Annotated in this window: 107 protein-coding genes, 2 tRNA genes and 1 pseudogene (1 of these 110 cut by a window edge); 67 read left to right on the top strand and 43 right to left on the bottom strand. The window is 43.3% G+C overall.

All coding sequences use genetic code 11. The features are described 5' to 3' along the window. Positions 1-1,321, bottom strand: the 5' portion of a protein-coding gene (locus tag AC2A4J_RS16065; RefSeq protein WP_484176743.1) for a lytic transglycosylase. 338 nt of this gene lie to the left of the window's left edge; only the first 1,321 of its 1,659 coding nucleotides appear in the window; it begins with the start codon at positions 1,319-1,321; its stop codon lies off the left edge, out of view. A gap of 54 nt (positions 1,322-1,375) precedes the next feature. Next, positions 1,376-2,215 (bottom strand): hydroxyacylglutathione hydrolase, encoded by an 840-nt coding sequence (gene gloB / locus AC2A4J_RS16060; RefSeq protein ID WP_484176742.1) that lies wholly within the window; start codon positions 2,213-2,215, stop codon positions 1,376-1,378. Between the two features lie 32 nt (positions 2,216-2,247). Between gloB and AC2A4J_RS16055 the strand changes: the two genes are divergently transcribed. From AC2A4J_RS16055 to dnaQ, 3 genes are read left to right on the top strand one after another with little or no spacing between them, the layout of a single operon-like run. Next, on the top strand, positions 2,248-2,988 hold the full coding sequence (locus tag AC2A4J_RS16055; RefSeq protein WP_484176741.1) for a class I SAM-dependent methyltransferase: 741 nt from the start codon (positions 2,248-2,250) through the stop codon (positions 2,986-2,988). Then, positions 2,985-3,428 (top strand): ribonuclease HI, encoded by a 444-nt coding sequence (gene rnhA / locus AC2A4J_RS16050; protein WP_232617181.1) that lies wholly within the window; start codon positions 2,985-2,987, stop codon positions 3,426-3,428. Before AC2A4J_RS16055 ends, rnhA begins: the two co-directional genes overlap by 4 nt. Next, complete coding sequence (gene dnaQ, locus AC2A4J_RS16045; protein WP_484176740.1) at positions 3,425-4,138, top strand: DNA polymerase III subunit epsilon; 714 nt, start codon at positions 3,425-3,427, stop codon at positions 4,136-4,138. Before rnhA ends, dnaQ begins: the two co-directional genes overlap by 4 nt. Before the next feature lie 89 nt (positions 4,139-4,227). On the opposite strand, the gene nhaB is transcribed toward dnaQ, so the two are convergent. Further along, a complete protein-coding gene (gene nhaB, locus AC2A4J_RS16040; RefSeq protein ID WP_255825258.1) occupies positions 4,228-5,730 on the bottom strand; it encodes a sodium/proton antiporter NhaB in 1,503 nt (500 codons plus the stop codon). 247 nt (positions 5,731-5,977) lie between these two features. On the opposite strand from nhaB, the gene sohB reads away from it, so the two are divergent. Beyond that, positions 5,978-7,021 carry a protease SohB gene (gene sohB, locus AC2A4J_RS16035; protein WP_484176739.1) on the top strand — a complete coding sequence of 348 codons (1,044 nt, stop codon included), beginning with the start codon at positions 5,978-5,980 and terminating at the stop codon, positions 7,019-7,021. A gap of 111 nt (positions 7,022-7,132) precedes the next feature. Here sohB and AC2A4J_RS16030 read toward each other — a convergent pair whose 3' ends face one another. Genes AC2A4J_RS16030 through folX form a run of 3 tightly spaced genes read right to left on the bottom strand, consistent with a single transcriptional unit; the run spans position 7,133 to position 11,725 of the window. Next, on the bottom strand, positions 7,133-7,939 hold the full coding sequence (locus AC2A4J_RS16030) for a CsiV family protein (protein WP_255825257.1): 807 nt from the start codon (positions 7,937-7,939) through the stop codon (positions 7,133-7,135). After that, on the bottom strand, positions 7,936-11,349 hold the full coding sequence (mfd, locus tag AC2A4J_RS16025) for a transcription-repair coupling factor (RefSeq protein ID WP_484176738.1): 3,414 nt from the start codon (positions 11,347-11,349) through the stop codon (positions 7,936-7,938). Before mfd ends, AC2A4J_RS16030 begins: the two co-directional genes overlap by 4 nt. 7 nt (positions 11,350-11,356) lie before the next feature. Then, the gene (gene folX / locus AC2A4J_RS16020) at positions 11,357-11,725 is read right to left on the bottom strand and encodes a dihydroneopterin triphosphate 2'-epimerase (RefSeq protein WP_255825255.1); all 369 of its coding nucleotides are present in this window, start codon (positions 11,723-11,725) and stop codon (positions 11,357-11,359) included. Positions 11,726-12,168: 443 nt separating this feature from the next. Here folX and AC2A4J_RS16015 point away from each other — a divergent pair, with 443 nt between their 5' ends. The 9 genes from AC2A4J_RS16015 (at position 12,169) to sthA (ending at position 20,792) form a co-directional block, all read left to right on the top strand. Continuing rightward, on the top strand, positions 12,169-13,506 hold the full coding sequence (locus AC2A4J_RS16015; RefSeq protein ID WP_484176737.1) for a Na(+)-translocating NADH-quinone reductase subunit A: 1,338 nt from the start codon (positions 12,169-12,171) through the stop codon (positions 13,504-13,506). Positions 13,507-13,509: 3 nt separating this feature from the next. Next, positions 13,510-14,706: an NADH:ubiquinone reductase (Na(+)-transporting) subunit B gene (locus tag AC2A4J_RS16010; protein ID WP_255825253.1), complete on the top strand. Its 1,197-nt coding sequence runs from the start codon at positions 13,510-13,512 to the stop codon at positions 14,704-14,706. Continuing rightward, positions 14,699-15,496 (top strand): Na(+)-translocating NADH-quinone reductase subunit C, encoded by a 798-nt coding sequence (locus AC2A4J_RS16005; RefSeq protein WP_484176736.1) that lies wholly within the window; start codon positions 14,699-14,701, stop codon positions 15,494-15,496. The genes AC2A4J_RS16010 and AC2A4J_RS16005 overlap by 8 nt, the downstream gene beginning before the upstream one ends. Further along, positions 15,496-16,158: an NADH:ubiquinone reductase (Na(+)-transporting) subunit D gene (locus tag AC2A4J_RS16000; protein ID WP_255825251.1), complete on the top strand. Its 663-nt coding sequence runs from the start codon at positions 15,496-15,498 to the stop codon at positions 16,156-16,158. Before AC2A4J_RS16005 ends, AC2A4J_RS16000 begins: the two co-directional genes overlap by 1 nt. Further along, positions 16,159-16,767 carry an NADH:ubiquinone reductase (Na(+)-transporting) subunit E gene (gene nqrE / locus AC2A4J_RS15995; RefSeq protein WP_255825250.1) on the top strand — a complete coding sequence of 203 codons (609 nt, stop codon included), beginning with the start codon at positions 16,159-16,161 and terminating at the stop codon, positions 16,765-16,767. Between the two features lie 42 nt (positions 16,768-16,809). After that, the gene (nqrF, locus tag AC2A4J_RS15990; protein WP_255825249.1) at positions 16,810-18,036 is read left to right on the top strand and encodes an NADH:ubiquinone reductase (Na(+)-transporting) subunit F; all 1,227 of its coding nucleotides are present in this window, start codon (positions 16,810-16,812) and stop codon (positions 18,034-18,036) included. Between the two features lie 64 nt (positions 18,037-18,100). Further along, positions 18,101-19,114 carry an FAD:protein FMN transferase gene (locus AC2A4J_RS15985; protein ID WP_255825248.1) on the top strand — a complete coding sequence of 338 codons (1,014 nt, stop codon included), beginning with the start codon at positions 18,101-18,103 and terminating at the stop codon, positions 19,112-19,114. Between the two features lie 28 nt (positions 19,115-19,142). Further along, complete coding sequence (gene nqrM, locus AC2A4J_RS15980; RefSeq protein WP_012069427.1) at positions 19,143-19,376, top strand: (Na+)-NQR maturation NqrM; 234 nt, start codon at positions 19,143-19,145, stop codon at positions 19,374-19,376. 21 nt (positions 19,377-19,397) lie between these two features. Beyond that, positions 19,398-20,792 carry a Si-specific NAD(P)(+) transhydrogenase gene (gene sthA, locus AC2A4J_RS15975; protein WP_255825247.1) on the top strand — a complete coding sequence of 465 codons (1,395 nt, stop codon included), beginning with the start codon at positions 19,398-19,400 and terminating at the stop codon, positions 20,790-20,792. Between the two features lie 89 nt (positions 20,793-20,881). Here sthA and AC2A4J_RS15970 read toward each other — a convergent pair whose 3' ends face one another. Together AC2A4J_RS15970 and AC2A4J_RS15965 are read right to left on the bottom strand one after the other, a co-directional pair. After that, positions 20,882-21,433: a hypoxanthine-guanine phosphoribosyltransferase gene (locus AC2A4J_RS15970; protein WP_255825246.1), complete on the bottom strand. Its 552-nt coding sequence runs from the start codon at positions 21,431-21,433 to the stop codon at positions 20,882-20,884. 36 nt (positions 21,434-21,469) lie between these two features. After that, the gene (locus tag AC2A4J_RS15965) at positions 21,470-22,330 is read right to left on the bottom strand and encodes a YihY family inner membrane protein (protein ID WP_255825244.1); all 861 of its coding nucleotides are present in this window, start codon (positions 22,328-22,330) and stop codon (positions 21,470-21,472) included. A 330-nt stretch (positions 22,331-22,660) separates the two neighbouring features. Between AC2A4J_RS15965 and AC2A4J_RS15960 the strand changes: the two genes are divergently transcribed. From AC2A4J_RS15960 to AC2A4J_RS15925, 8 genes are all read left to right on the top strand, one after another. Next, positions 22,661-22,737: transfer RNA gene (locus AC2A4J_RS15960), tRNA-Arg, on the top strand. A 119-nt stretch (positions 22,738-22,856) separates the two neighbouring features. Then, on the top strand, positions 22,857-24,182 hold the full coding sequence (gene tig, locus AC2A4J_RS15955; RefSeq protein WP_255825242.1) for a trigger factor: 1,326 nt from the start codon (positions 22,857-22,859) through the stop codon (positions 24,180-24,182). A 74-nt stretch (positions 24,183-24,256) separates the two neighbouring features. Then, positions 24,257-24,889: an ATP-dependent Clp endopeptidase proteolytic subunit ClpP gene (gene clpP / locus AC2A4J_RS15950; protein ID WP_255825240.1), complete on the top strand. Its 633-nt coding sequence runs from the start codon at positions 24,257-24,259 to the stop codon at positions 24,887-24,889. A gap of 16 nt (positions 24,890-24,905) precedes the next feature. After that, positions 24,906-26,186, top strand: a complete 1,281-nt coding sequence (clpX, locus tag AC2A4J_RS15945) for an ATP-dependent protease ATP-binding subunit ClpX (protein WP_255825238.1) — start codon at positions 24,906-24,908, stop codon at positions 26,184-26,186. Positions 26,187-26,396: 210 nt separating this feature from the next. Continuing rightward, positions 26,397-28,790 (top strand): endopeptidase La, encoded by a 2,394-nt coding sequence (lon, locus tag AC2A4J_RS15940; RefSeq protein ID WP_255825236.1) that lies wholly within the window; start codon positions 26,397-26,399, stop codon positions 28,788-28,790. Positions 28,791-28,915: 125 nt separating this feature from the next. Next, the gene (locus AC2A4J_RS15935; protein ID WP_012069435.1) at positions 28,916-29,188 is read left to right on the top strand and encodes an HU family DNA-binding protein; all 273 of its coding nucleotides are present in this window, start codon (positions 28,916-28,918) and stop codon (positions 29,186-29,188) included. 7 nt (positions 29,189-29,195) lie between these two features. Then, a tRNA-Asp gene (locus tag AC2A4J_RS15930) sits at positions 29,196-29,272 on the top strand. A 76-nt stretch (positions 29,273-29,348) separates the two neighbouring features. Beyond that, positions 29,349-31,172, top strand: coding sequence for a SurA N-terminal domain-containing protein (locus tag AC2A4J_RS15925; RefSeq protein ID WP_484176735.1), 1,824 nt, complete (start codon positions 29,349-29,351; stop codon positions 31,170-31,172). A 63-nt stretch (positions 31,173-31,235) separates the two neighbouring features. Here AC2A4J_RS15925 and AC2A4J_RS15920 read toward each other — a convergent pair whose 3' ends face one another. From AC2A4J_RS15920 to AC2A4J_RS15890, 7 genes are read right to left on the bottom strand one after another with little or no spacing between them, the layout of a single operon-like run. Further along, positions 31,236-32,153, bottom strand: a complete 918-nt coding sequence (locus AC2A4J_RS15920) for a Dyp-type peroxidase (protein ID WP_255825221.1) — start codon at positions 32,151-32,153, stop codon at positions 31,236-31,238. A gap of 26 nt (positions 32,154-32,179) precedes the next feature. Next, entirely contained in the window at positions 32,180-34,015 is a 1,836-nt protein-coding gene (locus AC2A4J_RS15915) for a BatD family protein (protein ID WP_484176734.1), read from the bottom strand. Beyond that, positions 34,009-35,754, bottom strand: a complete 1,746-nt coding sequence (locus tag AC2A4J_RS15910; protein ID WP_484176733.1) for a VWA domain-containing protein — start codon at positions 35,752-35,754, stop codon at positions 34,009-34,011. The genes AC2A4J_RS15915 and AC2A4J_RS15910 overlap by 7 nt, the downstream gene beginning before the upstream one ends. Further along, entirely contained in the window at positions 35,751-36,779 is a 1,029-nt protein-coding gene (locus AC2A4J_RS15905; protein ID WP_484176732.1) for a VWA domain-containing protein, read from the bottom strand. Before AC2A4J_RS15905 ends, AC2A4J_RS15910 begins: the two co-directional genes overlap by 4 nt. Beyond that, entirely contained in the window at positions 36,772-37,275 is a 504-nt protein-coding gene (locus tag AC2A4J_RS15900; RefSeq protein WP_484176731.1) for a DUF4381 domain-containing protein, read from the bottom strand. The genes AC2A4J_RS15905 and AC2A4J_RS15900 overlap by 8 nt, the downstream gene beginning before the upstream one ends. Then, complete coding sequence (locus AC2A4J_RS15895) at positions 37,275-38,201, bottom strand: DUF58 domain-containing protein (RefSeq protein WP_484176730.1); 927 nt, start codon at positions 38,199-38,201, stop codon at positions 37,275-37,277. The genes AC2A4J_RS15900 and AC2A4J_RS15895 overlap by 1 nt, the downstream gene beginning before the upstream one ends. A gap of 31 nt (positions 38,202-38,232) precedes the next feature. Then, complete coding sequence (locus AC2A4J_RS15890) at positions 38,233-39,219, bottom strand: AAA family ATPase (RefSeq protein WP_484176765.1); 987 nt, start codon at positions 39,217-39,219, stop codon at positions 38,233-38,235. Between the two features lie 256 nt (positions 39,220-39,475). Between AC2A4J_RS15890 and AC2A4J_RS15885 the strand changes: the two genes are divergently transcribed. The 9 genes and pseudogenes from AC2A4J_RS15885 (at position 39,476) to AC2A4J_RS15845 (ending at position 47,626) form a co-directional block, all read left to right on the top strand. After that, a complete protein-coding gene (locus AC2A4J_RS15885; protein WP_255825207.1) occupies positions 39,476-39,697 on the top strand; it encodes a DUF2835 domain-containing protein in 222 nt (73 codons plus the stop codon). Between the two features lie 115 nt (positions 39,698-39,812). Further along, a complete protein-coding gene (locus AC2A4J_RS15880; RefSeq protein ID WP_484176729.1) occupies positions 39,813-40,853 on the top strand; it encodes a quinone-dependent dihydroorotate dehydrogenase in 1,041 nt (346 codons plus the stop codon). A 122-nt stretch (positions 40,854-40,975) separates the two neighbouring features. Then, a complete protein-coding gene (rlmKL, locus tag AC2A4J_RS15875) occupies positions 40,976-43,141 on the top strand; it encodes a bifunctional 23S rRNA (guanine(2069)-N(7))-methyltransferase RlmK/23S rRNA (guanine(2445)-N(2))-methyltransferase RlmL (protein ID WP_484176728.1) in 2,166 nt (721 codons plus the stop codon). A gap of 107 nt (positions 43,142-43,248) precedes the next feature. Then, positions 43,249-44,109, top strand: coding sequence for a formyltetrahydrofolate deformylase (gene purU, locus AC2A4J_RS15870; protein ID WP_484176727.1), 861 nt, complete (start codon positions 43,249-43,251; stop codon positions 44,107-44,109). 245 nt (positions 44,110-44,354) lie between these two features. Then, positions 44,355-44,615 (top strand): formyltetrahydrofolate deformylase, encoded by a 261-nt coding sequence (locus AC2A4J_RS15865; RefSeq protein ID WP_255825199.1) that lies wholly within the window; start codon positions 44,355-44,357, stop codon positions 44,613-44,615. A 1,065-nt stretch (positions 44,616-45,680) separates the two neighbouring features. Then, positions 45,681-45,827, top strand: a pseudogene (locus AC2A4J_RS15860) (IS91 family transposase); the annotation flags it as partial. Between the two features lie 304 nt (positions 45,828-46,131). Then, positions 46,132-46,557: a DUF4274 domain-containing protein gene (locus AC2A4J_RS15855; RefSeq protein WP_484176726.1), complete on the top strand. Its 426-nt coding sequence runs from the start codon at positions 46,132-46,134 to the stop codon at positions 46,555-46,557. 254 nt (positions 46,558-46,811) lie between these two features. Continuing rightward, positions 46,812-47,306, top strand: coding sequence for a DUF1993 family protein (locus AC2A4J_RS15850; protein ID WP_484176725.1), 495 nt, complete (start codon positions 46,812-46,814; stop codon positions 47,304-47,306). Positions 47,307-47,377: 71 nt separating this feature from the next. After that, entirely contained in the window at positions 47,378-47,626 is a 249-nt protein-coding gene (locus AC2A4J_RS15845; protein WP_255825192.1) for a hypothetical protein, read from the top strand. Between the two features lie 571 nt (positions 47,627-48,197). Here the strand turns inward: AC2A4J_RS15845 and AC2A4J_RS15840 are convergent. After that, the gene (locus tag AC2A4J_RS15840; RefSeq protein ID WP_484176724.1) at positions 48,198-49,079 is read right to left on the bottom strand and encodes an SDR family oxidoreductase; all 882 of its coding nucleotides are present in this window, start codon (positions 49,077-49,079) and stop codon (positions 48,198-48,200) included. Between the two features lie 95 nt (positions 49,080-49,174). Between AC2A4J_RS15840 and AC2A4J_RS15835 the strand changes: the two genes are divergently transcribed. Next, on the top strand, positions 49,175-49,783 hold the full coding sequence (locus AC2A4J_RS15835; protein WP_484176723.1) for a TetR/AcrR family transcriptional regulator: 609 nt from the start codon (positions 49,175-49,177) through the stop codon (positions 49,781-49,783). Positions 49,784-49,863: 80 nt separating this feature from the next. On the opposite strand, the gene AC2A4J_RS15830 is transcribed toward AC2A4J_RS15835, so the two are convergent. Continuing rightward, positions 49,864-50,949, bottom strand: a complete 1,086-nt coding sequence (locus AC2A4J_RS15830) for a DUF3549 family protein (protein WP_484176722.1) — start codon at positions 50,947-50,949, stop codon at positions 49,864-49,866. A 110-nt stretch (positions 50,950-51,059) separates the two neighbouring features. Between AC2A4J_RS15830 and AC2A4J_RS15825 the strand changes: the two genes are divergently transcribed. From AC2A4J_RS15825 to can, 5 genes are all read left to right on the top strand, one after another. Beyond that, positions 51,060-51,401, top strand: a complete 342-nt coding sequence (locus tag AC2A4J_RS15825) for a YqcC family protein (RefSeq protein ID WP_484176721.1) — start codon at positions 51,060-51,062, stop codon at positions 51,399-51,401. Further along, the gene (locus AC2A4J_RS15820; RefSeq protein WP_484176720.1) at positions 51,398-52,261 is read left to right on the top strand and encodes a DUF1853 family protein; all 864 of its coding nucleotides are present in this window, start codon (positions 51,398-51,400) and stop codon (positions 52,259-52,261) included. Before AC2A4J_RS15825 ends, AC2A4J_RS15820 begins: the two co-directional genes overlap by 4 nt. 64 nt (positions 52,262-52,325) lie before the next feature. Further along, positions 52,326-54,305: a putative bifunctional diguanylate cyclase/phosphodiesterase gene (locus AC2A4J_RS15815; protein WP_484176719.1), complete on the top strand. Its 1,980-nt coding sequence runs from the start codon at positions 52,326-52,328 to the stop codon at positions 54,303-54,305. A gap of 127 nt (positions 54,306-54,432) precedes the next feature. Next, complete coding sequence (locus AC2A4J_RS15810; protein ID WP_484176718.1) at positions 54,433-55,290, top strand: putative RNA methyltransferase; 858 nt, start codon at positions 54,433-54,435, stop codon at positions 55,288-55,290. Next, complete coding sequence (gene can, locus AC2A4J_RS15805) at positions 55,283-55,915, top strand: carbonate dehydratase (RefSeq protein ID WP_484176717.1); 633 nt, start codon at positions 55,283-55,285, stop codon at positions 55,913-55,915. Before AC2A4J_RS15810 ends, can begins: the two co-directional genes overlap by 8 nt. Before the next feature lie 112 nt (positions 55,916-56,027). Here can and AC2A4J_RS15800 read toward each other — a convergent pair whose 3' ends face one another. Further along, positions 56,028-56,981: a LysR family transcriptional regulator gene (locus AC2A4J_RS15800; RefSeq protein WP_255828735.1), complete on the bottom strand. Its 954-nt coding sequence runs from the start codon at positions 56,979-56,981 to the stop codon at positions 56,028-56,030. A gap of 92 nt (positions 56,982-57,073) precedes the next feature. Beyond that, positions 57,074-58,258 (bottom strand): AGE family epimerase/isomerase, encoded by a 1,185-nt coding sequence (locus tag AC2A4J_RS15795; RefSeq protein WP_484176716.1) that lies wholly within the window; start codon positions 58,256-58,258, stop codon positions 57,074-57,076. A 154-nt stretch (positions 58,259-58,412) separates the two neighbouring features. On the opposite strand from AC2A4J_RS15795, the gene AC2A4J_RS15790 reads away from it, so the two are divergent. Further along, positions 58,413-59,627: an ROK family transcriptional regulator gene (locus AC2A4J_RS15790; RefSeq protein WP_484176715.1), complete on the top strand. Its 1,215-nt coding sequence runs from the start codon at positions 58,413-58,415 to the stop codon at positions 59,625-59,627. A 34-nt stretch (positions 59,628-59,661) separates the two neighbouring features. After that, complete coding sequence (locus AC2A4J_RS15785; protein WP_484176714.1) at positions 59,662-61,158, top strand: TyrR/PhhR family helix-turn-helix DNA-binding protein; 1,497 nt, start codon at positions 59,662-59,664, stop codon at positions 61,156-61,158. Positions 61,159-61,211: 53 nt separating this feature from the next. Here AC2A4J_RS15785 and AC2A4J_RS15780 read toward each other — a convergent pair whose 3' ends face one another. The 4 genes from AC2A4J_RS15780 to AC2A4J_RS15765 all read right to left on the bottom strand — a co-directional run bounded on the left by AC2A4J_RS15780 (position 61,212) and on the right by AC2A4J_RS15765 (position 64,068). After that, positions 61,212-61,373, bottom strand: a complete 162-nt coding sequence (locus AC2A4J_RS15780) for a hypothetical protein (RefSeq protein ID WP_484176713.1) — start codon at positions 61,371-61,373, stop codon at positions 61,212-61,214. Between the two features lie 126 nt (positions 61,374-61,499). Then, positions 61,500-62,321, bottom strand: coding sequence for an HAD-IIB family hydrolase (locus tag AC2A4J_RS15775; protein ID WP_484176712.1), 822 nt, complete (start codon positions 62,319-62,321; stop codon positions 61,500-61,502). A 143-nt stretch (positions 62,322-62,464) separates the two neighbouring features. Continuing rightward, positions 62,465-62,815 carry a HopJ type III effector protein gene (locus AC2A4J_RS15770; protein WP_484176711.1) on the bottom strand — a complete coding sequence of 117 codons (351 nt, stop codon included), beginning with the start codon at positions 62,813-62,815 and terminating at the stop codon, positions 62,465-62,467. A gap of 59 nt (positions 62,816-62,874) precedes the next feature. Continuing rightward, on the bottom strand, positions 62,875-64,068 hold the full coding sequence (locus AC2A4J_RS15765; RefSeq protein WP_484176710.1) for a Bcr/CflA family multidrug efflux MFS transporter: 1,194 nt from the start codon (positions 64,066-64,068) through the stop codon (positions 62,875-62,877). 303 nt (positions 64,069-64,371) lie between these two features. On the opposite strand from AC2A4J_RS15765, the gene AC2A4J_RS15760 reads away from it, so the two are divergent. Continuing rightward, entirely contained in the window at positions 64,372-66,255 is a 1,884-nt protein-coding gene (locus AC2A4J_RS15760) for an ABC transporter ATP-binding protein (RefSeq protein ID WP_484176709.1), read from the top strand. Between the two features lie 41 nt (positions 66,256-66,296). After that, positions 66,297-66,626 carry a DMT family transporter gene (locus AC2A4J_RS15755; RefSeq protein ID WP_255828743.1) on the top strand — a complete coding sequence of 110 codons (330 nt, stop codon included), beginning with the start codon at positions 66,297-66,299 and terminating at the stop codon, positions 66,624-66,626. 100 nt (positions 66,627-66,726) lie between these two features. On the opposite strand, the gene AC2A4J_RS15750 is transcribed toward AC2A4J_RS15755, so the two are convergent. The 4 genes from AC2A4J_RS15750 to AC2A4J_RS15735 all read right to left on the bottom strand — a co-directional run bounded on the left by AC2A4J_RS15750 (position 66,727) and on the right by AC2A4J_RS15735 (position 71,675). Continuing rightward, positions 66,727-67,593, bottom strand: coding sequence for an ABC transporter substrate-binding protein (locus tag AC2A4J_RS15750; RefSeq protein ID WP_484176708.1), 867 nt, complete (start codon positions 67,591-67,593; stop codon positions 66,727-66,729). A gap of 139 nt (positions 67,594-67,732) precedes the next feature. Further along, a complete protein-coding gene (locus AC2A4J_RS15745) occupies positions 67,733-69,490 on the bottom strand; it encodes an alpha-amylase family glycosyl hydrolase (RefSeq protein WP_255828745.1) in 1,758 nt (585 codons plus the stop codon). Positions 69,491-69,571: 81 nt separating this feature from the next. Beyond that, the gene (locus AC2A4J_RS15740) at positions 69,572-70,801 is read right to left on the bottom strand and encodes a glycosyltransferase family protein (protein ID WP_484176707.1); all 1,230 of its coding nucleotides are present in this window, start codon (positions 70,799-70,801) and stop codon (positions 69,572-69,574) included. 52 nt (positions 70,802-70,853) lie between these two features. Further along, the gene (locus AC2A4J_RS15735) at positions 70,854-71,675 is read right to left on the bottom strand and encodes an HAD-IIB family hydrolase (protein ID WP_484176706.1); all 822 of its coding nucleotides are present in this window, start codon (positions 71,673-71,675) and stop codon (positions 70,854-70,856) included. Positions 71,676-71,812: 137 nt separating this feature from the next. On the opposite strand from AC2A4J_RS15735, the gene AC2A4J_RS15730 reads away from it, so the two are divergent. Then, positions 71,813-72,706, top strand: coding sequence for a DMT family transporter (locus AC2A4J_RS15730; protein WP_484176705.1), 894 nt, complete (start codon positions 71,813-71,815; stop codon positions 72,704-72,706). A gap of 1,376 nt (positions 72,707-74,082) precedes the next feature. On the opposite strand, the gene AC2A4J_RS15725 is transcribed toward AC2A4J_RS15730, so the two are convergent. After that, a complete protein-coding gene (locus tag AC2A4J_RS15725; protein ID WP_484176704.1) occupies positions 74,083-74,217 on the bottom strand; it encodes a hypothetical protein in 135 nt (44 codons plus the stop codon). A gap of 139 nt (positions 74,218-74,356) precedes the next feature. On the opposite strand from AC2A4J_RS15725, the gene AC2A4J_RS15720 reads away from it, so the two are divergent. Beyond that, positions 74,357-75,091, top strand: coding sequence for a hypothetical protein (locus AC2A4J_RS15720; protein WP_484176703.1), 735 nt, complete (start codon positions 74,357-74,359; stop codon positions 75,089-75,091). Positions 75,092-75,113: 22 nt separating this feature from the next. Here the strand turns inward: AC2A4J_RS15720 and AC2A4J_RS15715 are convergent, their stop codons facing one another. Both AC2A4J_RS15715 and AC2A4J_RS15710 read right to left on the bottom strand, forming a co-directional pair. Then, positions 75,114-75,899: a hypothetical protein gene (locus AC2A4J_RS15715; protein ID WP_484176702.1), complete on the bottom strand. Its 786-nt coding sequence runs from the start codon at positions 75,897-75,899 to the stop codon at positions 75,114-75,116. A gap of 98 nt (positions 75,900-75,997) precedes the next feature. After that, positions 75,998-77,155 (bottom strand): MFS transporter, encoded by a 1,158-nt coding sequence (locus tag AC2A4J_RS15710; protein ID WP_484176701.1) that lies wholly within the window; start codon positions 77,153-77,155, stop codon positions 75,998-76,000. A gap of 205 nt (positions 77,156-77,360) precedes the next feature. Between AC2A4J_RS15710 and AC2A4J_RS15705 the strand changes: the two genes are divergently transcribed. The 3 genes from AC2A4J_RS15705 (at position 77,361) to AC2A4J_RS15695 (ending at position 80,060) form a co-directional block, all read left to right on the top strand. Continuing rightward, complete coding sequence (locus AC2A4J_RS15705) at positions 77,361-78,266, top strand: LysR family transcriptional regulator (RefSeq protein WP_484176700.1); 906 nt, start codon at positions 77,361-77,363, stop codon at positions 78,264-78,266. A 489-nt stretch (positions 78,267-78,755) separates the two neighbouring features. Then, positions 78,756-79,034, top strand: coding sequence for a hypothetical protein (locus AC2A4J_RS15700; RefSeq protein ID WP_484176699.1), 279 nt, complete (start codon positions 78,756-78,758; stop codon positions 79,032-79,034). A gap of 360 nt (positions 79,035-79,394) precedes the next feature. Continuing rightward, entirely contained in the window at positions 79,395-80,060 is a 666-nt protein-coding gene (locus AC2A4J_RS15695) for an alpha/beta hydrolase (protein ID WP_484176698.1), read from the top strand. A 194-nt stretch (positions 80,061-80,254) separates the two neighbouring features. On the opposite strand, the gene AC2A4J_RS15690 is transcribed toward AC2A4J_RS15695, so the two are convergent. Next, on the bottom strand, positions 80,255-80,692 hold the full coding sequence (locus tag AC2A4J_RS15690) for a DUF3010 family protein (RefSeq protein WP_484176697.1): 438 nt from the start codon (positions 80,690-80,692) through the stop codon (positions 80,255-80,257). A gap of 318 nt (positions 80,693-81,010) precedes the next feature. On the opposite strand from AC2A4J_RS15690, the gene AC2A4J_RS15685 reads away from it, so the two are divergent. After that, positions 81,011-82,243, top strand: a complete 1,233-nt coding sequence (locus AC2A4J_RS15685) for a pyridoxal-phosphate-dependent aminotransferase family protein (RefSeq protein ID WP_484176696.1) — start codon at positions 81,011-81,013, stop codon at positions 82,241-82,243. A 19-nt stretch (positions 82,244-82,262) separates the two neighbouring features. On the opposite strand, the gene yddG is transcribed toward AC2A4J_RS15685, so the two are convergent. Beyond that, positions 82,263-83,192 (bottom strand): aromatic amino acid exporter YddG, encoded by a 930-nt coding sequence (gene yddG / locus AC2A4J_RS15680; RefSeq protein ID WP_484176695.1) that lies wholly within the window; start codon positions 83,190-83,192, stop codon positions 82,263-82,265. Positions 83,193-83,448: 256 nt separating this feature from the next. Between yddG and AC2A4J_RS15675 the strand changes: the two genes are divergently transcribed. From AC2A4J_RS15675 to AC2A4J_RS15650, 6 genes are all read left to right on the top strand, one after another. Continuing rightward, positions 83,449-84,441, top strand: coding sequence for a Bug family tripartite tricarboxylate transporter substrate binding protein (locus AC2A4J_RS15675; protein WP_484176694.1), 993 nt, complete (start codon positions 83,449-83,451; stop codon positions 84,439-84,441). A gap of 99 nt (positions 84,442-84,540) precedes the next feature. Further along, on the top strand, positions 84,541-84,981 hold the full coding sequence (locus AC2A4J_RS15670) for a tripartite tricarboxylate transporter TctB family protein (RefSeq protein WP_255828759.1): 441 nt from the start codon (positions 84,541-84,543) through the stop codon (positions 84,979-84,981). 1 nt (position 84,982) lies between these two features. Further along, positions 84,983-86,503 (top strand): tripartite tricarboxylate transporter permease, encoded by a 1,521-nt coding sequence (locus AC2A4J_RS15665; protein WP_255828760.1) that lies wholly within the window; start codon positions 84,983-84,985, stop codon positions 86,501-86,503. Positions 86,504-86,608: 105 nt separating this feature from the next. Next, positions 86,609-87,289: a response regulator transcription factor gene (locus AC2A4J_RS15660; RefSeq protein WP_255828761.1), complete on the top strand. Its 681-nt coding sequence runs from the start codon at positions 86,609-86,611 to the stop codon at positions 87,287-87,289. Next, a complete protein-coding gene (locus tag AC2A4J_RS15655; RefSeq protein ID WP_484176693.1) occupies positions 87,255-88,715 on the top strand; it encodes a sensor histidine kinase in 1,461 nt (486 codons plus the stop codon). The genes AC2A4J_RS15660 and AC2A4J_RS15655 overlap by 35 nt, the downstream gene beginning before the upstream one ends. Further along, positions 88,712-89,773 carry an ABC transporter substrate-binding protein gene (locus tag AC2A4J_RS15650; RefSeq protein WP_255828763.1) on the top strand — a complete coding sequence of 354 codons (1,062 nt, stop codon included), beginning with the start codon at positions 88,712-88,714 and terminating at the stop codon, positions 89,771-89,773. Before AC2A4J_RS15655 ends, AC2A4J_RS15650 begins: the two co-directional genes overlap by 4 nt. Here AC2A4J_RS15650 and AC2A4J_RS15645 read toward each other — a convergent pair. After that, positions 89,757-90,479: a helix-turn-helix domain-containing protein gene (locus AC2A4J_RS15645; protein ID WP_484176692.1), complete on the bottom strand. Its 723-nt coding sequence runs from the start codon at positions 90,477-90,479 to the stop codon at positions 89,757-89,759. The genes AC2A4J_RS15650 and AC2A4J_RS15645 overlap by 17 nt on opposite strands. A gap of 141 nt (positions 90,480-90,620) precedes the next feature. On the opposite strand from AC2A4J_RS15645, the gene AC2A4J_RS15640 reads away from it, so the two are divergent. The 5 genes from AC2A4J_RS15640 to AC2A4J_RS15620 all read left to right on the top strand — a co-directional run bounded on the left by AC2A4J_RS15640 (position 90,621) and on the right by AC2A4J_RS15620 (position 93,382). Then, the gene (locus tag AC2A4J_RS15640) at positions 90,621-91,250 is read left to right on the top strand and encodes a methylamine utilization protein (RefSeq protein WP_484176691.1); all 630 of its coding nucleotides are present in this window, start codon (positions 90,621-90,623) and stop codon (positions 91,248-91,250) included. A gap of 28 nt (positions 91,251-91,278) precedes the next feature. Next, on the top strand, positions 91,279-92,151 hold the full coding sequence (locus AC2A4J_RS15635; RefSeq protein ID WP_484176690.1) for a DUF3034 family protein: 873 nt from the start codon (positions 91,279-91,281) through the stop codon (positions 92,149-92,151). Next, the gene (locus AC2A4J_RS15630; RefSeq protein WP_255828767.1) at positions 92,145-92,576 is read left to right on the top strand and encodes a group I truncated hemoglobin; all 432 of its coding nucleotides are present in this window, start codon (positions 92,145-92,147) and stop codon (positions 92,574-92,576) included. Before AC2A4J_RS15635 ends, AC2A4J_RS15630 begins: the two co-directional genes overlap by 7 nt. 155 nt (positions 92,577-92,731) lie before the next feature. After that, positions 92,732-93,130, top strand: a complete 399-nt coding sequence (locus AC2A4J_RS15625; RefSeq protein ID WP_255828768.1) for a VOC family protein — start codon at positions 92,732-92,734, stop codon at positions 93,128-93,130. Positions 93,131-93,151: 21 nt separating this feature from the next. After that, entirely contained in the window at positions 93,152-93,382 is a 231-nt protein-coding gene (locus AC2A4J_RS15620; RefSeq protein WP_484176689.1) for a hypothetical protein, read from the top strand. Between the two features lie 231 nt (positions 93,383-93,613). Here AC2A4J_RS15620 and AC2A4J_RS15615 read toward each other — a convergent pair whose 3' ends face one another. From AC2A4J_RS15615 to AC2A4J_RS15570, 10 genes are all read right to left on the bottom strand, one after another. Then, complete coding sequence (locus tag AC2A4J_RS15615) at positions 93,614-94,951, bottom strand: TRAP transporter large permease (RefSeq protein WP_484176688.1); 1,338 nt, start codon at positions 94,949-94,951, stop codon at positions 93,614-93,616. Next, positions 94,944-95,501, bottom strand: coding sequence for a TRAP transporter small permease subunit (locus AC2A4J_RS15610; RefSeq protein WP_484176687.1), 558 nt, complete (start codon positions 95,499-95,501; stop codon positions 94,944-94,946). The genes AC2A4J_RS15615 and AC2A4J_RS15610 overlap by 8 nt, the downstream gene beginning before the upstream one ends. 91 nt (positions 95,502-95,592) lie before the next feature. Beyond that, entirely contained in the window at positions 95,593-96,627 is a 1,035-nt protein-coding gene (locus AC2A4J_RS15605) for a TRAP transporter substrate-binding protein (RefSeq protein ID WP_484176686.1), read from the bottom strand. A gap of 484 nt (positions 96,628-97,111) precedes the next feature. Then, a complete protein-coding gene (locus AC2A4J_RS15600; RefSeq protein WP_484176685.1) occupies positions 97,112-97,600 on the bottom strand; it encodes a MarR family winged helix-turn-helix transcriptional regulator in 489 nt (162 codons plus the stop codon). A gap of 188 nt (positions 97,601-97,788) precedes the next feature. Further along, positions 97,789-98,550, bottom strand: coding sequence for a class II aldolase/adducin family protein (locus AC2A4J_RS15595; protein WP_484176684.1), 762 nt, complete (start codon positions 98,548-98,550; stop codon positions 97,789-97,791). A 44-nt stretch (positions 98,551-98,594) separates the two neighbouring features. After that, a complete protein-coding gene (locus tag AC2A4J_RS15590) occupies positions 98,595-99,578 on the bottom strand; it encodes a ketopantoate reductase family protein (RefSeq protein WP_484176683.1) in 984 nt (327 codons plus the stop codon). A 101-nt stretch (positions 99,579-99,679) separates the two neighbouring features. Then, positions 99,680-100,441, bottom strand: a complete 762-nt coding sequence (locus AC2A4J_RS15585; protein ID WP_484176682.1) for an ABC transporter ATP-binding protein — start codon at positions 100,439-100,441, stop codon at positions 99,680-99,682. Next, on the bottom strand, positions 100,441-102,240 hold the full coding sequence (locus AC2A4J_RS15580; RefSeq protein ID WP_484176681.1) for a branched-chain amino acid ABC transporter ATP-binding protein/permease: 1,800 nt from the start codon (positions 102,238-102,240) through the stop codon (positions 100,441-100,443). Before AC2A4J_RS15580 ends, AC2A4J_RS15585 begins: the two co-directional genes overlap by 1 nt. Beyond that, positions 102,241-103,278 (bottom strand): branched-chain amino acid ABC transporter permease, encoded by a 1,038-nt coding sequence (locus tag AC2A4J_RS15575; protein ID WP_484176680.1) that lies wholly within the window; start codon positions 103,276-103,278, stop codon positions 102,241-102,243. Between the two features lie 118 nt (positions 103,279-103,396). Beyond that, entirely contained in the window at positions 103,397-104,542 is a 1,146-nt protein-coding gene (locus tag AC2A4J_RS15570) for an ABC transporter substrate-binding protein (protein ID WP_484176679.1), read from the bottom strand. 648 nt (positions 104,543-105,190) lie between these two features. On the opposite strand from AC2A4J_RS15570, the gene AC2A4J_RS15565 reads away from it, so the two are divergent. From AC2A4J_RS15565 to AC2A4J_RS15520, 10 genes are all read left to right on the top strand, one after another. Further along, positions 105,191-106,381 carry an acyl-CoA dehydrogenase family protein gene (locus tag AC2A4J_RS15565; protein WP_484176678.1) on the top strand — a complete coding sequence of 397 codons (1,191 nt, stop codon included), beginning with the start codon at positions 105,191-105,193 and terminating at the stop codon, positions 106,379-106,381. 59 nt (positions 106,382-106,440) lie between these two features. After that, positions 106,441-106,803: a hypothetical protein gene (locus AC2A4J_RS15560; protein ID WP_012069527.1), complete on the top strand. Its 363-nt coding sequence runs from the start codon at positions 106,441-106,443 to the stop codon at positions 106,801-106,803. Between the two features lie 30 nt (positions 106,804-106,833). Then, complete coding sequence (locus AC2A4J_RS15555; protein ID WP_484176677.1) at positions 106,834-107,352, top strand: nuclear transport factor 2 family protein; 519 nt, start codon at positions 106,834-106,836, stop codon at positions 107,350-107,352. A gap of 57 nt (positions 107,353-107,409) precedes the next feature. Next, entirely contained in the window at positions 107,410-108,699 is a 1,290-nt protein-coding gene (locus tag AC2A4J_RS15550) for an aromatic ring-hydroxylating oxygenase subunit alpha (protein WP_484176676.1), read from the top strand. A gap of 1 nt (position 108,700) precedes the next feature. Beyond that, positions 108,701-109,183: an aromatic-ring-hydroxylating dioxygenase subunit beta gene (locus AC2A4J_RS15545; RefSeq protein WP_484176675.1), complete on the top strand. Its 483-nt coding sequence runs from the start codon at positions 108,701-108,703 to the stop codon at positions 109,181-109,183. 33 nt (positions 109,184-109,216) lie between these two features. Further along, positions 109,217-109,972 (top strand): SDR family NAD(P)-dependent oxidoreductase, encoded by a 756-nt coding sequence (locus tag AC2A4J_RS15540; protein WP_484176674.1) that lies wholly within the window; start codon positions 109,217-109,219, stop codon positions 109,970-109,972. A gap of 118 nt (positions 109,973-110,090) precedes the next feature. Continuing rightward, the gene (locus AC2A4J_RS15535; RefSeq protein WP_484176673.1) at positions 110,091-111,044 is read left to right on the top strand and encodes a PDR/VanB family oxidoreductase; all 954 of its coding nucleotides are present in this window, start codon (positions 110,091-110,093) and stop codon (positions 111,042-111,044) included. A 28-nt stretch (positions 111,045-111,072) separates the two neighbouring features. Beyond that, the gene (locus AC2A4J_RS15530; protein ID WP_484176672.1) at positions 111,073-111,576 is read left to right on the top strand and encodes a flavin reductase; all 504 of its coding nucleotides are present in this window, start codon (positions 111,073-111,075) and stop codon (positions 111,574-111,576) included. Between the two features lie 62 nt (positions 111,577-111,638). After that, positions 111,639-112,826: an alpha-hydroxy acid oxidase gene (locus AC2A4J_RS15525; RefSeq protein ID WP_484176671.1), complete on the top strand. Its 1,188-nt coding sequence runs from the start codon at positions 111,639-111,641 to the stop codon at positions 112,824-112,826. A gap of 32 nt (positions 112,827-112,858) precedes the next feature. Then, positions 112,859-114,151: an amidase gene (locus AC2A4J_RS15520; protein WP_484176670.1), complete on the top strand. Its 1,293-nt coding sequence runs from the start codon at positions 112,859-112,861 to the stop codon at positions 114,149-114,151. The last annotated feature ends 480 nt before the right edge of the window (positions 114,152-114,631 follow it).

Below are 114,631 nucleotides of genomic sequence, written 5' to 3'. Positions count from 1 at the left end.
TGTAGTTTATTTTTATGCGATTGCGATTTGGTGCGCGAGATTGTTTAGCCAATAATCGCTGATGAGAGCTTAGCGTATAGCTTTCAATGTCATTGCCAGCGACAGGAATCATTAGTTCTTGCCCAACACGGATCATGGTCGAGGATATTTTATTCACGTTCTGCAACACATTGACGGTGGTGTTGTGTTGTTTGGCAACGAGAAGTAAGTTATCGCCCGCTTTTACTGTGTAACGCACCCAAGTAACTCGTTCTTTACTCGGTATTTCAGCCAGCTTAGTTCTAAATTGTTTTGCTTTAGACACAGGCATTAGTAATCTGTGTGGTCCATCTGGAGATGTGGCCCATTGGTTAAAACCAGGGTTTAGTAAATAGACTTCATCGATGCTTACGTCTGCCATTTCGGCTGCTTGGGCTAAATCGAGTTGCCCGCCGATATTTACGACATCAAAATAAGGTTTGTTAGGAATGAAGTAAGTCGAGTAATTGTATTTTTCTGGATTTTTAATGATTTTTGCTAGAGCGATCAATTTTGGCACGTACGCACGTGTTTCTCTAGGTAGGTCTAGTGACCAAAAATCAGTTGGCTTGCCTGCTTTCTTGTTTTTTCTAATCGCTCTTAATACCGTACCTTCACCTGAATTATAGGATGCTAAAGCATGTAGCCAGTCACCATCGAACATTTTGTGAAGTCGCGTTAAGTAGGCGATAGCGGCTTGAGTTGAACCAATAATGTCTCGGCGACCGTCATACCACCATGTTTGGTCTAACCCATACATTTGCCCTGTAGAGGGAATGAATTGCCAAGGGCCAGAGGCACGGCCATGGCTATAACCAAAAGGATCAAAGCCACTTTCGACGATAGGCAATAAAGCAATTTCAGTTGGAATGCCTGCTTTCTCTAGCTCATCGACAATGTAATACAAATAGCGTTCACCGCGCTTTGATACTCTGTCTAAGTAAGAAGGATGAGAGCTAAACCAACGTAACTGGGATGATAAACGAGGGCGATCTATATCTAGGTTGAGCTGGTATCCTTCACGGATGCGTTGCCAAATATCTTCTGGCGCTCTTGGTTTGCTGTTTGCAATGACAGGTTCTGCTTTAACGTCTTCTTCCTCAACAGTTGAGTCAACTGGAGGGACGGTATCGATAAAACCAAGTTGTTCTGTGTCTGCTTCGACAGTATCAGCATCAGCATCTACTTCTGCTGAAGATTCTAGCAAATCACTTGAGGTGTTTTGTCGCTCTATTTTAGAGGCGGTTTGGCATGCGCTTAGCGCTAGGCTTGCCAGGCAAACCCATAAAAATTTATATATCATGAAGGTCACAAAATTGGATAAAGTTTCGCCATTTTAAAGGTGTGGCTATAGAGGTCAACTAAAACTATCTTTAGCGCGTCTCACTTGGCTAAAAGCGGCGACAGAATTTGGCGCTGGTTTTTCGTTAAGTTGTTGTGCAGCTTGAGTTTTTACAGTCTCAATATGGCTTCTTAAAAAAGGATTAGTTTTTTTCTCTAAACTGAGTTTGGTTGGTAGTGTCGGCTTGTTTTCCTGGCGGAGTTGCTGGCTAACTTGGTTGCTTACCATCAGTTCTTCGTTATCTGGCTCCACCGAAAGGGCAAAGCGGTAGTTGGCTAGTGTGTATTCGTGTGTGCCAAAAATTAGCGTATCATCAGGTAGGCTTGAAATCTTGTTCATCGCTGTCAGCATTTGCTCGGGTGTGCCTTCCATTATTCGACCGCAACCACCCTTAAATAAGGTGTCACCACAGAATAATATGGGGTTTTGTTGATCAGAAAAATAACATAAGTGATCAAGAGTGTGCCCAGGTGTTGCAATGACAGTGAATATTTTTGAAAAAACTTGGACTTGATCATTTTCATCAACAGCATGAGTGACTAAGTCTGTAAGGTGTTTAGGTCCATATACAGGGCAGTTTGAATGTTGTTTGAGCTCTGCTACACCGCCGATGTGATCTTTATGGTGGTGAGTGATTAAAATGCCTGCTAAGGTCTTTTGATATTCATGACAGTAGTTTAAAACAACATCTGCTTTACCTGGGTCAACAGCCCAAATGTCGGAACTATCTTTATCTTGGATTATCCAGATATAATTGTCATTAAAGGCGGGAAGCGGAAAGATAGTCATAACGTGTCTACTTTTAAAAGGTCGTTGTGTTTCATATGACGCGCCAAGAAAAATAACAAAAGACACAGTCATACCGTTTTAAATAGAGAATTCATTGTATGTTGGATGATCAATCAAGACAATTTTTTCAAAATTGGTACAAAAGTAACCTAGGCGATAGCCTGTTGCAATTAGAGTTGAGCGAGATAGCCTCTGAGCTTGATTCTGCGGTAGGTTACTATTTAGTGAGTCAGTCTCCTCTTAGAGATTTTTCTTTAAAAAACCATCGTGTGCGCGAAAGTATATTAATTGCCCCTGCTTTAGAATTTGGTGCGCCTAGTAATACGATTGTGGCCAGAGCAAGTGAATTGCCTTTTGAAGCGGATGGTGTTGATGTGCATGTTTTTCATCACACATTAGATATTTCTGCCACGCCACATGATGACCTCAGAGAGGCAGCAAGAACCCTGTTGCCAAGTGGTAAACTCATTATTGTTGGTTTTAACCCTTGGGGATTATGGGGTTGTAGGCGTTTGTTTTCCAAGAAGGTTAAAGCGCCTTGGTGTGGGCATTTTATTGCTCATCAACGCTTGGAAGATTGGCTTAAAGTGGCGGGTTTGACATTAGAGTCAAAGCGTTTTTTTTATTATGAACCACCGCTTAAGTCTAGTAAGTGGCGGTCGCGTTTTGCTTGGATTGATCGAATGCTGAAACCTCTCAAACTGCCTTTTAGTGGTGTGTATGTGATGACGGCAACCAAACAAGTAAGACGTCATATTCCATTAAAACCTCGTTGGTCCGGGGCTCGTGTTAGAGTGCCGCCATTAACAAAACCAACAGCAAAAGAGATGAAAGAGTGAAAAAGGTAATAATGTATACGGATGGTGCTTGTAAGGGGAATCCTGGTATCGGTGGTTGGGGAGCTTGGCTTACTTTTGGCGAGCACGAAAAACACCTTTGTGGTGGCGAGCACGATACCACCAACAATCGGATGGAGCTTATGGGCGCAATAGAGGGCCTACGTGCATTAAAAGAAAAGTGCTCAGTGACACTTTATACCGATTCCTCTTATGTACAGAAGGGGATTACGGAGTGGTTAGCGGGTTGGAAACGAAAAGGCTGGATGACAGCTTCTAAGCAGCCAGTTAAAAACAAAGATCTATGGCAAGCTCTAGATGAACAGTGTCAGCATCATGAAGTCACTTGGAAGTGGGTGAAAGGCCATGCAGGGATAGAAGGCAATGAAATTGCAGACCAATTGGCGAACAAAGGTATTGATGAACTAAGGGCAGCATCATGAGGCAGGTAGTACTCGATACGGAAACAACCGGAATTGATCCCAAGCAGGGTCATCGTATTATCGAAATCGGTTGTGTGGAGATGATTGGTCGCAAACTGACTAAGCGACATTTTCATGTTTACATCAATCCCGATAGAGAAGTGGAAGAAGAGGCTTTTCGAGTCCACGGTATTAGTAACGAGTTTCTAGCTGATAAACCGCGTTTCCATGAAATCGCTCAAGAATTTTTTGATTTTATAAAGGGTGCAGAACTTATCATTCATAACGCGCCGTTTGATATTGGCTTTATGGATCATGAATTTGCTCGGATTGGTGGTTATCCAAAAACAGCAGAAGTTTGTGGCGTGTTTGATAGTCTGGTTTATGCCCGTAAGAAGCACCCGGGGCAGAAAAATAACCTAGATATTTTGTGTAGACGTTACGGTATTGATAACTCGCATCGTGAGTTGCACGGCGCACTTTTGGATTCAGAGATTCTTGCTGACGTTTACCTATTGATGACAGGTGGGCAGACGAGTCTTGGCTTAGCGAATAATTCTGATTCAGACTCTAAAGAAGAAGGTGACGTTGAAGAAATTCGCCGGCTTTCTCAAAATCGCCCTGCGTTGAAAGTGATTAGAGCGAGTGAAGAGGAGTTAAAAGTCCATGAAGAGCGCTTGGATTTGATAGATAAAAAATCAGGTCAGTCTTTGTGGCGGATTAAGCATTAGTTCTGTATTACAAATACAACAAACTTATAGAGTAATAATCAAAAATGCCCTCCTTGAAGAGGGCATTTTTTTGCATTTAGGGTTGTACGCTACAGAAAGTAGGTGACACAAAGTCCACCAACAACGCTAAGTACCACTGTGTAAGGTAATGCCATCCAAACCATCTTGCCGTAAGACAATCGCAATAAAGGTGCGATTGCAGAGGTTAACAAGAATAAGAATGCGGCTTGTCCATTCGGTGTTGCTACGCTAGGAAGGTTGGTGCCAGTGTTGACGGCAACAGCGAGTTTATCAAAGTGTTCGCGAGTGATGGTTCCAGCGTCCAAAGCGGCTTTAATCTCATTGATATAAACCGTCGCCACAAAAACATTGTCGCTGATTGCTGAAAGCAAACCATTAGCAATAAATAGCATTATAGGTTGGCGCTCAGTTGGCATTTGTAAAACAACATCAATCACTGGTTGAAACAGGTGTTGAGAATGTATGACGGAAACAACGGTGAAAAATACTACCAACAAAGCGGTAAAAGGTAGGGACTCTTCAAAGGCATGGCCAATACGGTGTTCTTCAATAATGCCATTAAATGATGTCAATAACACGATAACCATTAAACCCACTAAACCAACTTCCGCAACATGGAAAGCAAGTGCAAATACTAGGATAATAGCAACGATGCCTTGCACAATAAGTTGGGCTCTGATTTTGTTTGTGTGTTTTTGGCTTTCTTCTTTTTCAAAGTTATTAAGGATGTCTCGGACTGTGTCTGGCAATTGTGCTCCGTAGTCAAACCATGCGGTTTTCTCTAACACCACAACGGTTAACAAACCGCAAATTAAAACAGGTATTGAAACAGGAGCCACATAAAGGAAGAATTCGCCAAAATTCCACCCCGCCACTTTAGCAATCAGTAAGTTTTGTGGTTCGCCTACTAACGTTGCGACACCGCCGAGTGCTGTACCAACCGCACCGTGCATTAACAAGTCTCGTAAGAAAGAGCGGAATTCATTCAGGTCTTCTGTGTTCACTGGCAGAATAGAGTCATCTTTACCATGGTCGTGGTTTTTATTTGAGCTTTGTCCTGAAGCGGCTTTGTGATAAACCGAATAAAACCCTACACCGACACTGATCAGAACGGCTGTCACGGTTAGAGCGTCCAAAAAGGCAGAGAGCAACGCAGCAGAAAAACTAAAAATTAACGAAATAACGATTTTAGATTTTACTTTAACTAGGAGCTTATTGAAGATAAATAACAGCATGTCTTTCATGAAGTAGATACCAGCTACCATGAACATTAGCAGCAATATTACTTCAAGGTTGTGCGAGACCTCTGTGTAAACGCCCTCGGGTGTTGTGAGGCCAAGCGCTACAGCCTCAATAGCAAGCAGGCCTCCCGGTTGAAGTGGGTAGCATTTTAGTGCCATTGCTAAGGTAAAAATGAACTCAATAATTAACAGCCAGCCCGCGATAAATGGACCTAAAGTAACGAAAACAATAGGATTGATAATCAAAAAGGCTAAGATTATTTGTTTGTACCAAAGTGGCGAGGCGCCGAGGAAATTTCTTCCAAACGATTGTGACAGAGAGGTTTTCATTAGTTGCTCCTTCATAAAAAGGCACTGAAATGTGCAAAAAAATTAACAAGATTTCTCTATGTTTTCAGTGGTTCAGAAGAATCTTGTTAGCTTTCTTGTAGTTATTATTTTGAAGAGGCTTTTTCAAAGTGTGCAGATAATAAGTCAAATAAGAAACAGTATCTATAGTGATTAATGACTTATAGATATTGCTATTTATAAAAATAGCCCCACTATCTCAAGAAGTTATGATTATTTAGAGGAAGAGATGTTGGAATTTTTAACTGATTACGCCGGTTTTTTATTGAAATTGGTCAGTGTTGCTTTGGTGATAGGTTTTCTTTTGGCCGTTTTATCTAGTGGAAAGCGTAAATCGCAACCAGGTAGTTTGTCCGTTACTAAGTTGAATGAAAGTTATGATGCCATGAAGGCTGAGTTGGATCATCAGCTATTGGATAAAAAAGATCTTAAAAACATAGCAAAAGAAAAAAAGAAAAAAGAAAAACTGGAAAAGAAGGCGTTAAAAAAAGCACCGAAAGAGGCAGAGGAAGTCGCAAAGAAGCGTCTTTACGTCTTGGATTTTGATGGTGATATAAAGGCGTCAGCAGTTGAAACCATGCGTGAAGAAATTACCGCAATTTTGAGTGTGGCTAAACCTCAGGATGAAGTGGTAGTTCGTTTAGAAAGTGGTGGTGGTGTTGTGCATGGTTATGGTTTAGCAGCATCTCAGTTGCAGCGTATCCGAGAAGCCAGCATCCCATTAACGATTTGTGTTGATAAAGTTGCAGCCAGTGGCGGTTATATGATGGCTTGTGTGGCTGATAAAATTATTGCAGCACCGTTTGCAATTCTTGGCTCTATTGGTGTGGTTGCGCAAGTTCCCAATGTACATAGGTTGCTTGATAGGAGCTTGATAGATGTTGAGCTTCACACGGCAGGTAAGTATAAGCGTACTTTAACTATGTTGGGTGAAAATACGGATGAGGGCCGAGAAAAATTTAAACAAGACCTAGAAGATACTCACGGTTTGTTTAAACGATTTGTTTCGAGCCAGCGTCCACAGTTGGATATTGAAGACATTGCAACAGGTGATACTTGGTATGGTTCAGAGGCAATAGACAATAAACTGATTGACCTAGTAATGACCAGTGATGCGTATTTGGTTTCTCATTATGAAAGCGCTGAAGTGATACAAGTGACTTATAAGCAGCCAAAGGGAATGGCGGAACGTTTAGGTTTGTCTTTCTTTTCTGCTCTGGAGCAAAAAGCCGTGTTGTGGATTGGGAAAATCACCCAATCTCGAGGGTATTAACCAATAACCTGAAGTTGGCTAAAAGAGTCCAGTTCAAAAAATAGTTCTATAAAAAAGAGTGGTATGCGAGGCATGCCACTCTTTTTTTGTGTTGTCTTACTTGTTGTCTTGTTATTTGTTCGTTAGTTCATTTGTGCTTTGAAGGGAGTCATAGGTCAGGCTGCTTCCGGTTTCGGGCGTGACTGATTGTTCGGCAATTTTTTCAATGGCGTCTTCTAGCTCTATTGGCTCAAAATATATTAACGTGCCAATCGTTGGATGATCTAGGTAGTTTACTTTTTTGCTAGCAGTTTTATTGCTTTGGTTCAGTGTTAATACCAATGCCGGTTCGAACTCTTTGAATTCAGGCTTTGCTTTTTGCTCAGTTTCAGACTGAGAAAAAAACAGGCTTGTTCCTGCTTGATTCGAGTTTTGGTTGTCTTGTTCTGGTGTTGTTTCTGGTTGAGTAAAGCTATCAAACAAATAATATTTGTATTGGATGTCTGATTCTAAATAGCGTCCCAAGGTGATGGCAATGTTCGCAGTAAGTTCTGGGTAGCCATCTTTCTCTTGAGTGCTATGGAAAGATTTTTTAATGGTATCGCCTGGGTGTTTGAATATGAGAGTCCATTTTCGATTGGCTAAAATGGTGACATGTGTGCCCAGCCTTTGTTCCATATTGCCAAAAGGAGTTGATTGGTTGATGTTGTTGTCTGGATCGTTTGCTTTTTCCTCTTCTGCCGTAAGGCGAAGAAGATTTTCTGTAGACAGTACATTTTTGTAGTCAACGTGTTCCGTTGTGAGGGCTTCAGGCCATTGGAATGTCACCAAATAGCCTTCATAAGCTCTGGCTGTGTCCGGGTTGATTTGTTCGTCTTCAGCAAAAAGACGAGTGCTAAGTAACGTCAGGGATAAGAAGATAATAATTAGCGATTTCAATGTAATAATTCCAAAGTCATTGTCGTTTGTTGGAAACGCTCTTCTGCGCTGTTCATTGGGGCTAAGAATTTCAATGTATCAGAGCCAACCAGCTTGTAGATGTCGGGTTTCGTTTGAATAAGTCTAATCAACTTCATTGGGTCGACAGGTGTTTTACTATTAAAGAAGATTTTACCTTCTTTGGCATTGGCTTCAATCTTATTAATGCCAAGACTTTCCGCTTTAAGCTTTAATTCCGTTTGCCTAAATAGGTTTTTCGTTGCGTCAGGCAGCAGCCCAAAGCGGTCAATCATTTCCACTTGAAGGTCTTTTAATTCATCACTGCTTTTTGCACTGGCAATGCGCTTATACAGAATCAATCGTGAATGTACATCACCTAAATAATCTTCCGGAATAAGTGCGGGAACTCGTAAGTTCACATCAGTTTGTGCTGGAGATGTGATATCTATGTCTGGAGACTCGCCATTTTTGAGGGATTTAACCGCTCGGTCTAGCATGTCCATAAATAGAGAGAAGCCAACATGTTCAATATGACCACTTTGACCGTCACCTAATAATTCTCCTGTGCCACGAATCTCTAAGTCGTGAGTGGCTAAGGTAAAGCCTGCTCCGAGGGTGTCCGCAAGTGTAATGGCTTCTAGGCGTTTTTCTGCATCGCCAGTTACTTTACGGTCATTTGGTGTTAATAAGTAGGCATAGGCTTGATGGTGCGAGCGGCCAACTCGACCACGTAATTGATGCAGTTGTGCCAAGCCAAACTTATCTGCTCGTTCAATGATAATAGTGTTGGCGTTCGGTATATCGATACCTGTTTCTATAATGGTAGAACAAACGAGCACGTTGGCTCTTTTGTGGTAGAAGTCTGACATGACTTGTTCCAGTTCTCTTTCACGCATCTGTCCGTGACCCACAATAACACGAGCTTCTGGAATTAACTCTTCCAATTCTTCTGCGGCTTTTTGGATGGTTTGTACTTCATTGTGTAAGTAATAAACTTGCCCGCCACGATGAAGTTCGCGCAAAATCGCTTCTTTTATTTGATGTTCGTCTTTTTGTTTTACAAATGTTTTTACGGATAAACGTTTGGCTGGTGGTGTCGCAATAATGGATAAATCACGAATGCCAGACAAAGACATGTTTAGCGTTCGAGGAATTGGGGTGGCGGTTAGTGTGAGTATGTCTACTTCTGCTCGCAGAGCTTTGAATTGCTCTTTTTGCTTGACCCCAAAACGGTGTTCCTCATCGATAATGACTAGGCCTAGATTAGCAAACTTGATGTCACTTTGGATGAGTTTATGTGTGCCAACGACTATGTCTGCTTTGCCTGATTCTAGTCGATCAATAGAAGTGTTGGATTGTTTGCCTGAACGAAATCTCGACAATAGTTCGACCTCTACAGGCCAGTCGGCAAAACGGTCGCAAAAATTTTCATAGTGCTGTTGGGCAAGCAGTGTGGTTGGAACGAGAACGGCCACTTGCTTGCCATCTTGAACAGCTAAGAAGGCGGCTCGCATAGCAACTTCTGTTTTACCAAAGCCTACGTCACCACAGACCAAGCGATCCATTGGTTTCTTAGCGGACATATCCGCCATCACTGCATCGATTGCCATTTGCTGGTCAGGTGTTTCTTCAAACGGGAATCCTGCCGAGAAGAGCTCATATTGGTCGTCTGGCTTAGCAAATGCATAACCGACTCTGGCCTCACGTTTGGCGTATATTTCCAGTAACTCCGCTGCTGTGTCGCGGGCTTTTTCAGCTGCTTTTTGTTTCGCTACACTCCATTTGTCAGTGCCAAGCTTGTGCAGTGGTGCGGTATCTTCATCTGCGCCCGTGTATCTGGAAATGAGCTGTAATGACGAAACGGGTACATAAAGTTTGGCGTCATTGGCGTAGCCAAGCGTGAGGAGCTCTGTTTCTTGTCCGTCTATTTGTAAATTAGTAAGGCCAAGGTAGCGGCCGACCCCGTGATCAATATGCACAACGGGTGCATTTAATCTTAACTCAGTGAGGTTGCGAATGATCGCATCTTCGCTGATGTTGTTTTGTTTATTGCGTCGACGGTGTTGAGAAACGCGTTCGCCTAATATTTCACTTTCAGGAATTAGCGCAAGCGCTTCATTAATGATGAAGCCGCGGCCAATATTGCCTTCGGTAATGGCGAGTGATTTTGTCGACTTAGTGAATGCTTCCCAGCTGTCAACTTGCTTTGGTTTAATGTTGTGTTTTTTTAACAGGTCAAGCAAGGCCTCTCGGCGGCCTGCAGACTCGGCGACAATTAATACTCTAGCTGAGGTTCCTGCCAGAAAGTCTTGTAGTTTTCCAAGTGGTTGTGCTGCTTTTGAATCAATTTTAACGGTATCAAGTGCTTTATATGCAGGATGATCACCTGTCACTGAAAAAATAATGTTCGTGTATTGATTAAGTCGTCCAAAAAGTTCGTCTTCGCGTAGGCATAGTTCATCGGGCTTTAAAATAGGGCGCTCGATGTTGTAATTCAGGGATTCGTGGCGGCTACGGAAATCAAGTTGAATACTCGCAAACTGATCGTTGAAGTTGTCGGAACGAACGATCAGAGTGTTGTCAGGTAGGTAGTCAAATACGCTAGCGGTTTGTTCAAAGAATAAAGGTAAATAGTATTCAATGCCTGCTGGTATAATACCACTGGAGATATCTTGGTATATCGGGCTTGAAAGTGGGTTGGCTTCAAAGCGCTCTCTAAAAGCTTGGCGAAACTGCTGAATTCCCTGTGAAGTGGTTGGGAACTCTTTTGCTGGAAGCATTTTAATTTCAGCTACCTTGCTAATGCTGCGCTGTGTCTCTGGATCAAACCATCGAATCGATTCTATTTCATTGTCGAACCAATCTATCCTGATTGGGTTTTCCGCACCCATTGGATAAACATCCATCAAGGCGCCGCGGATGGCGTATTCACCATGCTCGTGGACGTTCTCTACATTTAAGTAGCCCGCGTTAGTTAGCTTTCTTGATAGTTTCTCCAGAGGAAGTTCTTGTCCTTCTTCCAAATGAAAGCGCTGGGCATCAAGGTGGTGTTTAGGGCAAAGACGCGTTATGCAGGAAGCAACCGTGGTGAGTACAATCGGATTTTTCGTTTCGGTAAGCTTGGCCAGCGTTTCTAAACGCTGAGATATAATGTCTTGGTGTGGCGAGAAGGCGTCGTATGGTAAGGTTTCCCAATCGCTAAATCTTAATATTTCTCTTTTGTTTTGATTTAGAAACTGTATTTCATCTTCAAGCTCATTGAGTTCGGCGACCGTGTTGGCCATAAAAAGCATAGGTTGTTTATGTTGAGCTGCTATTGCTAGCAGCTGTAATGCTTTTCGGCTGCCATCTAGGCCGCTAATTAAGTTTTTGAAGCCGGGTTTTAGGGTGATTGATACGGTTTCTGACATGTTGGGCTTATTGTTCTCTAGTGGCGGATAGCGTCAAAGATACAGAGTCTGCAAAACGTAAAGCGTGAGGTTTTGCAACTTCGACTTTTGCAAAGGTTACATGGTTCGATGACATGCAAAGCTCCAGTAAGTCTGCGGTTAGTTTTTCAAGCAATAGAAAGCGGTTATTTTCAGTGTGAGCTATCATTTCCTTACAAATTGTCCGGTAGTTTACCGCATTTTCAACATTGTCTGTGTCATAGGCTTGAGAAGCCGGATAGTGTATCCAGGCGTTAATTACCACATCTTGCTTGTTTTGTTTTTCAGATTCATTGAATCCAATATAGGTTCGCAGACGTAGATTCTTAATATGAATTTGAGCTTCTGGTTTGATCATAGTTATGCTTCCGTGTTTTAAGCCTATTCATTTATTGGGCGATATTGTGTCGTTTTCAATCATGTATGGCAACAGACTAAAAATACGGTGCAATGTCGCTTTTTGGATTGCTTTTTCTAATTTTAATTCTTTCGAATAAAGTTCGTATGACAAATTGTGCACTATTATGTAATTAAACAACAAAAAAGTGGCTTTTTAGTGGTTATAAAATGCGCAATAAGGACATTGTAGTGATTTTAAGTAAAAGTTGGTGCTTAAAGACGGTCTCGTGAGCTGGTCAATGGAGGGAATGATCTTTATAATACGTCGGTTTTTTGGTGAAGTGAGTTTGCGTTTTACAATTAATTTAATATTAGTTGTTCGCTCTTGCATGTTTTCCCGGAGGGGGGCATGAGCATGACGCATTGCGCTTTTTGTGTTCAATTTATTGTTGGGCAGAACATATGTATAAAATTACAAAAGGCCTAGATCTACCGATCTCAGGTGCTCCCAATCAAGTGATTGAGACGGCTGCTGCTGCAAAGACAGTTGCTGTGATCGGTCCAGACTTTCATGGAATGAAACCCACCATGCTTGTCAAGGAAGGGGACAAGGTCAAGAAAGGTCAAATTATTTTTACGGATAAGAAAACGGAAGGTGTTAATTATACCGCTCCTGCTTCTGGAACCGTAATTGAGATTAATCGTGGTGAACGACGTGTTCTTCAGTCTCTCGTTATTAGCGTTGAAGGCGACGAGTCTGAAACCTTTGCGTCTTATTCCGGCTCTGAACTGAAATCTTTAGAACGTAGCAAGGTTGTGGAAAATCTGGTTAACTCTGGATTATGGACATCATTCCGTACCCGCCCGTTCTCTAAGGTTCCTGAAATTGCTTCAGCGCCAAACTCCATTTTTGTTACCGCTATAGATACGAATCCGCTAGCTGCTTCTCCTGAAGTTGTGCTTGCTGATCAAGCGGAAGCATTTGCAGATGGCCTTACTGTGTTGACTCGTTTAACCGAAGGTAAGGTTTTTCTATGTAAGGCAGCTGGCGCAAAAATCCCAACAACGTCCGATGTGACGGTTGAGGAATTTGCTGGTGTGCATCCTGCCGGTCTTGCTGGTACGCATATCCACTTCCTTGATCCAGTTAGTGATAAGAAAACAGTTTGGTCTATTAATTACCAAGATGTTGTTGCTATTGGTAAATTGTTTGTAACTGGTGAGCTGAATGTTGAGCGAGTGATTGCTTTAGCCGGACCACAAGTTAAAAAGCCTCGTTTGGTTCGTACTCAAGTTGGTGCAAGCTTAGAAAATTTGCTGGCTGGTGAAATGGGTGAAGGTGATAACCGAGTTATCTCTGGCTCTGTTCTTTCTGGTCGAAATGCTTTTGGTCCTTTTGCTTACTTAGGTCGTTACCACAATCAAGTGACAGTATTGCTTGAAGGTCGTGAGCGTCAAATGATGCATTATCTTCGTGCGGGCGTAGAAAAGCATTCTATTATGAATGTGTTCTTGTCCAAGCTTACGGGGAAAAAATCCTTTGATATGACAACGACGACAAATGGTAGTGATCGTACTATGTTGCCTCTTGGTAACTTTGAGCGCGTGATGCCACTTGATATTCTAGCAACGCAATTGCTACGTGCGTTGGTTGTGAACGATACAGAGCAGGCTCAAAAGCTTGGTGCACTTGAGTTGGATGAAGAAGATTTGGCTTTGTGTACTTACAGTTGCTCAGGTAAGTTCGAATATGGCCCGATCCTTCGGGATTGCCTAACTCTAATAGAGAAAGAGGGTTAATTCATGGGGCTTAGAAAAGTACTCGATAAAATGGAACCTGAGTTTCACTCAGGTGGAAAATACGAAAAATGGTATGCGCTTTTCGAAGCGGTAGATACTATTTTTTACCGCCCAAGTTCTGTGACTAAGAATGGCTCACATGTTCGTGATGCTGTGGATATGAAGCGCATCATGATATTGGTGTGGATGTGTACATTCCCAGCGATGTTCTTTGGTATGTACAATATTGGTCTACAAGCCAATACAGCAATGGAAGCAATGGGTGTTGCGCCTGCTGACTCTTGGCGTCATGCCATTATTGGCGGTCTAACGAGCTATAATGCTTCAAGCATTTGGGACAATATGATTTACGGTGCAATGTACTTTTTGCCTGTTTATCTTGTTACCTTTGTTGTTGGTGGTTTCTGGGAAGTGTTGTTTGCTTCTGTGCGTAAGCATGAAGTTAACGAAGGCTTCTTTGTTACCTCTATCCTTTTCTCTCTTTCTCTGCCTGCAACTGTGCCTTTATGGCAAGTGGCTCTGGGTATCACCTTTGGTGTTGTCTTGGCGAAAGAGGTGTTTGGTGGTACAGGTAAAAACTTCCTTAACCCTGCTTTGGCTGGCCGTGCGTTCTTGTTTTTCGCTTACCCAGCGTCCATGTCTGGTGATGCTGTTTGGACTGCGGTAGATGGCTTCTCTGGTGCGACTGCGTTGAGTCAGCTTGCTGCTGATGGCGTTGCTGGCTTAACCGTTGCTTGGTCTGATGCCTTCTTTGGCTTTATTCAAGGTTCCATGGGTGAAACCTCTACTTTGGCTATTCTGATTGGTGGTGGTGCATTGTTAATTATGCGCATCGCAGCTTGGCGAATAGTTGCTGGCGTTATGCTAGGTATGGTGCTGACTTCTGCGTTGTTTAACGTTATTGGTTCAGACACTAACCCTATGTTCTCTACGCCTTGGTATTGGCATCTTGTTTTAGGTGGCTTTGCTTTTGGTATGATGTACATGGCGACGGATCCAGTGTCTGCGTCAATGACGAATCGCGGTAAATGGTTTTACGGCGCTCTGATTGGCTTGATGGTTGTGTTGATTCGTGTTGTTAACCCTGCTTACCCAGAAGGTATGATGTTGGCAATTTTGTTTGCGAATCTGTTTGCGCCATTTATTGACCACTTTGTTGTTCAGGCGAACATTAAACGGAGGATTGCACGCAATGGCTAGTAATAACGATAGTATTAAAAAGACCATTATAGTTGCTTTATCTTTGTGTTTGGTTTGTTCTATTTTTGTTGCAGCTGCAGCAGTAGGTCTTAAGCCTATTCAGAACACCAATAAAGACTTAGACCGTAAGCGCAATATTTTGTCTGCCGCTGGTATGCTTGAATCTGGCAAATCAGTTGATGAAATTTTTGAGTCTGTTGAAACTCGTATTGTGAATTTGCAAACTGGCAAATTTGCTACTCAAACTGAACTAGATAATGCAGGAATTAAAGCGTCTACTTTTGATCAAAAGGCGGCGTCGAAAGACCCTAGTTTGTCTATTTCACTTAAGGGTAACGATCCGGCTGGTATCAAACGCCGTTCAAACTTCTCTGCGGTTTACCTTGTGAAGTCTGGCGACAATATCGATCGCATCATTCTGCCAGTGCATGGCTATGGCTTATGGTCAACTATGTACGGCTTTATGGCTTTGAAAAATGACTTCAATACAGTGATCGGTTTTGGTTTTTATGACCAAGCTGAAACACCTGGATTGGGTGGTGAGGTTGATAATCCTAACTGGAAAGCATTGTGGAAAGGTAAAGAAATCTACAATGGACAAGGCGAAGCTGTAATTCATCTTGTAAAAGGTGGAGTGGATAGTTCTGATCCTGATGCTGAGCACAAAGTAGATGGTTTATCTGGTGCTACACTAACAAGTCGTGGTGTTACTCATCTTGTTCAATACTGGTTGGGTCAGGAAGGGTTTGGACCATTCTTATCGCAACTACGTAGCGAAGGAGTTCAATAATGTCTGATGTGAAAAAAGTCCTCTTTGGGCCAATTCTTGCAAATAACCCGATTGCCTTGCAGATCTTGGGTATTTGTTCAGCGTTGGCTGTAACAAGTAGTATGAAAGTCAGTTTGGTTATGGCTATCGCCTTGACCTTGGTAACGGCTTTCTCAAGCTTTTTTATTGCGATTATTCGTAGCCATATTCCAAACAGTATTCGTATCATTGTGCAGATGATCATTATTGCCTCTTTGGTAATTGTGGTAGATCAGGTTTTGAAGGCCTTTGCTTACGAAATCAGTAAGCAGCTTTCTGTATTCGTTGGTCTTATCATTACGAACTGTATCGTAATGGGCCGCGCAGAAGCGTTCGCTATGAAAAATGGCCCAATAATGAGCTTTGTGGATGGTATTGGTAACGGTTTGGGTTACAGCGCAATGTTAATTGTTGTTGCCTTTTTCCGTGAATTACTTGGTGCTGGTAAGTTATTTGGTGTCGAGATCTTTGCAACTGTTCAGAATGGCGGTTGGTATCAGCCTAATGGTTTGATGTTGCTTCCACCTAGTGCATTCTTTGTTATCGGCTTGGTTATTTGGGCTTTGCGTTCTTATAAGAAAGAGCAAGTTGAAGAGCCTGAATTCAAGATTGCAGCGAATTCTCGTTCTCAGGAGGCGCTATAAATGGAACATTTAATAAGTCTGTTTGTTAAAGCTGTTTTTGTTGAAAACATGGCGTTAGCTTTCTTCCTTGGTATGTGTACCTTTTTGGCTCTGTCCAAAAAAGTAGAAACAGCGATAGGTTTGGGGATAGCGGTTGTTGTTGTTTTGGCGATTACGGTTCCTCTTAATAACTTGTTGTACCAGAACCTATTAGTAGATGGTGCGCTTGAGTGGGCGGGTTTGCCTGGCGTTGATCTTAGCTTTTTGGGTCTCTTGAGCTACATTGGTGTTATCGCTGCTGTGGTTCAGATATTGGAAATGACTTTGGATAAATACATGCCTGCGTTATATAACGCGCTTGGTGTGTTTTTGCCACTTATCACAGTGAACTGTGCCATCATGGGCGCTTCTTTGTTCATGGTTGAGCGTGACTACAACTTTGGTGAGAGTGTCGTTTACGGTGTGGGTGCTGGTGTTGGTTGGGCGTTGGCGATTGCTGCGCTAGCTGGTATTCGGGAGAAGCTTAAGTATTCAGATGTTCCTGCAGGTCTTCGTGGTCTAGGTATCACGTTTATTACTGTTGGTCTAATGAGCTTAGGTTTTATGTCATTTTCTGGTGTGCAGCTTTAATTAGCTGCCCGTTTAGACAACCAAGAATAGGGTTTAACTAACATGGTCAACTTAGAGATTATTCTAGGTGTGGTGATGTTCACAGCTATCGTGCTTGCGTTAGTGGCAATTATCCTTGCTGCTCGTGCACGCTTGGTAAGCTCTGGGGACGTCACAATTCGCATCAATGGTGAAAAGGAAGTAACAGCACCGGCTGGTGGTAAGTTGCTTCAAACTTTGGCGAACAGCGGCATTTTTCTATCATCTGCTTGTGGCGGTGGTGGTACTTGTGCCCAGTGTAAATGTAAGGTGACTAGTGGTGGTGGTTCTATGCTTTCTACTGAGCAGTCCCATTTTACTCGCCGTGATGAAAAAGAAGGTTATCGTTTGTCATGTCAGGTTTCTGTGAAACAGGATATGGATGTAGAGGTACCTGAAGAAGTGTTTGGTGTTAAGGCTTGGGAATGTACTGTTGAGTCTAATCCTAACTTAGCGACCTTCATCAAAGAGCTTACATTGAAATTGCCTGAAGGCGAAAACGTTGATTTTCGTGCTGGTGGTTATGTTCAGCTTGAAGCGCCTGCTCATACTGTGCATTACAAAGATTTTGATATTGAAGAAGAATATCGAGGTGACTGGGATAAATTTAACCTTTGGAAATTTGTTTCTAAGGTTGATGAAACCGTAATCCGTGCATATTCAATGGCGAACTACCCTGAAGAAAAAGGTATCGTGAAGTTTAATATTCGTATTGCTTCTCCGCCTCCCGGTAAAGATGATTTGCCTCCGGGTCAGATGTCTTCTTATGTGTTCAGTCTTAAACCTGGCGATAAGATAAAAGTATACGGTCCGTTTGGTGAGTTTTTTGCTAAAGATTCGGATGCTGAAATGGTGTTTGTTGGTGGTGGTGCAGGTATGGCGCCAATGCGCTCACATATCTTCGATCAGCTTAAACGTTTGAATTCGAAGCGTAAGATTTCATTCTGGTACGGTGCTCGTAGTGTACGCGAGGCCTTCTATTCTGAAGAGTACGATAAGCTTCAGGAAGAGAATGAAAACTTCGAATGGCATTTGGCGCTTTCTGATCCTCAGCCTGAAGATAACTGGGAAGGTAAAACTGGCTTTATTCATAACGTTCTTTATGAAAGTTATCTAAAAGACCATCCGGCTCCAGAAGACTGTGAGTTCTACATGTGTGGACCTCCAATGATGAACGCATCTGTTATCAAGATGCTAGAAGATCTAGGTGTAGAAAAAGAAAACATCCTCCTTGATGATTTCGGTGGCTAGCACCTAAATAAAGACCCACCTATAGGTGGGTCTTTATTTTTATTGGCGACTAAAAAGACTTTATATGCGTAAAAAAATACTACTACCCGTTTTCCTGCTTATCGCTATTGCGGTTGTATACCGCCTTTCTGTTTTTACCCCTGAATTAGCCAGCTTCTCTGGCCCTACAATGGGCACAACTTATACGGTGAAATTTTTTACTACTAAAGACGTAGGGGCTTCTTCAGATTTGAAGGATGACGTTGATGCTGCGCTGGTTCGAGTTAACAGGCTAATGTCGACCTATGACGCTAACTCAGAGCTTTCGCTGTTTAATAAGTTGTCCGCTGGTGAATCTGCTGTAGTCAGTAAAGATATGGCTTACGTGATTGATAAAGCTCTGCTTATTAGTGAAATGAGTGGTGGGGAGTACGATGTTACTGTTGGTCCTCTGGTTAATTTATGGGGGTTTGGTCCAGGGAAACGAGAAGATAAAGTGCCTAGCCAAGAGTCAATTGATGACGCAAAGTCGCGAGTGGGTTATCACTATTTAAATCTTGATGGCCGTCAATTGACCAAAGAAAAAGATATTTATGTGGATTTGTCTTCTATTGCGAAAGGCTACGGCGTTGATGTCGTGGCACGAGTTCTTCAAGATAGAGGGATAGAGAGTTATCTGATTGAGGTTGGTGGAGAGATTATATCCCAAGGTCTAAAGCCTGACGGAACTCCGTGGAGAATAGCGATCGAAAGCCCTGCTGGCGGGCATGACATGGCCGAGCGTATTATTTCTGTGACAGATATAGCGGTTGCTACATCTGGAGATTATCGAAATTATTTTGAAAAAAATGGTGTGCGTTATTCCCATACCATTAACCCTATTACAGGTAGGCCAATTACGCACAGGTTGGTTTCTGTTACTGTAGTAGATAAAACAACCACAATGGCAGATGGTCTTGCTACTGCAATTACGGTGCTTGGTCCTGATAAAGGCTTTGAGTTTGCACAAAAAAATGGCATTGCTGCTTATTTGTTGGTGAAAACAGATTTTGGCTTTGAAGAGCATCCATCTGATGCTTTTAAGGCCTATTTAAAATAGATTTTGAAAACTTTTTAGGAGAGATCATATGTTAACGATTGTATTGGCATTTGTCCTTATGCTCATGTTGGTGGCTGCTATGGCGGTTGGTGTATTAATGGGTAGAAAGCCTATTTCAGGCTCTTGTGGTGGCATGAGTGCTTTGGGTATGGAAGTTGCCTGCGATATTTGTGGTGGTGATAAAGGTAAGTGCGAGAAAGAAACGAAAAAAGGTATGGCGGCAACGGTTTCTGATGACACGTTTTATGACGCATCTAAATAATTGAACAGTGAAGAGGGTATTATGACAACGAGACATTATGATGTGGTGGTTTTAGGCACAGGTCCTGCCGGAGAAGGTGCTGCGATGAGTGCGGCGAAGGCTGGCAAAAGAGTGGCTGTGATTGAAGCGAGTTCGCAAGTTGGCGGAAGTTGTACGCATTTAGGAACCATTCCATCAAAAGCGTTGCGTCACGCTGTTAAGGAAATTATTGCATTCAATACTAATCCAATGTTTCGTGATATTGGTGAGCCTCGTTGGTTTTCGTTTCCAAAAGTGTTGGATCGCGCAAATAGAGTTATTGATCAGCAAGTTATGGGTCGTACAGAGTATTACGCGCGTAACCGAATTGATATTTACTTTGGTAAAGGTAAATTCAAGGATGCCAATACAATAGAAGTAAATACTTATGAAAAGGGTCCTGAGCTGCTGGTTGCGAAGAAAGTTGTTATTGCAACAGGTTCGCGTCCATATCGTCCAGCCAATATCGATTTTTCTCATCCTCGTATTTACTGCTCTGATACCATTCTAAGCTTGAGTCACACTCCACGTTCATTGATTATCTATGGTGCGGGTGTCATTGGTTGTGAGTATGCGTCAATTTTTTGTGGTCTGGGTGTGCGCGTTGAGCTAATTAATCCAGCCAAAAAATTATTAAGCTTTCTTGATGATGAAATTACCGATGCATTGAGTTATCACTTGCGTGATGGTGGTGTTCTAATTCGTCACAACGAAACATATGATTCGGTTGAAACCACAGAGCGTGGTGTTGTGATGCATATGGCATCGGGTAAAAAATTACGTGCAGACGCTCTGTTATTCTGTAATGGACGTTCTGGTAATACTGATAATTTGGGCCTAGAGTCAATTAACTTGGATGTTAATAGTCGTGGTCAGTTGGCAGTGAATGATACCTATCAGACGCAGGTCGAGAATGTCTATGCGGCCGGTGATGTAATTGGTTGGCCAAGTCTAGCCAGCGCAGCGTATGATCAGGGGCGAGCAGCCGCAGCGAATATGTTTGGTTCGCCTGGCGGTGAATTCATTAGTGAAGTGCCGACAGGTATCTACACCATCCCTGAAATCAGTTCAGTGGGTAAAACAGAAGCTGAATTAACGGCAGAAAAAGTGCCTTACGAAGTGGGTCGTGCTTTCTTTAAAAACACCGCTCGCGCTCAAATTACAGGTGAAGCGGTTGGGATGTTAAAAATTCTGTTTCACCGGGAGTCGTTAGAGTTGTTGGGTATTCATTGCTTTGGTGACCAAGCGTCAGAGATTGTTCACATCGGACAAGCGATTATGAAGCAGCCAGGCGAGCAAAATACATTAAAATACTTTTTAAATACGACTTTTAACTACCCAACGATGGCGGAAGCCTATCGAGTTGCGGCGTTAAACGGTTTTAACCGAGTGTTTTAAGTTTCTATCTGTCATAAAAATGCCCACTTAAAAGTGGGCATTTTTTTGTCTTTTATTTGGTCATAATAAGACTGTCATCAAATAACAAATTAGCTGCCTTTGATAGCGTAGATGCCTTTAAGGTTTCTGAAGAAGCCTTTGTAGTCCATGCCGTAACCGAATAAAAATCTATCTGCCACATCTGTTCCGATATAGTCGGGAGTCATGTCTGTTTTACGGTCGTGCAATTTATTGATGACGGTCGCTGTGTATACGCTGCTTGTTTCCTGGTTTTCTAGCCATTGAGTTATGGCTTGCAGGGTGTGTCCTTGGTCGAAAATATCATCAACAACGAGAATGTGTCTGTCTTTAAGGCTGGTTTGTGGATAGCTCAGCCAATTAAGTGATGCGCCTTCCGTTTCCATTCCGTAACGAGTTGCATGAATGTAGTCGAGTTCTAATGGAAAGTTTAAACGTTCTATTAGAGCGGCTGTTGGGATTAATCCGCCATTCATAACGCAAAGGACAAGAGGTAGCTTATCTGAAAGGTCCGCTGTAATTTGTGTCGCCATTTTATCAAGGGCTTCGTTAAGTTTTGCTTCGTCAACTAAGCAATCCGCCTCTTCTAAAATGTTGTTTAGATCGTTGATTGTATTCGTCATGGTAAGCCCTGTTGTGGAAAATTGCGGGATTTTACATTAATCCTGACCAGATGCTAAGTTTTTCTGCTGGGATGTGGTTTTTATGTTGTGTAGTGTGGCACAAAGGCAAATGGATGCGAGAACAATAAGCCAAGAGCTTTGTAACCATATTAAAAATATTGGAATGGCAGCGAATGCACCATAAACAACCTGGTAGCTGCTGAAAAATTGTGCGAAAGAACTGAATATGGTGTTTAAAATAAATAAGCCGATGCTGCCTACAAAAGCTGAAATGGAAGCCCACTTTAGGGATACTTCAGCGTTCGGAGTTAAAAAGTTGAGTGTTAATAGCATTAAAAAGTACAGAGTGATGGTGCCAAGTTCCAATAGGTTATCAATCCATGCGTTGGTCTGAGTGCCATATATTTGCATCGATATAAGCGTGCCGTATAAGCTTAATGAGGACGCAAAGATAATGGGGCCCAAGGTGAGAATGGCCCAGTAAGTTAATAGTCTTTCTCTAATTTTTCTGGCTTTTTTGATTTGCCAAATAGATTGTACGCTGCTTTCAAAGCTATTGAGCAGTAATAGTGCGGTGAAAACGAGTGCAACCAGACCAGCGGCTGAAAGATTTTTGGTCTGCGATGAGAATTTAATTAAGTAAGGTATGAGTATATCGCTTGAGCCAGGCGCTAGATGCTGCTCAATTAATTGAAAAAGCTGTGATTGCATTGCCTCTAGTGCAGGTGTAAAGCTCAGAATTCCAACAATGATGGTGATGATGGGGACCGCCGCCAATAAACTTGATAAGGTGAGTTGAGCGGCTTTTTGTGGAAGGTTGCTGTGCTTGAACCTTGTTACAGTTAGATATCCATAACGTTTGAAGATAAGGAAAAAGTAAATTAGACGTTCTGGCATAGTGATTGGGCTCTGTTTAAGTAGGTTCCTACAATAACATAGGCATGAATATTTTATAAAAAACTTCTTTTTGATGCACATTGCACAAACACAGTGCAATGTGATTCATTTTGGCGCGTGTTCCTTGTTTTTTGGGAGGGCTGCTTGTATTATTTATATCGTTCCTTTTGTGATATTTGTGCTGCGGGATAGTGAATTTTAACTATTCTCGGTTCCATGGTTGCAAATAGTCATTTTTAGCCCAGTTTTACTGGGCTTTTTTATGTCTATTGGTTGACGATTGCTATTCCATCCCTATAATAGCCCACCACATGAAATGTAATGATCTTTGTTCCGTTAGCTCAGTTGGATAGAGCAACCGCCTTCTAAGCGGTAGGTCACTGGTTCGAATCCAGTACGGAGCACCATTTTCAGTCCATTACTTTAATTTAATTTTTATTTAGGTTTTGTTGGCTGTAATTGAATAGATGTCTTGTTAATGACGAGATTGCCAACAAATTAAAGCAGGTTCCCGAGAGGAAGTTTTATGCAAGTTTCTGTAGAGACAACGTCTCCAATTGAGCGCGTTCTAACAATTAGTGTTCCAGCTGCTCGTATTGACGAAAAAGTAAATGCTGAAGTGGCCAAGACAGCGAAAACAATTCGCATCGATGGTTTCCGTAAAGGCAAAGTGCCTGTTAGTGTTGTTAAAAAACGTTACGGCCAAGGTATTCGTCTAGATGCTGTAGAGCAAATTATGCGTGATGCATATGTTGAAGCGATTCAAAAAGAGTCTATTCAACCTGCAGGTATGCCTTCAATCGAACCTAAGAACTTTGCTGAAGGCACAGATCTTGAGTTTGTTGTAAAAGTAGAAGTATATCCAGAAGTAACATTGGCTGATAACTCTACTATTAAAGTAGATCGCGTTGTGTCTGAAGTTACTGATGCAGACGTTGATGTAATGTTAGAAACTTTGCGTAAACAAAATTCTGAATGGTCTGCTGTAGAGCGTGAATCTGCTGACGGCGATCAAGTGACAATCGACTTTGTTGGCTACCTAGGTGATGAAGCTTTCGAAGGCGGTGCTGCTGAAGGTCACAAGTTGGTATTGGGTTCCAATACTATGATTCCAGGTTTTGAATCTGGTATTCTAGGTGCTAAAGCTGGTGAAGAGCGTACTATTTCTGTGACTTTCCCAGAAGATTACCAAGCTGAAAACTTGAAAGGTCAAGAAGCAACTTTCAAAATCACTGTTTCTGAAGTTGCAGAGCAAATTCTTCCTGAGCTAGATGATGCTTTTGTTGAGAAATTTGGACTAGAAGAAGCGACGATTTCCGCTTTACGTGCTGAAGTGCGTAAGAATATGGAGCGTGAGCTAAATCAAGCAATTAAGTCAAAGCTTAAAAATGCATTGTTTGAAGGTTTGTCTTCAATCAATGAAGTTGAAGTACCTTCTGCTCTTGTTGAACAAGAAGTTGATGCACTACGTAAGCAAGCTGCTCAGCAGTTTGGTGGCGAAGGTTTCGATGCATCTCAGCTACCTGCTGAATTGTTCGAAGAAGAAGCGAAAAAACGCGCTAAATTAGGTTTGTTGATTTCTGAAGTAATCAAGAAAGATGACCTGAAAGTTGATGATGATCGTGTTCGCTCTTTCTTAGAGGACATGGCTCAGGCTTACCAAGAGCCTCAGCAAGTTGTTGATTTTTACTTAAAGAACAAAGAACAATTAGCTCAAGTTCAATCTGCTGTACTTGAAGAGCAAGTTGTTGATAAACTGTTAGAATCTGCTCAAGTTACTGAAGTAACTTTGGGATATGAAGACGCTATCAAGCCAAATGCCCAAGCTGAAGAGGCTGGGGAAGAAGCATAAGACGAGTCTTATCTTTTTTAATAAGGTCGACATAGCATTTGCTATGTCGACTTTTTTGTTTTAAGGAATGCGATATGAATTTGATGAACCCGACTACTGGTCCTGTTGCAATCACAAGTAATGGTCTTGTCCCAATGGTTATTGAGCAGACCGCTCGTGGAGAGAGGTCATTTGATATTTACTCGCGCTTACTTAAGGAGCGAGTAATCTTTTTGGTTGGTCAAGTTGAAGATCACATGGCCAACTTGGTTGTGGCTCAGCTACTGTTTTTAGAGTCAGAAAACCCAGACAAAGATATTCATTTGTACATTAACTCTCCAGGTGGCTCTGTTACTGCTGGTATGTCTATTTATGATACTATGCAATTTATTAAGCCAGATGTTAGTACCATGTGTATTGGCCAGGCGGCGAGCATGGGGGCTTTGTTGTTAACAGCAGGTGCTGCTGGCAAGCGTTACTGTTTGCCTAATTCACGCGTTATGATTCACCAGCCGTTAGGTGGTTATCAGGGGCAAGCTTCTGATATTGAGATTCATACACGTGAAATTTTAAGCATCAAACATAAATTGAATGAAATTATTTCTTTTCATACTGGTAAGCCAATTGAGCAAGTTGCTATTGATACAGATCGTGATAACTTCATGAATCCGGAAGCAGCAAAAGATTACGGCTTAATTGACGATATCTTGCAGAAACGAACAGTTTAAGAAAAGGGTGGAATAAATGTCGGATGATAATTTTAGCCGTGGCGACCACTCCGATCGGTTATTGTATTGCTCTTTTTGCGGAAAGAGCCAAGACGAAGTAAAAAAGCTAATTGCTGGACCTTCTGTCTATATTTGTAATGAGTGTGTGGACTTGTGCAATAACATTATCACGCAGGAGTTGTCTCAAATTACTGAAGATGGCGAGTCTGCGGATGAGTTGCCAACGCCAGCAAAATTGAGTGCGTCGCTTGATGATTATGTTATTGGTCAGGATAAAGCGAAACGAGTTTTGGCTGTAGCGGTTTATAACCACTACAAGCGTTTGCGTCATCAGGGTAAAACAGATACGAGTATCGAATTAGGTAAGAGTAATATCTTGCTTATTGGCCCAACCGGTAGTGGTAAAACATTGCTGGCACAGACGCTTGCTCGTGTTTTGGATGTGCCATTTACTATTGCTGATGCGACTACATTAACAGAGGCTGGGTATGTTGGTGAAGATGTCGAGAACATCATTCAGAAACTATTACAGAACTGTGATTACGATGTAGAAAAAGCGCAGCGTGGTATTGTATATATTGATGAAATAGACAAAATCTCTAGAAAGTCTGATAACCCGTCTATTACACGTGATGTGTCAGGTGAAGGTGTTCAGCAAGCTTTGCTGAAACTGATTGAAGGGACTGTCGCTTCTGTTCCACCGCAAGGTGGTCGTAAGCACCCTCAACAGGAATTTCTGCAAGTTGATACCTCAAATATTCTGTTTATTTGTGGTGGTGCGTTTGCTGGTTTAGAGCGTGTTATCAGTGATAGAACAGAAAAAAGTAGTATCGGCTTTTCTGCCACAGTGAAAAGTAAAGAAGAAGGGCGATCTTTTTCTGAGGCTGTTCACCGTGTAGAGACAGAAGATTTGGTTAAGTTCGGTTTGATTCCAGAGTTTGTTGGTCGTTTGCCTGTTGTTGCGACGCTTTCGGAATTGGATGAAGAAGCCTTGATGACAATCTTAAGTCAGCCTAAAAATGCATTGGTTAAACAGTATCAGCACCTTTTCGAATTAGAGGGTGTTGAGCTGGAGTTTACCCCTGAGTCTTTACGTGAAGCGGCTAAATTAGCCTTAGAGCGTAAAACGGGTGCTCGTGGCTTACGTAGTATTTTAGAGTCTGCTTTATTGGATTGTATGTATGAGCTTCCAACTCGTAATGACGTTGCGAAAGTCGTTATGGATGGCAATTCAATACGTGGCGAGTCTGCTCCGTTGATGGTACTTGAAAAAGAAGAGCTAGCGAAAAACGCTTAATTCTTTTTTAACTAGAAAAAATAAAAGGCCGAATTTAAGTTTTATTGCTTAAATTTGGCCTTTTTTATGATGTTTCGTTTTAAAACACGTGTAGACTAAATTCAAATAGTGATAGCGCTTGTAATTTCGGGCTTCGCCCTTATCTCTTTCCTAATCAATGTTGAAATATAAAAGTGCACTTTTCTTTATGTGCCCGGATTGGAAAAAAATATGACAGATTCTTTGCTCCTGCCAATGTTGCCACTTCGTGATGTGGTCGTGTATCCCCATATGGTGTTGCCGTTATTTGTTGGTCGCGCTAAATCCATCGCAGCATTAGAGTCTGCAATGGAAAATGATAAACAGGTGTTTCTTGTTGCTCAGCAGGATGCCTCTAAAGATGATCCTACTTTAGAAGATCTTTATTCTATTGGTACAACAGCCAAAGTCATGCAGTTGCTTCGTCTACCTGATGGTACTGTTAAAGTGCTTGTCGAAGGTGGTAAACGTGCTCGTCTTGAAAAGATGGAAGAGGCGGATGGTTTTGTTTTGGGTCGCGTTGTTGAGCTAGACCTTCAAGAAGAAGATCAAACTGAACATGGTGTGATTCGTAATGCTTTACTTAAACAACTAGATGAGTATGTTGCAGGTAGTAAGCGTATCCCTGCAGAGGTCGTGGCGTCTCTAAAGTCTATCGATGATCTTGCGAAGTTGATCGATAATATTACTGGTCACATGAGTCTTAAGCTTGAAGATAAGCAAAAAGTATTAGAAATAGACTCGTTAACTGGCCGTGGAGAATACTTAATTGGCTTGATGGACGGCGAACTTGATATCGCTCATCTTGAGAAAAGTATTCGTAGCCGCGTTAAAAAGCAAATGGAAAAAAGTCAGCGCGAGTACTATTTGAATGAGCAAATGAAAGCCATTCAGAAAGAACTTGGTGATATGGAAGACGGCAGCAATGAGCTTGATCAGCTGCAAGAAAAAATTGCTGAAGTTGGTATGTCCGATGAAGCAAAAGAAAAAGCGGAAGGCGAACTGAAAAAGCTTCGCATGATGTCGCCTATGTCTGCAGAGGCTGCGGTGGTTCGAGGCTATATTGATTGGTTAACCTCATTGCCTTGGAAAAAGCGCAGCAAAGTTCGTAATGATCTAGCTTACGCAGAAAAAGTATTGAACCAAGATCATTATGGTCTTCAAGATGTTAAAGAGCGCATCCTAGAGTTTCTTGCTGTGCAGCAGCGAGTGAAAAAAGTGAAAGGTCCTGTGCTTTGTTTGGTTGGGCCTCCAGGTGTTGGTAAAACATCATTGGGTCAATCTATTGCTAAAGCGGTCAATCGCCAGTATGTACGTATGGCGCTTGGTGGTGTTCGTGATGAAGCTGAAATACGTGGTCATCGCCGTACCTATATTGGTTCTATGCCAGGTAAGCTACTGCAAAAATTGGCGAAAGTGAAAGTTAAGAACCCACTGTTTTTGTTGGATGAAATTGACAAAATGGGTATGGATCAGCGAGGTGACCCTGCCTCTGCGCTGCTAGAAGTGCTTGATCCAGAGCAAAACCACACTTTCAATGATCATTATCTTGAAGTGGACTTCGACCTTTCTGATGTCATGTTTATTTGTACATCGAATAGTATGAATATCCCTGGTCCTCTTTTGGATCGTATGGAAGTTATTCGCATTCCGGGTTACACCGAGGATGAGAAACTGAATATCGCAAAACGTTATTTGTTGCCTAAACAAATTAAGCTGTCAGGTCTGAAAGAAAGCGAAATTAAGGTAACCGATGACGCATTAATGGACGTGATTCGTTATTACACGAAAGAAGCGGGTGTTCGTGGTCTAGAGCGCGAGCTTAGTAAAGTTTGTCGTCGTGTAGTTAAAAAACAAGCGTTAAGCAAAGATAAAGAGTCAAAAGCGGTTGAAGTAACCAGTGCTAATTTGGAAGATTTTTCCGGTGTACATAAGTTTAGTTACGGAAAAGCGGAAGAAAAAAACCAAATTGGTCAGGTGACTGGTTTAGCTTGGACGTCTGTTGGTGGTGAATTATTGACCATTGAAGCGGCGGGTGTGCCTGGTAAAGGTCGTCATGTTAAGACAGGTTCCCTTGGCGATGTCATGCAAGAATCTATTCAAGCTGCTCTTACGGTGGTTAGAAGTCGAGCAATTGGCCTTGGAATTGATGAAGATTTTCATGAAAAAACAGACCTTCATTTACATGTTCCTGAAGGTGCTACACCTAAAGATGGTCCGAGTGCTGGTGTTGCCATGTGTACAGCCATCGTATCCGTGCTAACTAAGATCCCTGTTAAAGCCTCTGTGGCGATGACTGGCGAGATTACGCTGCGTGGGGAGGTGTTACCTATTGGTGGGCTTAAAGAGAAGCTTCTGGCGGCTCACAGAGGAGGAATAAAAACTGTGATTATTCCTCAAGAAAATGCTCGTGATTTAAAGGAAATTCCTGATAATATCAAAGCAGACATTGAAGTCGTCCCTGTCAAATGGATAGATGAAGTGCTTGATATTGCTTTGGAGTACATTCCTTCACCAAAAAAGGTAGAAACATTACCTTCAAGTGAAAAAACTGTTGATGAACAAGAAACTGTAAGTCATCATTAAAGGCATAACCTGTGTTGACAGGGGATAGGCTGGGCTTGTATAACTGCTGGCTCGGCCTTATCGGTAGTCATTTATACTGCGCCGAAAAACACTAAGGAACCAAGAAAATACTGAAGGGGTACAACGTGAACAAATCTGAATTGATTGATGCTATTGCAGCGTCTGCTGATTTATCTAAAGCTTCTGCTAGCAATGCACTTGATGCTACTTTGAAAGCAATTGAAGCTGCTTTGGCAAAAGGTGACCAGGTTACACTAGTTGGTTTTGGTACTTTTGCAGTTAAAGAACGTGCGGCACGTACAGGCCGTAATCCTCAAACTGGTGAGGAAATCCAAATTAAAGCAGCGAAGGTTCCTGGCTTTAAAGCCGGTAAAGGTCTTAAAGACGCTGTAAACTAATGTTTTTGGAGCAGTAGTTCAGTTGGTTAGAATACCTGCCTGTCACGCAGGGGGTCGCGGGTTCGAGTCCCGTCTGTTCCGCCATTAGACACAAAAGGTGTATTCCAAGCGGAATGCACCTTTTTTATTTGTCATTTAATTAACTCATTCGGAGGCAGTAATGCTCCAGGATATAAGAGATAAGTCACAAGGCATTGTGGTAAAGATCATAGTTGGTTTTATCGTTGTGACTTTTGCTCTATTTGGCGTAGACGCCTTGGTTACTAGCTTTAATTCGTCAGATACTGTGGCTGAAGTGGATGGTGTAGATATTACCCGGACGCAAATGTTGCAAGGTGCTGAAACGCAACGCCGTCAATTAATTTCAATGATGGGCGGACAAGTGAATCCAGCATTATTGGAAGATAACTTATTGCAGCGTCGTGCTTTGGATGAGTTGGTTCAACGTGTTGTGTTAGCCAATCAGGCAAAAGGTTTAGGGTTGGGTGTTTCTGATGCCCAAGTAAACGCTTATTTGCTTCAGGCTGAACAGTTCCAAACAAATGGGCAGTTTGATCAAAATAAATATCTTAACTTTATTCGTTCTCTAGGCTTTACACCATTAGCCTTTAAAGAGCGTATTAAACAAGATGTTTTGATTCAGCAGCCTCGTAACGCCATTGCAGGCTCTGAGTTTGTACTGCCTTATCAAGTAGACAGTGTTGCGAAACTTCAGTCCCAAGAAAGAACATACGATTACGTATCTTTTTCGTTGGCTGATGAGTCAGAAAACACCAGTGTTTCAGACGCTGAGCTGAAAGCGTATTACGAAGCAAATAAAGAAAACTTCAAAACGCCAGAGCAGGTTAAAGTGAATTACGTTGTAATTTCTAGCTCTGACTTTAACAGCAAAGTTAAAATCACCGACGCGGAATTACAAGACGCTTATCAGGCCTCTATTTCAGCTCTATCTCAAGAAGAAAGATCGGCTTCACATATTTTGATTGAGACATCGGATCGTAGTGATGACGAAGCGAAAGAGCGTCTTGCAGAAGTAGAAGCTAAGCTTAAGTCTGGTTCAAAATTTGCTGATTTAGCGGCGGAATATTCGGATGACATTGGTTCGAATAAAGACGGCGGTAAACTAGGTTATGTTGAAAAAGGCGTTATGGGATCTGCTTTTGACGATACGCTTTTCTCTATGAAAAAAGGCGAAGTTAAATCGGTTAAAGGCCAGTATGGATATCATTTAATCCAGTTGGATGATATTTCTAAGCCCGATGTACCTAGCTTTGCATCTAAGAAAGAAGAGTTAGAGAAACAACTGCGCGAAGATAAAGCAAGAGATGCGTTGTTGACGGCCCATGAAGATATTACTGATTTGGCTTACGCGAGTGATAAGTTAGACGGCATCTCAAAAGAGTACGGCGTTGATGTACTTCAAAGTTCGTATTTTGGTCGTGATGGTGGTTCTGATGAAGTGACGAGTAATCCAGCGGTTATTGCTGCTGCGTTTGGTCCAACTGTATTAGAAGACGGCCAGAACAGTAATTTGATTGAGTTGAATGATGACCAAGTGGTTGTGCTGCATTTAAATGAACACAAGCCAGAAGCTTTCCAGACATATGAAGAAACGAAAGAGCAAGTCGCTTCTATCGTAGTACAGAATAAAGCCTTAGAGTCACTTCGTGCTAAAGCTGAAAAAGCGAAAACTGCGAATAACACTAAGTGGACCTCTGTAAAAGATGCTAAGCGCGGTCAAGATGAAATGACATCATTGGCTTTCTCTTTGCCTCACCCTGATGGTAAGCCTGTTATAGAGGTTAAAGGCCTGTCTAACGGTGACTTGGCTTTGATCCGCTTAGACAAGGTTGACGTTGGCGATTCAACGGTTCCTGATGATCAAAAATTGGCTTATGAGCGTTACTTGAATCAAACTCAAGCGACTCTTAGTACTCAAGGTCAACAAGATTACTTGAAAAACAAAGCACAAATAGAAAGATAAGCGTCTATTTTGCCCACAAAAAAGCCACTCATTGAGTGGCTTTTTTATTGCCTAATGCTTTTTTTAAGATAAAGACGCTAGCCATTTATTTGATGGAACAAAGAAGGCTTGTCCTGTTGTTGCGCGAGTATACTTCATCAGGTGGTCGGTATTGCCGTGCTCGTCACCTTTCACCATACTTTCTAACATAAGATTAAAAATCACTGGCGTTTTGCTGTAGCTGGCAAACATTAGGCCTTTTTCAGTTAAAGAGGCAAATGGCATGCTATGGCGCAAAATCTCTAAGGAATCGCCATTCTCGTCTTTCAGTGACGTGCGCTTAGTGTGAGCGTGAACAGACTTTTCTGCGGAAGGGTATTCTTGGTTGGTATGCTTGGTTCGCCCATACACATCTTCTTGGGTTTTTAGGTCTTCTTGTTCCCATTTGTCCAGGTCGTGGACGAAACGGATTAAGTTGAAGTAAGAGCCATGTTCAAAACTTGGATCTTCATCGCCAACGAGGGCGACGGCTTTACGCTGTTCTCCCGCTGGGTTTTCGGTGCCATCTACAAACCCAGTTAAGTCCCGATTATCAAGATATTTAAAGCAGCTGACTTCCTCTGCTAATGTAACGCTGTTTCCAAAGGCGTTAAAAAGAACACTAGCTAATTGGTAGGTGACATCATGACGAGAAGAGCGAATATGAAGAACAAGATCCACATCTGTTGGGGTGAACTCAATATCTTTACCCGCTATGTGAGGGAAGGTGGCAAGCAACGACGGGCGGTTGCTGTCTAGCTCATCCCATATAAGGCTGCTAAGACCAATGCTCGCGTGTAATTCGGCTGCCGGGAATTGGGATTGCAATTCTTCAATAAGCGCAGGAGCGGCTGCTAGGGCGCTTTTGAGGTTGTTAATTTCGGATCTATTTACATCTAGTGTAATAAAAAGAGCATCACTTGAAGCTTCAGCAACAATGCCGGATTGATAGGGTGTCATCATGGAGGTCCTTTTAGAAATAGCATTCATTAAAAATTGGGATACAGTGTTTTTAGCTGACTGGCCTGAGATGGTTTGGCTTGTCCGCTAGTGTATTCTTCCAGTGAGTCTGCCAAAGGTTGTCCTTGCCACTCGTGTGCTGGATTATTTGAATACAGCATGATTTCTGCTTCCATTAATAGTTGAGTAACCTGAACAGACGTTAAGCGCTTTATGTCGTCGACACTGCGAATTTCATTATCGCCCCAGCGATGTCTTGCCCATTCCAATAGGTTTGGTCTTAAGGATTGGAGATCATTTTGCTGGCAACATTCAATTAAAGCTTTAAAGGCGCTTTGCTCGTCAGAAGTGCTAAGCGGGGCAAACTCCTGCAGCGTTGGTACTTGATAGCTGCTGTCTGGCTGCGCTTTTCTACGCTTGAACCAAATGACTGTCCAGATACTTAGCATGGCAACAGCTAATAACAGCAGACCAGCAATAAGGTAGTGGCGAAGAGAGAAACCACTTTCTGTTTGTTGTACTTCTAGATTTACCCCATTTTCTTGTGAGCCTGTCTGAGTCGGTGGCGTTGCTTTTTCGGCTGGCTTTTTAGCCAAGGAGATAGGCGCTACGGAGCGAGTTTGTGCTGGCAGAGGATCACTGATTGTAGGTTTGTTCGCAGAAGCGTTTGTCTTGCCTGATGTATTTGGTAGTGGGGCAATTTCAATGCTTTTGGTCGAGGCGCTGGCTGTACTTATCGTTCGATTCTCTGTATCCCAATAAGTGATGGTGATATCGGGTAAGGTGAGAGTGCCTTGCTCTGTTGGGACGACTTCAACGGAGATGCTTTGGCTGCCGATTACTCCGTTGGCGGTTTTTTGATTATCGAACTTAGGAGGCTTCGGATAAAGTTTATAATCACGCGTACTGTTAAAGTCCAGCGTTGGTATTTGCTCAGGCAATGCGCCTTCGGCTTTGATATCAATCGTCCAAATAAGTGTGTCACCGACTCTTGGTGCGTCGTTTGTTTGACTCAGAGTAGTGGAAACCGTGACTTTTTTACTTGGTAGCCAAGCATCCCCTGTGTAACTGGCTGGAATTGGCGTTACTTGCAGGTTAAGCGGTTCACTTTGTACCTTGATCATTCTTCGGCCTGTCGACGTATTGATCATGGCCTGAATAGTTTGTGGTGGAATAGTCAGTTGACCACTACGTTGTGGGAACGCCAAATATTCTCGGGTAATAACTTGATACTGAGTGCCATTAACCGTCTGATAATTCATTTGGTCATCAACCAGTCTTTCAATCACAAGATCTGGGTGTGAAGGGACGGATCGATTAGCATTCTGCAGAGCAACTGACGTGTAAAGTTTAACACTCAGTATGACTTCTTGTTGAAGGTAAGGCTCTATTTCAGACACTTCTGTTTTCAGCATAACAGGCGGGTTGCCATTGCTGTCCAAGAGTTGCGGAGAGCTTTTGATCGTCAGTCTAATTGGCTGTGATTCGTGATCGCCTATCTTTATCGGTGGAATTTCAACGGTTCCGACGGATTTTGGCATTAAGGTGACAACCCAAAAATTTAACGCTGTACTGGTGCCTAAGTTGAAACTGAATTGGCTATTTTGGCTTTTTCCCAAGATATCGAAGTCGCGTTCTAAAGGGGATAGGTCAGGCCCATTTCCCGTGTCTGAAAAGTCGGCTCGTAAAGTGAGCTGGACGACTTCGTTTTCAGTAGCGACATTTTTATTAAGAGAGGCGGTGACGCTGGCTGCATGAAGAGAGCTTGATAATGTAATAAAAAGCAGAGTCGTCATTAGAGAGAAAAACAAGCGACTGGGCTTGTTTTGCGATATTAATGAAAGGAAGTAGTGCTTTATTACCATGGGTTTTGCCCATCCTCTTGCGAAAATCGATTTTCATTGCGTTTTTCTTGATGTAAATACCAGAGCTTACGTTGCAGCAATAACCCAGGATCATCTTGGATCTGTCTTAGCCACTGGTTTAACGCTTGTGTTTTTTCTTTATCTAGCTGTTCTTTTTCAGGTTGCTTCTGTTCTTGTTTGTCTGAGTTTTCATTCTGCTTATTATCCTCAGGTGTTTTGTTTTTGTCTTGTTTTTCGTTCTTTTTATTGTCTTTTTTTGAGTCAGAGGGATCTTTTGAATCGTTTTTATCATCGGAATCCGATTGATTGGGCTGTTTGTCTTTGTTCTGCTCTTGGTCTTGCTGCTTGGACTTATCCTGTTGTTTTTTCTGCTGGTCTTTCTTTTGCTGTTCCTGTTGCTGCTTTTTTAAGTAATCGAGGTTGTCTTTTGCTGCTTTTAACGATGGGTCCTGTTCTAGGGCTTTTTCATAAGCTTGCATGGCTTTTTCCGTGTCGCCAGATAATGCTAGCGCATTGCCCAAATTATAATTTTCAGCCGAATTTCTGTTGAGGTTTTCTAGTTGCTGAATCGTTTCTGAATAATTTTCTAACGCGTAGGACGAAGCGGCTTTCCATTCAGGTTGTTTAAAGTGTTGATCAGCCGCTTGCCAATTGCCCTTATTTACCAGTTGCTGACCTTTCTGATCTGGCGTCATAAACCAATCCAACGGTGAGGCCTGGAGCTTTTCTGAGGGAAAATAAAATACGCTAATAAGCAGCATAAAAAGCATACCTTTACGAAACTGAAATGCCAGCCAAAGTAGGAAAGGTAAAGCCAACCAATGGCCTTGCTCTATCCAATGTATGCTTTTGTTTTGTGCTTTTTTAGTTTGCTTATCGTCTAGGGCCGTATTGGTAATTGTCGCAAGTTCTTGAGCGCTTAAACGCCCTTGGTGAAACGTGCCGCCAAGGGACGAAGTGAGTGCTTTTAATTCTTTAATCGGTGTTGTTGGTGTGACATTTTTGCCATTTTTTCTCAGGATTTGACCGTCTGGAAGTTTAATCAATGAAGCATTGGTTGTACCAACAGCCACTAAATCCAGCTGAATGTTTTTGCCTTTTAATAACGCTGGAATGGCGGTTTTATCTTGTTCGCTAAGGTCATCGGTTAACACGATAAGGTGAACGGGTGAGGAGTCATCTTTATTTAGAGATAGGGCGGTTTCAATGCCACTGGCCAAATTACTGCCATACACCGGCATGATGATAGGATCTAATGCGAGTAGAAAATGGGTGATGGTTTCTCGGTCTTGGCTAAAGGGGCTGATGATAAAACCTTCGCCCGCAAAAGCGACTAAGGCAATATCGCCTTCTTTACTGTGCGTCAATATATCGCGAATAGTTTGTTTTAATTGGGTTTGGCGATTGGGTTTAATGTCTGTGGCGTACATAGACAATGATTGATCGACAACCAAGACGGTTTTTTGGGTGTTTTCAAACATGGTGGTTGGTGCTTTCGTCCAACTGATTCCTGCTAATCCTATCCAGCACAGTGATATCACGGTTAAACCGAGCCATTTATTAACATTGCTTGATGTATTCTGATAGACCAAGTGTTGTATCAAGCGCTGATCGACCACCTTGTTGAGCGTGCTTTTGTTTGAGCTTTTGGCAGTAATCAAAAAAGCCAGCAGCAAGGTAACAGGTAGCAAAATAAGCCAGTAAGGACGTTCAAAGTGAATCAAGTCAAAAAGCATCATACTTGACCTCCTTTGCGTGAGGATCTGTTGGGCAGAAAGCGTTTGTTCAAAGTCAATTGCTTGCTGGCGAGCAGTGCCAAGCCTAGAAAAATAACTGAGCCGAGACCTAACCAGTGGAATAAGCTGGTTAATGGTCGCTGCCAAATGTCTTCAGCAGGCGTCGGTTCTAACGCATCAAGCGTTTGATAAATGGCTTGTAGATCTTCTGTACTTTTGGCACGGAAGTATTCGCCACCGGTTTGTGCAGCAATATTTTTTAAAAGTGTTTCATCTAGATCGCTAGAGGGATTGATCGCTTTAGGGCCAAAGAAACTTTGTACAATCATGCTGTCAGCGCCAATCCCTATAGTGTGGACTTTTACATTTTGTGAGGCAGCAAACGCTGCGGCCTGCTGAGGTTGAACTCGGCCTGCAGTGTTTGCACCATCCGTCATTAAAATGAGCACTTTTTTATCGGAAGGTTTGTCTTCGAGTCTTTTTATTCCCAGCCCTATGGCGTCGCCAATAGCGGTTTGTTCGCCAGCAAAACCAATTTGAGTTTCTTGCACCAACTGATTAATGGTCTTGGTGTCAAAGCTTAACGGTGCTTGCAAGTAGGCTTTTGAACCAAAAACGATAATGCCAATGCGGTCACCGCGGCGCTCTTGAATAAAGTCAGACAAAACAGATTTTGCGGCTTCTAGTCGATTTGCAGGCTGGTCATTAAGTGCCATATCGCTGACTTGCATGCTGCCAGATAAGTCCAAGGCAATCAGCAAATCTCGGCCTGACGGTGTGACTTTAGTCGGCTCGCCTAACCAAACAGGTTGAGTCATGGCGAAGATCAGCAAAATCCATGAAGTCAAAAGAAAGGCGTAACGCAATGTCGGACGTTTAGGTATCGCCTTACTGTCTTGGTGACCAATCAGTTGTTCAGTATTACCCCACCAAATACCATCGCCCTTGGGTTTGGCTTTTGGCAGAAAATACATAATAAAGGGCACAGGTAAAAGCAGAAGGAACCAAGGCCAAGACAATTCAAGCATGGTGTTTCCTTATCCAGTAACTGGTATTTTTTATCATCGCACTGCGTTGTTCTGAAGTGAGTTCAATCTGGTTTCGGTAAGGGCCATCAATAAATTCGTTGCCAAGAGAGGTGAATTGTCGTTTTACAGGCATTTGATTGTCTAAGGTTTCAAACAAGGTTTTGCTAGGTAAAGCGGCAGTTTCTGTTTTTCCCTCACTAATCAGGCAGCGACGGACCATCTCGTGGCAAAGTAAAATGCAGTCTTTATCGGCCAGATCCTTCGATGAATTGGTGATGTTTGATAAAGCTTCTCGGCGATAAGTACGCTTTTTATAGCGTCGATACCATAAGATAAGCAAAGCTATTATGAATAGAACAACAGCTGCAACAATAAGCCAAGTCCACCATACTGGCGGCCACATAGGAACAGATTGCGGCAGCATGTAAGCTTTGTGGGGTAAGTCTATCGCTTGTTGTGAAGCTTGTGCTTGTAGAGGAGCTTGAGCAGCAGGCATCAGTGTAATGCTCCTTGAGAAAGTAAGTAGCGAGCGATTTTTTCAGGCGATTCAGTGATATCAAAGATTTGATGGCGAATACCAAAGGAAGCCAGTTTTTTGCGCATTAGTGTGTTCTGGGTGAAAAAATCGTCTTTCGCTTGTTGCATGCTGTTTTTGCCAATGGTTATGGGCTTAATACCGTTATTGTCGGCCATCTGACTGTCGACTATTTGATAATGGCCAGCAGGCAAGTTAAAAGTATTGCTATCGATGATCTGTATCCAATGGACAGAGTTGTGCTCGGCCAGCTTCATCAGCGCGCTTTCTTCGTCATCATTCCAGCTTTGTTTGTCTGTCAGGATGATCACGTCTTTATTGTGGGATTTATTGGTGAGTAAAGTATTTGACCAAATGCTGGTGGTTTTATGGCCATTGGCTCGATTTTCGATCTTAGACGCGTCTTTTAAATAGTTTAGTAGCGCCGGCAATGTGTTCGTTTTGTTGCTGGCGTGGTCTTGGTTGCCGTAAGTGACTCGATAAGACAAGGTGTCGCCTTGTTGTTTGGAGCGCCATGCAATAATCCCCGCGAGTTGAAGAAAGCGCGTAGCAATAAAGGTATGACGAGTTCCAAAGTAAGCGCTGCTAGACAGATCCAGCAACAAGAGGCGTTGATGGTCATTTTCTTGCGCATAAAGTCGAGTATGAGCTTGGCCTGTTCGTGCCGTTACTCGCCAATCGATGTGGCGCAAATCGTCACTGGCCTGATAAGCCCGAAGTTCGAGCATTTCCATGCCATGGCCTTTTTGACGTGAACGGCGCTCTCCAGCGTTGGTCGCAAAACGAATGGCTTTTGGTGCGCGGCCTAAATGTTTAGCATAACTCGCCAATAGGGCGAAATGGGCGTCATCTAGCTCAGGAGATTCAGGTGATAATAATGGGCTCATCGTACTACTGCCTTATATTACGATTTTAGAATTACAGCGCTGGAACGTGACTAATTAATCGCTTCAAGAGATCGTCTACAGATAATCCAGCTGCTTGAGCTTCAAACGTAGTGATGATGCGATGGCGCAACACAGGTAAGGCGATCTGACGAACATCATCAGGCGTCACAAAATCTCTGCCATTTAATAAAGCATTAGCACGAGCACAACGATCAAGAGCCAAGGTGCCGCGAGGGCTGGCGCCAAATTCAATAAGATTGGTTCCTTTACCCGCTTCGCCCAAATAATGCTCGGGTTGGCGGGTTGCCATCACGAGCTGCACTATGTATTGCTCGACACTTTCTGACATATATAAAGACAAGGCTTTATGTTGAAGTTCAAGAATGTCATGGGGTTTGCAAACTGGTTGAGGCTTGCTTGTCGAGGTTTTGTGTAAATCTTGCTGACGTACTAATCTGAGGACATCCAACTCGCTAGCGGCACTTGGGTAACCGAGATTTATTTTCATCATAAATCGATCAAGCTGGGCTTCAGGTAAAGGATAAGTGCCTTCTTGTTCGATTGGGTTTTGCGTGGCAATAACAAAGAACAGCTCAGACAAAGGATAGCTGTGATTACCCACGGTAACTTGTCTCTCCCCCATAGCTTCGAGTAATGCAGATTGTACCTTTGCTGGCGCACGGTTGATTTCGTCGGCAAGCACGATGTCGTTCATGATAGGGCCGGGGATAAAACTAAATTTGCCGGTTTCTTGCTGATAAATATCAGAGCCGGTTACATCGCCAGGCAATAAATCGGGTGTAAATTGAATACGCTGGAAGCGGCTATCGATAGCGCTAGCCAGCGCTTTTGCTGCAGTGGTTTTTGCGATGCCCGGTGGCCCTTCTAAAAGCACATGGCCATTAGCGATTAAAGCGACAAGTAATTCATGAGTTAAATCTGGTTGGCCAACAACGGCATGGTTTAGGTGATCTTTTAATTGCTCAATTACAGTTACCATCGAACCTAGGTTCCTTATACTTTTGTCAATAAAAGTGTCAACACAAAATGAAAGCCTTGCAAAACGAATGTGCTCACCAATACTTTGTTAAAAACAGACTCAAAGTGCTCATTTATAAGCTATAAACAACGCTTTTTCGTCTGTTTTTGTCTCGCCTTGGCTTCGCTCGTGACTTCGTGCAAAGGTCTCCATATAATAGCCTTCATCTTATCGGATTCAAATCTTTACGCACAGGGTGATCTCTGTAAGGGTAACGTAAGCACAGGACGAAAAAATGGCAAAAATTGTATTAAATGTGGCGTTGCCCGCATTTAAATATGAGGCTATGTACGCAGGATCGGCTAAAAACCTAGTCGCGAGCAGTTTAGATGGACGTAAAGTCCAATTGCCTTTGTCGGCATTTCAGCGTTTTGTGACACATCAAGGCATTTACGGTTTTTTTGAAGTAGAATTTGATGACATGAATAAGCTGATTGCCGTCACTAAAGTTAGTTAGTCTAAAATTAGATAGGCTAAAAGTTAGATAGCACGAACTAGAAGACCAAATAAATTAGACCGCACAGATCAGAATAAGGTATTTATCTGATTTTAACCGCCTAGGAGCCCTAACAATGTACCAACTTGCTCGCTCGTTACTTTTTAAATTGGACCCTGAAGTGTCCCATGAATTGTCATTGGACCTTCTTGCAGCAAGCAGCCGATTGGGATTGAACAAATTTATAGGTGGGTTGCCATCGACTAAACCCGTCGATGTGATGGGATTACGTTTTCCCAATGCGGTTGGTTTAGCGGCGGGTCTAGATAAAAACGCCGATGCGTTTGAAGCCTTGGGCTCACTAGGGTTTGGTTTTGTCGAAGTAGGAACCGTTACACCGAAAGGGCAAGCTGGTAACCCCAAACCACGTTTATTCCGTTTGCCTGAGCATGAAGCCATTATTAACCGCATGGGCTTTAATAACAAAGGTGTGGAACATTTGGTTTCGCGCATTAAATCTCACCGCTATCCCGGTGTGTTAGGTGTTAATATTGGTAAAAACCTAACCACATCAGTAGAAGACGCGGCAGCGGATTATTTAGCGTGCTTGGAATCTGTTATTCCATTCGCCGATTACATTACAGCAAACATCAGTTCGCCAAATACACCAGGTCTTCGTAGCCTGCAATTTGGTGAAAGCTTAGCGCAATTGATTGCGCCATTGTCTGCAGCCCGCGACCGTTACGAAGCGGAACACGGTAAGCGTGTTCCATTGGCGGTGAAAATTGCGCCAGATATGACCGATGATGAAATTAAAATGGTTGCGGATACACTGGTTGAGCAGGGCGTTGATGGTATCATTGCCACCAACACTACCTTGTCTCGCGAAGCGGTTTTAGGGCATCAATTTGAAAAAGAAGCGGGCGGCTTAAGTGGTGCGCCAGTTCGTGACGCATCGACACATGTTGTTAGAGTGTTGGCTGAACATTTGAAAGATACCTTGCCAATTATTGGTGTGGGCGGTATTTCAAGTGGCGCTGATGCAGTAGAAAAACTTCAAGCGGGTGCGCGTTTAGTACAAATTTATTCGGGCTTTATTTATCAAGGTCCAGAGTTAGTTAAGGAAGCCATAGCAAGCACAGATGCTTATTACCGAGAGCGTGATCTCGGCATCTAAAGATCGAATTGACAACAAGGTGCAGCGTATTTTGTGCCTTGTTTAAAAAAGAGGGCGGGACACAATCCCGCCCTCTTTATGCGTTTCGAAACATTCATTGAAATTTAAAAAAGTATTTATAAATGAGCACGATATTACAGACAACTGATTCAGCAAGTCAGGTTTACGCATTAGAAATAACCTGTCCTCTTGGATTGGAAAATGTCTTAGAAAAAGAGCTGCATGGCGAAGGCCTGACGCAAACTCGATTGGGTGAAGCGCAGGTTAAGCTGACCACAGACCTAGAAGGCATGTACAAAGCCTGTCTTTGGTCGCGCGTTGCCACTCGCGTTATGTTGCCGATTGCCAATTTCAAAATGGAGTCGGCCGACGACTTATACGATGGTGTGAAAGCGATTCAATGGTCCGACCACTTGAAGTCGACCAACACCATGGCGATTGATTGCCACGGTACCAATCACCATATTCGCAATACACAGTTTGGTGCGGTTCGTGCCAAAGACGCGATTGCTGATTACTTTATTGCCTTGTCTGGCGAACGTCCTAACGTTGAAAAAGAACAGCCAGAAGTCCGCATTGCTTTGCGTATAAAACGTGACGTTGTGACAGTCAGCATCGATTTATCCGGCGAAAGTATGCATCGCCGTGGCTACCGTCAACATGGCGGCATGGCACCACTTAAAGAAAACTTAGCAGCAGGTCTTTTGCTGCGCGCAGGCTGGGGAACCGATTGCGGTTTAACGCAATTGATCGATCCTATGTGTGGCTCTGGTACGTTTCTTGTTGAAGCCGCTTTGATGTCTTTGGATATTGCACCTGGTTTACGTCGCCAATATTGGGGATTCAAAGGCTGGAAACAGCACGATCACCGTATGTGGCAACAGCTAATGGACTTCGCCAAGAATCGTAAAAAAGACCCAGCAACTTTGGGCATTCGTTTCCAAGGTACGGATCGAGAGCAAAAAGCCATTGCCGCTGCGCGAGAAAACATCAAACGTGCAGGTTTAACCGATGTGATTGATGTCTCCATGACCTCGTTCCAAGAACATGAGTTTGACATCACGCCAGACGTACCGGGCTTAGTGATCACCAACCCACCTTATGGTGAGCGTATTGGTGATGAAATGGCCTTGATCGCATTATATCGTCAACTAGGTGAATGGGTCGTTACACATGTGCGCGGTTGGCAGTTTATGATGCTGACCAGCAACGATCACCTAGCTCGTCAAATTCCCGTTCGTCCAGAAAAAAGCACGCGTGTTATCAACGGTGGCATTGAATGTCGCGCTTACCGTTTTCCTTTGCTGGCTGGCAGCATCAAAGAAGACGTCGTTGCACAATCGGTGATGACACCAGGCGCACAAATGTTTGCTAACCGCCTACAAAAGAACGCCAAGAAACTGAAAAAATGGGTCGAGAAGAACAAGATCCAATGCTACCGCGTTTACGATGCCGACATGCCAGAATACGCGGTTGCTATCGATGTGTATGGTGATTGGGCGCACGTGCAAGAATACCAAGCGCCTAAGAGTGTTGATCCAGAAAAAGCCAAGCAACGTTTGTTTGAAGTGATGTCTGCCATTCCGACCGCGTTGAATATTTCAGAGTCCAATGTGATCTTGAAAAAGCGCCAAAGACAGACAGGCAAAGAGCAATACGAAAAAATAGATCAGACGAAACACGAAATGATCGTCGAAGAATATGGCTGTGATTTCATTGTTAATCTAAAAGATTACTTAGACACTGGTTTGTTCCTTGATCACCGTCCAGTGCGTAAATTGATTCAAGACAAAGCCGATGGTGTACGTTTTTTAAACTTGTTCTGTTACACCGCAACCGCGTCGATTCATGCTGGGCAAGGTGGAGCGCGCAGTTCATTGAGTGTCGATATGTCGAACACCTACACAGAATGGGCGCGTCGTAATATCGAATTGAATGAGTTTTCAGATCGTCATCACCAGGTAGAACGTGCAGATTGCATCGAATGGCTAAAACAAAGCCACGATAAGTTTGACTTGATCTTCATGGACCCACCAACGTTTTCGAACTCGAAAAAAATGGCGGACGTGTTAGATATTCAACGGGATCATGGTGAGCTTGTGCGTTTAGCAATGGCGAGATTGGCGAGAGGTGGCGAACTTATCTTCTCTAATAACTATCGTCGTTTTGTATTGGACGAATCGTTAGAGCAAGAATACAACGTGAAAAACATCACTCGCGAAACGCTAGACCCAGATTTTGATCGTAATGACAAAATCCACCAGTGCTACATCATTAAGAATAAGTAAGCATAATCACGTGGGTACAGTATAATTCGCTGACGTTTTATTAAGGCTAAGCAGCTTGTTTAGCCTTTTTGACTTTTAAGAGTTTTTTAAGGTTTATAAGTTTTACTATGAGAAAGAAAACATTTCGACTTGTGATTAGTTGTCCCGACAGAGTGGGGATTGTAGCGGCCGTCAGTCAGTTTTTGAATGATCGCCAAGGCTCTATCATCGAAGCGAGTCACCACACAGATTTAGAGCAAAAATGGTTTTTCATGCGTCACGACATTGATGCAGAAAGCTTAGATATTGACGTAGAAACCTTTCGTCAAGAATTCGCGCCAATCGCAGAAAAGTACAACATGCGTTGGTACGTAAAAGACAGTGAAGATCGTCCTAAAGTTATCTTGCTGGCCACCAAAGAATCTCATTGCCTAAATGACATCATGCATCGCTGGCATACAGGCGAATTAAACTGCGAAATCGTTGGCGTGATTGCAAACCATGAAAACCTTCGTTCTATGGTTGAATGGTACAAGATTCCGTATTTCTGCATTCCTGTGCCAAAAGAAGATAAAATGCCTGCCTTCCAAGAAATTGAAGCCTGCATTGATCAGTCTGGTGCTGACACCATTGTGCTAGCGCGCTACATGCAGATCTTCCCAGAATACTTGTGCGAGAAATACCGTCACAAGGTGATCAATATCCACCACAGCTTCTTGCCGTCTTTCATCGGTGCTAAGCCTTACCACCAAGCCGCGGTTCGAGGTGTGAAATTGATTGGTGCCACATGCCACTACGTCACGGCCGATCTAGACGCAGGCCCGATTATTGAACAAGACGTGATTCGTGTTCGCCACAGCCACGCGGCAGAAGACATGGTTCGCCTTGGTAAAGACATCGAAAAACTCGTACTGTCACGCGGACTTCGTTACCACTTGGAAGATCGCGTTCTTGTACATGGTAATAAAACCGTCGTGTTTGCTGAATAAAGTAATCACTGCAAGGTTTGCGAAAAGGGAAGGCTTGATGCCTTCCCTTTTTTTTGGCTTTTTGCGAACGTTGAGCAGTGACTAAGCTGGTGGAAAGGAGAAAGGTTTCTTTTTTTATCTTTTTGTAATGTTAGAGGTAGAAAATTACCCTTCTTGAAAAAAGTGTCTATAGTCTATAGTTAAGATGAACGATAAATGATCAATTGATTTACATTTAAGAGACGGCAGGCAATGTGAGGTGAACAATGAAACTCAAGTTAACGCCAACTCAAAACTTATGTGTTGGGTATCTAGAATCTGGTTTTAAATTGATCCAATTGGGCGAACAATTTTATTTTATCAAAGGCGAACGACGTCAAAAGGTATTGCCAAAAACCTTAGACGCACTCGTCAACCGCGGCGCACTGGCTCACACCGAGCAAGGCGACTACATGCTAAGCGACGAATTTGTCGAACATCGCAAACGAATGCTTGAAACGAACGACCCAGAACAGACTCGTCATTAACCATAGATCTACGACTACCTTGGCCCCATTTTTTCTTCTCAGGATAATGGGGCTTTTTTTATACGACAACCTTTCTTCTTTGGGTTCCATTCAAATGCTTTGTATTCCCGACCTTTTTTCCGCTCTGCTGAGCGTGTAACTTTTGTCCAGAGCCACAAAAGTAACCAAAAGGTCTCTTTATCGGGCTATCGCCCAAATGTCTCATTCACTTTGTTTAAGGTAGCGTTTAGCAACACGACTTTTATCGTAAGGCATAGATTGGCCCTGCTGTTCGAGAGATTCTTTCTGTTAATGACTCTGAAACTCCATAAAGTCGCGCAACTTCGTCGCGTCGAACTAACTTCTTTGGTTAACTCATGGCTAGTAGTGCGAGAACCAAACCTAACAACGAAGCGGCCGACACACGTCATTCCCGCGGAGGCGGGAATCAATCTCTTTTCGTACTTTTGGCTTCATTCAAACGCTTTGTATTCCCGACCTTTTTTCCGCTCTGCTGAGCGGGTAACTTTTTGCAAGCGCCCAAAAAGTAACCAAAAATTCGCTTTATCGGGCTATCGCCCAAACGTCTCATTCACTTTGTTTAAGGTAGTGTTTAGCAACACGATTTTTACCGTAAGGCATAGATTGGCCTTGCTGTTCGAGAGAGTCTTTCTGTTAATGACTCTGAAACTCCATAAAGTCGCGCAACTTCGTCGCGTCGAATTAACTTCTTCATAGCTAATCGTCTACTAGCTAAGGTGGAGGGTTTTATTCCCTCCCCTTATGTCTTCCAAGGGGAGGGTTAGGGTGGGGTTATTCTCTTCTTTCGGTTCCATTCCAGCGCTTTGTATTCCCGACCTTTTTTCCGCTCTGCTGAGCGGGTAACTTTTGCCAATCGATGCAAAAGTAACCAAAAAATCTTTTATCGGGCTATCGCCCAGACGTCTCATTCACTTTGTTTAAGGTAGCGTTTAGCAACACGATTTTTACTGTAAGGCACAGATTGGCCTTGCTGTTCGAGATATTCTGTCTGTTAATGACTCTGAAGCTCCATAAAGTCGCGCAACTGCGTCGCATCGAACTATAACTTCTGAAGACAGTGAGAAAGTAGCTGAATCAGGTTGTTCGTGTCCTGCTTGTGGAGAACCTACTGTTACTTATCTTGGCGACGTTTCTGATAGCAAAGTGACAGAACGGCTTCGCATCATGCTGCAATGGGACAATGGCAGTTAGCGTTAGCACACGGAGAGATCAGAGTATAAAAACAGATCAGGTCATAAGGTCTGAGGGAGTCGCTTGCCTCGCGGATCAAATCGCGCTACAAAAGAACAAATAAAGAACCAACATAGCGGCGATCAAAGTCCATCTGAAGAGGAATCTTCCAAACATTCTTTGGTGTTTAGCGATTTATTTAACAGGGAAGTCCTTCCATGAAAAAAGCAAATCCCCTATATAGACAATGCAGCCGTTCAACAGTGGGTTATATCCGCAGCTATGCTGCTGTATAACCCTTAATTGTTAGGCAGAAGAGAGTTCAATGATTAAGTGGCAGCGAGTACATGAAATTGATGATTTAATGAATGTCGAAGATATCAATTGGCCTGAAGTATGCGGCCAGCTAAAAAATAGCGAAGAACTGCATTACGCTATGACTCTATTTAATTGGGATGATGGAGTAGATTTCCCACTACTCGTATTAAAACATCCAGAATGTGATCTTGGCACGATCATGTATATGTTTGAGATGATTAACGAAGAGCCTGAAGTTAAAAAAATTGATTATTATGACTTTGAAAAAGATATAAAAATGTTTTCTATTAAACTAAGAAAAAAATGGGGAAGTAAAGATTACCCTGCGAATATTTCACACAACGGTTCTTCTGGTGAAGAACTAGTTGCAGAATGGAAGAGTAGATATTCGCACTATGAGGTCTATCCAGATGAGAAACCTAGTGATGCCTAACAAGGTACTGCTACGAAAAATTTACACGCTAGTGCTCCTAAATTTCCGCAGAGCACGGCGTTAGCCTTACGAGCATAAACATTACTTTTCAGAAGCCTATCTTATTAACGTGTTCGCTTTTAAGTGTCACATCGCAAATACTACCAAGGCAGGTCCCGTCAGATCACGCCTCGGTCTCGTCTCATCTGACTTGCATAATTGGTTGGGCGAATGTTTGCCTGACCACACTCAATCACTGAGTTGTAGAGGGAATAATGAGCAGTACCATTAAACAATTATTCAATGGCTATTTGTTACAGTTAGAGACGATTGTTAATAAAGTGCCGCCTGAGTTGTTCGCTGTGTCTTTAACGGATGATATGTTTTCTCTTGAGATGAACGCAAAAATAGCAGCCAATTTTGTGTTGAGGGGATATTACCCGCTGTTGGGGAAAGAGGCAGTTTCATTGATGTCTGATGAGCGGGGGAAAGCCGCCGTCGTTCGTCAAATCATAGAAACCAGAGAGTTATTAGAAACGCTTCCTGAAATTCATAACCTTGATGATAGTAAAGTCATAACCGATAAGGCTGGCTTCTCAGAAATACAGCTGTGCCAGTCAGATTTCATTCATCAATACATAGCGTCGAATTTCTTCTTTCATATGGGGATGGTTTACGCTATCGCTAAAAGCAAGGGTGTAGCGGTGAGTAAAGGGGATTTTGATGGTCTTCATTCTTATCCTGCTGACTTTAGTTTTGTAAAAAGTTAAGTATGGCTGGCTAAAAAGCTATTCGCCTTTGAGTACCTAAATTCATCGTTTTTTTTGACAAGGAGTGTTGAATGCGTATGTTTAAAATTGAGACATTTTCTCACGACAGTGGGGAGTTAATAGATTCAATGTCCGTTCCTACTGCGTTGGTAAAATCTATACTGACGTTACTACCTAAAAAATTCATGTCTAAGTTCGATGAAAATGGGGATCAGCTAGAGGTGTTACTTTCTGCCGTGTTAAACCCTGATTACAATGGGATTATTCTTGATTTGGTAGACGTTGCAGATAATGAGCGAGTTGTTTTTTCAGTGATCTAGTTGTGCTTATGAAGAGCTAATATCAGAACTTTGAGATATGCGGTCAGGTGAACCTCCCCGTACTCTTTCTCTGCCTCCAATTCATTTACCTCCAAAATTAAAGTTAGTCGTCCACCTAGGGCTTTAATTTCTGATAAACCCTATCTCTTGCATATAATTACAACGTAACTACAATTTAGGGTTGTTAGGTAGCCTAAAATGCGAACGGGATATCGAATCTAACTTACTCGTTGTTTGTCATGGCATAAGAGAAGCAGAAAGCATTCGTATTATTTCTGCACGTAAAGCAGGCAAACAAGAACGTAAGATATATGAGGATTATCGCTATGCGTGATCATTATGACTTTTCAAACTCAGTCAAAAACCCTTACGCAAAAAAGCTTAAGAAGCAGGTCACGATAAGGCTTGATGAAGATGGAGTGGCAATAAGCCATTTTTATACATCCTAAAAAAAGAGTCTGCAGCATCTTTAAATTCAGACACTCAGACTCTAATTTATTTCTCAAACACGACATTCACTTGATGTCGGTCTAAAAAGAGGCAAAGTATTGTTTGCCTCTGATGACGAATATTATACGTCAGCGCCACCTAGAACTTTGTCTAGTTGCATTTCTGTCAAAACACGGTCTTGGACAGGTTGTTTAGCGGCGTTAATTTCATCCACTCCCCAAACTAAGCCAACAGGTGTGCGTGTTGGGCGCTTACCAGCAGGCATGTCTGCTAGGGCTAAATAAGCATCTACTACCATTTGTGGATTAGGTGCTTGATCACTCTGCATAAATTTACCGAATTCTTCGAACATGGCGGCAGGGATGTTTGCCAATTCACCGTAGCTGTCCAGTATGTCTGTACGTGATGGTTGTTGTCCTGATGCGCTTAAACCTGTTGGGAATGGGCCAGGTTGTACGATGGCGACATCGATACCGAATGGCGCTACTTCGTAGCGTAAACCTTGAAGGTAGCCTTCTAAAGCATGTTTGGTTGCAGCGTAGGTAGAGAAATACGGAGCAGAAATTTGGCCAACCATGGATGAGGTGTTGATGATAAGGCCAGACTTGGCTTCACGCATCGCAGGTAAAACGGCCAGAATAGTACGCATAGCGCCATAGTAGTTGGTTTCCATTTGCTCGCGAGCTTGGTCAATACTAAATGCTTCTGTAATGCCAAGATACATCACGCCTGCATTGTTAAGTAAAATATCAATTTTGCCTGCTTTATCTAGTACGCTTGCAATGGCTGTTTTGACAGATTCGTCGTTAGTAACATCCATATCAACAACATGGACAGAGTCACTATAGGCTTCTAATTCGGCTTTAACCCCAGCGTTTTTGCCTTCTGGACCGCGCATAGTGGCGAACACTTGATAGCCTTTATCTGCAAAATCTTTTACTGATTTTTGACCAAAGCCACTGCTGCTTCCTGTAATAACGATGCTTTTTTTTGTATTGCTCATTTTTTCTTTCCTATTCGATTTGCTAATTAAGTACCAGTCGGTACAATAAGCGCAAAAGATTAGTATGTCAAATTAAAATACTAGGTGGTATTAAAATGAGTTTAGATTCAATTAAGCCTTCAAGGGGGCGACCAAAGACCCTAGATCGCGATCATATTTTAGATGTGGCAATGGATTCCTATTGGAAAGAGGACATAGGAAGTTTGTCTCTTAATGAAATTTGCAGGAGATCAGGTGTATCGAAGCCAGGTCTTTATCGAGAGTTTTCAAATGAAGATGGCTTGATGAAGGCGGTTCTTATTAGATATCAGGAGCAAGTTTTAAGCCCAGTGCAACTGATGTTAAATAGTGATTCTCCGTTTTGCGTGGCGCTTGATAATCTCGTGTCATTTGCCACTTCGATTAGTTGTAACCATGAGTCTCCAAACGGTTGTCTTTTTATAAAAATGCGTGAATCACGAACGCATCTGGGAGAGGCCACACGAGCACAGGTAGACTTTCTTGAAGAGCAGGGGCTTGCTACTTTTCAAAAATGGGTGGAGCGGTCAAAGGATAAAGGTGATTTTTCTGCCGACATGTCGGCAGAATTTGCGGCTATTTATATTGATTCCCAGCTAAGCAATGCTTCGTCTCTGATAGCGCGCGGTGAAGATCCACAGATGGCTCAGAAAATACTTGTAGCTGCTCTTTCAATATTGAAGTAGGACTATGTTAAAAACCAGAGTCTGGGTTGTTCATTTCAAACGCTCCAGACTCCAATTCCTCTATTTCTAACCTTTCCCAATTACTGCACTGACTTTGGTGTTTGTGTAAATAGGTAACTCACGGCTTGGGCCAGTTGTGGGCTGGCGTGTCCGCTGCGCAGTAATGCCCAAAGTGGTTGTTTGGCTTCTGGGTGTTGGCTGAGTTCGGCGGCGATTTGTTTGAAGGCGATGTAGCCGTCTTCTCGGTGCGCCAATTTTTCCATGATGATACGCAGTAGCTGCGGGTTTTGACCTAGCCAATGGGGGCATTTTGCGGCGAGGGCAGCGATAGGGTGGAGATCATCGTCTTTGCATTCGGTTAGGCTGCCAAGTAAGCCAAACAGTGGCAATAATAGCGTGTCGTTTAAATCGGCTCTTGATAGGGCGCGTAGGTAGCTTGCTTGCATAAGAGCATCTTGCTCGGTTTGTAGTTTCTCAATCAAAGTAGCTTGAAGTTGGCTAGATAGAACTTCATGCTCAAGAGCATGGCATAAAGGGCTAACCACGGGGTTAGCAGCTTGGTGAATGGCTTTTTGAATGAGTGTTTCGTATTTGCTTTCGTCTACTCTGGCGGCAAGTTCGGCAATGCCTTGTAATCCTAGTGTCTGCCAGCTGTCGTCGTCTTCTGTTAGGTCTGATGATAAGTACTTTACTACGTCGTCAAAGTAGTGCGATGGGGCTTTGTGTAGGTTCTTGCCTAAAATGGCGTGTAGGCTTGCCATGCGTTCTTGGTCTGGTTTGAACGCATAAGGGCTGTCTTCAAGGGCTTCTGATAAACCAGCTTCTTCGCCTTTATGGAGTATTTTATCGACGATGCTCTTGATGAAATGGTCACGTGTGCCTAGGTTTAGGCAACCGGCTTCGTCTAGTGGTAATTTAATAAACCAAATCACACCCTGCTCAATGATGTCTTCTTTTTTGGTTTTTTTGCCTTGTTCGCTTCCCATGTTTAATAAGCAGGCTAACCAAGCGTGTTGGCGAAATGGGAATGGGTAGGCTTGTTGCTTGCGGTCGAATTGAACCGCTTGTTGGGGTGTGATTTTGGTAATGTTGCGACCGAGGTCGTAGTAACTTACATCACAACCGACCATATCAAATAAGTCAGACAAAGATTCGATTTTGTTCATGGTAAAGTTTTGGCTCTTGTTGCCGATAAATGGCCTAGTACGTGCCTTTATCGGTATGCTTTAATGTTGAAAGTTGCGCTATCTTACCGTTTTTCATAGGAGAAATCAGGTTGAAAAAAGCCTTTTCTGCCCATCATGTATTGGCCGATTTATTGATGGACTTGCAAATGGCAATGCAAGATTGTGATGTTTGGGAATGTGAGACGCCATCTAACGAGGCGTTACAAAGTTCAGAACCTTTTTGTCTTGATACAATGCGGTTTGAGCAATGGTTGCGCTTTGTGATGATAGAACGGTTTAAGATGATGTTGGCGACGGGGAGTGATTTACCTGTGCGTTGCCATATTTCGCCCATGGCGGAAGAGGCGTTTAATGATAAGCCTCAGTCTAAAGTTCATCATATTGTCACCTGTTTAAATCGTATTGATCGGCATTTAAGTGGTGATTTGTGATTGTTAAGCCGCTTTATCATCCATTAGTCAAAGATCTTGCCTGGCTGGTGGAAGGGCATTATATCGAGCGTGATTTTGATCTGCTGCCTTATTGGGTTGCCGATGTAAATGAGCGTTTGATATTGTTGGACCGTGATCCTGAGCCTCTTGTTGCTGCGATGGCGGCTTGTAAGTCGCACTTTCTTGGTAGCTACTTTGAGACCTTATTTTCCTTTGCGATAGAACATTTGTCGCATTTGAAAATACACTTGGAGCATTTTCAGATTGAAAGTGACGGCAAGACGTTCGGTGAAGTGGATATGCTGGTGGAGACGCCTGATGGTGAGCTTCACCAATTCGAAATTGCTATCAAGTTTTATTTAGAAAGACCGGATCTTTATCCCCATGATTGGATTGGTCCTAACAAAAATGACAGCTTATTAAAAAAGGTTACAAGAGCTCGGGAGCATCAGTTGCAGATCTTGCAAACAGAAGAGGGCTTGTCTGCGATTAGCGAGCTGGCTAAAGGCCGACAGCCTGTTCCCAACTTGTTGATTTTTGGTCGGTTATATTCTGCGTTGAATAGCAAAGAAGACATTAATACTTGGCTTCAAGGCGATGAGCGTGGAGGTTGGATTCGTTTGTCCAGCTTGGATTCACTCATGCCATTTTTTGAGGGCCATTTAAACTTACAAAAGCCTCATTGGTTGTCTGCGCCTAATATAAGTGATAATTTTTCTTTCAATTCTCTGCAATCTGCCTACAATCTCGTAGGCGATTTCCTACTTGATGATCGTCCTCGACATATTTTTCTCATGTCGACTCTTTATAAAATTGATCAAACGCATAAATATGTGTTTATTGTGCCGGACTCATGGTGATAGTTTCGACAGAACTTAGTTTCAAAATGTATCAACTGTATTTTATTAGTAGTACCAAAAACACATGACCGATTTATCTACATTGCTGCATCGTAAAATGCCATTGGCTGCTTGGATTATAGACATAGAACAATGCAGTGTGCCATGGTGTAATAAAGCGGCAGAAGCTCTATTAATGGACTCTTTGAGTGACATTAAATCTGGTCAGCGTGTGATTGGGCCTGAGTTAAAAGATCGCTTGTCTTTGTATTTAGAAGACCTCGATATAGGTGAAAGTCTGCCATTTAAATGGCCATTCGTCGCAAAAGATGCTTCAAAATATAACGTTTGTGGGTCGGTCATTTCTTTAGGTGGTGCGCGTAAAGGTTTGTTAGTTGAAGCACATCCCGTTTCTTCTCCCAGTGCTTTCATTGAAAGCGCTAGTTCTGGTCTTCTTTCACAATTTACGAGTTTATCTTTTGCCGTCTTTGAGCCTTCTGGCGCTTACTTAGAATCCAGTGTGCGTTTTAATGAGCAATTTGGCGAGATAGAGCATGTCAGAGATTTATTTGCTGTATCTGGTGCTGCCAATAGCTTTATTAACCGTTTAGCCAAAAAGGAGTCTTTGTCTCAAGAGATAAGGCTTTCTACAAAGAACGGCGTTCGTTGGCACAAAATAGAAGTGTCTTATCAGTCGACGACCAATGCTGTTTATTTGTTGACTCATGATATTCAAGAAGAGAGAGACCATGAAGTCGCCTTGTATCGGCTTAATAATTACGATGGTTTAACTAACTTACCGAATCGGAACTTGCTGTATCAACAGTTAGAAAGTGCTTTGTTAAATGCTCGCAAGCGCAATCGCCAATTTGGTCTCTTGTATTTAGATTTAGATGGTTTCAAGGTTATTAATGATAACTTTGGACATCGAGTGGGTGATGAGCTTATTCAGCGAGTTGCAGAGCGTATTAAAGACAGTATTCCCTCTGGTGCTTGTTTGTACCGATTAGGTGGCGATGAATTTGTGGTGGTACTGGAAAACACGGATGCCATTGAAGAGCTGGAAAGCATTGCTAAGAGTATCATGCAAAATGCCAGTAATACTTATCCTGTGGCTAAAATGGAAATGATGATTACGGCGAGTATTGGTATCGCAAGTTATCCTCAACATGCTGATGACATTGATAATTTGCTCAAAAACGCTGATGCGGCCATGTATCGAGCCAAATCTATTGGACACAATATGTATTGTGTTTATGAAGATCATATGGCCGAGAATATCAATGCACACCTGACATTAGGTGGTGGTTTGCGAAAGGCGATAGAAGAGGAAGAGTTCATTCTTCATTATCAGCCGAAGATTCAACTTCCAGAAGAAATCGTTGTAGGCGCAGAAGCTTTGATACGCTGGGTTCATCCAGAGCTTGGGATGATCAGCCCAGATCAATTTATACCTTTAGCGGAAGAAAGTGGTTTGATCCTTCCTTTGGGCGAGTGGGTGATTCGTAGAGCTTGTCGCCAGCTACAAGAATGGCGTGAGGCCGGTTTGGATCCTATTAAGTTATCGGTTAATTTATCTAGTCGACAATTTATGCAGGCCGATCTGGTAGATATGGTTCGTCGAGCACTAGAAGAGACGGGCGTGGATCCTGAATACCTTGAGCTTGAATTAACAGAAAGCATGTTAATGGCCGATGCTCAGCAGTCTATCGAAAAACTACATGGCTTCCGTAAGCTAGGGTTAACCTTATCTATTGATGATTTTGGTACGGGGTATTCATCGCTGGCTTACTTGAAAAAATTCCCCATTCAAACGCTAAAAATAGATCGCTCCTTTATTCAAGATTTGGGGCAGGGTTGTGACAATGATGCGATTGTAAAAGCCACGATTGCCATGGCAAATGGTTTGAATTTGAAGGTGATCGCAGAGGGGGTCGAAGAGAGATCGCAAGTTGATGCACTAAATGGCTACGATTGCCAAGAAGTACAAGGCTATTTATTCTCTAAACCTCTATCCAGTAATGATTTTCTTAGTTATTTGAAGGACCATAATCTAAAAAGCTAATGGTTAGACGTGCAAATGAGACATTGAAATAAGAAAGCTTTACGGCTTTGGTTTTTTTCATATTCCGCGAGCGGCTAATAGGTTATTCTCCTTGCTCAAGCGCCAATTAATAAACTATAGGTACACTGTGTCGACGCTCGAAAACCTTTCTTGTCCAATAGATTCTGCATTGCTTACTCGTGAAGAACGGGTCTTAAAGTGCGAACATGGACACACTTATGACCTAGCCAAAACAGGTTACGTTAATCTTCTCCCTGTGCAAAATAAACGCTCGAAAGATCCTGGTGACAGCAAAGAGATGGTTGCCGCACGGCAAGCCTTTTTGAATCAGCAGCACTATTTTCAGATTGTCAGTGCAATTTTATCTTCTTGGCCAAAAGAACAATTAAGCAAGGGTATTCGTATTCTCGATGCGGGCTGTGGCGAAGGCTATTATCTCAGTGAAATTGGCAAGGCTTTACATGATCAAGGTGTCGATGCTGAACGTACGGGTCTTGATATTTCAAAGTGGGCCATTGTCGCGGCGAGTAAGCGTGATAAAGCGGTAAGCTGGTTGGTTGGTAGTAATGCGAGTTTGCCAGCACCAGATAAGCGTTATGATGCGGTATTGTGTTTATTTGGTTTTCCAGTATTTAAAGAGTTTTCTCGCGTGCTTAGCGAAGATGGCTTAATGCTGTTGGTGGAGTCTGGCCCTAATCATCTCATCGAATTACGCAAAATACTTTATCCATCGATTCACGATTATAAGCAAACGTTTTCTGAGGGTGTGGCGGATTTTGAGTTGGTTCTGGAACAGTCAGAGAGCTTTACTTTTACCCTAGATTCGCAAGAAGAAATTCAGCAATTATTAAGTATGACGCCCCATATTCATAAGGCGTCCTACGAAGGTCGAGAAGCGGTTAAGCAGCTCGATTCTATTATCCTCACTGCGGACATTAAGCTTCGCTGGTATCGAAAGAAAATTAAGGAAGTGAATCATGTCTAGCCATTTAGATGACCTTTTTAATAAGAATAGAGAGTGGGCTTCAAAGGTTACCGCTGAAGATCCTGAGTTTTTTTCTACCTTATCCAAGCAGCAACAACCCGAATACCTTTGGATTGGTTGTGCCGATAGCCGAGTTCCAGCGAATCAAATTGTCGACTTATTACCGGGTGAAGTGTTTGTTCACCGCAATATCGCTAACGTTGTGGTGCATACCGATTTAAACTGTTTGTCGGTTATCCAGTTTGCAGTTGATGTGTTGAAAGTGAAACACATTATGGTGGTTGGTCATTATGGATGCGGTGGTATCAAAGCCGCTATGGGCACCGAAGAACACGGTATGATAGACAACTGGTTGCGTCACATTAAAGATGTGTACCGCCTTCACAGAGAAGAATTAGATGCGATAGAAGACGAGCATATTCGCTTTGATCGTATGTGTGAACTCAATGTGGTGGAGCAAGTCGCCAACGTTTGCCAGAGTAGTATCGTTCAAAATGCATGGAAAACAGGTCAAGAATTGCATGTACATGGTTGGTGCTACAGCATAGATAATGGTCATATTACCGACCTGAAAAGAACGGTTTCTAGTGCAGAAGAATCGCTTCAGCAAATAAATAACATGTAAGAAGTTTACCGTGTAAAGCGTCGTATACTTTCTATCAATGCAAAAAAACGAGCCATGAGCTCGTTTTTTTTTGTGTCGCTTTTGCTACGTTGTTTATGGCGTAGCGAGACAGTTATAGATTATTGTTCTCGGCAATTGTGCGAGCGCATCCTGCGATAGTGGAACGCAGCCAGATATGACCTGGGTCGTGCTGCAGTAATGGGCTCCAAAGCATTTTTAATTCCACTGGTGGAATATCAAAAGGTGGCGGAAGCACGACGACGCTGCTGTTATCTTGCATCAAGCGAGTTGCCAATGATGGCAAGGTCGCGATTAGACCAAGTTGTTCTGTGGCGCGCATGGCAACATTGTAGTTTCGAGTGAACAAACGGATATTACGTTTGAAGCCTAAGTCTGCCAGTGAACCGTCTACCCAACCAAGCTTTTGAACTTCTTCTGGTTGAATGCCCACGCCGACACCAAAGCCTGTTTTGCTTACCCAAACGTGTGGTGAGGCAAGGTATGTTTCCAAAGAAAAGTTTCTGGCGATTTCAGAATCTGCCGGAACCAAACAAGAGAAATGGTCGACCCAAACGGATTTTTGGTGGAAGGATTGTGGTAAGACATCGAAGCGGTTGATGACCAAATCGACTTTGCCTTTTTCAACATCGTGAAAGCTCACATCACTTGGATTCATTACATCAAGAATGACGTTTGGTGCTTCGGCTTGAAGTTTTTTCATTAATGGTGGAATTAATGTCGCTTCGGCGTAATCGCTGGCCATAATGCGGAACACACGTGAACTGGATTCGGCTTCAAAGCTTTGCCCTAAGTGTAGAACCTCGTCAACCGATTGTAAGATGCTTTGGACTCGTGGCTGTAACTGAATCGCTAATGCGGTTGGCATCATGCCATCGCTGGTTCTAACCAACAATGGATCGTGGAATAGATCTCTTAAACGTCTTAGTCCATTGCTCATCGCTGGCTGAGTAATGCCTAGCTGATTAGCGGCGTGGGTTACATTTTGCTCCCGTAATAAGGAGTCTAAGTAACGGAGTAAATTGAGATCTATTTTGTCTAACTGCATAAAGGAAGGGGCCCGTGTCCACTAACGTAGGGGCTGCATCATACTCCATTTTAGCTATGAATAGAATGATAGCCCTTACGTTAGTTACGGGATTACTGGGTGAGCTGCTCTATGACTTCATAGCAAGCACCCATGGTGTGGTAGTCGGTTTTGCCAGCAGGGCTTTTGCAGTCATCGAAGGCTTTATTGTCTTGAGTCAGAATTCGAAACCAAGCTCCATATTCATGGTCGATCATATGAGACCAGCTGTATTGCCAAAGCTGCTGATATTTTTCCCAATAATGTTCTTCTTTGGTCATGATGGCTAACATAGCGGCAGCGGCAAAAGATTCGGCTTGTACCCAAAAGTATTTGTCACCGTCACAAACATTGCCTTGTGGATCGTAGCCATAACAAAGGCCGCCGTTGGTCGCATCCCACGATTTTTCCCATGCGGAATTAAACAGTTTTTGAGCCGTTGGAATCAGCCAATCTAGTGGCGAACGTTGGTGGATCAATAGTAGCAATTTGGCCCATTCTGTTTGATGGCCTGGTTGAAATCCCCAAGGGCGAAATAAATGCTTTGGGTCCGCTTTGTTATAGTCCCAATCAACTTGCCAGTCAGTCGTGTAATGTTCCCAGATTTCCCCGCCAGCGAGAGCGGCTTGGCGTAAGCATATATTGCTCGCCAGTGTGATGGCTCGTTCTAGGTAGCGTTTTTCGTTAGTCGCGTCGTAAGCAGCAAGCAGTGCTTCACAGCTATGCATGTTGGCATTCTGCCCACGGTAGGGTGACACAGTTTGCCAATCACTGGATATTTCATCTTTGTATAGGCCAAACTCAGCGTCCCAAAAATGTTGCTCCATGGTGTCAAAGGTCTCTTGAATCCAGGGTTTTGCTTCTTCTACACCCGCTTTATAAGCGGTTGCGTAAGCAAGCATAACAAAAGCAAAGCCATAGCAGTGGTTGGTTTCATCAATATTTTGTTGTTGATTGAGCAGCCATACGTAACCACCATTTTCTCTGTGATGACGATTTCTCAAATAGTTTAAGCCGTGGCGAGTGGCGTCCAAATACTCGGCTTTGCCTTCTGCTTGATACGCTTTTGCGTAATTAAAAACGAAACGAGTACTGCTGACCAGATGACGGGTATCTGTGTCGTAAATATCGCCGTTGTCTTTGAAAAATTGAAAGAAGCCTCCCGCAGGATCAATGCAGTTTGGGTGATAGAATTGCATGGTTGATTGGATGTGGTCTTTTAAAAAAAGGGTGGAGGTAAACTCTGGAAAAGAATGCATGATATCGTCCTTTGCTTTTGCTCTGCGCTATAATACGAGCTTGTTATTTTTGAAAAGATACTTTGCCATTAAGTGGGCAATGTCTTAGAACGTTATTCCATCTTAATAGGTTATATTATTAAATCAATTAGATTTATTAAATAGCGGGAGCTATATGACGTCATCTGGTAGTACTTCGGAACAAAGTCGCATTTACAATGAACGTATTATTCTGCATTTGGTACGGCAGCATCCTGAAATCTCCCGAGTGAAGATTGCTGAACAAACAGGGTTAAGTGCTCAGACGATTTCTGTGATCACGTCCTCTTTGCTCGAAAGACAATTACTGCAAGTGGATGGCAAAGTAAAAGGCCGTCGCGGTCAGCCCTCTATAAAGCTTAGTATCAACAAAAAAGGTGCTTATGGATTGGGTATCAATGTTGATCGCGACCATATCAGTGCCGCTTTGTTAGATTTTAGTGGCGCTTGTGTGCTCTTGTTAGAGCGAATGGTGTCTTTCCCCACAGAAAACTTAGCGAAAAAAATTGCTCAAGATTTAATTGAAGAAGTGAAGGCAACGTTAGGGGAAGACTGGAATAAAGTTCAAGGAATCGGTTTAGCAAGGCCTGACTATATGGATTCTTGGTTAGAAACCTTAGTCACCGATTCAGATCAAAGGGCAGACTTAAATAGCCTAAAAGCCGCTTTGGCTTATTGGCAGTCAGACGCTTTTGAGACTTGGTTAATGGATCTAACTGGCGTGCCATGCTTCTGTGAAAATGATGCCGTTGCAGCGGCGACCAGTGAATTGTTGCTGGCGTCGGTTACTCCTCAGCGGGACTTTTTTTATCTCTTTGTGAGTACGGCTTGTGGCGGCAGCTTTGTTGCCAATGGCGAGTGTTACTCTGGCGCTCATGGAAAAGCAGGCAGTTTTGGGTTAATTCCAACGACAACAGGCAAGCATGGTAAATGGATTCTTGAGGCCTTGTCTGTGTCTTCGCTGCGTCGATTTCTTGCTGATAAGCAAGCTCAGTGGCCGACTAAGGATGATCTGTGGCTTGATTCCGAGTACGCTAAACTTATCCAGCAGTGGGCAAGTGAAGTGGCGTTTGAAGTGACGCCCGCTTTGGCGTCAGTGGTGGCTTTATATGATCCAGAAGCCATTTTGATTGGTGGTCGTTTGCCGTCACCAGTATTGGTCGCGTTAATTGCTTGTATTGAAAATGCGCTAACGGCCCACAGTATGCTGCCTCTGCCGGCGATACGTATTGCTCAAACAGGTCATACGGCTGGTGTCTTGGGGGCTGCGGTATTGCCGCTTTATGGAAGCTTTGCTCCGCAGAAGAATCTATTATTGCTAAGTTCTAAATCCGCCGTTTCCGTCTCTTAAAAAGAGAGTCAAAAAGAAAGCTAAGAGAGAAGTAATGAGATTAGAAATACAATGTGAAGACAGAATAGGTATGGTGCGAGAAGCTCTCGATCTATTTATTCCCCATGGTATCGATATGCGCTTAGTGGAGGTAGATACCAAAAGACGTTGTATTTATTGCGGCTTTTCCGATATTCCTTTTTCAAAGTTACAGCATTTATTGGCGGATATTCGTCGTTTAGACAGTGTTGAAGATGTCAAAACCGTGATGTTTACGCCCTCTGAAAGAGAGCACAACGCTCTCTATACTCTATTAGAAGCCTTACCGGATGGTGTGATTTCGGTTGACCTGAAAGGCAACATCACCATGGTAACTGAGCTTGCTGCAGAAGATTTAAATGTGCCAGTGTTGAATCTGCTGCATAAACCCGTTCAGCAGTTCATTAAAGGAATCAATGTCCCCAAGGACGCGTGGGCGAACCCGCGTGATGGCATGAGTAAGCGCATTCGTATTCGTAACAAAACGTTATTGCTAGAAATGAAGCCGATTTTTGTAAGTGATGACGACGGCATCGCTAACCCTGCGGGCACCGTCATTTATTTGAAATCTAAAACGCGCTTAGACCGACAAACAGAGAGCTTAAAGCAAGCGCCTGATGCAGAAAACTATTTAGAAACCTATTTCCAATCAGCGGTCATGAAAAGCGAGGCAATGAGTCGGACGTTGCTTCAAGCCAAAGCGTTCGTTGAAGTGCCTATGCCTTTATTGGTTCAAGGAGAGGCTGGGACAGGCAAACGAGATTTGATTGACGCCTTGTTTCAGCATTGGCAAAGACGCCAGGGCGACAGAGACGCTCAGTTGCTGATTCGCAATGCGCGCGAGCTGACCAAAGATGATATTACTCAGCTCGATAGGATGTCAGGTTGGTTTGTGATTGAAGATATTGAATGCCTTGATGAACCAGTACAGTTAGATTTGGCCGCTTGGTTGACGCGTCAGCCTGGTGAAAACACCAGTCTTGATAACAATGTTCGTTTAGTCAGTCTGTCTTCGTTAAATCAAGCGGCACTGAGTAATAGCGAGGCGTTAAATAAAGGTCTGTATTTTTCTTTGGCAACATTAGTGTTGTCTATGCCAGCATTGCGAGAGAGAAAAGAAGACATAGAAGGCTTGGTTCAGCAAGTCATTTCAGCTCAAGCTGAGCGTTACCGTTTATCCGTTCCTGCTGTTTCAAAGGGGGCGTTAACGAAACTGGCTTTGTATGCTTGGCCTGGCAATTTGAAAGAGTTACAAAACATCTGCCTACAAACTTTACTAACGACGAAAGGTGAAGAATGGCAAACGAACGATGTTTTATTGCCAGAGAATGAATCTATGACAGATATCGTGCTGATTGATGATTCGTTGGAGGTGACCGTAAAACAATGGGAGGCAGCGCTTTTGAAACGACTCTATCCAAACTTTCCTAGTACAAGGAAATTGGCGAAAGCGGTCAATATGAGCCATAGCGCGATAGCAAATAAACTAAAAGAATACGGCATCAATGCATAAATGCCAGATTAAAAAATCAATCTGGCATTTAGATAGAATGGAGAAAGGGCTATTTAGTATGGACGTCTATGTCGTGGAACTGGACGGCGTACTTCTTCGCGTTCAATCTTGATTGGTTGTAGCTTTGTTTTCGGTTGTGCAGCAGATTTCTGGATATTGGCTACCAAGAAAGCAATTGCTGCGCAGGCAGCGATGAATAACAAAAATTCAAACATGGCATTTCTCCAAACTAATTATTCTTTTAACAATCATGGTTCAAAATGATCGTTGGGTAAAGGCTTAATGTGTTGTCTTTTAGTTAATGGAGGAGGAATTTTGTAAATCAACCCCTAAACATAAGATCACAAGTTGTACCTTTTTCTTAGATACCTAGCGACGCCGTCTTCATCATGATGACCAATGACATCAGTAGCAGCATCCTTTATATGAAGTAATGCGTTGTCCGTTGCAAATGCCTCATCTGAAGCAGAGAACATAGACAGATCATTGTCTCCATCACCAAATACTACCAATCTTTCGGCACCAATTTCTTCTTTTAGTTCCATCAATGCAGAACCTTTACAAACATTGCTGTGGTGGATGTCTAACCAGAATGCGTCAGGATTATAAATACCACCACCTGAATAGGCGGTCAAATGGCTATGTTGTTGACTATCTGAGATGATTTTTTCAATAAACTCAGGTCGTCCCATGGCGCTAATATTGGTGATTTTTGCGCTGTGAGATAGCTCCGTTATAGGGTGAAGGCTCATGTTTTTATGATTCCCCAACTCATTGGCGATGTGGTCGCTCAAATGCCCTGTTAGGGGAGAGTGATAGACTCTGTGTGAGCCATCGTCTTCTAGACAGAATATAAAAGGCGTCACTTGGTGTTCTTCAAAAGAGCTAAGAAGTTCAGATATATGACTTTGTGACAGAAGGTTTCTGTGGCGATAAAGATTTTGTTGAGGATCCCACCATTCAACGCCATTTTTGAATATTTGCCAGTTGGGAAATTCATGGCCTTCGATACAAGGCATCGCAGCAAAATGTGTGCGGCCTGTCGCGACTGTGTAGAAAACCCCTGCGGCTTTTAAGCGTTCAAGAGTATCGAGTGTGTAATCAGATAGACGCTGATGCTTGTTCAGTAGGGTTCCGTCTAGATCAAATGCCACTAATTCCATAACCACCTCATAGTATGCAGTGTGTAGCACTATCGCATTTTCTAAGAGGGAATTTCAACAATTAAGACAAATATTAGGCGGTTTTAGGTTTGGCAGTAAACGCCACAACTTGCAATACATATTGGGTTGCGGCGTTTTTTATATTAGCTATTTTGAACGAGAGCTGTCGTGGTGAAATGAATACCACTCCAGCCATTTTCGATGAATTGACGAATGTTTTGATGATCTGCGGCTTCAGGGTTCTCTAAAACATCAACACGGTAAAAATCGCCAAATAAGTTTAGTGTTTCCACTTCGGTAAGCTGGTGAATAGATCCGAAAGAAAAAATCTTACAAGAGCCATTGTTTTCATTAATGCCATTTGCCTGTTTGCCATTAGTAAACTCGGCAGGTGTGAACTCGTATTCGCGTTCAATCACATCTATCACTTCTTTAAACTGTACTTGCTCAGGTGTGCTTTTGATTTTTTCTATGAGCGTTTGAGTACTTAGCATTGGGACTCCATTTGATATATAAAATGTATTTTTTGAAAATATTGAATTGTAAAAAAGTATTATTGTTCAATGGTCGATTCGGCATATCGAACCGTTACCTTTAAGCAAACAAAAGCAATTATGCCACAAGCAGCAATGGTGCCAAGCATTGGGACAAACGTACCGTTGTGAAGCACACTGATAACGGCACCGCCTAGGGCGCCAAAAGCAAAGCGAGAGGTTCCTGCTAGTGCTGTGACACTGCCGTTGTTGTTGCCAGCGTGTTTCAATGCGCCGGCCATGAATCCACCACCTAAAATCCCCATTGGTCCCATAAATGACATGCTAGCAATGATAATCATCCAAAGCGGTGGACGATCAAAAAAGCTAAGAATAATCATGAAAGCAGAAGACGCTAGGGGAATATAAATGGCGTATTTTGAGAGCACTTCGGTACCAAGTTTTTCCACATAGCGGCCATTAATAGTGGAAGCCAGCATCATAGAAATAACGTTCAAGCCCACTAAGAAACCAAAATTAGCAGGATCAACCCCATATATTTCAATATACACAAAAGAGCAGCCAGTAATAAAACTCATCATGCCAGCAAAATAAAAGGCAGAAGCCACGATATAACCCATTACTGAGCGGTTTTTAATCAAAATAATATAGTTGCGAATGGCGTTACCAAACGAGAAGGGCGTGCGTTTTTCCCTTGGTAATGTCTCTGGAATAGTGCGTAGAAATAACGCGATAGAAATAATGGCTAAAATACCCAGCATGACAAAAATATAGTGCCAATTTAGTATTGTGAGGATAGCACCACCTATAATAGGTGCTGCTAAAGGTGCCAAGGCCATGACTAGCATAATCATTGACATGGCTTTGGCAAATTGGTTAATCGACATGCCATCTTTGACTAACGCTGGAACGCACACAGCAACAGCGGCACCGCCTATGGCTTGAGTTGCACGCCCAACCAGCAACATCTCGTAACTTTGAGTTAATGCGCAAATAAAACTGCCAATCGCAAAAATGATCAAACCGCCAACGATAACTTTGCGGCGACCAATGGCATCTGAAATCGGGCCAAAAAGAATTTGTAGAAAGGCAAATACCAGCAAATAAATACTCAGAGTCATCTGAATAAGGCCAATGTCAGTATCTAGACTTTCAGAAATACTGGGAATACTTGGTAAATAGGCATCGATCGCTAACGGCGTGAGTCCGGCTAAAAGCCCGAGGACGATAACAATAGGGAGTGTGAGTTTCATATAACAACTTAGGTCGATTCGGTTAGTCGGTTTTATCGGATCAATGTTACAAACCCAAAAAAAGCTTAATAGATTATAATCGGTTTACACAGAGTCTTTTTGTTTAATTGTGCAAACACTAAGTAAAACCGAATGGCCCATAATTTGAAAGGAGTATATTTTCTGGTTTTCATTTATGGAACGTGGTTCAATTTCAAAATCATTTCTATACGGCAAAGACACTCTGTTTTTGTCCTGTCTTGCACCCATTGTGGTTTTGTTTTCCAGTGGCGTCGCAGTTAAAAGGTTGAATAAAGGTAAATTATGTTACGTTTTTTTGAAAAATGGGTGCCTGCATACCCAGATACAGAAGCTGCACAAGCGCCAAAAACGCTGTATGCATTTTGTCGTTATTACTCGAAAGGAGTCGAAATACCACTTGTAATAATGTCTGTGTTAACCGCGGCCATTGCCATTTTGGAAGTCACCTTGTTCAGCTTCATGGGGCAATTGGTTGACTGGCTGATTAACAAGAACCCAGAGACCTTTTTTGCAGAAGAAAGTAAGCATTTATTGTTGATGTCATTAATGATTCTAGTGCTCATGCCATTAGTGACATTTTTACATTCGGCTATTATTCATCAAACGCTTTTGGGTAATTACCCGATGCGTATTCGTTGGTTGTCGCACCATTATATTTTACGCCAAAGTATGTCTTTCTTTCAGGATGAATTTGCTGGCCGTATTTCGACTAAGGTGATGCAAACCTCTCTTGCTGTACGCGAAACTGTGATGAAATTGCTTGATGTGTTGGTTTATATCGGCGTGTATTTCATCTCTATGGTGGTGCTGATTGCCAAAGCTGATTATCGCCTAATGATTCCAATGCTTGGCTGGTTGGTTTGCTATGTTTTACTGCAAATGTATTTTGTTCCTAAGCTGAAAAAGGTCTCTGCTGATCAAGCCGATGCGCGCTCAACCATGACCGGCCGAGTGGTCGACAGCTACAGTAATATTTCGACGGTGAAGCTTTTTTCTCACCATCAAAGAGAAGCCGATTACGCCAAAGACGGCATGGATGGCTTCTTACAAACGGTTTATAAACAAATGCGCTTGGTCACCATGCTTAATGTAGGCGTGCAAACCTGTAATTACATTTTGGCATTTTCGGTGGCGGCATTATCTATTTGGTTATGGACTGGCAGTATTATTAGTGTTGGTGCGATCGCAATTGCGGTGAGTTTAGCGCTGAGACTTAATGGTATGTCTCAGTGGATCATGTGGGAAATCAGTGCTTTATTTGAAAATATTGGCATGGTGAATGACGGCATGAAAACCCTTTCTCGTCCTATAGAAATAGAGGACGAGCCAAATGCGCCAGCGCTTTCTGTTCCTAATGGCTTTATTGAATACGACGCAGTGAATTTCCATTATGGCAAGCAAGACAGCAAGGTGATTGAAAACCTAGTCTTGTCGATTAAAGCCGGCGAAAAAGTCGGTCTAGTTGGTCGCTCAGGTGCGGGGAAATCCACCATTGTGAATTTGCTAATGCGTTTTCATGATATCGAATCGGGTCAAATCCGCATTGATGGTCAAGACATCAGCGGTGTTAAGCAAGACTCGCTGCGAGGGCAAATCGGCATGGTGACGCAAGATACGTCTTTGCTGCATAGAACGGTTCGTGAAAACTTGCTTTACGGTCGACCTGATGCGACAGAAGAAGAAATGATTGCCGCAGCGAAACAAGCCGAAGCCCATGATTTCATTCAAGACCTAACCGATCCATTCGGCAATGCTGGCTATGATGCCATGGTGGGTGAGCGTGGTATCAAACTGTCTGGTGGTCAGCGTCAGCGTATCGCGATCGCCCGAGTGTTACTGAAAGATGCGCCTTTGCTGATTTTAGACGAAGCGACATCCGCCTTGGATTCTGAAGTAGAAGCCGCGATACAGGAAAGTTTGTACAAATTGATGCAAGGTAAAACGGTTATTGCCATTGCTCACCGCCTATCGACGATCGCCGCAATGGATCGCCTGATTGTTTTGGATAAAGGCAATATTGTAGAGCAGGGTAGCCATGAAGAGTTGATTCAGCATAAAGGCATCTACGCTTCGCTTTGGGCACACCAGACCGGTGGCTTCTTAGCTGAGGACATAGACCTAGAAGACATTGATATTGAAGATGTTGAATTGGAAGGCGCTAAATAAAAACCGGTTCCGTTCGGAGTCGACAATTTGGGGAATGGCTTATGACGTATTTTATTTTGTTTCTCGCCATATTGGCGGAAGTGATTGCAACCACTGCGTTAAAAGCGTCTGAGTCTTTCACTAAATTGGTCCCAAGTGTTGTGCTGGTGATAGGTTATGGAGTGTCTTTTTACTTGCTAACTATTGTTATGCGATCTATGCCGACAGGGGTGACATACGCCATTTGGTCTGGGTTAGGGATAGTGTTGATCTCGGTGTTTGGCTATCTCTTTGCTAACGAAAAACTTGATCTAGCAGCGTGTATTGGTATGTCTTTGATTATCGCTGGTGTGGTGGTTATTAATGTTTTTTCTAAAACCGTGAGCCACTGAATAAAAACGCAAAAGCGGAAAACTGAAAGTATAAAAATCCCTCGTTGATGATGTCAGCGAGGGATTTTTTTGTATTTGGAATTGTCAGTTAGGCTAATTATTACAGCCCTTCAGCGATTTCTTTCACTTGCATGCGCACACTTTGCAAACCATTACCGGATAAGTACCAAAGTTGAGGCGATAAATAAGTGACTTTAATAGAGCTGGCACCTTGAGCGGCAAGGTCTGCTTTTAATGTATTTATGTCGAGCGCTTCGTTTGTATTGCCAATTGCTTTGCTGCGGTCAACGATAAATAAGGCGGTTGGGTTTGTTTCAGCGATATCACTAACGGTAAGCGGTGTGAACGTTCGAATGCCGCGTTTATGGGATTTTACATGAGCTGGGATTTTTGCGGTTTTTAACCCTAAAAGCTGGCTGCTAATGGCGTCTTCTCTTAAGCCTAAAGAGCCATTGTTATGAGTCACGACCAAAACGGTTGCATCTTTATTTAGTCTTTTCTTTGTGGATTCTATATTGCTTTTTAAATCAGCAAGGGCGTTTTTTGCTTTGTCTTGCACATGAAATAGAGTGGCAATGGAGGTGACGTTGTCACTAAGATCATGCCAATAGTTCTCACCAGAAATGTTCACCTGTTTTACTGCACTAATGGCTGCCAGCTTATCTTTTTGGCCTGCTTGGCGGCCGGTAATGATAATAAGGTCTGGGTTGACTGTATTTAGAGTCGCTAAGTCTGGTGACTTTAAACCACCAATGTCGGCATAGCGCGCATCGTTAAACTGCTGTAAATATTTAGGGATGACTTGTTTAGGAACGCCTGCGACTTGGTTTTCTAGCCCTAGCTCTGTCATGGTGTCTAAGCTGCCTAGGTCAAAGATAGCAGCGGTGGGTAACCTTGTTTCAGCCGTTGATAGTTGGCTAAATGCCAGCAAAGTTCCTATGGCTAATATTTGTTTTAACTTTGTCATCTTCACAATTACCTATCTATGAGTCTTAAAATAAAATAACCATTACCAATTATTGATAATGGTTACCATTCTCTCACTTTTGTCGGTAAGTGTTGGCACTAAAACGAGATACGATACGTTGCTAAACCTGAAACAGGTTTTAGCTGTTTTTAATTTTCCCTCTTTTATTTGCCAGCCATACAAACTGATAGGGCATTAGGGTGATCTTGCCTAAATGGTCTTCGTACACTTGTTCTGATACTAAATCTGTCCAATCATCGGTAGCGATTAGGTTCAGTTCAGACAAATTAAAGCTTTGTGGTTGATCCGTCATATTGTAGACCGCAAATAGGCTTTGGCGTCTGTCTAAGCTTTGGCGCCAGAAGGCAAACAGGTTTTCGCCCATGTGCAAAACGTACTGCGTGGCATTTGGGTGGAAAGCGGGTTGAGCACGACGAATTTGCGTCAGTTTAGTAACGCTTTGGAAGACTTTTTGATGATGAGTCGGTGTGTTTAACACATGCTCTAAATCTTCCATGTCCCAAATATGACGGTTAATTGAGCGGAAGTGACCAGTGTTGTCCACTCTTTCTAAATCGTTTTCTGTGCCAAATAAGCTATGTATATAAAAAGCGGGCACACCTTCTAGTGCCATCATGACGCCAGCAGCACATAAAAAGCGAGCGAACTGCCATTTGTCTGGACCATGTTGTGCTGAGCCAGATAATGCATTCCATAGACTGATATTAATTTCATACGGTTTGGCTTCACCTTGTGGCGTGGTGCGTGAGCTTATTTTGCCGCCAAAGCGTTTCATGGTATTAATCAGTGTTTCCAGCTCCCATTCAGACAGCAAGCCTTCTGTCGGACGTAATCCAATGCCATCATGTGAGGCGATAAAGTTTAAGTAGGTCGTCCCTTGCTGAGCCGGTGTCATGCTCATTAACCATTGTTTTAAGTGATTGCTGTTTCCCGTTACCAAACTGTTAATAAGCAGAGGCGGCAAGGAAAAGTTGTAAATCAAGTGGGCTTCGTTGGCATTACCGAAATAGGTTAGGTTTTCCTGGTTCGGTATGTTGGTTTCGGTGATGATCACAGATTCTGGGGCGTAATGTTCAATCATCAATCGCAATAAGCGAATCATTTCATGGGTCTGTGGCAAGTTGATACAAGAGGTGCCAGGGATTTTCCAAAGAAACGCCACCGCGTCCAAGCGAAACCATCGAATGCCTTTTTCAAGGTACAAACGAATAATGCGCAGAAACTCTAAAAGAACAGCAGGGTTCTCAAAATTCAAATCCACCTGATCATGACTGAAAGTACACCAAACGTGTTTCTCACCGTTTTTCGTTTGTACTTCTCGTAACAGCGGCGAGGTTCTAGGGCGAACCACCGCGCTTAGATCTGCGTTTGGGTCCGCTTCGTAAAAGAAGCTTGCCCCAGGTTCAACGCCTGCTTTGTAATTTTCGAACCACATGCTTCGGCTTGAACAATGGTTGATGACTAGGTCACCCATGACTTTAAAGTCTTTGGAAAGATTCACCACGTCAGCCCAGCGACCGCAGGATGGATTGACGGTGGTGTAATCCATCACACTAAAACCATCATCTGAGCTATACGGAAAAAAGGGCAGTAGGTGAACGGCGGAAATACAATCTGACAATTTGCTTTTAACGAACTTATGCAAAGTCTCCAAAGGCGCTTCTTCTTTTCTACGCAAGGTGTCCGCATAGGTAATAAGCATAATGTCAGATTGGTCCCATAAGTTTCTATGGGGGCGAGGAGACTCCGTTGACGGATCTAGATTAAATGTGGCTAAGCACTTTGAAGCCAAATCCTTATTGTCCAAGCTTGGGTAAATGACTTGCAAATGAGCGATTAAGCGCTGTTCTAGATGCGACAAAGGAGCGTTTTCCATGTTTATCTACCTGTCTTTTTTAATGATTGAAAAGCAACGTAGTAAGGTTCAACTTAGCAAAAAGATTACTTTTAGGGCCAGCTATTTTTTAGGACCGTATTGGGCCATATCCAATTCGACGGCTTGAGCAAGCTGATTCATGACGCCCGGAAAGGCACTCACAACACGGTTCCAGCTAGGAATAAACGGCGTCTCCATTGGATTTTCTAAATATTGGTTACCCGCTTTCATAATATTGCTAGCGAACAGTTCTACTGCTTGCTCCTCGGTATGCACGTCTAATTTTAGACCATTAATTTCTGCATCGTTTCGGTACGTCTCAATGAAGTCTAAAGCAACACGGTAATAGGTAGCTTTAATCGTTCGGAAGGTTTCTTGATTGAAAATCGTCCCGTTTGTTGCCAGCTTTCTGAAAATGGCTTTGGTAATGTCGATGGACATTTTAGATAAGCCGCCATCGTCATTATCCGCTGATAAATCTTGGTGTTTGTGATCGTAAATATCAGCGATATCTACCTGACACAAGCGGTTGGTCGAGTAGTTACGGTACATCTCACTCAGTACGCCAATTTCTAAGCCCCAGTCACTTGGAATGCGCAAATCCGTCATCACATCGCGACGGAAAGAAAACTCGCCTGCTAATGGATAACGATAGCTGTCTAGGTAATCTAAGTAATCCAAATGCCCAAAGACTTTTTTGAGCGAGCACAATAAAGGTGTCACCAGTAAACGGCTGACGCGACCATTCATTTTTCCGTTGGCTGCACGAGCGTAAAAGCCTTTACAGAATTCGTAGTTAAAGTTTGGGTTAGCAACCGGATAAATAAGGCGTGCCAGAAGTTCTCTGTCATAAGTGACGATATCGCAATCGTGCATGGCTATTGATTCGGCTTTACCCGCGGCGAGGTTGTAACCCATACAGAACCACACATTACGGCCTTTACCCGGATCGGAAGGCGAAAGGTGCTCGCCTTTTAACACGCCATCAATTTCTCTTAGTCGAGGGCCGTCGTTCCAAAGGACTTTAACGTTTTGTGGTAATACACTGAAAAACTCTAAGGCGTGACGATATTGGTCTTCGGTTGCTCGGTCTAAGCCGATGATGATTTCAGACAAGTAGGGAACTTGCTGCAAGTGCTTCAAAATATTTGGCATGGCGTCTGTTTCCAGCTCGGAATACAGACAAGGTAAGATAAGAGACATAGGGCGTGTTTTCGCAAACTCACACAGCTCTTGCTCCATTTCTTCTAACGGACGGTGTGCCAAATTGTGAAGTGTGGTGATAATGCCGTTTTGATGAAAATCGCCCATAGTCATTCTCCTAAAATCGTAATAATGGTTTGTTTATTGTTCTGTCCGTTGATTACAAAATACCTTGCTTAGTGAGTTGCAAATTAACCGCCTGAGCCCAGCCTTCTGGACCATACGCATCGGTTAGCCAAGCATCGCAACGGTTGGGAATTTCTGGTGGCGCGTGGATAGGAGAGCGAATGACGACCGGAATGTCCGCTTTACTCAACATGCCTACGTCGTTCTCGCCATCGCCCAGTGCCATGGTGGTAATGCCTTCTTCGCTCTGTTGTTCGTACAATTCCTTAAGCCATAGCATGGCGTTTGCCTTATCGCAGTGCTTGCCCATCAAATGTGCGAAGCGGCCGCCTTTTTGAATTTGCACACCAAATGGCGCAAGATCCTCACGCAATGTATTCAGAGCAAGGTTGGAATCTGTCCATACCATGGGTTCAGTAAACTCTCGCTGCATGGCTTGCTTGGCGCTTTCTTCAGTCAAGCCAGTGATGGAAACCAGCTCCTGCCAAGTCATCTCGCTGAAGCGTTTAAAAGTGTATTCTTCTTGCTTGTCATTGGTTAGCTCGATCAGCTCGTCTCGTTTCGGGCCAAATGACTTGCGCCAATAATCGCCACAGTCTTCGAGCGTTTCGTCGACAAAAAGGCGCAAGTGCTTAGGAATATAAACGGCAGAGCCATTTTCCACGATGAAAGCATCTTGATGATTGAGCTCCTGTCTAAGAGACATAAGCTCCACAAATGTCTTGCTGGTGTTGATGACGCAAGGGATAGAAAAAGTCTTCAGCGACTGTAAAGTCGCCAGTGCCGGTTTGAAACTGTAGGTATGATGATCGAGTAATGTGCCATCCAAATCGGTAAAAATTAAAAGTGTTGTCATGTCGATTCCTTTTTGGGTCCATCAAAATGCCGCTGATGGACGTTAGTATGAGACTTGCAAATCTGGTGCCAGTGCGTAAAAGTAGCGTTTTCCTTCACGGTACATGCCTAAGATTAACGAGGCTGTTGAACAACTTTATGACAAGTTTGCTACGTTTATGTGTTTTTGTGATTTTGGCTTTATTGGCGTTCGCGGCAAATTCTGTTTTGTGTCGTTTAGCGCTGAACGATGGTCTTATCGATCCCGCTCAATTCACCACGTGGCGTTTGCTCAGCGGCGCAGCGACTTTGGTGCTGCTTAGTGTTTTTCAATGTCTAAAAAATCAGCGTAATGACCTGAAAATAGTGTGGTTGGAAGGGAGTTGGTTGTCGGCCTTTGCACTGTTTATTTACGCCTTGGGCTTTTCTTATGCCTACGTCACATTAGAAACAGGAATAGGCGCCTTGATACTGTTTGGCGCGGTACAGCTTACTTTGATCTTATTCGCCGTGTGGACAGGGCAAAAGCTGGTTTGGCTGGAATGCTTGGGTCTAGCGATAGCCTTTGCCGGCTTTGTTTACTTAGTACTTCCGACCTTGTCATCGCCTTCTTTATTGGGCTTTGTCTTAATGACGTTAGCAGGCGTGGCATGGGGCTTGTACACATGGCGAGGCAAAATTTCGGCTAAGCCTTTATTTGCAACAACATCTAACTTCGTTCGAACCATTCCCATGTTACTGATCGCGCTGATTGTCATTTCTTTTAATGGCGAACAAGCGCAGAGCGCACAACTTGAAGGCATTATTCTCGCTGTCACTTCAGGCGCCATCATGTCTGGTTTAGGCTACGCCATCTGGTACGCCGTCTTGCCTTATCTTAGTGCTTCTATGGCTGCTGTTTTACAGCTACTGGTTCCTATCATTGCCACAATAGGAGGCGTAGTTTTTGCCAACGAATCCATCACCTTACACCTCGTAATCGCAACGCTAAGCGTCTTAGGTGGCGTATTGCTTGTCATAATCGCGAGAAAACGAACACCTAAAAATGCCTAGTTTTGGTGCGTTTTTATCTCAATGCGCCATAATTGACAGGTTTATTGATTGAAAATCGATCGCTGTTTTAGTTCGGCAATGTAAACATTCCCTCCCTAATGTCTTTCAAGGGGAGAGCTAGAGAGGGGTTATTACTTTGGCTCTTCGGGGCTTTGATCATGACTTCCACCTTGGCGCTTGGAGCAAAACAAACACCACCGCTCGACGTTACTTTGATAAATTGTCGTTTGACCTCGCTCTTGGCGTTTGCTTTGCTCCTCGCTGCTGAACATAAACACTTTTACTCGTAGGGCACGATGAGCGCAGCGTGATCTGCCGTTGTTAGTAAACGCATAACATATTAATACTGCTGCCAAGTCTCTTCCCCTTTCTTCAAGGGGAAGACGGAAGATGGGGTTATTAGTCTTGAGTGACTTCAATCCCACAAAAGTATTATGGTTTTACCTAGGCTTTCATTGTATTGTCAGGATATTGTAATGGATTAATTGGTATGGATTGCTTGGCTGATATTGGTACGAGATCAAAATTATCAGACTCAAACGGTCTAAATTTAAAATAGTGATACACTAAGTTTTGCTTAGTAAAAAAGAGTGATGACAAGATAGGTTAAACCGTGACTTGGAGATTCTGTGCCTAACATCGTTTCCTAGAAAACGACAAAATGATTAGAGCCAAGTCCGCGCTGTTTGTAGCAATAGCATCAGGGATAAAAGCCAAAAGAGCTTTAACAAAAAATCCGAATAGATGGCTGCAAAACTACTCTTGTTAAAGCTTGATTTTGTTTGCAAAAATCGGGGTGTCCATAGATGTTAGTTGATAGGAGAATCTAGTGCAGCAGGCTTCAAGACGGCTTCAGTCGGCACACTTTCTCGCACACACCGTGCAGGAAATCAGGTTCCGTTTTCTAGAGGTTAGTGACATCTGCCAAGAGTCCCGGCGCCGATTTGCCGCGCAACAACCCCAGGTTAAAGGGGATGGAAAACTGGTTAACTATCGTTTCGCGGCGTTCTCGTCGCTGGTCCAGACGATAAAGGATATTCTCCCGGTTATCTTAGAACGTTCTGTTAGCTGGTCTAGCCTATCTCACATACGGCATTTGCAATTTATAAAGTCGATAAGAAACGCAGTAGCTCACGATGGAAATCCAGTAATAAATTTGTGGGTAGAGGGCCGGTACTACGTCGCGTGTGATTTTGTTCGCCTTGGCCCGAACCTGCAACCGGTCGCGGTTAAGGCCCCTGCTGAAGATGTTCATACAATCGTTTCGGAGTTCACGGAGGATCTTTGTTCATATTTGCGTGACGTCTTTTCACACTATGTGGGGAATCAGTCTCTAATCGGCCCTCTGTATGGCCAGGAGTTCTTTGCTACCGCTATCAATCACCCGGCAACTCCCGAGTTTGCTCAGCGTCTTTATAGGGAGTCAGACCATTATAGGGAGTCAGATCATTCGGCTCTGAAACTAGATCCCAGCGAACCCCTTTCGGAAGCTTTGGAAGAGCTAGACTCACTGGTAGCTCTGTGCCGAACGGCGAATGGCAACTAACAATGCAAGTCAAAGCGACGGTTTTTTCGTTCCGGCTGTCGCCTCTACAAAAAAGCCGCGCTTGCTTGCGGCGTTAGCTATCATAAGGAGATCGTGTGCTGATAATGACCCTCGATGAAGTTAAAACCATGCATGACCAGCGGCAGGATATTGTAAATCCGCCAGATCCAGATAGCTTTATTTGGCGGTATTTCCCACTTGATAAATTTCTAAGTCTTCTTACTTCTAGTCAGCTCTTCTTCGCTAAAGCTAGCAGTTTTGAGGACCCATTCGAAGGCGATTATGGCGAAGCCGCCAAGCAGCACATACGCGATCGTTATGGTGGTGGACAATACCTGAGGGACTTCAACACATTCGAATTTTTACGCGAGCACACATATATTTCCTGCTGGCACGAAAGCCAACATGAATCCGATGCCATGTGGAAGCTGTACGGAAACGCGATAGCAGTAAAGGCGAGATTCTCAAGCATTCAAAAGCTGTTAAGCTGGTCGGAAACCGAGATTAAACACAGCGGAAGGGTAAACTATATTGACTACGCCACGGAACACGTCAGTGTCGAATCTAGTTATATTCCATATTTTTTTAAACGGTTATCTTTTGCACATGAAAAGGAAGTCAGATTTTTAATTCAAGAGCACCGCTATGACTGGAACGCGTATCCGCCTTCTCTGCCGGGAAAGTCAGCCCAACTAAACATCAATAGCAACTTCGAAGAGATTGTCCTAAGTCCAACTATGGAGCCGTACGTGTCCAGAGCAATTGAGAGAGTAGTTCGGCAAGCAGGTGTTTCAATAACAGTGCGTCAATCTATACTTCTTAATAACCCGGTCTGGTGATGGCTAACAATCAGCAGCGAATTTAGGGTCGGATGAAAAATAGCATTTTAAAAAGCATATGAAAAATTGCCTTAATTTTCATCTGACCCCAAAAAACTAAAGAGAATTTGTTCTTCTGTAGAGGGTTTAGATAAATGTTAGTCTGGTTTTGACTGTAGTACTTGTTGATTTCAATATCGTATGTCCGAAAAGCTTGCTTAAGCTCACTTAGAACCGATTCGATGTGATTCTTCTCCCCTTGCAAGGCAACAACATATGCACTGTTCTTACTGACCATTTCGACATGAGTGCTTTTTTCTAGAGAGGGGATCATCAAAGACGTTTCAGGGTCTTTAATACCCTCAGTCATACGATAAATGGCTTTTGTGATGAAATCGATAATTTGCATACCATCATAGACAGATAGAGACTTCGCGGCGATAGAGGCAGCTATGATGCCAAAGCTTTCACCTGTATAAAGCTGAGTGTTTAATTTGACTCCTTTTTTCAGGAAATATTCTTTCGTGTGCATCTCCAGTGCTAGATTATGTAAAACGAAAGAGGTGGCTAAAAAGCTTTGTTTTTTAAGTCGCTCTTGAGGTAGAACAGAGTTCGTAATCAAAAGGCTTTCAGGAGAGCCTGATAGGTTTAAAGCTTCAGCGGCATCTTTATACATATTTTTGATAATGACACTACCATCGGAATATAAATCATCGCAAATGTCTTTATAGAACTTACGGCTCCCCAATCCAGGAAAAAAACCAATGGTATTGATTTCGTTAGTAGAGATAGAGGTATTTTCTTGAGTCAATGTAGATAAAGTATTCATCGTAAATTCTATTTCGGTAAATTAAAGGCGCAGGGTATCTACACACTGAGCCATCAGTGTGTAGATAGAAGTTTCTTTAAATTAGAGTGGGAGCAGTTTTAAGCGTTTTTAACTTGGGGAGCGACTTTAAAGCTGGCTAGAAAGAGAACAACAAAAGCAGCGACAGCAAGAAGCGCTCCGACCCACAGAGGTGAGACATAACCCAGTCCTTGACTTAGGGCAACACCACCAAGCAAGGCGCCTACAGCATTACCTATATTAAACGCGGCGATATTGGCACCACTGGCAACGGTAGGAGCATCGCCAGCATACTTCATGATTCGTAGCTGCAACCCAGGTGCGGTTGCCAGACCAACGGTTCCCATTAATAGTAAGCAAATGATAGTTAAAACCTGATTCTGTGCGTTCATGGCAAACACAGTTAACACGGCTGCTAGAACAATTAAAATCAATCCTAATGACTTATTAAGCGATTTGTCTGCGGCTTTACCGCCGTAGATGTTGCCAACAAAAGTACCAATACCAAAGAGAACCAGTAACCAAGGAACCATGGATTCAGAGAACTGAGACACTTCTGTTAATGTGAAGGCGATGTAGGTGAATCCACCAATGACGGCGCCAAAGGAGAGAACGCTCACCAGCGCCGAAACCCAAACCTGAGGACGTTTAAAAACACCAAACTCTTTGGCGAGGTTGGTATTGGCGTTTACTGGCATCATAGGAATTAAGGCACGAATACCAACAGCGGTAACTACGCCAATAACGGCAAGTGCCCAGAAAGTCGTTCTCCAACCTGCTTCAAGACCGACGAAGGTGCCAATGGGTACACCAACGACGTTAGAAACCGTTAAGCCTACAAACATCAAAGAAATCGCGGCTGCCTTTTTGTTTTCTGCCACCATATCGGAGGCAACTACGGCGCCTATACTGAAGAAGGCTCCATGGCAAAGCGCCGCAACAATTCGGCCTGCTAGCAAGATTTCATAGCTGGACGCCATTGCAGAGATCAAGTTGCCTACAATAAAAAGTCCAGTCAGCATCACAAGCGATTTACGCTTTTCCATTTTTATTAAAAGCGCCGTTAAAAATATGGCACCGATAGCCACGCTTAAGGCATAACCAGATACCAGATACCCTGCGACACCTTCCGTTATTTGGAATTCTCTCGCGATTTGTGGAAGCAAGCCCACAATACCGAATTCCGTTAGCCCTATACCAAATGCGCCTAGAGCAAGCGCAAACAATCCAATAGACATATTCATCTCCTTTGTGAGGTCGCTCTTCAATGGTCCGTAATCTTAGATATCGGAAATATGAAAAGAATTAAGTCGTACTTAAAAAGTGAAAATTCGTAAGCAGGTTTGACAAATTGCCTCTCTTTTTCACTTAGAACTTTCATCATTTATGCTAGGTATATATGATGATGAGTAGAAATGATTTTGGCCTATATTAGGTATTAGAATGGATAATCTTAAAAAACTGGATATGAATCTACTGATTACTTTAGACACCTTGCTAAAGGAGTTGAATGTCACGAAGACAGCAAAAGCTCTGCATTTATCTCAGCCCACCATTAGCGTTCAGCTGAACAAACTTAGAGAGTCACTGGATGACCCTCTTTTTCTGCCTAGTCCAAGAGGGGTTCGCCCAACCGCCCGAGCGGAGTTATTGAGGGGGCCTTTACGCGAAGCTCTGGAAATGTTGGATAAGGTAGTGTCATCGCCTAAGCCATTTATTCCTGAAGAATCAGAGCGAGTTTGGCGGGTAGTTGCTGCTGATTACAGTGAAACTAATGTATTGCTTCCTGTGCTAGAAAAATTGCAGAAGGAATCACCTAAATCGAGGCTTTCACTAGAGGGAACAGCTCTGTCGGATATTTCCAGCGCCACGGAAAATCGACGAGTAGACTTGGTGTTACATATACGAGAAGAAGCTCCAGACGGAGTGCGTATACGTTCATTGTTTACCGAGAAATATGTTTTAGTTGCCCGAAAGGGGCATCCAAAGCTTGATAAATCGCCTAACTTAGAAGAATTTCTGGCTCTGAAATTTTTGATTATTTCTCCTAATGGTGGCGGATTTATTGGTAATACGGATCAGATTTTGGGACAAATGGGATTAAAACGAGATGTAGTTTTGTCTGTTCAGCATTTTATGTTTGCGGTATTGACAATCGAAAAAACAGATATTGTCGCTATGTTGCCATCGCGTTTGGTGAAAAATAATCCTAATTTGATGGTACTAGACGCGCCGATCGAAGTGCCAGGGTTTGAGCTCAATATGATGTGGAGTGATCGGTTGCATCGTGACCCAGCCCATCGCTGGTTTCGCAACCTGATTATTGACTCACTCAGCAAGCCCAGTTAAAAAATAATCGGGGGTATTAACCAACAAATTGGTTATGTTGCATAAGTGGCAATGTTCGCTAAAAAGCTTATATCGGGTCTTCAGGAGCAAATCGAGTAATGTCTTATAACAAACCGCTCAAATACGTTCCGGCCACAAAAAGCATGGCCTCCACTAACCATTTACCCACGAATTTAGGGTCGGATGAAAAATAGCATTTAAATACATTGCCTTGAAAGTGGAACAGATTATAAGGTCTGAGGGAGTTGTTTTCCTCGCGGATCAAATCGCGCCCAAAAAGGGCAAATAAAGAATCAGCATATCGGCGATCAAAGACGATCTGAAGCCGCATAGTCCAAACTGACTTTGGTGTTTCGCGAGTTATTAAACAGGGAAGTCCTACCATGAAAAAGCAAATCCCCTATAGTAAGAGCGCAGCCTTTCAACCGTGGTTATAGCCGCAGCTATGCTGTCGTATAATCCTTAATTTTTATGTATATGGAGATCTAAGTGAATAAGAAGGAAGCTGAAGAACTAAGTGTTCTATTAATGCAAGTTTCAGGAAAGCTTGACCAAAGCGTGCATTTCGTTATGGATAAGGATACAAAAGAAAATTTTGAATCTTATAGATCAAATGCAGGGAAAGTGATGGGAGAGATTTTCTTAGAGATGCTACAGCCTTTATGGGCGCGTTATCCTGAGCTTAAGCCAAAAGAAATGGATGGAATCTACGAGATAAATCCTCAAATACACGAACCACATTTTTATAAGCCAGATGAAAATACGTGACAAGCATAGGAAGTAGCCTTAATTTTCATCTGCCCCTAAAATACATTTAGTAATTAAATAGCCAAGTGTTAGGTAGACAAAATGACATTCCGATTTATATCTTTAGTGCTGATTTTTTTAACTGTTTCTGTGAATGCCCAGAGCATAAGTAATCATACTCTGGGCAGGAATGATGGTTCAAATATAACTTACTACCTTCTTCACCAATTAGATACGTAACCAAGCGATACGTTATTACTCATTCTTCAAGGCTCTGATTGCAATAGTGTTTTACAAGTCGAGTCAATATTTACGAGCTATAAAAATGTTTGGCCAGAAGCTGACGTCCTTTTAATAGAAAAATATGGTATCGATAAAAACGTGAGCTTTAGTTCCGATCCTGAACGTGGGGATTGTCCGGACCAATATATTCATAATGATAGCCCAGAACAGCGAGTAGCTGATATTCAAATGGTTCTTGATGTTGTTCGTAAAGGTGGCAAATATCACAATCTTATTGTACTTGGGGGCAGTGAGGGGGCGGTTGTTGCTAATTTAGTGACGACAAAAGTTGATGATATAGACGCAACGATTTCCTTCAATGGCGGTGGCCGAAAGTTTATTGATGATGTTTTACACAGTATTAAATCTGGCTCTGAAAATAGCGATGAAGCAGAAAGAGATATGTCGGGGTTCCGAGGTTTTTCTGATCACATTATCAATAGTAAACCATTTGAGCTAGAAGTAAGTGGGCATGGCTACAACTGGTGGTATCAAATGTTATCTATTGATCAACTTGACGTTCTCAAAAAAGTGAACACGCCTTTGCTTGTCATTCAGGGAGGAAAAGATGTGTCTGTTTCCCCTCAAGAAGTCGATGAAATGATGCTGGCTCTTGTAGAAGCAGGAAAAGACAATATTGAATACCGAACATACAAAGAGCTTGATCATGAATTCATCAATGTGAACGGGGAAAGCAATCGCAAATCGGTTGTGAAAGATATAAATGCTTGGCTAAAGTCAACACTCAGAACCTCTAATCTTTAGCCGTGTTCTATTTATTGTATTTTTTAACACTCCACATGGATCAGTATGAATGTAGACTTTGAGGAAAGCAAAGGAGGGGATTCAGAGGAAAGGGCTAAGTTAGCAGAGTTTATGCTGGAGTTACAAAGCTGTAAGGCACAAAAAAAACGGACACCTTTCACTGGCGTCCGTTTTTTTATTGCGAAATCGACTACTTACGCTTCAGGAATGTATTCTGAAAGCGCAGCATAAGCTACGGTGAAAGCGCCTTCTTGGAATGCACGTAAGCCAGTTGCTTTGAATGGAATCGGCATTGGATTGTGCTGGATGATTTCTTTTACTTTTGCGCCGCTGAACAAATCTACTTCTACGGTATCGATCAATTGGATCGCCGCTTCAATTTTAAAACCTACCGCGCCACCAGCGAATTTGCCTTTAGTTGGGCGTTCACGAATAACGGCTCTTTTCACTTTGTAATCTTCAAAGAGTTTTTTCAGCATGAACTGAAATTTACGAACGCTTTCGCTGTCGTTTGGGTTGCTAAGTGTGTGTCGAGTTTGGCGACAATCTGCGATTTGGAATAGTCCGTCTTGCTTAGACAGAAGGCAAAGAATGACTTCGCTGCCTTTAATTTCGATACCACAAGTAATCATAACGAGATCCTGAATAGGGAATTTCGCGCATTATCGCACAGTTGATGGGGATTTCGCAGAGTAAAAAATACTGCTTGTTGAAATGGAAACCAGTCAGATCTAAGGCGAAAATCAAAGCAACCAGTTTATTACACTCTTTTCAGTTTGCTGTCTCTTATTATTCTTAGGGATATTGTAGTATTGCCAAATATTATTTTGTAAAAATGCAAAACGCGATATTTTCTACTGTAAAAACGTAAATAATGGCTTTTTACTATAGAAATATTTTTTCAACACTTACTGCTTTTTTTAATTTTAACTAAAATAGGGCTGCATAAAATGACTGCTTCATCGCCAATGGGTGTTCCTCGTCCCCAGGTGAAATCTTTAGACGAAATTCTTCCTCACGAACCTTTGTTAATGATGGGTGCCGGTCCTGTTCCTATTCCTGAGCGCGTAGCAAAAGCCAACTCTGTGGTGATTAACCACCTTGGCAGTGTCATGGCGCAGGTTATTGATCAGGTTAAAACAATGGCACGTTATGTGTTTCAAACTGAGTCTAAATGGGTGCTTGGCGTAGCAGGGCCAGCCTCGGCGGCAATGGAAATGGCCGTGGCCAATTTGTTGGAGCCTGGTGAGCGAATTTTATGCATCAATAATGGCTTCTTCAGTCATCGTATGGCAGAACTGGCGACACGCGTTGGGGCAGATGTACACGAATTGTATGTGAATGTTCATGAGGCGGCTGACCCAGAGCGTGTTCGTAAAGCCATTGAAGAAACGCGCCCTAAAGTATTAACGCTGGTACAAGGCGAAACGTCGAATACCGTGTTTAACCATTCATTGGAAGAAATCACTAAGATCGCTAAGTCTTACGGTTGTTTGGTGGTGGTGGATGCGGTTTGTACGCTCAGCACCATGCCGTTGAAAATGGATGAATGGCAGGTGGATGTGGTAATTACGGGTGGGCAAAAAGGTTTGTCTTCTATTCCGGGTGTTTCACTGCTGGTGTTTTCTGATGAAGCGTGGGCGGCGGTGAAGAACCGTTCCAAGCCAACCGTTCAATGGTGTTTTGATGCACAGCTAGCGGAAAATTTCTGGCATAACGATGGCTATCATTATACCGCGCCGGTTTCTGGCATTATGGCGTTGCATGAAGCATTGAAGTTGGTATGTGAGGAAACTCTTGAACATCGCTTTGCTCGCCATTTACGTTGTTCTAAAGCGTTGCAATCGGGTATTGAAGGAATGGGGCTGTCATTGTTTATTCCTTCTGAATCTCGTTTGAACTCTGTGGTGGGGATTAATATTCCTGACGGTTTAACCGCAGGGCAAATTTGCCGCCATATTTCAGAAATGTATCGAGTAGAGATTGCTGGGTCGTTTGGTCAGCCTATTGTGCGTATTGGTCAAATGGGCGAGCAATGCCGCGAGCATAACTTGTTCCGCACCTTGCATGCCTTTGGCAGCACCATGCGCGATTTGGGAGTGAAAGTCGACCAACCAAACGGCATGGCGGAAATGGAAGCCTACTTGCAGAAGATTCCGCGTACGCTTTACCAAGTGGCTTAATGCTTTTTTTTGTGATCTATCAAATACCCTTGGTTTCAACCGCCAAGGGTATTTTTTTGTTTGGCATTAAGCTGGCGAATAAGGCACCCGCTGTAATTAAGAGGCAAGCGATGATTTGACCTGTGGTTAATTGTGCTTCGGTGAAAAGTCCAAGCCAAGCTGTCGATAGGGCGGGGGCGGTATAAGACAGTACACCAAGTAATGACAGGTTGCCTTTTTTAACGCCAAAGTCCCAACAAAAGAAAGCAATGCCAACGGGTCCAAAGCCTAATCCTAAAATGGCAACCCAAGTTGTTGCAGGGAAGTCTATCGAAGGAGTCCAGCTTTGCGCTTCGATCATGAGGTGTGATGCGCCTGCTAGGAGCGTTGTGATTAGGCAATACCAAAGTACTGCGCTAGACGGAACGCTTTGAAAGCGTCGATTGGCTACCGAGTAGCTCGACCAAATGAATGCGCAGGCAAAAGCCGCTGCGTAGCCTGTCCAATGGTAGACGGTATTGCCTTCCACATCAGTTAGTTGCCCTTTCGATTGCAGCATGATGCCGGTACCGATAAACGCAATCACTGCGCCCACCAAATGTGTCCATGACAAAGAATTACCTTTTGTCATGCCGGCCATTAATACAATGAGCAATGGCCAAAGATAGGCGATGAGTCCTGCTTCGACGGGTGGGGCATGCTGAAACGCATAAAAGTAACAGAAGTGGTAAAAGTAAAAACCTAACCCACCCATGAAAATAGCGCTTTTGGGTGTGTTTTCCCAAGATGACTTTAGTTCGCCTTTGACTAAATACACGATAAAAAACAATAGGCTAGCCACACCAAAAGTGAGTGTGAGCAAGAGTAATGGCGCTACTAAATTGGCTTGTGTGGTAAACAGTGCAAGGGTACTCCAAAGTAAAATAGCGATGCTGCCAATGAGGGTGGCTTGTGGTGAATGTGCTGTCATCTTGTTGTTTCCTGAATCCTGATCTAGTCTGATTACGTAAGATGTTATCTTGATTAAGGGGGAATGACATTGTCAGAAATGCGTGACTTGTCTTGTCAAAAATGCGCTTTTTATGGCAATTAAGTAAGAAATATTGATCTATGACAGGGTGGTGACAGGTTTGAGAGGTAAGGTTTGTCTACTCAAGTTAATTGAAAAACCTATTTTAAGAGCTTGATTAGCTAACAACAAAAAAAATAACAAGCAGGAGATAACCATGCTTAATACCATTTCTTTGAAGTCTGTTTTAATTTCCGGTGCAGTAGCACTGACTATGGCTGGACAGGCTTACGCCTTCGAACCAGCTCGTAGTGGCGAGTGTATTGCCCCAGCGAACCCAGGTGGTGGGTGGGACTTTACTTGTCGTAGCGTTGGTAAAGTATTAGTTGATGAGGGTTACTTTAAAGGTAACGTTCAGACAGTTAACATGACGGGTGCTGGTGGCGGTGTAGCTTTCGCTCATACGATCAGTAAACGTGATACAGATGAAAACCTAATTGTTGCCGCTAGTACAGCAACAACAACTCGCCTTGCTCAAGGCCAATTCCCAGGCATGAATGCTGACCAAGTTAAATGGGTTGGTACATTAGGCGCAGACTACGGCATTATTGCGGTAGGTAAAGATTCAAAATACACTTCTCTTACTCAAATTCTTGATGCACTTAAGAAAGATCCAGGCGCAGTGAAATTCGCTGGTGGTAGTGCTTCTGGTGGTTGGGATCATTTGAAAGTCTTGATGACCGCGCAAAAAGCGAACGTTGAGAATTTACCAAAAGTTCGTTACCTAGCATTCAGCGGTGGTTCTGAAGCTTTGGTTCAAGTTGTTGGTGGTCATATCGATGCGTTCACTGGTGATATTTCTGAAGTGAAAGGCTTCATGGATTCTGGTGATTTACGCGTGCTAGCGGTTCTTTCTGAAGAACGTTTACCAGCACCGTTTGATTCCATCCCAACTGCAATGGAGCAGGGTATTGATTCTGTTGCACCTAACTGGCGTGGTTTTTACGTACCAGGTAATGCAAGTGCAGACTCTTACGATTGGTGGGTAAAAACCATTGATGAGTTGTACGAAACTAAAGAATGGAAAGACATCATGACTAAAAATGGTTTGATGCCATTCCATAAGTCTGGTGCTGACTTTACTCAATTCGTAAAAAACCAAACTTTAGATATCAAAATTTTATCGCAAGACATCGGTCTAATTAAATAACCTCAGACCGCTTTTTGGAGGGGGCATCTGTTCTGACACAGTGCCCCTCCTGTTTTCGAATATTTTTCACCCTTTGATTTATTAACATGGAGCAGAGACATGCGTATTAACGATCGTGTGTTTGGCATGCTAATGCTTATTCTTGCCGTAGCGTACGGCTGGGAAGCAACGCAATTCCCCATTCCTTTTGGCGGACAGGAAAGTGTCGGTCCTGAAACTTTTCCTATTATGCTGGCTATCATTTTAGGTATTAGTTCAATTTATATGATTGTTCGTCCTGACCCAGACGAGAAGTGGGCGCCAGTTGCCATGTTGATCGAACTTAGTGTTGTTGTTCTTTCTATGCTGGCGTTTGCATGGGCCATTGAGCCAATTGGATTTATACCTGCTGCTGCGTTGGTGGTGAGCTTTTTAAGTTGGCGTATGGGAGCTAGCATTGCTAAGAGTCTTATCACTGGTGTGAGTAGCTCTTTAGTTATCTTTTTCCTTTTCAATAATGTGCTTGAATTAGCACTGCCTCTAGGTCTATTGGAGTTTTAATATGGATACTATGAGCTTATTAATGCAAGGCTTTGCGGTTGCGCTCACGCCAGAAAGCATTATGTTTGCCATTATCGGTGCCATTTTAGGTACTTTGATTGGTGCATTGCCGGGTCTTGGCCCTGCAAATGGTGTGGCCATTTTGATTCCTTTGGCGTTCAGCTTAGGTTTGTCGCCAACCTCATCTCTTATCTTGCTAACGTCTGTTTATGCGGGTGCCATGTATGGTGGTCGTATTTCGTCTATCCTGTTGAATATTCCAGGTGACGAGCCAGCGATGATGACTTGTCTAGATGGTTATCCAATGGCACTAAAAGGCAAAGCAGCAGAAGCCTTGGCTATTTCTGCGATTGCCTCTTTTATTGGTAGTTTTATTGCCACTATTGGTCTGGTTATTCTTGCGCCAATTTTAGCAAAATTCGCGTTGAAATTTGGTCCATCTGAATACTTTGCTTTGTTTGCGCTGGCTTTTGCGACTTTAGGCGGTATTACGGGTAAAAACCAATTCAAAACCCTAATGGCGGCGGCGATTGGTTTGATGATCGCCACAGTTGGCATTGATATCTCAACGGGCGTACAACGCTTTACGTTTAATACGCTTGAGTTGTTTGAAGGCGTTGATTTCATTATTGCGATTGTTGGTTTGTTTGCGATCAGTGAGTTGTTGTTTTTCTTAGAACGTCACGCTGGTGATGGTCTAAAACAAGTGGCAATCAACAAGCTTAAATTATCGCCAAAAGACATCATTAAGGTGCTTCCTGCTTCCTTCCGTGGTGCGGTACTTGGTTTCGTTGCGGGTGTATTGCCGGGCGCAGGTGCTTCTTTGGGTAGCTTTATTAGTTACACTTTGGAAAAACGTGTATCAGATAAAGGCGAATTTGGTAAAGGTGATCCTCGTGGTGTTGCAGCGCCTGAAGCGGGCAACAATGGCGCGGCATCTGGTGCGCTTGTTCCAATGCTGACACTGGGTGTTCCTGGAAGTGGCACTACGGCGGTTCTGTTGGCGATGTTGATTTCTTTGAACATCTCTCCTGGTCCTATGTTGTTCCAGCAGAACGCGGATCTTGTTTGGGGTGTGATCGCGGCCATGTTTGTGGGTAACCTTGTGTTGCTACTGCTAAACATTCCAATGGTTGGTATCTTTGTTAAGTTGCTGAGCATTCCACCTAAATACTTGATGCCGATTGTTACCTTGATTGCATCTGTTGGTATTTATTCTGTGAGCCACAGTGCACTTGATTTGTACTTCATGATTGGTTTTGGTGTTTTAGGTTATATTTTCCGTAAGGTTGACATTCCACTAGTGCCTATCATTTTGGGTATGTTGCTTGGGCCTGAAATGGAGAAAAGTCTTCGTCATGCACTGGTGTTATCTGATGGTGATTGGTCTGTACTTTTCAACAGTGGTTTGAGTATTGGTTTGTGGACTGTTGCGATACTTGGTTTGGTTCTACCTATTGTTGTGGGCCCGATTGTTCGCGCTAAAATGAAGAAATCAAAAGACGCTGTTAAAGACGTGTAAGCCCTGCAATACTAGAGGCATTGTGACAAAAAATTCGAGCAACTTAGGTTGCTCGAATTTTGTTGTTTTTATACCGAAAAATAAAAAACGTGATGGCTAAAGGTTATGCGAATTCTGGTAGTTGAAGATACTCAGGTGTTAGGGCAAGCGATCTGTGAGAGGTTAACCAGCTTAGGACATGGTGTTGATTTAATCGGAGATGGTAAGCGTGCTGACGAGTTATTGAAGTATCAGCCTGTCGATTTAATACTTCTTGATCTTAATTTGCCCGGCTTGTCTGGACTGCAATTATTGCAAAAACTGCGTCAACGTGATGATGACACGCCAGTATTAATTTTAACGGCTCGGGATCAGATAGAAGATCGTATACGCTTGCTCGATGCCGGAGCGGATGATTACCTTACTAAGCCATTTGATTTTGGTGAGCTGGAAGCGCGTTGTCGGGCGTTATTGCGTCGCAAGCAAGGCTATGCCGCCAATGTTACTGAACACGGCAACATCCTTGTTAACCGAGACAGTCGTCAGGTTTTTATTGATGGTGAGCTAACCGCCATTACTAACCGTGAGTTTCGCTTATTGGAAATATTCCTTGGCCACTTAGGTCGTGTATTAAGTAAAGACGAATTAACCGACCATCTATTTAACTTTAATGAAACGCCTGGACCTAACGCGATTGAGCTTTATGTTGGGCGTCTAAGAAAGAAAATGGGGCAAGGTGATTTGGTCATTAGCACCCTAAGAGGAATTGGTTATGTGGCAGAAATCGCCAAACCATCAAACTCTTAGTGAAGCAGAGGAAAAAAAAGCCTTAGCAAACGCGCCTTCGCTGCGTTTTCGTTTTATTCTTGCGGGTGTTTTGGTTATCGGGATCATTGCTGGCTTGGCGATTAATTTAATTTTTGATTATAGCCAGAAGCTTGCCGATTTATCTTATGACCGTTTATTGCGCAGTGCCTTGCTGCAAATGGACGAAAACGTTGGCTTGATACGCAATGAAGTCAGCATCGATATTCCATGGTCGGCGTTTGCCACCTTGGCGCAAGCGGAAGAAGATCGCGTTTTCTATAAGGTTGAGAGCTTGGAGCAGGGGTTCATTACCGGCTATCAAGATCTAGATACTCAACCACCTCAACCTCCGGTTTTAGACAAAATACAATTTTATAATCAGGAATACTCTGGTGAAATGGTTCGCTTTGCATGGGTCCAGCGCCATATTACCGACCCTGAAACAGCGCAAACTGTGCGTATTATCTTAGGTCAAACTCGATTATCAAGAGAGCAAATGGCTTCCGCGGTGACTCAAAAAGCCGTCGAAGTGGTGGTGTTTATTGCCTTGGTTGCTATCACGTTAATTACCATTGGTAGTCATCTTGTTTTAAGGCCATTGCATCGCATCGAGCGAGCTTTAGAAGATCGTGCCATGGGAGACCTTACACCCATTGATATTAATACGCCCAAGGAAACTCATCACTTAAAAGTTGCCATTAACCATTTTATGGAACGTCTACAGACTAACCTTGAACAATTGGAAAATTACACCGCGGATGCGGCTCATCAATTACGCACCCCATTAGCCAGTCTCAGGGCGTTGGCTGAAAACGCTCGCGATAACACATCACCAGAAAGGCAATATCAGGCATTGGAAAACATTGTTAAGCAGTGTGATACCTTGAGCCAAACCGTCACTTTATTGCTGAATCAGGCTGTCGTTTCCCATCGTTTGCAAACGCACAGATTAGAGCCGATGGATTTGTTGGCTCCGATTACTGCGTCTTGTCGGGAGCAGGCTGTGACTGCGCTTCATCAAGGGGTTCAGCTTTCTCTAGATTGCGAGTTGAAAGAGAGCATGATCTTAGGTGATGCCTTCTCAATTCAGCAAATGATGCAAAACCTTATTGAAAACGCGGTGCGATATAGCAGAGTAGATGTTGCTCATGCCACAGAGGTGATTGTTCAGGTGGAAGAGTTTGAACGTTTCTATCGAATTAAGGTGATTGATTATGGTGATGGCATTCCTGATTTAGAAAAAGAGCGTGTGTTCGAACGTTTTTATCGAGGCCGTTATGATATTGCTGGAAGTGGCGTTGGTTTGGCCATGGTGAAAGACATTGTGGATTATCACGCAGCAAGAATTCAAATATTGGATACGGAGCCGAAAGGCACGACTTTTCAAGTGGATTTTGCCAAGCTTAGATTTGAGGATACGGTATGAAACGGGTTTTCTTCTGGCTAGTTCTTGTCACTTTTAATGCAACAAGGTTGTGGGCGACAGAGCCTGTTTGGTTTGGTAATGAGAATGCTCAGCGAGTTTTGTTTATTCATTCAGCGATGGACTTGGCTTCGTTTGAACCGATTTTAAAAGAATTTGTCACTCTTCATCCGGATGTGCGAGTGGCCTATCGAGATGTTAATACGCTCGAATTGTATTACCTCACCATCAAGGAGCAAAAAAAGCCAGAAGCCAGCTTGGTCATCAGTAGTGCTATGGATTTGCACCTTAAATTGGTGAACGATGGGTATGCGCAAACGTATCAATCGAGTTTTACTGATCGCTTATCGAGTAACTTTAAATGGCGAAATCAGCTGTTTGCGTTTTCCCTTGAACCGATTGTGATGTTGGTAAATAAAAAAGAATTCCCCGGTGATTTGCCTGAAGACCGTCAGTCATTGTTGCAAACCATTCGACAAAATGAAAAAGCCATGACGAAGCGTATTGGTACTTATGACATTCGTCAAAGTGGTGTTGGTTATTTATTGGCAAGCCAAGATGCGCGTCAAGCAGATGTGACCTGGGGGCGCTTGCTAGAAGCCTTTGGTAGTCATGACGTGCAAACTTATTGCTGTACGCACGATATTATTGACGATGTTGCGTCAGGAAAATTGGTATTGGGTTATAACTTGCTAGGCTCTTACGCATCACAGCGAGCTCAAGAAGACGATAGATTGAAAATGATCCTGCCGAAAGATTATACGCTTATGTTAATGCGTGCTGCTTTGATTCCTAGAGGCGCGCCAAACGTAGAAGATGCCGGAATGTTTTTGGATTTTTTGTTGTCTGATCAGGCGCAGAAAATGATGCAAACTCAAGGTTTGCTGTTTCCTATACAACCCGATAGGAATAATCCAAATGATCCTTATGTGGTGAACGCGCCGGGGCCAACGGGGATTATTGAATTGGATCAGCAGTTATTGGTAGGGCGTGATTATGCAAAACAGAAACGCTTTATTCGTAATTGGGAAATGGCGTTGGAAATTAGTGAAGAGGATTAGCTCGATAACGCCCCGGTGTCATCTGATAGTGCTTAGTGAATAATCGAACAAGAGCACTGGCGTCGCTTATTCCTACTTTATGGGCGATGTAATCTAGGCTTTTATTCGTCGACCTTAACCAGAGTTTGGCTTCCTCTAAACGACGCTGTTGCAAATATTGTTTCGGTGTCATTTTTAAATGTCGCTTGAATAAAACGGTTAACTGACTCGGACTTAAATGCACGTCGGCGGCAAGTTCTGCTAATCCCCAAGATTCCTGAAAGTTATTATCGAGCCGGTGTTTGGCTTTGGCTAAGCGAGTGTCTGTCTGCCGTATTTTCTCTTGCGGAATGGGTAATAAATGTTCCAGTAAATTTAATGCTTGTTGAGTTTTAAGAAGGTTATGAGACTCACCAATTAAGCTGGATAGAAATGGTAAGTAAGCTTTGGCTTGCGTGTTTAGCTCGACAAAGTTGTTGGCGCTTTCAATCTCGTGATCCCATGCGGGAAGTGAATTAAGTATCAAGCAGTGGTTGTCTTCTCTTGCGAGATGGGTATGTGCTTGGTTTGTAGAGATCAGGCAGGCTTGTCCAAATTGAACCGCTTGCTGGCGGTTTTCCACATCCAATACAAGGCGACCAGAAAGTGGTAAAACAATTTGAGTGTGAGCATGCGAGTGGGCATTTGCCGTATCTTTATAGGTAATGACTTCTATAAGGTCTCGCATGATGTTCATTCCTTGTTGTTTGTTTTTGCACTAATTTTTACTGGTGGTTACAGAAAGTATAATGATCTAGCTTTCATTTGCTGTAATGATATTAAAACTAAAGTGGCTAAATCAAAAGCCGATTAATTAAAAGGAAAGAATATGCGTCATTTGCTTGCTCTACTGTTTTGTTTAACCCTACCAAATGCGTGGGCTGAAATGACGCTGACCGTTTTGGATCAAGATAACCTTCCTGTATCTGATGCTGTGGTTATTGTATCTAATAATGCGGTAAGTACGCCAAGTGCGGTTGCTGTAATGGATCAGATCGATGAGTCTTTTGTGCCGCGAGTATTAGTTGTACAGAAAGGCCAATACGTTAGCTTTCCTAATAGTGATGATATTCGTCATCACGTTTATAGCTTTTCTCAGCCAAAAACCTTTGAAATTAAGCTTTATAAAGGCACCGAAATTGCCCCGATCTTGTTTGATAAAGCCGGTCTCGTGGTGCTCGGATGTAACATACATGATGACATGATTGGTTACATTATCGTTGCTGATAATACCTTTGCACTGAAAACAGACAAAGACGGTAAAGTGCGCATTCCTGCTAAAAGCGGTGATTCAGTGTCTTTGTGGAGTGAACGATTTATTGAAGGTGTGAACGCTGTTAAAGAGATCACTATATCAAGTGATATAGAGCAAAGTGTCTCATTGGAGCTTTTGCCTCCTATTGAGACAATGGACCACTCGATGCACCAAGGGTTTGGCAAGAAGAAATGGTCAAAGTGATCCAGATTAAATGTTGGGCAGGAATGTAATGAATAAAAATATGATCAAAATAGCGGTTCTGAGTAGCCTTGCCTTATGGGGTTCATCTGGTATCGCGGCTGACGGTAAAATTCTTGCAACAGCAGGGCTTTCACAGGTTGAAGGAAGTGGTGGCGGGGGACTGGTGCCGTGGGCAACCTTAGCGGGTTACGATAGCCGTGACGAAACCGCTGCTTCGTTTTTTATTACCGATGTAAACGTCACTGACTATCGCTTGAGTTCCATTGGTGTGGCAACCAGTTTTTACGATAGAGTTGAACTTAGTTACGCCCAACAGACATTTGTTTTGCCTGCGTCTTTGATTACAGGATTGAGCCTAAGCTCTGAACAAATTCAGCAAGATGTTGTCGGTGTAAAAGTGCGTTTATATGGCGATGCTGTGTATTCTGCTTATCCTCAAATCAGTGTTGGTTTGCAGCATAAGCAACTAGATAGTGATTTTGTGGCGTCTTATCTAGGCGCAAAAGATGACAGTGGTACGGATTTTTATGTTGCTGCTACCAAAGTGCATTTAGGTGCGGTTGCTGGTTATAACCTTGTATGGAATATCACCGCTCGCGCCACTAAGGCCAATGAGATGGGCTTGTTGGGTTTTGGCGGACCTGATAACAACGATTACCAAGTCATGATGGAAGGCAGTGTGGGCTTATTGCTATCGCCTAACTGGGTGGTGGGCATGGAATATCGCCAAAAGCCAAGCAATCTATCGAGTGTGGAAGAAGATGATTGGAAAGATATCTTTGTAAGCTACATGCCGAACAAAAACGTTAATTTCACCGCAGCCTATGCAGACTTAGGTACGATTGCGACTAAGAAAGATCAAAAAGGCATTTATTTATCCATGACGGGGTACTTATGGTAAACCTAGTAAAAGCAGCGTTTCTTTCGGTTAGTGTATTCTTGGTTGCATGTGCAGCACCAAACAAAGCACCACAAAGCTTATACGATGAAATTGGTGGAGCGCCCACCGTTGAAGCGATTACCGATAACTTCATTAATGAAATTAGTTTCAATGAAACTATTTATCGCTATTTTGAAAAAACCAATATCACTCGATTTCGTGAAAAGTTCATCGAGCATATTTGTGTGAATACGGGCGGCCCTTGTACTTACACGGGTGACACCATGTTGAGAGTACATCAGGGTCAAAACATCAATGAATCTGACTTTAATTTAACCGTCGATTTGTTGGTAAGCGCCATGAAAAAAGCCGGTTTAACTTACCCTCAGCAGAACCAAGTGCTTAAAGTACTCGCGCCAATGCGTAGCGAAATGCTGTATAAATAAAGTTTATTGCTGCGATTGATCCGCACAATGAGCTTTCATCACTGTTTAGCGTTAGTTTAATAAACCGTCAAGGAAGACAGGCTAAACAGAGAGTTGTATTCCTCCGAAATTTCTTGGCGTTAAACTATAAACCAACCAAGAATCTGGAGTTTCTCATGATCCCCAAGACAGCTAAAATGCGTGTCGCTAGACCAACAGACAACCTAGCTAAAATCACCGACATGTATGTTAACGGCCTTGGTTTTAAACTGCTGGGTCGCTTTGAGGGTCACAATGGCTTTGATGGCTCAATTGTCGGTCACGAACAGCATAACTATCATCTAGAGTTTACTCATCACAAAGGTACCACTGTCGGCAAAGCGCCAACGCAAGATAACTTACTCATCTTCTATTTCACCGATTCGAAAATATGGAAAGAATGCTGCGAACAGATGTTGGCCGCAGGTTTTGTGCATGTAAAAGCCTACAACGACTACTGGGATGACGTCGGCAAAACCTTTGAAGACATAGACGGCTATCGAGTGGTGTTGCAAAACCGCGAGTGGACGGCTTGATAGAGTTAGAGAAGCTTTGAAATGAAAAAATACGTTATTTATTTTTCCTTGGTTACATTGAATTTTGTGGTGAATTTTTTAATTTACAATTATTCCTTTGTCACACAAGCAACCCCTTATCTTCATGAAGAGCAGCGCGTAGAAAGTGCGATTGCCATGTTTGAGGTAACAGTGCCTGCTTTTTTTGTATCGTCTTGCTTCATTGCCTTGTTGTTTTATGTTGCTGCAAAAGGCTTGCATGGAAAAGGTTAGGTTGGCAGTTCAAGTGAAATATGATGAATCTATCAATACTCATGGCAAACCTGTAAGTTAGTGCTGACGCTACTAGGGAAGAACTGTTTGAAACCATCACTGTTGCACTCATGACGGGAGAGGGGGGGCGCGGTTTTCTACGGCACTCATGCATTGGCTACAGTGGATGAGTTTATAGCAACTGATTACAAAGAAGTAACCTTCCTCGTGATGGAGGAAGGTTGTGAGTGCTTAGTTCGGTAGCCAAGTAACCAATGACGGGTAAAGAGCAACGATGGCAAGTATCAGTAATTGCAGTAGTACGAACGGGATTGCGCCTTTGTATATTTCAGACATGCTGATGTCACTTGCTGCGTTTCTTATGTAGAACAACGCCATGCCAACGGGCGGTGTCAAAAAGGAAGTTTGCAGACATAACGCCATAAGAATCGCGACCCAAACAGGATCGAAGCCAAAATTCACTAAAACTGGCATCACCAGAGGTGCGACGATTAAGACGATTTCCATCCAGTCTAAGAAAAAGCCTAATAAAAAGATGATTAAAATCACACAGATCAACACGCCTTCTGGGCTGAGTGGCAAAGCATGAAGGGCATTTTCAATCACTTCATCGCCGCCGTAACCACGTAACACCACAGAAAAACAGGATGCGCCAAAGATCAATGCGTATAAGAAAGCGACAGATCGACCTGTTTGGTAACAGACAAAGCGCAAATCGTGCCATTTTAATCGGCCTGAACTCCAAGCTAAAAAGGTTGCCCCTGCAGCGCCAATTCCAGAAGCTTCCGTAGGGGAAGCGATACCCGCAATGATGGAACCCAATACCGCCAAAACCAAGACCAGCGGAGCGAACAGGGCTTTAGAAATATCTCGAATAATATCAAATTTGCTTACACCGCTTTCTTCATCGAAGACGATTTTTGGCATGGTAGAAGGTTTAATCAGGGCATAAATAAAGATAAAAAGTACGAAGCTGGTGGCCAGCAATAATCCCGGTATGATTGCGCCCATAAAAAGGTCGCCAACAGGAATGCGTAATTGGTCGCCCATCACAACCAGCATAATAGAAGGTGGAACAAGAATACCAAGACAGCCTGTTGCTCCAACTGTGCCTGCACTGATCCATTTCGCATAACCTGCCTTAAACATAGTGGGCAGTGCAATAGTGGAAAGCAGAACGACTGACGCACCAATAATGCCAGTAGATGCTGCAAGCACAACACCGATCAGAACTACAGCGATAGCTAATCCACCAGGTGTTTTACCTAAAACGCGACGCATTGCTTCAATTAGTCGCTCGGCAATACCAGAGCGATCAAGCATGTATCCCATAAAGATAAACATCGACATGGGGATTAGAGAGTAGCTGGAAATGGTTGAAAACGTTCTGTTGGCGACAAAGCCTATTGTGCGTAATTCTGCTACGTCATAGATATCAAAAGATACAAGGACACTTCCCAAAGTGGCAAATAATACGCCGACACCGCCTAAAACAAAGGCAACAGGGAACCCTGAAAACAGAATGAGCATGAAGGTTGAAAATAGTAAAAAAACAAATAACTCATTCATGGTGAGCCCCCTTTTTCGCAGGCATTGATGAGGCGGATACCTCGTTGGGTTGAATCAAAAAAGCAATGTTTCGGAAAAGAATCGCAACGCCTTGCAGTGCTAAAAGGCTCAAACCGAGAGCCATTACACCTTTGATGATATAGCGAGCCGGCAATCCAGAAGGCATTGGGGAGCCTTCACGTAGAGACCAAGAATAGCTAGTGATTTCCCAAGCGTGCCATGCAACTAGAATGGTATAAGGGGAAAATAAAAATAATATGCCAAGAATCTCGACCCATGCGCGACGTTTAGGGCTGAAGCGACTATGAAAAATATCGACACGAATGTGTTCATCCGCTTGGTAGGTATATGCTAAGCAGGACATAACAGCGATGGCGTTTAGATGCCATTGTACTTCTTCTAGTTCAACCAAGCCGATATTGAAAACGTAGCGCAATATCACATTTATCAAGATGGTGAGAATTAAAATGGGCAGAATAAGTGAACCAGCTTTGCCAACAGTAACGGAAAGTGCTTCGATTTTGTCCGCAATGGAGTTTATGGTGTACATCAAAAATAGCTCCGGTTGTGTAAGGCGGTAGAGTAGACGTTAAAGAATAAAACCGAGAAATACGTCATGCACTTCTCGGTTTTATTGGATATTAATTGCCTTTATATTCTGTCCACAGAGACACTTTTTTACGGTAGCTATTGAGAGAATCTAAAGTACGTTTGAAATCTGCATCTTTATTTGCTTCTTCATTCATTACTTCGTCTGTACCTTTTTTAAAGGCAGCAAGCACGGCAGGAGGGAAGGTTTTAATTTGAGTGCCGGCAGTTTTGAATTTATTAATAGCATCGGCATTGGCTATCGTGGTGGAAGAGACTGTCCATAATTGAGTTTCTCGACAAGTGTCTTCGATCAGTCCTTGTTGTGCTGCACTCATAGAATCCCATTTGCGTTTGTTGATGATTAGTTCATTGATAGCGGCAGGTTGGTGCCAGCCAGGTAGATAGTAATATTTAGCTACTTTTTCGAAGCCCATAGCTGCGTCAATCGCTGGCATAGAGAACTCGGTTCCATCTATGACACCACGTTCTAGATTAGGATAAATATCTCCACCGCCAAGTAGAACAACAGATGCGCCGGCTTTTTTCATGACTTCGCCTGCCAGCCCAGCAAAGCGGATTTTCTTGCCTTTTAAATCATCAGTACTATTGATTTCAAAGTTGTACCAGCCGCCAGCTTCCGCATCCATTAGACCGCATGGAATTGTTACAACGCCTTGCTTGGCATAGATATCACGCCAAATTTCTAAACCGCCACCATTATAAATCCAATCTAAATACTCTATTGCTGATGGTCCAAATGGAACGCCACCAAAAAGTTGTAAAGCAGGGAATCGTCCAGCTACGTATAAAGGTGAAGTGTAGCCTGCGTCTAGTGTTCCTTGCTGAACGGCATCAAAGATTTCTAGTGGTGGAACCAATTTCCCAGCAGAGTATAGTTTTACTTTAATATCTTCTGAGGTTGTTTTGATCCTGTTAGCTAGGTGCTGGGCGCTCTGCCCACTGGCAGGTAGTGTAAGTGGCCAAGCACTTTGGATGTCTAGACGAACCGAGGAAGCGGTTGCTCCCATGGATCCAATAATGGCTATTGATGATAAAAACGCACTAACTAATGGTTTATAAGGCATTGGAGTGTCCTCGTAGGTGCTCGCTATCTAGAAATAGTTTGAGCTGCATTTAGCGGTTTGATCCGCGATAATTTTTATTTGAACTTTAATTTGCCTCTTTTGTGGAAGAGCCATAATGCATTTTTATGGAAACACATTTTTAATTGAATGTTCAAGTAAATGTTCATGCTTTCAAGTATTATGCCAAACTATATTTGAGTGGATCTATGAATCTATTTTGATGTAGGGAGGTGTGTTTTTATGACTTGAAATCAACATGATTGTAAATAAAACTTATATTTATCAGTTGTTTGTTTTTTTTTTTTAATTTCTCAAAGTTAGTTAATTTTGGTAAAAAAATTACTTTTTTGGGGATGTGATGTTTTTTTAATTGATTAATTAAAAAGACATAAAAACGCACCGAGTTTGAGCGAAAGTCTCGTTCAAACTAACTTTGGTGCGTTAAAAAGGATATGTTTGTGGTTTGACTGAAGTGTTACTGCTTTTAGTTGTAGTGTTCAGGTAAATTGTGGAATAGCTCTTCCAGTAGTTTGTTAAGCCTTTTGATTTTTGCTTCGGTCATTCCTTTAAAGCTTTGTTTGAATAGATCTTTGGTGATAAAGCGAATGTCTTCAACTGCGTTGATACCTTTTTGAGTAAGCATGACTTCGGTAACACGGCCGTCGTCGCCTCTTACTCTTGTGTCTACAAGACCATCTTGTTTCATGCGTTGGATGATTTTTGTCACGGTAGGGAGTTTGGCGATAGCGTGTACTGCGATTTGTGAAACGCTGCAGGTACCTTCTTCCTTTAAAGTAAACAGAATTCGCCATCTTGGTATGTCAAGATTAACTTTTTTTAGCGCTTTTTCAACAGCGACACTATAGCGACCATGGACTTGATTTAGCCAGTAAAAGGGAAAGTCTTCTTTGTGGAAATCTTCACTTGCAGGATTATATCGTTGACTTCGTGGAGCTCTAGGTTTGCTGGTCATTAAAAATCCTTGCTTTTTATAAGTGATGAAATGTACAAAAAAAGACCTTTTTAGTCAATTGAAACGTCAAGTATTTATATCAGTAATGATTCTCACTTTCAACAAAAAAAACAAGGGCGTGTTTATTGAATGGCCACCCTCAAAGTTAGCCAAGGTTGGTTATAAGGGTGGCTATTTTTGGGGAGTGGCTACCAGCAAGGGCCTTTTTCAGCTTCCATTTTGCGAACCATGGCGTTGTAGAATTTATCTGCAAAGCCGCTATCTTTAATTAGCATTTGAGTTAAATCTGCGCATTTTTCGCGAATACTTTGTTCCAGTAATACATTTTCACCGCCAAGTGTACCAGAGGTGACTTGAATTTCAGCAGCGCGCTGTGCTGTCCATAAAAGGAAAAAAGTACGTTCTATGTCAAATTCGCCAACTGCAATACCGTGATTTCGTAATACAAGAATGTGCTTTTGTCCGAGGCTTTCAAGCATACGGCCTTTTTCATCATCAAATAGAGTGATGCCTTCAAATGCGTGGTAGCCAACGCGGCCATAAAGTTGTGCACCGTAAAAACTATCGTGAGTGAAGCCCTGTTTTTTCATCGCAATTGCTGAGACTTCATTGGTATGCGTGTGGATCACGCAGTGTACGTCTTCTCGTGCGGCATGAATGGCCCCGTGAAGAGCGAAGCCAGCAGGATTGCCATCATATGGCGAGTCATCCAGTTTGTGGCCGTTGACATCAACCTTGATCAAATTTTCTGGAGTGATTTCTGTGTAATTAAGACCAAATGGATTAACCAGATACTCGCCTTCGATGTGGGGAAGACGTGCGGAAATGTGGTTGAAAATGGTCTCGGTCCAGCCAAAAAAGTCTATTAGGTGGTAGCAGTGAGCTAATTTAACGCGAAGAGCCCATTCTTCTTCGCTAATGTGGGTTGGGCGGTTCACTGGGTTGCTCATTTGTGTTCCTTTTATGGTGTTTGTTGTTTTATGTGTTGTTAATTTTAAAGTTGCTTTTGAGTTTGTGGTTGTGCCGCAATAAATTGAGTTAAATCCAACAGGTTTTGTGTGGCGATCATCGGGATGTCTAACTTGTTTGCCAGCTCTAATACCGAATAGCCGATAGCGTCGAGCTCTAAAGGTTGGCCAGCTTCGTAGTCTTGTAGCATAGAGGTTTTGACAGCGCCCATGCCTGCACCAAGCTCCATAAAAGTATGTGGATCAAAGCGAATTCGTGCGCCATAGGCGGCGGCAATGAGTAGAACTTCGTCGAGCATTCTGCGAACAAGAGGCTTTAGGCGATCATCGGCATAAAGTTGATCTAACGTACCTTTGGTGACAACTGAAAGTGGGTTAGAGGTGATGTTGGCCGCCACTTTAGTCCATATCTGATCGCGAATATTATCAGTAGCACGGGCTTCTATGCCTGCGTCTTCAATTACTTTGCGAACTTGTTCGAGTCGTTCGCTCATTTGGTGATTTATTTCGCCAAGTACGATGAGGTGTGGATTGGTTGAAGTGACGACACCTGGTGAGTTTCTAAATGCGGTAATAAATACCACGCAGCCAATTAGGTGATTATGAGGAAGTAATTTACTGACTGACCCTTCAGGGTCAATGGCTTGAATGCTATCGCCAGAAAAACGTCCTTCAATGCCTTGGAAATACCACCATGGAATGCCGTTCACAACAGGAATGACAATTGTCTTTTCATGCAGCATGGGAGCAATGAGTTTAAGCATGGTAGGCAAGGCGGGTGCCTTGGTGCAGATGAAAATAATATCTTGTGGGCCAAGTGCTTTTGCTGAATCGGAAGCGTTAACTGTGACCTTATGCTCACCGTCTATGTCGGTGAGATGAATGCCTTTTTTTTGAATGGTTTCGAGGGTGGTTCCTCTAGCAAGAACATTCACGGTTTGGCCTGATTTTGCTAGGCGAGCGGCTAATGTGCATCCAATAGCGCCAGCTCCTGCGATACAAATATTCATAATCAATTTTTCCATTTGAAAATGAGAAAGGCTCTAAAAAGAGCGCTTTCTCGTGTTTTGTAATAAGTTTCTTGCCTGTTTACTTAGTGTTGTTGGGTGTCTTAGCTAGAAAGTAATTCTTGGTGTTTGCTGGCTAGGCCAAGATAGGCCTCTATGACTTTAGGGTCATTGGCAAGCTCTGCAGCAGGGCCTTGCATTGCTACCTGCCCACCTTCAAGAACATAGGCGTAATCTGCAACTTTTAGTGCTGCGCGCGCGTTTTGTTCCACCAGAAGTATGGAGACACCTTGACGGCGTAAATCTGCAAAAATACGAAAAATCTCTCGCGTAATTAATGGCGCTAGCCCAAGGCTAGGCTCGTCTAGCATCAAGAGTTTTGGTTTGCTCATCATGGCGCGACCAATGGCAAGCATTTGACGTTCTCCGCCTGATAACGTGCCAGCTTGCTGTTGGCGTCGTTCCCATAAACGAGGGAAAAGGCTGTAAATTTCGCTCAAGGTTTGGTCGTAGCTCTTATCACCACGGCGATAGCGTTGAAACGCACCTAGCAATAGATTGTCCTGAACTGTCATGGTAGAAAATAATTCGCGCTTTTCGGGAACTAAGCCAAGCCCATGGCCAACCAGGGTTTCAACATCTGGGCTGATGAAGTCTTTACCGTTAAAGTGAATGGTGCCTTTGGAAGGTAAGATTCCCATGATGGCGGACAGTAATGTGGTTTTGCCCGCACCATTTGGACCGATAACAGTCACCAGTTTCCCTTCTTTCAAGGTTAGATCGATACCAGTTAGTGCTTCCACTTTGCCATAAGCAACACGAAGGCCGCTGACGTCGAGTAGATTTTTGTCTGTAGCTTGCGTCATTATTCGGCACCTCCCAAGTAGGCTTCTAAAACAGCAGGGTTGGTTTGAATTTCCTCTGGTAAGCCTTCGGCAATTTTTTCACCAAATTCCATCACCACAATTCGATCAGCAAGGTTCATAACAAAGTCCATGTCGTGCTCAACCAAGAGAATAGCCAAGCCTTCTTCGCGAAGCTTCTTGAGTAGTTCTGCTAGCGCTTGTTTTTCTTGGTGGCGAAGCCCTGCTGCCGGTTCATCTAGCAGTAATACACATGGGTCGGCGCAAAGTGCGCGAGCGATTTCAAGTATGCGTTGCTGCCCAAGAGACAGGCTGCCTGCTTCGGTATAAAGGTGTTCGCCTAATCCAACGCGTTCAAGCTGAAATTGCGCTTCTTTGAGTAGGAGCTGCTCTTCGTTGCGTTCAAGGTGAAATGCTGAGCTGATGATGCCCTTGTCGCCACGCATGTGTGCGCCTAGTGCGACGTTTTCTAACACCGTCATGGAAGTTAGCAGTTTTACATGTTGAAAGGTGCGGCTCATGCCCATTTGAGCAACTTGGCGAGAACTTTTGCCCCTTAGGCTTTGATTCAAAAAGAGTACTTCGCCATCGCTTGGTGTATCAACGGCAGACAGTTGATTGAACATGGTGCTTTTGCCAGCGCCGTTTGGTCCGATGAGAGCAAGTGCTTCGCCTGCGTGTAGTTGAAGGTTCATCTCATTATTGGCAATTAGACCACCAAAGCGACGCGTGACATTGCAAGCTTCTAAAACTAATTTGCCTTTTTGTGGTAGTTCACGACGTGATAGTTCTGCGGCAGATGGGTTTATCTTTATATTGTCTTGATTACGCCATGATGCTGGAGCAAATTTCACCAATAAAGGCCAAATTCCACCGGGTGAGCGCTGCATCATGAAGATAATTAATAGGCCCAAAACAATGGATTCGTACTGACCGTTTCCACCCATAATAAGAGGTAGCCAGTCTTGTAGCCATTGTTTAATCATGGTCAGGATGCCAGCACCAAGTAATGCCCCCCAGACGCTACCAACCCCACCAATTAGTGCCATAAATAGATAATCAATACCCATGCTAAGGCCAAAAGGTGTTGGGTTTACAAAGCGTTGCGTATGAGCATAAAGCCAGCCTGAAACCGCGGCAAACAGAGCGGAGATCAAGAAAATAACCATTTTTGAGCGAAAGGTATTTACGCCCATGGATTCTGCCATTAATTGACCGCCTTTTAGTGCTCGAATGGCGCGACCTTCACGGGAATTTAGTAGGTTGCTGGTAATCCAGACCGCTAACATTAGAATCGCCCAAATTAAGTAATAAATCTTTTCCCCTTTATCGAGAAGAACGCCAAACAAACTTAAAGAAGGTAAGCCGCTAATCCCAGTATGTCCGCCCATAGAGCTCATGGTGCCAAACAGGTAATACAGAGAAATGCCCCAAGCAATGGTACCTAATGGCAAATAGTGACCTGACAATTTAAGGGTGAGTGCGCCAAGAAATAAGGCAACAGCAGCGGTTAATAGCAAGCCAATAACCAGCCCGATCCAAGGTGATCCTGCCGACCAGGCTAGCCAACTTGGTAATTGTTCTGTGGTGGTTAGGTAGGCTGTGGAATAAGCACCAAGCCCAACAAAAGCCGCTTGACCAAAGCTGGTCATGCCGCCAACGCCGGTGAGCAGTACTAAGCCAAGTACGACTAATGCATATAGGCCGATATAGTTAAGTAGGGTGACCTGAAATGTCGGTAGCACTTGAGGTGCAATGGCAAGTACGACTAAGCCAAAAATAATTAAATTACGCGATTTCATTTATTCGTCATCCTCTACATGATGGCTGTTCATCGAGCGCCAGATTAGGAATGGAATAATCAGGGTGAAAACGATGATTTCTTTGTAATTACTGGCCCAAAACATGGAAAAAGCTTCGATCATACCAACCGCAACGGCACCAATAGCTGCAATTGGGTAGCTGACAAGGCCGCCAATAATGGCACCGACGAAGCCTTTGAGGCTGATGATAAAGCCGGAGTCATAATAAAGTGTGGTGATTGGGGCAATTAAAATACCCGACGCACTGCCGATAAAAGCTGCTAGAGCGAAAGTCGCCTTGCCTGCAAACACGGGTGAAATACCCTGCAAGCGAGCCCCCATTCGGTTTACTGCCGTGGCGCGAAGGGCCTTGCCGTAAAGTGTGCGTTCAAAAGCGAGAAACAAGGTCACAATGAGGAAAATAGAAACCAGAATAACCCATAGCGTTTGGCTCTTCAGCATCACGGCGCCTAAGCGGAAACCATTGTCCGAAAACGGTTGTGTGCGAGCACCTTCAGGTCCAAACAATAATAGACCGACGCCTACCATGGAGACATGAAGTGCAATGGATACAATCAATAAAACCAGTGCAGGTGCATCTGCAAGAGGTTGGAAAAACAAACGATACATGATTGGGCCAAGTGGCACGATTAGGCAAAGCGTTAGTAAAACTTGGCAAGCCATGGGGATTTCTGACAAAGATAGATTGTTTATCAAGCCTATCATTACTAAGGCATAGCCGAGTTTAAGGGCTATTTTTTTCATCTTGTTTCGATCGATGCGATGTTTGATTTGTTGATACAAATCTAAGGCGCAATCGATTAAAACAAGACCGAGTAGGAGCCATTCTAATTTTGGGGCTTTACCCATTTGCATGGCGGCCATCGTTAGGGCGCCAAAGGTCACGAACTCGCCTAGTGGAATAAGCAGGATTCGGGTGACCGTAAAAACCAGCAAAATAGACAGGGCCAATAGGGCATAAATAGCCCCATTGGTTAGGCCATCCTGTCCAAGAAGTGTGGCGATCTGAAAGTTCATTTAGTGTGATTCCTTTTGTTCTCATCGATTTTGTGACTTCGTGGCCGCAAAATTTATAATTATGTTCTCGTTGGGGTGGGTGAAGGTTGTGTGTGTGCCCACCCCAAGTTGAGAGGTATTATTTTAGTAGTACCCACTTGCCATTTTTGACTGTGATCAGCACGCGGCCGCGTTCGTCAAAGCCGCTGTGGTCTTCGGCTGTCATGTTGTAAACGCCTTGTGTTGCTGGCATTTCTTTGGTCTTTTCCAGTGCGTCGCGGAGTGCACTGCGGAATTCTGCTGAGCCTGGTTTGCCTGATTTTAGTGCGCTTGGGATGGCGTTTTGAAGGAGTAATCCGGCATCTAGAACGTTACCACCAAAGGTGGCAGGTGTTTCGCTGTAGAGTTTTTTGTAGTCTGTGATGTACTTTGTGGCTATTTCTTTGGAAGGGCTGTTAGGTACTTCATCTAAAACCAGCATGGAGCTTGCTGCTAAGATGGTGCCTTCAACCGTTTTGCCGCCAAGTCGAAGAAAAGCATCTAGTGCTGCGCCATGAGTTTGGTAGATTTTGCCGCTGTAGCCTTGGTCTTTAAGAGTGGTTTGCGGCATTACTGAAGAGCTTCCAGGTGCGGCAATTAAAACGGCATCTGGGCTGGCCATGAGTATTTTTAAGCTTTGGCCTGTCATGGAGGTGTCTTGCCGTTGAAATTGCTCGCTCGCCACAATTTGAATGCCGGCTTTTTGGGTAAGGTCTTTCATTACCTTGGCCCAGTTTTCACCGTATGGATCTGCAGTCCCGATGAGGCCAATGGTTTTAATGCCGGTTGATTTCATTTGTTCGACTAATGCTTCGGCAATTAGATCGTCATTCTGTGTGGTTTTAAAAACCCATTTCTTTTTTTCTGTCATTGGCAATACAACGGCTGCGGTTCCAACTGGAGCCAGCATTGGAGTGCCTGATTCTGCCGCGAATTGAATAACGCCCATTGCGTTGCCTGAACCGCTTGGCCCTATGATTGCATCGACATGTTCTTCGTCAATTAGCTTTTTGAATGCTTTAACTGTGGCGGTTGGGTCGCTTCCGTCATCGAGTGAAATATAGGAGATTTTTTCGCCTCCGGCGGAGGTGGGGAGTAGTGCAACGGTATTTTTTTGAGGGATGCCCACTAAGGCGATAGGCCCAGTGCTGGAAGTGACTACGCCAATTTTAATGTCAGCATTTGCTAACGGTGCGAGTAGCGAAGAACTTAGAAATAAAGCAGATATTACTCTTTTAGGTGTCATAAGATTTTCCTGTATGTAGTTAACACTATGTAATTTTTTACAGCGCTTTCTATCGCTTAGAGATCGTTTGGCATCTCTTAGGCAGGTTTTATTCTTCCATTTGTTTTTATTGGTTTTATGCATTTATATACCTTAATTCGAAGTTAGCCTGCCATTGTTTTTTGAAAAAAACAATATAAAAAAACAAATAAAAAAGATTTAAAAAAATGCCTTTTGTGCATATTTATTTTTTTCTTGAATTTTATTTGGCATTTTTAATGTGTTTTATAGGTGGTTTTTATGTAGTTGGTTTTTATAATTAATTCATATTAAACAATGTGTTATATAGTTTTTTGTTTTTATTTGAAATATAAACAATCCTTATTGTTTGTTTTTCGATCTATTTTTTTATTGATCCTTAACTTGAAAATTTAGTTGACAAGTAAAGTAATTAGTACGACCTTATTAGCATTCTTTATACATTTATTTAATGTTTTTGAGTGATGCAAACCAAGACGTTAGGCGATGTGTTTTTGATGTTGTTCGATGGTGGGAGCGAAAATTTTTAGTCTTTTTATTAATGCAGTAAAAACGCTGAAAAATCTTCATTTGAACAGTTCACTCATCCCTAGTGAGTCGGTAACTAAATCTGCATTAGAGGAGCTAATTATGAGTCTGAAGAACACGGTTACGTCTTACCAAGAAAAAGCCTCGGCATCTGTTTTTGATGCTTTAGGAAGTGAGGCGTTTGGAAAATTGATGAGCGACATTAGAACTCGTGCTCGCAATAGCGAATTCGATGATCAGCAATTTATTAGTCAGGACATCATCGAGCAATTTCGCAGTTTAGGTATTTACCGCGCGCTGGTTCCAAAGCGTCTTGGTGGCGATGAAATAACCGCGGCTCAGTTTTGTGAAGTGATTGAAGAGATCTCTAAAGCAGATGGTTCTGCCGGTTGGGTAGCCAGCTTTGGTATGGGTGTTGTGTACTTATCAGCCTTGCCAATAGATACGCTAAAAATGGTATATGCCAAATCACCAGATGTGGTGTTTGCTGGTGGCATTTTTCCGCCTCAGCCTGCTGAAAAAATAGCCGATGGTTTTTGTGTAAAAGGTCGTTGGAGTTTTTCTAGTGGTTGCATGGGCGCTGATGTGGTCGGCGTTGGTATCGCACCAAAAGAAGGTGAAAAATTAGAGCTTCCTCGTATGGCGGTGATGCCAGCAAGTAAAGCAGAAGTGAAGAAAAACTGGGACGTAGTTGGCCTTGCTGGAACAGGCAGCCATGACTTAGTTGTTAATAATGTGGATGTGGCAGAAAAGTGGACCTTTGTTCGCGGAGGTGCTTCTAACCTAGACGAGACAATGTTCCGTTATCCTTCTCTTTCTTTTGCGACTCAAGTTCTTTCTGTGGTTGGTTTAGGTGTAGCACGAGCGGCGCTTGATGAACTTCAGGCCATGGCTGCAGGCCGGGCTTCGATCACTGGCGCTCCAAATATTGGCGAGCGTCCCCTTACTCAAGCGGAAGTTGCCAAAGCCGACGCCGATTTACGCGCTGCGCGTTGCTTCTTCTACGAATCCATTAATGATGCTTGGCAGACGTTAGAAAAGAACGAATCTTTGTCTGTTCAACAAATCAATTTATTACGCCTTTCATCGACGCATGCTTCTCGTGTATCCGCTGAAGTCGCGCGTAAGGTTCAAATGTTATCTGGCATGACGGGCGTTTACAAAGCCAGCCCGTTGTCGCGTTTTGTTAACGATGCGCAAGTTGTTACTCAGCACGCTTTTATGGGTGACATTACTTGGCAAAATGCCGGTGCCATATTTTTTGGACAAAAACCATTACCAGGTTATTTATAAGAAATTAGCTTGATTTAGCCTATTTTTAGACGAATTTTTGATTATTGGAGAAATGAATTATGAGCGATAAAAAACCATTACGCGTACTGTTTTGCATGGGAATTAACCAAAACTTTATGGACGCAGCGCGCGAAGAGCAATTGGATGTTTGGGCGGCATTTGGCGCAATGTGGAATGGTATTCATGACATGGATGGCGTTGAAGTAATCGGCAATATGGATGACGACCAAAGCATGGTTGGTCCTTCTGCTGGCTACCCTTGGACAACCTATCTTTTGGCTGATGTGAAGGATTACGACACAGTAGTTGCGTGCTGCAATTTGTTGCGTACGACAGCGGTTGGCGATACGCCATACAAACTTTGGCGCTATGTGAAAATCGAATCGCGTATTGGTCGTGAGCTGATTGTTCAGCGCGCCTAAGACCTGACGATGAATATGAAGGACACAAGTATGAAGGACACGAGCGAGCTAGAAACTATATTGGCGCGAATTGATACTTTAGAAAGTGACCGAGCGATTCGTGCTTGTATCAATCGCTACATGGATCTGTGTGATCACCTGAATCCAGCGACACCATTAGATGAATTGGGTGATCTATTTACCGAAGATGCTAAGTGGGAAGGCAAAGGCGCTCGTTATGCGAAAAGCTTTGGTGGTTATCAAGGCCGTGATGCCATTGTTTCAATGCTAGCGAAATACACCGTTGAGCCTGCGCACTTTTCGTTGAACGTGCATTACCTGTCATCCGAAGTGATTCGTGTGGATGGCGACAAGGCATCCGGCAGTTGGAACATGATTCAAGTTTCGAGCTTTAGCGCTGGTGGCTCTCATCTGAACAGTGCGCGTTTGAGTGTGTCGTTTCGACGTGATGGCGGTGTGTGGCGAATGGCACATTTTGAAACCGAGAATCTGTTTAGTCGCCCAGTATCCGATTGGAATGATGATGCGACATTGCCCGTTCCTAAATAAACAAGCTGACACGAAAGCGAAAGGGTCGATGTCTAAAAGATTAAAGAGAGAAAAAAGATGAGTGAATTAATTGAGTTGCAAAATATCAGTCTAAAAGCGGCGGATATGGTCGAAGAGGGTCGCGTTCACAAAGCGTTATATTCAGACCCAGAAATCTTTGAAGAAGAATTAGACAAAGTATTCCAAAACACCTGGATTTTCATTGGTCATGAAAGCGAAGTGCCAGAAGCGGGCAGCTTCAAAACCGCCTTCGTTGGTCGTCATCCGGTTATTTTAAGCCGTGACCGTAAAATGAATCTGCATGTTTTGCTTAACCGCTGTCGTCACCGTGGTGCAACCGTGTGTGAAGGTCGTAAAGGCAAAACGAAAGCCTTCACTTGTCCGTATCACGGCTGGGGTTATGGTTTAGATGGTGGTTTGCGTGCAATACCAAAACCTGAAGAATACGAAGGTGTTATCGATAAAAATGACTTGCCATTAGAAAGCCTACGCCATGAATCGTATCAAGGCTTGGTTTTTGCGACCTTTAAGAGCGACATTGAGCCACTAGAAGATTTCTTGGGCGGCGCGAAAAAATGGATCGACTTGTTTATTAAGCAAGGTGGTGGTTATCCATTGAAAGTCTTGGGCGAGCATCGTTTTAACTTCCCGGGCAACTGGAAAATTCAGCTCGAAAACACCACAGATGCCTACCATTTCCCCATCATTCATAAGTCATTCATTAGTTCGTTGGACGATGCCACTGCTGATATTTTTGACTTCCTCGATGGTGACGGTTTTGTAGAAGATTTAGGTCATGGCCATAGCGTGATGGTGATGATTCCTGACTTAGTAGATTTAGAAGCGGATTTGGATCAACCGATTCCTGAGCGCTTTGAAGAACTTGCTCAGGCATTACGTGATGAAGGTCAAGATGAAGAGCAGGTTAAACGTCTTGTTCGTGCTGCGCATGGTACTGGTTTTAACTTGAATTTATTCCCGAATGTATCTTGTTCGATGGCGTTTTTCCGGGTTTTGCGTCCAGTGAGTGTGAGCTTAACGGAGATTCAACACGTCGCCATTGGTGGTGAAGGTGCACCAGTATCATTTAACCGCAAACGCATGCGTCTGCACGAACACTTCCAAGGGCCAATGGGCTTCGGAACGCCAGATGATGGTGAGGCGTGGGAGCGAGTTCAAAAAGGATCGATGGCTGGTAAAGATGGCTGGATTTTGGTTAACCGCGGAATGGGTAACTTGCATACATCAAAAGATGGCAATGTAGCTGGAGCGGTGTGTTCAGAAACAGGAATGCGTGGTGCTTATCAGAAATACAAGCAAATGATGGCCGCCGAAGGGGAGAAATAAGATGACGATAAACATGGATTTGCTTAACAAGGCAACGGCATTTATTTGGTATGAAGCTGATTTGCTAGATCACCAAGAATATCAAACATGGTTGTCACTTTGGGATACAAAAGGCTTATACATTGTGCCGACTGATAACAATGAAACAGACTACGAAAATACGCTGAACCTAGCATTAGATGATGCGGGTATGCGTCGTATGCGAGTGGCACGCTTGGAAAGTGGTGAGTCTGTGTCGGCGGGTTCAGTCAGTGGCACCGTTCGTATGGTATCGCGTGTGCGTATCTTGGAAGAAACTGCCGACTACCTTGTTGTGCGCTGTGCCATGACATTGAACGAATTGCGTCACGGCAACTTAGTGACGTATCCAGCAGACTTAGAGTATCGCTTAAAGCCAACGGCTGACGGCTTTGTGATCGATCGTAAGGTGGTCAAGCTTATGCATGCTGATGGCTTCTTACGTACGGTAAGTTTCATCTTTTAACGGTCTTTCATGACTCAAAAAGAGGGCGAAAAAATGTCTCAATCTACACAATCAAACGTGGCACTGGTAACCGGTGCTGCGCAAGGGCTAGGGTTTCATATCGCATCGCGCTTATTTGCGGCGGGTTTTCGTGTGGTATTGACCGATGCAAATGCCGAAGCGGCTACAAAAGCCGCGCTTTCTCTTGATCCTGAGGGGAAAAACGCCATTGCTTGCGGGTTAAATGTCGCAAAGAAAACGGATTTCGAAGACGCATTGAAATTTGCCGTGGCTGAGTTTGGTGCATTGCATGTGTTGGTTAATAACGCCGCGGTAACGAAAGCGACGCCAGTTATGGATATTTCCCCAGAAGAGTTTAATGAGGTGGTGAATATCAATCTTGGTGGCGTGTTTGTTGGCTGTCAGGTGATGGGCAAATACATGGCTGAACAAGGTTATGGCCGCATCATCAATATGGCATCTTTGGCTGGGCAAAATGGCGGCACTTCAACAGGTGCTCATTATGCCGCTTCGAAAGGCGGTATTTTGACGGTAACAAAAGTCTTTGCCAAAGAGCTTGCTAGCAAAGGGGTGACGGTGAATGCCATTGCACCTGGCCCGATTGATTCGCCAATGGTGACCGCTTTGGTGCCAGAAGATCGTTTGCCAACCCTGCTGGGTGCTATTCCAGTTGGCCGATTAGGTGATGCCGACTTTATTGGCGATGTGGTCGTGCAATTTGCTCGTCCAGAAGCCTACTTCACCACAGGAACAACGTGGGATGTCAATGGCGGTTTGTTTATGCGTTAAGCCGCGTAGTCTGCTTATCGAGTTTTATTTGAGTTATGTCTGTGAGCCATTGTATTTGTGAACCATTGTATCTGTGAACTAAGGCCCCGACTTAGGCTTGGGTCGGGAGGAGAGTTGAATGTCTGAAACATTATTGAAAGTAGTTGTTCGTAAACGAGAAAACCACACTGACGGTGTGATTGCTTTAGAGCTTGCGAGTCTCAATGGTGAGGCATTGCCAGCGTTTGAAGCCGGCGCGCATGTTGATGTGCATTTAACTGATGACTTGATTCGTCAATATTCGCTGTGTAGTGACCCGGCAGACACCAGTGCTTATCGCTTAGGCATCTTAAAAGATCCTAACTCACGTGGCGGGTCTATTGCTGCTCATCTTAATTTGCAAGAAGGCACAGAGCTAACCATTGGTGTTCCGCGTAACCATTTTCCATTAGAAGCGAGCGCTAAGCGTTCTATCTTGATCGGCGGTGGCATCGGGATCACGCCAATGATTGCCATGGCGTATTCCTTAAAGGCGGAAAACAAAGCGTTTGAGTTGCATTATTGCAGTCGCTCTCGTGAAACAAGTGGCTTCCTTGATGAATTAGCGGCTTGCTCTTTTACCAAGCATGTTGACATGCATTTTGATTCTGAAGACCAACGTTTGGATTTAGAAGCCGTTTTGAAAGGCGTTGATGCAGACACTCATCTTTATGTTTGTGGTCCAAACGGATTTATGGATTGGGTGATCAGCACTGCAAAAAATCTCGGTATGCCTGATAGCAACGTACACAAAGAGTTTTTTAATGTGGAAATTGAAACTGGCGGTGCGAGTTTTGAGGTGTTCGCCGAGCAAAGTGGCGTCACGGTGCAAGTTGGCGAAAACGAAAGCATTGCCGACGCACTAAAAGCCGCCGGCGTAAAAGTGAAAGTTTCCTGTGAACAGGGCACATGTGGAACCTGTCTTTGTGATGTCCTTGAAGGTACGCCAGAGCATCGCGATGTTTACTTGACGGAAGAAGAGAAAGAAGACAACGACCAGATTACCCTGTGTTGTTCTCGTTCACTGTCGCCACGTCTTGTCCTCGATATTTAATGTTCCCGTACATGGGAAGGAGAATACCATGATAGATACAAAATTATTCCGCGATGGCATGTCTATGCTGGGTGGAGCCGTTTCCGTGATCACCACTGATGGTGAAGCAGGACGTTTTGGTTTTACTGCAACCGCTGTTACCAGCGTAACAGATGAGCCACCGACTTTGTTGGTGTGTATGAATCGCAACTCGTTTGCTAATCCTCATTTTAAAAAGAACGCTGTGTTGTGTGTGAACGTACTACAAAGCCATCACCAAGGCGTTTCTTGGGATTTTGCTAGCCGTGATTTGAGCAGCGAAGAGCGCTTTGCTAAACATCAATGGGCAACGCTAAAAACGGGTGCACCAGCATTGGATGAAGCCTTGGTTAGCTTTGATTGCGAAATCCATGAAAGTCATGAAATTGGTTCGCACACTGTTTTTTATTGTCGGGTGAAAGACGCAAAAGTCGGCGTAGATGGTCAAGGCTTGGTGTATTTCAATCGAGCTTACCACTGCTTGAATGAGCAGTCTGTGGCGCTAACTAAGTAATCTATATAAGGCAATCTATATTGCATGCGCTATAAAGCTCAGCTGTTTTCTTAGGAGAGAGGATGCGTAGGTTTTATAAAGGATCAGATCTTTCCAGAGTGCAAAGTGTGGCTGAAATGGCTGCACTTGCTCGCTATCGATTACCGGACTTTGCGTGGGAGTATTTGTCCGGTGGAGCCGAAAATGAGCAGACCTTGTTCTGTAATGAGAGTGACTTTGCTAAGACTCGACTGACCTCTCATACCTTGGTGGCCAATCATCCTCCAGTGTTATCTCGTTCCTTGGTCGGCTCAGCAAGCGCCTTACCTATGATGATCGGCCCAACCGGGTTTAATGGCATGCTTTGGCCACAGGCCGATCTTGCCTTGGCGAAAGCCGCTAATGCGAAAAAAATACCTTTTTGTTTAAGTACTGTGTCGAACGCTGCCATGAAACAAGTGCGTGAAGCCGCTCAGGATCTCGATTTATGGTTTCAGCTTTATGGCTTAAAGCATGCGCGGTTCAATGATGATTTGTTGGCGCGTGCCAAAGCGGTCGGAGTGAGTACCTTAGTTATTACTTCCGATGCCTCCGTGGTGGGGAATCGTGAATGGGATCGACGTAATTTTGCCCGACCTCGTCAGCTAACCTGGCGCAATAAAGCCAACGTGATGATGCATCCCAACTGGATTTGTCGAGTTATGTTTCCCTACGGCTTGCCGACAATGGGTAATTTAAAACCTTATTTACCTACCCAGGAACAAAGCGCCTTGGGGGCGATGAAATTTATCCAAGATCAGCTTGATACCTTATTTGATTGGGAAAAAGCCGCCAAGATTAGGGATCAATGGCACGGCAAACTGATTCTAAAAGGTGTATTGCATCCTGATGATGCAAGACAAGCAGTGAAGTTGGGATTCGATGGCATAGTGGTCAGCAATCATGGTGGTCGTCAGTTGGATGGCGCTTTGTCTTCCATCGACGCTTTACCCGCGATTGTCGAAGCCGTGGGTGGTGAAATAGACATATTGCTAGACAGCGGCATTCGTCGCGGCAGTGATGTAGTAAAAGCCACAGCTCTAGGCGCGCAGGGGGTGATGCTTGGACGAGCAACTTTATTTGGTGTGGCTGCGGGCGGTCAGATAGGTGCCTCACGAGTACTTGATATTTTGCAAGAAGAGCTGTCTCGTAGTCTAAATTTAATGGGCGTTCAGCGACTCGATGAACTGACTTCAGAGCACCTTTATTTACCCCCTAATAAGACGTTTTAATTCTTTTTATAACACAAGTAGGCAGTTTGTTTATGAACACAAAAAATGATTCAAATGAAATGGGCTTGTGCCAAATGCTGCGCGCCATAGAAGAGGGAGCTTACACCACCGAAGCACTTATTCATGCTTGTTTTGATTGTATTGAAGCTCGAGAACCAGACGTGGGTGCTTGGCAAGTAAAACGTTCTCGCGACGAATATCTCGCTTATTACCAAGCTGATAAAGCTTTCTTTGATGCCAGTTTGTTAAAAGGTCTGCCATTGGGCGTGAAAGACATCATCGATACGCAGGAAATGCCGACGGAAATGGGCTCGTCTATTCATGCCGGACGACAACCGGTCGAAGACGCCACTTGTGTTGCTTTAATTCGTGCTGCGGGTGGCATAGTGCTGGGTAAAACCGTCACCACGGAATTTGCTTATTTTAAACCGGGTAAAACCAAAAATCCTGCTGACTTAACACGTACACCAGGTGGTTCTTCTAGTGGTTCAGCGGCGGCGATTGCCGACAACATGGTGCCAATGGCGCTGGGTTCTCAAACGGCAGCCTCGGTGATTCGTCCTGCTGCTTATTGTGGTGCTATTGGTTACGTAGGAAGTCGTGGTGAATTCTCATTGCGTGGTGGACAGCCATTGGCGCAATCGCTTGATTCATTAGGTTTGTTTGCTCGTAATGTCGAAGATATTCAGCTATTGCGCGCCATCTTGTTGCGTCAACCAGCTTCTATTAAATCAAGCGCATCAACAGCACCTAAATGCGTATTGGTTTGTCACGGGAGCTTGGTCGGAGATACCTCTCCGGCGATGGAAGAAGCCACGCAAAACGCTATAGAAATACTTAAAGCGCAAGGAGTCAGCGTGATCGAACTGGACGCTGGCAATCGTATAAGAGACATGGTGAACCACCACATTAATATCATGGCGTGGGAAGTGTGCCGCAACTTAGCAATTGAATCCTTTCATCAAAATCAACTAAGCGATCCATTAGCGGCCCTGATGGGACAAGGCCTCGGCATGGATCGTGCAGCTTACATTGCATCTTTGGATGCAACACAAGCTTGCCGAGATTGGCTATGGAGTTATGCGCCAGAAGCCGATGCTATCTTAGCGCCAGCCGCACCTGATATCGCCCCGCTAGGCCACACTGCCACCGGCGCACCGCACATGAGCCGCCCTTGGCAAGCCATGGGGTTGCCCGTCATCAACGTACCAGGCATGACAGATGAAAACGGCGTACCGCTGGGGTTACAGCTCATCGGCAAAGTGCGCGAAGACGACGCCTTATTGAACCACGCCAACTGGCTAATACCATTGTTTGCTAAATAGACTATTGGAACTGAAATATAGAATTGAATCGTGCCCAGGCGATTTATTTAGAGTAAGACGTGAACTTCACGTCTTACTCTTTTTTTGGCTTAGTACTTCTGACATAAGGTTTCACTAACACTTGGTTTACCTCTTCCTTCGTCAGTAAAGACTTGTGAGCAATGAATATTGTGCAATACCTTAAAAATGCTGTTTATCATTGTTGTTTGTCTGCAAAATAACTTAGAAAAGAGATCCGGATAATGTCAGGGAAAGACTCGAGCACATCGACTAGGAAAAATAGAAAACACCGCCAGAAGAGACGACAGCGCAATGCTAACTTGGCTGATGCGCAGCATAAAGAAAGATCATCGCGGAGCTATAAAATAAAACGCAAAATAGCGCGCGTGTAGAGACTGTAACTAATTTTGTGTAACTGCCTATCACAACATATTCTATTGAGAATTAAGGATAGGTAGATGCAAATGAACAAAAAAGAAC

Source organism: Marinomonas sp. ATLA20 (assembly GCF_057180105.1).
Note: the sequence above shows the minus strand (reverse complement) of the source record. Positions and strands in the feature narration are given on the sequence as shown.

What these genes read in the sequence shown, in the direction of transcription:
- AC2A4J_RS15665 (WP_255828760.1), top strand. Translation starts at nt 84,983, where the DNA reads ATGGATACTATGAGCTTATTAATGCAAGGCTTTGCGGTTGCGCTCACG.
- AC2A4J_RS15885 (WP_255825207.1), top strand. Translation starts at nt 39,476, where the DNA reads ATGGCAAAAATTGTATTAAATGTGGCGTTGCCCGCATTTAAATATGAG.
- AC2A4J_RS15740 (WP_484176707.1), bottom strand. Translation starts at nt 70,801, where the DNA reads ATGGGCGATTTTCATCAAAACGGCATTATCACCACACTTCACAATTTG.
- AC2A4J_RS15530 (WP_484176672.1), top strand. Translation starts at nt 111,073, where the DNA reads ATGATAGATACAAAATTATTCCGCGATGGCATGTCTATGCTGGGTGGA.
- rlmKL (WP_484176728.1), top strand. Translation starts at nt 40,976, where the DNA reads ATGAGCACGATATTACAGACAACTGATTCAGCAAGTCAGGTTTACGCA.
- yddG (WP_484176695.1), bottom strand. Translation starts at nt 83,192, where the DNA reads ATGACAGCACATTCACCACAAGCCACCCTCATTGGCAGCATCGCTATT.
- AC2A4J_RS15550 (WP_484176676.1), top strand. Translation starts at nt 107,410, where the DNA reads ATGAGTGAATTAATTGAGTTGCAAAATATCAGTCTAAAAGCGGCGGAT.
- AC2A4J_RS15585 (WP_484176682.1), bottom strand. Translation starts at nt 100,441, where the DNA reads ATGACGCAAGCTACAGACAAAAATCTACTCGACGTCAGCGGCCTTCGT.
- dnaQ (WP_484176740.1), top strand. Translation starts at nt 3,425, where the DNA reads ATGAGGCAGGTAGTACTCGATACGGAAACAACCGGAATTGATCCCAAG.
- AC2A4J_RS15830 (WP_484176722.1), bottom strand. Translation starts at nt 50,949, where the DNA reads ATGAACAAAATCGAATCTTTGTCTGACTTATTTGATATGGTCGGTTGT.
- AC2A4J_RS15920 (WP_255825221.1), bottom strand. Translation starts at nt 32,153, where the DNA reads ATGATGACACCCTATCAATCCGGCATTGTTGCTGAAGCTTCAAGTGAT.
- AC2A4J_RS15595 (WP_484176684.1), bottom strand. Translation starts at nt 98,550, where the DNA reads ATGAGCAACCCAGTGAACCGCCCAACCCACATTAGCGAAGAAGAATGG.
- AC2A4J_RS15580 (WP_484176681.1), bottom strand. Translation starts at nt 102,240, where the DNA reads ATGAAATCGCGTAATTTAATTATTTTTGGCTTAGTCGTACTTGCCATT.
- clpX (WP_255825238.1), top strand. Translation starts at nt 24,906, where the DNA reads ATGTCGGATGATAATTTTAGCCGTGGCGACCACTCCGATCGGTTATTG.
- AC2A4J_RS15735 (WP_484176706.1), bottom strand. Translation starts at nt 71,675, where the DNA reads ATGACAACACTTTTAATTTTTACCGATTTGGATGGCACATTACTCGAT.
- AC2A4J_RS15895 (WP_484176730.1), bottom strand. Translation starts at nt 38,201, where the DNA reads ATGAGCCCATTATTATCACCTGAATCTCCTGAGCTAGATGACGCCCAT.
- AC2A4J_RS15900 (WP_484176731.1), bottom strand. Translation starts at nt 37,275, where the DNA reads ATGCCTGCTGCTCAAGCTCCTCTACAAGCACAAGCTTCACAACAAGCG.
- AC2A4J_RS15605 (WP_484176686.1), bottom strand. Translation starts at nt 96,627, where the DNA reads ATGCCTTATAAACCATTAGTTAGTGCGTTTTTATCATCAATAGCCATT.
- AC2A4J_RS15625 (WP_255828768.1), top strand. Translation starts at nt 92,732, where the DNA reads ATGATCCCCAAGACAGCTAAAATGCGTGTCGCTAGACCAACAGACAAC.
- AC2A4J_RS15675 (WP_484176694.1), top strand. Translation starts at nt 83,449, where the DNA reads ATGCTTAATACCATTTCTTTGAAGTCTGTTTTAATTTCCGGTGCAGTA.
- nqrE (WP_255825250.1), top strand. Translation starts at nt 16,159, where the DNA reads ATGGAACATTTAATAAGTCTGTTTGTTAAAGCTGTTTTTGTTGAAAAC.
- AC2A4J_RS15645 (WP_484176692.1), bottom strand. Translation starts at nt 90,479, where the DNA reads ATGCGAGACCTTATAGAAGTCATTACCTATAAAGATACGGCAAATGCC.
- AC2A4J_RS15790 (WP_484176715.1), top strand. Translation starts at nt 58,413, where the DNA reads ATGACGTCATCTGGTAGTACTTCGGAACAAAGTCGCATTTACAATGAA.
- AC2A4J_RS16015 (WP_484176737.1), top strand. Translation starts at nt 12,169, where the DNA reads ATGTATAAAATTACAAAAGGCCTAGATCTACCGATCTCAGGTGCTCCC.
- AC2A4J_RS15985 (WP_255825248.1), top strand. Translation starts at nt 18,101, where the DNA reads ATGCGTAAAAAAATACTACTACCCGTTTTCCTGCTTATCGCTATTGCG.
- AC2A4J_RS15835 (WP_484176723.1), top strand. Translation starts at nt 49,175, where the DNA reads ATGAGTTTAGATTCAATTAAGCCTTCAAGGGGGCGACCAAAGACCCTA.
- AC2A4J_RS15640 (WP_484176691.1), top strand. Translation starts at nt 90,621, where the DNA reads ATGCGTCATTTGCTTGCTCTACTGTTTTGTTTAACCCTACCAAATGCG.
- lon (WP_255825236.1), top strand. Translation starts at nt 26,397, where the DNA reads ATGACAGATTCTTTGCTCCTGCCAATGTTGCCACTTCGTGATGTGGTC.
- AC2A4J_RS15915 (WP_484176734.1), bottom strand. Translation starts at nt 34,015, where the DNA reads ATGGTAATAAAGCACTACTTCCTTTCATTAATATCGCAAAACAAGCCC.
- AC2A4J_RS15910 (WP_484176733.1), bottom strand. Translation starts at nt 35,754, where the DNA reads ATGATGCTTTTTGACTTGATTCACTTTGAACGTCCTTACTGGCTTATT.
- AC2A4J_RS15780 (WP_484176713.1), bottom strand. Translation starts at nt 61,373, where the DNA reads ATGTTTGAATTTTTGTTATTCATCGCTGCCTGCGCAGCAATTGCTTTC.
- AC2A4J_RS15545 (WP_484176675.1), top strand. Translation starts at nt 108,701, where the DNA reads ATGACGATAAACATGGATTTGCTTAACAAGGCAACGGCATTTATTTGG.
- clpP (WP_255825240.1), top strand. Translation starts at nt 24,257, where the DNA reads ATGAATTTGATGAACCCGACTACTGGTCCTGTTGCAATCACAAGTAAT.
- AC2A4J_RS15525 (WP_484176671.1), top strand. Translation starts at nt 111,639, where the DNA reads ATGCGTAGGTTTTATAAAGGATCAGATCTTTCCAGAGTGCAAAGTGTG.
- AC2A4J_RS15620 (WP_484176689.1), top strand. Translation starts at nt 93,152, where the DNA reads ATGAAAAAATACGTTATTTATTTTTCCTTGGTTACATTGAATTTTGTG.
- folX (WP_255825255.1), bottom strand. Translation starts at nt 11,725, where the DNA reads ATGATCAAACCAGAAGCTCAAATTCATATTAAGAATCTACGTCTGCGA.
- AC2A4J_RS16000 (WP_255825251.1), top strand. Translation starts at nt 15,496, where the DNA reads ATGTCTGATGTGAAAAAAGTCCTCTTTGGGCCAATTCTTGCAAATAAC.
- AC2A4J_RS15770 (WP_484176711.1), bottom strand. Translation starts at nt 62,815, where the DNA reads ATGCTAAGTACTCAAACGCTCATAGAAAAAATCAAAAGCACACCTGAG.
- AC2A4J_RS15925 (WP_484176735.1), top strand. Translation starts at nt 29,349, where the DNA reads ATGCTCCAGGATATAAGAGATAAGTCACAAGGCATTGTGGTAAAGATC.
- AC2A4J_RS15705 (WP_484176700.1), top strand. Translation starts at nt 77,361, where the DNA reads ATGGATAATCTTAAAAAACTGGATATGAATCTACTGATTACTTTAGAC.
- AC2A4J_RS15720 (WP_484176703.1), top strand. Translation starts at nt 74,357, where the DNA reads ATGACCCTCGATGAAGTTAAAACCATGCATGACCAGCGGCAGGATATT.
- AC2A4J_RS16005 (WP_484176736.1), top strand. Translation starts at nt 14,699, where the DNA reads ATGGCTAGTAATAACGATAGTATTAAAAAGACCATTATAGTTGCTTTA.
- AC2A4J_RS15755 (WP_255828743.1), top strand. Translation starts at nt 66,297, where the DNA reads ATGACGTATTTTATTTTGTTTCTCGCCATATTGGCGGAAGTGATTGCA.
- can (WP_484176717.1), top strand. Translation starts at nt 55,283, where the DNA reads ATGTCTAGCCATTTAGATGACCTTTTTAATAAGAATAGAGAGTGGGCT.
- AC2A4J_RS15765 (WP_484176710.1), bottom strand. Translation starts at nt 64,068, where the DNA reads ATGAAACTCACACTCCCTATTGTTATCGTCCTCGGGCTTTTAGCCGGA.
- AC2A4J_RS15685 (WP_484176696.1), top strand. Translation starts at nt 81,011, where the DNA reads ATGACTGCTTCATCGCCAATGGGTGTTCCTCGTCCCCAGGTGAAATCT.
- AC2A4J_RS15670 (WP_255828759.1), top strand. Translation starts at nt 84,541, where the DNA reads ATGCGTATTAACGATCGTGTGTTTGGCATGCTAATGCTTATTCTTGCC.
- AC2A4J_RS15775 (WP_484176712.1), bottom strand. Translation starts at nt 62,321, where the DNA reads ATGGAATTAGTGGCATTTGATCTAGACGGAACCCTACTGAACAAGCAT.
- AC2A4J_RS15970 (WP_255825246.1), bottom strand. Translation starts at nt 21,433, where the DNA reads ATGACGAATACAATCAACGATCTAAACAACATTTTAGAAGAGGCGGAT.
- AC2A4J_RS15565 (WP_484176678.1), top strand. Translation starts at nt 105,191, where the DNA reads ATGAGTCTGAAGAACACGGTTACGTCTTACCAAGAAAAAGCCTCGGCA.
- mfd (WP_484176738.1), bottom strand. Translation starts at nt 11,349, where the DNA reads ATGTCAGAAACCGTATCAATCACCCTAAAACCCGGCTTCAAAAACTTA.
- AC2A4J_RS15905 (WP_484176732.1), bottom strand. Translation starts at nt 36,779, where the DNA reads ATGCTTGAATTGTCTTGGCCTTGGTTCCTTCTGCTTTTACCTGTGCCC.
- nqrF (WP_255825249.1), top strand. Translation starts at nt 16,810, where the DNA reads ATGGTCAACTTAGAGATTATTCTAGGTGTGGTGATGTTCACAGCTATC.
- AC2A4J_RS15630 (WP_255828767.1), top strand. Translation starts at nt 92,145, where the DNA reads ATGGTAAACCTAGTAAAAGCAGCGTTTCTTTCGGTTAGTGTATTCTTG.
- AC2A4J_RS15690 (WP_484176697.1), bottom strand. Translation starts at nt 80,692, where the DNA reads ATGATTACTTGTGGTATCGAAATTAAAGGCAGCGAAGTCATTCTTTGC.
- AC2A4J_RS16055 (WP_484176741.1), top strand. Translation starts at nt 2,248, where the DNA reads ATGTTGGATGATCAATCAAGACAATTTTTTCAAAATTGGTACAAAAGT.
- AC2A4J_RS15560 (WP_012069527.1), top strand. Translation starts at nt 106,441, where the DNA reads ATGAGCGATAAAAAACCATTACGCGTACTGTTTTGCATGGGAATTAAC.
- AC2A4J_RS15710 (WP_484176701.1), bottom strand. Translation starts at nt 77,155, where the DNA reads ATGTCTATTGGATTGTTTGCGCTTGCTCTAGGCGCATTTGGTATAGGG.
- AC2A4J_RS15540 (WP_484176674.1), top strand. Translation starts at nt 109,217, where the DNA reads ATGTCTCAATCTACACAATCAAACGTGGCACTGGTAACCGGTGCTGCG.
- AC2A4J_RS15555 (WP_484176677.1), top strand. Translation starts at nt 106,834, where the DNA reads ATGAAGGACACGAGCGAGCTAGAAACTATATTGGCGCGAATTGATACT.
- AC2A4J_RS15590 (WP_484176683.1), bottom strand. Translation starts at nt 99,578, where the DNA reads ATGAATATTTGTATCGCAGGAGCTGGCGCTATTGGATGCACATTAGCC.
- AC2A4J_RS15610 (WP_484176687.1), bottom strand. Translation starts at nt 95,501, where the DNA reads ATGTACACCATAAACTCCATTGCGGACAAAATCGAAGCACTTTCCGTT.
- AC2A4J_RS15570 (WP_484176679.1), bottom strand. Translation starts at nt 104,542, where the DNA reads ATGACACCTAAAAGAGTAATATCTGCTTTATTTCTAAGTTCTTCGCTA.
- AC2A4J_RS15730 (WP_484176705.1), top strand. Translation starts at nt 71,813, where the DNA reads ATGACAAGTTTGCTACGTTTATGTGTTTTTGTGATTTTGGCTTTATTG.
- AC2A4J_RS15655 (WP_484176693.1), top strand. Translation starts at nt 87,255, where the DNA reads ATGTGGCAGAAATCGCCAAACCATCAAACTCTTAGTGAAGCAGAGGAA.
- nqrM (WP_012069427.1), top strand. Translation starts at nt 19,143, where the DNA reads ATGTTAACGATTGTATTGGCATTTGTCCTTATGCTCATGTTGGTGGCT.
- AC2A4J_RS15880 (WP_484176729.1), top strand. Translation starts at nt 39,813, where the DNA reads ATGTACCAACTTGCTCGCTCGTTACTTTTTAAATTGGACCCTGAAGTG.
- AC2A4J_RS15575 (WP_484176680.1), bottom strand. Translation starts at nt 103,278, where the DNA reads ATGAACTTTCAGATCGCCACACTTCTTGGACAGGATGGCCTAACCAAT.
- AC2A4J_RS15865 (WP_255825199.1), top strand. Translation starts at nt 44,355, where the DNA reads ATGAAACTCAAGTTAACGCCAACTCAAAACTTATGTGTTGGGTATCTA.
- AC2A4J_RS15650 (WP_255828763.1), top strand. Translation starts at nt 88,712, where the DNA reads ATGAAACGGGTTTTCTTCTGGCTAGTTCTTGTCACTTTTAATGCAACA.
- tig (WP_255825242.1), top strand. Translation starts at nt 22,857, where the DNA reads ATGCAAGTTTCTGTAGAGACAACGTCTCCAATTGAGCGCGTTCTAACA.
- nhaB (WP_255825258.1), bottom strand. Translation starts at nt 5,730, where the DNA reads ATGAAAACCTCTCTGTCACAATCGTTTGGAAGAAATTTCCTCGGCGCC.
- AC2A4J_RS15785 (WP_484176714.1), top strand. Translation starts at nt 59,662, where the DNA reads ATGAGATTAGAAATACAATGTGAAGACAGAATAGGTATGGTGCGAGAA.
- purU (WP_484176727.1), top strand. Translation starts at nt 43,249, where the DNA reads ATGAGAAAGAAAACATTTCGACTTGTGATTAGTTGTCCCGACAGAGTG.
- AC2A4J_RS15660 (WP_255828761.1), top strand. Translation starts at nt 86,609, where the DNA reads ATGCGAATTCTGGTAGTTGAAGATACTCAGGTGTTAGGGCAAGCGATC.
- AC2A4J_RS15840 (WP_484176724.1), bottom strand. Translation starts at nt 49,079, where the DNA reads ATGAGCAATACAAAAAAAAGCATCGTTATTACAGGAAGCAGCAGTGGC.
- AC2A4J_RS15800 (WP_255828735.1), bottom strand. Translation starts at nt 56,981, where the DNA reads ATGCAGTTAGACAAAATAGATCTCAATTTACTCCGTTACTTAGACTCC.
- AC2A4J_RS15715 (WP_484176702.1), bottom strand. Translation starts at nt 75,899, where the DNA reads ATGAATACTTTATCTACATTGACTCAAGAAAATACCTCTATCTCTACT.
- AC2A4J_RS15750 (WP_484176708.1), bottom strand. Translation starts at nt 67,593, where the DNA reads ATGACAAAGTTAAAACAAATATTAGCCATAGGAACTTTGCTGGCATTT.
- AC2A4J_RS15635 (WP_484176690.1), top strand. Translation starts at nt 91,279, where the DNA reads ATGAATAAAAATATGATCAAAATAGCGGTTCTGAGTAGCCTTGCCTTA.
- AC2A4J_RS15520 (WP_484176670.1), top strand. Translation starts at nt 112,859, where the DNA reads ATGAACACAAAAAATGATTCAAATGAAATGGGCTTGTGCCAAATGCTG.
- AC2A4J_RS15845 (WP_255825192.1), top strand. Translation starts at nt 47,378, where the DNA reads ATGCGTATGTTTAAAATTGAGACATTTTCTCACGACAGTGGGGAGTTA.
- AC2A4J_RS15815 (WP_484176719.1), top strand. Translation starts at nt 52,326, where the DNA reads ATGACCGATTTATCTACATTGCTGCATCGTAAAATGCCATTGGCTGCT.
- AC2A4J_RS15965 (WP_255825244.1), bottom strand. Translation starts at nt 22,330, where the DNA reads ATGCCAGAACGTCTAATTTACTTTTTCCTTATCTTCAAACGTTATGGA.
- AC2A4J_RS15535 (WP_484176673.1), top strand. Translation starts at nt 110,091, where the DNA reads ATGTCTGAAACATTATTGAAAGTAGTTGTTCGTAAACGAGAAAACCAC.
- sthA (WP_255825247.1), top strand. Translation starts at nt 19,398, where the DNA reads ATGACAACGAGACATTATGATGTGGTGGTTTTAGGCACAGGTCCTGCC.
- AC2A4J_RS15615 (WP_484176688.1), bottom strand. Translation starts at nt 94,951, where the DNA reads ATGAATGAGTTATTTGTTTTTTTACTATTTTCAACCTTCATGCTCATT.
- AC2A4J_RS15850 (WP_484176725.1), top strand. Translation starts at nt 46,812, where the DNA reads ATGAGCAGTACCATTAAACAATTATTCAATGGCTATTTGTTACAGTTA.
- AC2A4J_RS15760 (WP_484176709.1), top strand. Translation starts at nt 64,372, where the DNA reads ATGTTACGTTTTTTTGAAAAATGGGTGCCTGCATACCCAGATACAGAA.
- sohB (WP_484176739.1), top strand. Translation starts at nt 5,978, where the DNA reads ATGTTGGAATTTTTAACTGATTACGCCGGTTTTTTATTGAAATTGGTC.
- AC2A4J_RS16010 (WP_255825253.1), top strand. Translation starts at nt 13,510, where the DNA reads ATGGGGCTTAGAAAAGTACTCGATAAAATGGAACCTGAGTTTCACTCA.
- AC2A4J_RS15795 (WP_484176716.1), bottom strand. Translation starts at nt 58,258, where the DNA reads ATGCATTCTTTTCCAGAGTTTACCTCCACCCTTTTTTTAAAAGACCAC.
- AC2A4J_RS15855 (WP_484176726.1), top strand. Translation starts at nt 46,132, where the DNA reads ATGATTAAGTGGCAGCGAGTACATGAAATTGATGATTTAATGAATGTC.
- AC2A4J_RS15600 (WP_484176685.1), bottom strand. Translation starts at nt 97,600, where the DNA reads ATGACCAGCAAACCTAGAGCTCCACGAAGTCAACGATATAATCCTGCA.
- AC2A4J_RS15745 (WP_255828745.1), bottom strand. Translation starts at nt 69,490, where the DNA reads ATGGAAAACGCTCCTTTGTCGCATCTAGAACAGCGCTTAATCGCTCAT.